Origin of the sequence: Leucothrix arctica (assembly GCF_003172895.1) — a bacterium.
Lineage (GTDB): Bacteria > Pseudomonadota > Gammaproteobacteria > Thiotrichales > Thiotrichaceae > Leucothrix > Leucothrix arctica.
The window spans coordinates 1-115343 of record NZ_QGKL01000041.1; the positions used below are offsets into that span (position 1 = coordinate 1).

Consider the following 115343-nt stretch of genomic DNA (forward strand, 5'->3'; position numbering starts at 1 on the left):
CCATGCAGCACCTGTCTCAGTGCTCCCGAAGGCACTAAAGCATCTCTGCAATATTCACTGGATGTCAAGGGATGGTAAGGTTCTTCGCGTTGCATCGAATTAAACCACATGCTCCACCGCTTGTGCGGGCCCCCGTCAATTCCTTTGAGTTTTAGTCTTGCGACCGTACTCCCCAGGCGGTCAACTTAATGCGTTAGCTGCGCCACTAAGAACACAAGGCTCCCAACGGCTAGTTGACATCGTTTACGGCGTGGACTACCGGGGTATCTAATCCCGTTTGCTACCCACGCTTTCGCACCTCAGCGTCAGTTTTGGACCAGAGAGCCGCCTTCGCCACTGGTATTCCTTCAGATCTCTATGCATTTCACCGCTACACCTGAAATTCTACTCTCCTCTTCCAAACTCTAGTTACCCAGTATCAGAGGCAATTCCCAGGTTGAGCCCGGGGCTTTCACATCTGACTTAAATAACCGCCTACGCGCGCTTTACGCCCAGTAATTCCGATTAACGCTTGCACCCTCCGTATTACCGCGGCTGCTGGCACGGAGTTAGCCGGTGCTTCTTCTAAAGTTAACGTCAAGGCTAGCACTATTAATACTAAACCCTTCTTCACAATTGAAAGTGCTTTACAACCCTCAGGCCTTCTTCACACACGCGGCATTGCTGGATCAGACTTTCGTCCATTGTCCAATATTCCCCACTGCTGCCTCCCGTAGGAGTCCGGGCCGTGTCTCAGTCCCGATGTGGCTGATCATCCTCTCAGACCAGCTATAGATCGTAGCCTTGGTGAGCTCTTACCTCACCAACTAGCTAATCTAACGCAGGCTCATCCAATTGCACAAGGTCCGAAGATCCCCTGTTTTCCCCCGTAGGGCGTATGCGGTATTAATCCGGATTTCTCCGGGCTATCCCCCACAACTGGGTAGATTCCTACGCGTTACTCACCCGTCCGCCACTCGTCAGCACTAGCAAGCTAGCCTGTTACCGTTCGACTTGCATGTGTTAAGCATGCCGCCAGCGTTCAATCTGAGCCAGGATCAAACTCTTCAGTTAAATTTGTTCACTATAAATACCGTGTAAATCAGGTCGAAGCGTTTAAAACTAACTATATACGTATAATCAAAAATTTAACGTTTTGTTAGGTTCTTTGCTTCTTGCAGTATTTTTTGCAAGCTACAAATCCCCACACAAGTTATTTGGTCTATATTGTTAATGTAGCGCCTGCGATCTCTACCGCAGGAAGGAGGCGAATTATATATAAGCCTCAGATCTTGTCAACGTTTTTTTGAACTTTAATTCGATTAAACACTCAACCGAACCGAACAACAAAACACCGACCTAATACTCATGATCAATCGAGGAAAAACCAAGACCTTTCAACTACTTAAGATGCAGTTCAGATGAACAACTTCCATCTCAAGAGCGGCGCATTATAGACAGATCTGAGCACCCGTCAACCCCTTTATGAACCTTTTATGAATTTAACTCACGAAAGATTATATTAAGACTCTTTACCGAACATCCCGCCAATCAAAACCATTCTCTTGGCTAGCCATAGATATCCATTCTGACTCACAGTTTGCGCCACGATATAAAGCCTGACGAGCAAACTCTGGCAAGTTATTCTTCTCACTGACATGACCGCCGATTAAATGCTGTAGCTTAGTCAAGTCCAACTTTTTTAGTATAGCCTCAGACTGCTTATTATCTAAGTGCCCTAAATCACCTGAAACACGCTTTTTCAATGAATAAGGATAACTTCCCTCCATCAGCATGTCGTAATCATAATTACACTCAAGCATTAACGCATCGAGAGAATCCAGACTACTAAGCACATGTGGTGTGACTCGACCTAAGTCACTCAATATACCTAAACGAACTGCACCATCGCTAAATACGAACTGGCACGGCTCTCTTGCATCATGAGGGACCGGAAAAGGCTGAAGAGATAGGTCACCTATCTCAAAGTTACTATGAGGGTCGATGAAGCACGTTTGATTAAAGTCAGTATCCTTTGCTACTTCATTGGTTCCCACGGTAAGCCACACAGGCAGCTTGTACTTTCTAGATAAGCGCCCTACCCCATTAACATGATCCCCATGCTCATGAGTTACGACGACGGCATCCAAAGAATCAGGCTCACACCCTAAACGGAGTAACCTCTTCTCTGTTTCCTTTACTGAAAACCCACAATCAAGCAACACTCGAGTTTTACCAACCTCGATAAGTGTTGCATTGCCCTTGCTACCGCTTCCTAATGATGCAAAGCGAATCATTACGAGCTAGTTAACTCTTTTTTTAACCTTGTTAGCAACGAACGAGCTTCTGCACCAGGTAAAGACTGGCTATCCATATCAGTGAAAGCAACACTATCCCCTTTAACGATCATTTGATATTCAGCGCCTTCGTTAACCTTACCCATTGTACGATTCAAAAATGCTCCTATAAGGCTATCTTGATCAGATACTAACGAGCGATCTCGAACCGTTATCACACCAGTGGCCTGATTGCTGCTGATAACAGTTAAACCCATTGGCTTTAATGCTTCTGTCGTCCGTTTCAAAAGTGAAGCGCCAACATCACTCGATTTCAACACTAACTGAGCACCTTGCTTTACAATAAGTATAGATCCAGCAGCTACTACACCTTTTACACCTGCCGAAGCAGGAATTGTCGTCATCGAGCCATCAATGAGTGGAACGCTTCCATCAAGTACGACCGTATTGCTCGTCTCTATTTGATCAGATACATTCGTCACATACGTCTTATCAAAAACAGGCTTATCTAAGCCAGCAGGCACCTCTAACAACTTAACTGACTTGTGATTACTATAGTCGACCAAGTTAGTTGTATCTGTAAGAGAATTCACTGAACTACAACCCGCCATCAAACCGGTTATTGCCATTAATGGTAAATATTTCATAGTGACACCTGCAATGTTAACTGAAAGACACGTTTGTTTTGCGCATAGCTTCTAGAAGCCCTGCTCTTAAAGACTCATCAAGTGGTACTAACGGCAAACGAAGCCCATCCTCATGTCCATAACCCATACGTGCTAATGCCCATTTAACTGGAACTGGATTAGGGTCTAGGAATAAGTTTTGATGTAAAGGCTTAACTATATTGTCTAATGCTAATGCTTTCTCCCTGTCACCAGAAAGTGCTGCCGCGCAAATATCATGCATAAGCTGCGGCACAACGTTAGCAGTAACAGAGATATTTCCCTTACCACCAAGCAAAATCAGCTCAACAGCAGTCGGATCATCACCACTGAACACATCAATTCGATCAGCACAACGCTCAATAATTTCGCGTGCACGATCCATGCTTCCAGTCGCTTCTTTAATACCGACAATATTACTAATACCTGCAAGACGATCTACCGTGTCGGGTAAAATATCACTGACTGTACGACCAGGGACATTGTATAAAATCTGTGGAATAGCAACGCCTTCAGCCAACGCTTTGAAGTGACGATACAAACCTTCTTGTGTTGGCTTGTTATAATAAGGTGCAACTAATAACGCAGCATCCGCACCTATTTTATAAGCAGCCTGCGTTAGCTCCAAAGCCTCCGAAGTACTATTAGAGCCAGTACCTGCGATAACCGGGATTTTTTTATCAACTATCTCTACCACCCGTTTTAGTACGTCCTGATGCTCACTGTGTGACAATGTTGCTGACTCACCAGTGGTGCCCACTGCAACAATTGCATCTGTGTTGTTATCAAGATGAAATCCCACTAGCGCTTCTAGCGCAGCGTTATCCACTTGACCTGAAGATGTCATCGGCGTAATTAGCGCGACCATACTTCCTTGAAACATCGAACCCTCCAACAAGGTTTTGCCCGCTCAATCGCGGTGTTTAATACAGGTGTAAATCAAAGAAAGTCTAATAGCGACATTGGATAAACACAAGGTAAATAAAGGATTGTGGTATTACGGCTTACAATCGGATAACTTATTCTGATCAATAACCAATAGGACGGATTTATGCCTGCTCTGGAAATCGGACAAGTTGTCCCTGACTTTACAGCTCCTGCGACATCAGAAACTACCTTTACACTGTCTGATTATCGTGGTGTTTCGAATGTCATTATCTACTTTTACCCTAAGGACAGCACGCCTGGCTGTACCACCGAAGGTCAAAACTTCAGAGACATGAAAGAAGAACTCGCTTCAAACGACACGATTGTCTTTGGCGTGTCAAAAGACACTATGCGTCGCCATGAAAACTTCAAAGCCAAGCAAGAGTTTAACTTTGAATTGATTTCTGATGAAAGCGAAGAAGTGTGTAACTTATTTAATGTTATCCAGCTAAAGAAGTTATACGGTAAAGAGTACATGGGAATTGTACGTAGTACCTTCTTGATAGATAAAGAAGGAGTGCTACGAGAGCACTGGGACAAAGTACGAGTTAAAGGTCATACCGACAGAGTACTGGAATCAGTAAAAGCACTTTAAACAAGTACAAAAACGCAAAGAGCCTATTCATCATAAATAGGCTCTTTGTTTATACGTTTAACACTGTACGATTAGTTCAATGAACACTATCATTACCAGCAATCAGACCTTCTGAAAATATACGCTCCAGATCAATCTCATCTACTGAGTAATGCGTGTTACAGAAGTCACAATCTACTTCGATTGACCCCTTCTCTTTTAACATACTGTCAGCTTCGGCACGCCCCATACTTGAAAGCATATTATCGACTTTCTCTTGGGAACAACTACACTGGAAGCGAAGCGGCTCACCATCAAACAAACGAACACTTTCTTCGTTGAATAAACGATGTAATAGCGTTTCAACATCTAGTGTTAAAAGCTCTTCACTCTTAACTGTCTCAGCCAACATGCTTGCACGATTCCAACCATCAGTATCTTCCGCATCACCCGGCAAACGCTGAACCAACATACCAGCAGCGGTAGTATCACTTACGGCAAGCTCTAGACGTGTTTTCAATTGTTCAGACTGCTCAAAGTAAGCCATTAAACATTCAGCAAGTGTTTCGCCATCTAAATTAACAATACTTTGATAGCGCTCACCTTGACCCGGTTCTGGCTCAACGGTAATCACTAGCGTCGCATCACTGCCTAATAAATTAGTCATCGTTGGATCAATATCTTCGACATCACCTTTCCAACGCGCCATTCCACGTAAACCACCATCAGAGGTTGCTTGCACGATTAGCAAATTAACGGGATTACCGTTATTAAGCTGAATAGATAAAGAGCCTTTGAATTTAATCGTCGCAGACATTAAAGCAACAGCAACTAAAGCTTCGCCCAATATCTTTTTAACTGGCGCAGGATAATCAGAGCAAGCCGTTAGCTCTTGCCATGCGCTACTTAGCTGAGCGTACTCACCTCGCACATTCGCATCGTCCATCAAAAAGCGATAAATTTTATCCATTTAAGCGTCCAGTTTTGATTTTAGCAAGCGGTTAACTTCAGCAGGATCAGCCTGCCCTTTTGAAGCTTTCATTGTTTGCCCCACAAAGAAACCAAACAACTTATCTTTACCCGAACGATACTGTTCATACTGACCAGGGTTCGCTTCAATGATGCCATCAATAATTGCTTCGATCGCACCTGTATCGGTTATTTTCTTCAAGCCTTTCGCTTCAATGATTTGATCAGTATCGCCTTCACCATTCCAGATCGCTTCAAAAACAGCCTTAGCCGTACTTCCTGAAATAGTATTATCAGTAATACGCTTAATCAAACTTGTCAGCTGCTCTGGTGTAACCTTTGAATCAGCAAAATCTAGCTCTGCTTTATTCAAATGACTGGCTAATTCACCATTCACCCAGTTTGCAGATAGTTTAGCCTCACCTGTCGCTAGGGCAACAATTTCGAAGTAATCCGACGACGCACGACTCGATGTTAATACACCGGCATCAAATTCACTTAACTCAAACTGATCAATAAAGCGCTGCTTTTTGATTTCAGGTAGCTCAGGTAATTCTGCACGAACGCTATCGCGCAGCTCTTGAGTAATTGCTACAGGCAACAAATCAGGGTCTGGGAAATAACGGTAGTCATTCGCCTCTTCCTTTGAACGCATTGAGCGAGTTTCATCTTTATCAGGATCAAACAAGCGAGTCTCTTGAACTACCGTACCGCCTGCTTCAATCAAATCGATTTGACGCTCCACTTCGATATTGATGCCGCGCTCAACAAACTTAAATGAGTTGATGTTTTTCAACTCAGCACGTGTACCTAATTTAGCCTGACCTTTTGGACGAACCGACACGTTAGCATCACAGCGGAAAGAGCCTTCCTGCATGTTACCGTCACAAATACCTAGGAACTGCACCAAGGTATGGATTTTGCGCATGTAAGCAACCGCTTCTTTCGCATTACTCAAATCTGGCTCAGAAACAATTTCCAACAAAGGCGTTCCCGAGCGATTCAGGTCAACACCGGTTTGTCCTGCAAAATCTTCGTGCAGTGATTTACCCGCATCTTGCTCAAGGTGAGCACGCGTCACACCAATACGCTTAGTTTCGCCGTTTTCTAGCTCAATATCCAAGTGACCTAAACCAACAATTGGCTTATCAAACTGACTGATTTGATAACCTTGCGGTAGATCTGGATAGAAGTAGTTTTTACGTGCAAACACTGAAATATCTGGCACTTCAGCATCAATCGCCAAACCAAACATAACCGCTTTGCGAACGGCATCTGTATTCAATACTGGCAACACGCCCGGCATTGCCAAATCAACGACATTCGCTTGAGTATTTGGCTCTGAACCATAGGCAGTTGACGAGCCTGAAAATAGCTTACTTTTCGTTGAAAGCTGTGCGTGGATTTCTAATCCGATTACTGTTTCCCATTCCATCGTATTAACCTCCAAATCCTTCAGGGGATTGTTTGTGCCAATCCGTCGCCTGCTGGAACTGATGTGCAACGTTCAATAAACGCGACTCATCAAAATAATTACCGATAATCTGCAAACCAACAGGTAACCCAGCCACTGGCTCAACGGGTACAGAAATCGCAGGCAGACCTGCAAGGTTTACCGCAAGTGTGTAGATATCAGAAAGATACATACTCACTGGGTCGTCTTTCTTCTCGCCAACTTTAAATGCAGTCGTTGGAGCCACAGGCCCCATGATTACATCTACATTTTCGAATGCTTTAACAAAATCCTCCTTGATCTTGCGACGTACTTTTTGTGCTTTTATGTAGTATGCATCGTAGTAACCCGCAGAAAGTGCGTAAGTGCCTACCATGATACGACGCTTCACTTCTGAACCAAAACCTTCAGAACGAGAACGTTTATACATGTCTTCTAGGTCAACAGGGTTTTCACAACGGTGACCGTAACGCACACCATCCATACGCGATAAGTTTGCTGAACACTCAGCAGGTGCGATCACATAGTAAGAAGGAATCGCCAAACCTGTATTTGGTAACTCAATCTCAACAATCTCAGCGCCTAATGCTTTGTACTGTTCTAGTGCTGCTTTAATTGAAGTAGAAACACCTTCATCTAAACCTTCACCGAAATACTCTTTTGGCACACCAATACGAAGACCGTCTAATGACTTATCGAGTGATGAAGTAAAGTCTACGTTTTCTTCTTCTGAAGAAGTAGAGTCTTTCTCATCAAAACCAGACATAGCGCTAAGTACCAATGCACAATCTGCTGCGTCACGTGCAAACACACCACCCTGATCAAGGCTAGATGCATAAGCAATCATTCCAAAACGAGACACACGCCCGTAAGTGGGCTTGATACCCGTGATACCTGTTAACGATGCTGGCTGGCGAATTGAACCACCTGTATCAGAACCGGTAGTGATCGGTGCTAAACGCGCGGCAACAGCTGCGGCACTTCCACCCGATGAACCACCCGGTACACGGTCAGTATCCCAAGGATTTTTAACCGCGCCATAAAAACTAGTTTCGTTTGATGACCCCATCGCAAACTCATCCATATTGGTTTTACCCAACATTGGCATACCTGCTGCTTTCAGCTTTTCAACGACTGTCGCGTCATATGGCGAGATGAAGTTATCCAGCATTTTTGAACCACATGACGTCTTTACGCCATCGGTACAAAAGATATCTTTATGGGCCATTGGGATACCTGTTAAAGGTCCCGCCGTACCCGCAGCAATTTGAGCATCTGCTTCTGCTGCCTGCGCTAACGCTATGTCAGCGGTAACGGTAATAAAACTATTTAGTGAACCGTCGTGTTTTTCAATACGATCAAGAAAGTGCTGAGTTAGCTCAACACTAGTATAAGCACCCGCGCGCAAATCTGCCGCAAGCTCAGTTAGGGACTTGTTATGCATGACTAGACTCACTCAAGAACTTTAGGAACAAGATACAAACCGGCTTCAGTAACCGGAGCGAGAGCTTGGAATTTTTCACGGTGATTGGTTTCAGTAACCACGTCATCGCGTAGACGCTGAGTTGCGTCCTGTGCATTGGCCATCGGCTCAATATCAGCCACATCTGCAGCTTCCATTTGCTCAACCAAGCCTAAAATACCCGATAAATTTTCGGTGTATTGCTCGATATCAGCGTCGTCAATTGCAAGGCGGGCCAAGTGTGAGATTTTCTTTATGTCAGCGGCTGTCAAGGACATGAAAACCATGCTCCTAAAAAAATTAGCAAGCGAAGGAATTTAACACAATGCACAGCCACAAGGAATCATTGACCCCTAATGATGTATGACAAAGCCAATTTTTAGTGAATAGTTGTCTGCGCTAATAATAACGAAGCCAGAATAATAGTCGTAAATATCCAAAAAGATGTGCGTACCATATAGCCCTCCAGCGTTTATTTAGGTAATTATTATTTTCTACTAATGTAGCAAGGTTAGCGGCTAATTTCAGCGGCTAGTGCCCTGTTTTTTGTTACGATTCCTTTATAGTTACGTTATTTAAACCCGACTTGGATGTTAAACTCGGGTAAACTTCGCCGCTAATATTGAACAAGGAAATACCCGCAATGAACATTCGTCAGCTTCTTGAAGTGCGTATCCAACAGGCTATGGAAGCCGCTGGTGCTGCTAAGGACTCCCCTGCTGTAATCAAGCCTTCTGGCCGACCAGAGTTTGGTGACTACCAAGCCAATGGTGTGATGGGCGCAGCTAAGAAGTTGAAAATGAATCCACGCGAATTGGCGACTAAAGTTGTTGATGCATTAGCGATAGATGATCTTGCGGATAAGATCGAAATTGCAGGGCCTGGCTTCATTAATATTCACTTATCTAATGAGTGGTTATCTCAGCAAGCAGACTCAACACTGAAAAGTGAGCGACTTAACATTGCCGTTAAGGAAGCGCCTCAGACTATCGTTATTGACTACTCTGGGCCAAACCTTGCAAAAGAAATGCACGTTGGCCATCTGCGATCCACGATTATTGGCGACACTATCGCTCGTACTTTAGGCTTCTTGGGTCATAACGTTATTCCACAAAACCACGTCGGTGACTGGGGAACGCAGTTTGGTATGTTGTTGGCGCATATGAATAGCATCCTAGAGAGTGGCGACGAAGTATCGATGCAGCTATCTGACTTGGAGAGTTTCTACCGAGCCGCTAAAACTCGTTTTGACGACGAAGAAGGTTTCGCAGAAACAGCTCGTGAATACGTTGTTCGACTACAGTCGGGTGATGAAGAGTGTTATGCCCTTTGGCAGCAATTCATCGACGTTTCATTGCAACATTGTGACGCAGTTTATGAGCGTTTGAGTGTGTTACTAACTCGTGATGACGTGAAACCAGAGAGCTCTTATAACGATGACTTGCCAAAAGTTGTTGCTGACTTAGATAAAGCGGGCTTGTTGAAAGAAGACAATGGCGCTCAGTGTGTCTTTTTAGAAGAGTTTAAGGGTAAAGACGACACCATTTTGCCGACGATTGTTCAGAAGTCCGATGGTGGCTATTTGTATGCTACATCTGACCTTGCTGCTTTGCGTTACCGTCATAGCACGCTTAAAGCAGACAGAATGCTTTACCTTGTCGATGCGCGCCAGAGCACTCACCTTGCGCAAGTATTTGCCATTAGTAAAAAAGCAGGATTTGTACCTGAGAGCACATCTCTAGAACACATGGCGTTTGGCACGATGATGGGCAAAGATGGAAAGCCATTTAAGACCCGTACCGGTGGCGTAGTTAAGTTAGTTGATTTGCTGGATGAAGCAGAGCAACGCGCATTTGACTTGGTTACTGAAAAGAACCCTGACCTTGATGAAGAATCGCGCCGTAAGATCGCCACTTTCGTTGGTATGGGTGCAGTGAAGTATGCGGACTTAAGTAAGAACCGTACTTCAGATTATATTTTCAACTGGGACACTATGCTCAGCTTTGAAGGCAACACTGCTCCGTACCTACAATATGCTCATGCGCGCATTCAGAGTATTTTTGCTAAAGCGGGTGATGTTGATACAGCGGCGAGTATAAATATTGTAGAACCTGCTGAGCATCAGCTAGCTATGACATTGCTTCGTTTTAATGAAGCGCTTGAGCTGGTTGAGAAAGATGGTACGCCAAATATTCTGTGTAATTACTTGTTCGATCTGGCGGGTAACTTCATGACGTTTTATGAGGCTTGCCCGATATTGAAAGATGATGTTTCGGCTGAAGCTCGTAATAGCAGATTACAGTTGGCGCAATTGACGGCTAATACATTGAAGACTGGCTTGGGCTTGATGGGTATTGTTGCGCCTGACCGCATGTAAAACTATTTAACATTAGGGATGCTTATTAGATAAGCATCCCTATAATAAGTAATTATTTTTAGTGGGCAGTTTCTAGCAACGCTCTGCTTGGTAATCTGATCAAGGCATTAATTAACACTTCGTACCCTTCACCCTCTAACGAGCGAGTCCACACATCTAGTAGTTGTGGTGAATAAGGATATTCTGTCGTTTCAACCGCCTCACTCCCACCACAAAGATAGCGCCAATAAGGACACTTCCCCCATTGTTGAATCGCTTCATTTGATGACATCTTAGAAACATCTTTCAAATAAACCATACCCGCCATAAAACGATGCTGCGCTCCATTGTTATCTTTAAAAAAATGACTTAATTCAGACTCCAAATAAGGCCAATCAACCCTCTTTGATAACTTATAAAGCTGGTGATTACTATCTAATCTCATTGTTAATCTCCCATAACGATATCTTGCCATCACAACAAGGGATATCTTATATATCAGAGATGGAAATAACTATGGGCTTAATTAGGGGTATTAGCCTTTGATTATCAGGCATACCCGCCACTAAAAGTACCATACTAAAGGCACATATCAGAATACGTAAATATAACTATTCCTCACCAACACACATTTAAAAAATGCTTTTTTTACCGCGACTATAAATACTTCATGCTTTAAAAATTTAGGTATTATTTATGAAGAAAGATTTCACGAATTTATTTCCCCAGAACACATTGGGTTTGGAGGAATAAGCTCTAGCTGAGGATTGATAAAACAAATCAACTTATGCGTAATCTCATCCTTCTGACTCAAATTCATTTTCTTTAAGATAGACTTGATGTGCTTTTTAATCGTACTTTCATTTACCCCGAGTGACTCCGCAATCTTCTTATTAGTCCCTAAGTAAACCGAAGCCGTTGCAACTTCAATTTCCTTCGGAGTTAAGCCATACTTTTCTTTTAATTGGTTAGCTTGAGTCTGATAATCAACACCATTACCAATACCAAGAATCTTCATGTGTATTTCGGTTGCCTTACAAAGATGTGGGTAGACCTTTTCAATATCCCTACATAAGTCTAGTACTGCTTCTGTATTATCATCATGGAAGATTTTAAATACTATTCTAATCTTCTTAGTTTCAAACAGCTGAATTGCCACACCATCTGATATACCTATCGGATCTAACCACTCTTTGTAAAATCGGGTTTGGAGCAGCTCTCGCTTAGGTAAATGATCAGAGAAGACGCATAGCTTACCCTCAGTATTATTATATTCTAAGCTTGCCCACACGTCGTGTTTATACAAGTACCTACGATATGGATCTATAGATTCACTCCCCAGATTCCATGTTTTCGTTAAGTAGAAATTATCTATATCGATTTCAAATGTACTATTTTGTCTAACAGTAATAGATCCTTTTCCGTTTTTCACATAAGAGGCAAAGTACTCTAAGACACCTTCCCAGGCAGACCAATCCAGTCCAATTTTGTAAATATCTGAGGTCAGCTCATATAACTTTTTATAATCACACTCTTTCATACCGCCCCTATTACACTTCTAAACTCAGACTAACACCACAAATTACGTAAAACAGGAGAGGGGAAGTTGGCGTTCATTGAGGAAGCCAACTAAATACCTCCTATGCTATAAGACTGCTTGACGGAGAATTTTTGAAAAAGGGAGTAAAAGCAATCCATATATTGCAGAAACACTTACCTTACTGTTAAATTAAATGCTGAGGCAGAGGTTTGAAGATAAGCATGACAGTAGATAAAACAACAAGCATAAAGATAGGTAACTTCGCGATAGAACTCATCAACTCAAAAACGAGTGATGAAGCCTTTGCTGTCTTTGACCGTTTTTTAACCATTACTGGGTTTGATAGCGTCCTTTATTCTTATATACCGTCAGTTGTTCTAGAAAACCCATCTCACCTGCAACCCGTTTTCCAAGTTTCTAAAAACTACGATCTAAAATACTTAGACCACTACACTCAAGCTGAACTGCATAAACACGACCACATCATCAATAATATCGCTAACGGAAGCCTCGCAGAACTTGATTGGTGGCAAGAGGCAAAGTCTAAGGATCTTAGTAAAAGCAGCTTAGATGTATTTAACATCGCAAAAATAGATCACTATATGGAAAATGGCTACACGATCCCTACACTTTCGGGTGCACAAGGTATTGCTGCAGCCAGCTTTATTAGTTCTGACAAACGAGTCTTATTTGACCAACTCCTGCAAGAGCAAAAAACGTTAGTTCGCACAGTTACCACTCTATTTCATAATCATATTATGAGCCAATATCACCTTTTCAGTGACTTTCTTAAACCTACATTACCAAATAAACTGAACACTACAGAACAAGCCATATTGAAACACTTATGCAATGGTTATAGACCCGCACAAATAGCACCAATGGTTAACAAAAGCGAAAGACATACTGAAAATGTTATTCGTAATATACGGATAAAATTTGCGGGGTTAAACGAAGAGGGAAAACCAAGAATCAGTACATCTTCACTCATATACCATTGTGGTTTATTACACTATACCGATAGCGTTTAATACCATTTTATAGCTGACCACCTGTTGAGTAGTAGGCTATAATTCTCTATGAAATACCCTTTACAGCAAAGCTACAGACAAACAGCAATTACCTTAATGTAGTAATGTCTTAGACAAAGCAGGTCTCAACAAAGCATTTACCATAACGTCAACCGCTTCTTCATCCATCTCACGCGCCCAAATGTCTAGCAAGTAAGGTGAATAAGGAAAATCCTTCATCGCAACAGCGCTCTCGCCTCCACAAAAATAACGCCAATAAGGACACTCTCCCCATTGTTTGATTGCCTCTTCAGACGAACAATCTTGCATCGTTCTTAAGTAGAATAATGCTGCAATAAAACAGTTCTTTTCGGAGTTATCAGAAAAACGGTTTAGCTTTGACGCTACATAGTCCCAATCGACCGATTGGTGAAACTTGTATAGCTGGTGGTTTTGATCAAGTATCATGCTCTGAAGTCCCCTTTAGCACTTGTGCAAACTAACTTTTAGGGATTGAGATTAATCTTTTATTAAGGGCACCAAAAGGTAGGAAAATACACCTTCTTTGATACAACAACACTAAAGTAGCAAGAAGGCTTAAACAGTATTAAATCACTCCCATATCGACGCTCTGACACTGATTAAATAAAATAAACTTTTTTAGCTCACCTTCAGAGACAGACATAAAAGCTTCACGAACTTTCACCAAAGACTCTAAATGCAGTGAGTGAAAAAGTTAGCCTTATTTAATATAAAAATCAGTTACTCTCTAAAAATATTACCCAATACTAGGTAGATATTTCATGCCTCACTCTCTGAGAGAATAATGCTCTAAAAGGTTATTACGATACCTTTTTTTTAAACTTTAAAAGGGAAAATAAACGATGAAAAGGGTTATCCTAGCGAGTGGGTTACTTGCGCTCCTTAATTGCGCCCAAGCAGCTGACGTATCTATCTATCAACACTGTAACTATCAAGGCTATCGAATAGACCTACCTCAAGGCAATCTCGATATGAATAAGCTCATAAGTATGGGCATGAAAAATGATGATATTTCATCTATCCGAGTTAAAGCTGGCGCCAAAGTAACACTTTATAGAGATGCCGGTTTTCGTGGTGGTGCAACAATCGTTACAACTGATATATCTTGTCTAGTCAGTAAGAACTTTAATGATGTAATGTCCTCAATCAGTGTGAGCAACGCCCCCAAACAAGCACGCCATCGCAAAGTGCCGAACAGCAATGCTATAACATGATTCAAGGAAAAGTGGCTTGGAACAGGCAGGGTAATAAATCATGGTCTACTGGTAATATACAGAACCTATGTAAAGGCACCCCCAACCCACAAGCAACTGTAAGCTGTTTCTCAAACGGTATCAAAGCACATGGAAATTGGCAGCAGGCACTAAACACTTGTAAAGCTAACGGTCAAAGTCAGCCAGCGACACAACCCACAAGGCTCTTTCAAAACAATAATAAAAGTGTGTCTTTTGTGAAAATGCACGGTGCTTTTAGCTGTAAACAAGATATTGAGCAAGTTAGAAAAGACGGCTGCTCAGTACCTAAAGAATGGAAAGGCGTCAACATCGACTGGGCTTACAAAGATAATAACTACAATACATTTGCTTCTGCTTGCAACTCACATGATGTGTGCTATTCCTCTCCTTGGGAGCTAAAAGGAAAGACTGGCGGTCAGCGACACTGCGATGCTGATTTCAAACGTGATTTGATGACTATCTGTGACCGAAAGTACGGTCTAAATAACAAGCGACCAGACAATCTGATTGGTGATATTTTCGGTGGTATTGCGGACGTTGTAGAAGAAGCAAACCCTGAATTAATTGCTTGTCGTGTTACAGCTGAGTCTATGTATGGAGCTGTGCGTAATCATGGAGCATCAGCTTTTCGAGGCGGTCAAACATGGAGTAAGACTAACTGCGTAAAATAACTTAGCTACCTTGAATGGTCGCTGCCTTTAACTGTTTGGCAGTGACCATTAGCCTTAAATCACGGCTCAAAAGCAATCCCCAAGAAATCATACAAACTGCCCGAGTCACTCTCATCAATCACCTGCATAACCTTCAACAACTGATTAGCCGTATAACTTGGACTTTGTAAGTCCTCAGGCGCAACACCCCGTTGAAATGGCGCTGACAAATCAGTATCCGTTGTACCTGGCTGCAAACCGACAATTACCACCGGCTTTTTCATTCGCTCAAGCTCAATCGAAAAGTTCTTTATCAGCATATTCAACGCCGCTTTACTAGCACGATAAGAATGCCAACCACCCAAGCGGTTATCACTAATACTACCGACCCTTGCCGTCAAAATACCTATTTTCAAAGCGTGCTTTAATTTAACTCGTTCTAATAAAGTCTTTACCAGTAATGTTGGTCCAATCGTATTTAGTTGGAATGAATGAGACATCTGCTCTGAATTGAGTGTGCGATATGTTTTCTCAGGTTGGTGGCTGTCATCATGCAACCAACCTGTCGCGATAAATAACCAGTCTACTTCAACCTTTTCAGGTAGCCGCGCGATAGCACTTTGAATGCTCTTCTCGTCAGCCAAATCAAAGGCAAGATCTTGAGTCTCTATTGATAACTTAGCCAATGATTTCGGGCTACGCGCCAAACGAATTAGCTTAGCGTCTGGGTATTGCATTGCCACTTGCTGGCAAAAGGCATAGCCTATTCCACCTGAAGCTCCCGCAACCATAATAAGCTTAGGAGGAGACGCGTCGTCAAGCAAAGTAGGAAGTCGATTTAGAATAGATGCCGTCATAAATAGGTACGCCTTAAGTCATTGCATTCATCCTAGCACAGTCTTTTTTTCGACCAACATAACCACACTAATAACTGACATTAACACTCTAGTAGACAGGTGTTAGCGCCTCGCCTTGTTCAAAATATTGTTCTAGATTAGCCAGCACCAACGACATCATCGCTTGCCTAGTTTCCGTGGTTGCTGATCCGATATGAGGTTGAACTAATACATTTTCTAACGCTAAAAACCGCGGGTTGATATTAGGCTCTCCTTCAAAAACATCTAAGGCAGCACCAGCCAACGCGCCACTTTCAAGCGCATTTAATAAAGCAGTTTCATCAACATTCGAAGAACGACTTATATTCACTAAAAGCCCGTTTGGCCCAAGCGCTTCAATCACTTCAGCATTAACAAGATGCTGCGTTTCAGGTGTCGAGGCTAGCGCCACGATCAAAACATCACTCTGCTCAGCCAGCGCCACAACCTCACTCACGAACTCCCAATCTGGTGCAGCCGTTTCTTTAGGTTGACGGCTGGTATAAGCAATCTGCATCTCAAAACCTGATAAGCGCTCAGCAATCGCATCACCTATTCGCCCCAATCCTAGAATACCGATACGCTTACCGTGTACTCGTCGAGACAATGGAAAGCTAACCGTATTTACCCAGTTTCCTGAATGTACCCACTGCTCTGCTTGACTCATGCGACGCGATAACATGAGCAACATGCCCACCGCAAGGTCCGCCACATCGCCTGTTAAGACATCAGGAGTATTGGTCACAATTATATTGCGTGCTTTAGCCGCCTCAAGGTCAACTTTGTCATAGCCAACACCGTATACTGAGATAATTTCTAGCTTAGGCAAACTTTCAATAGTCTCCCTAGTAACACCTGCGGAAGCGCGTGTTGAAATACCTCTAATTGTTGCTCCATACTCCTTATAAAAAGCCGCTTTATTATCTACTTCATATAAACGATGCAGTGTAAAGCGTGCTTCTAAGCTTGTCTCTTCCTCTTTTGGATAAGGCACAACATGTAAAATATGTGGCTTGCTCACAGGCGAACTCCTAGTAAAGTTAGATGTTGAGTACTTCTAATAAACGTTTTTACGAAGCTTGAGCATAGCCCAAATAAACTGATTTGGTATTTATTCTTAGCGCTTAAAGTTGGGCGACTTGTCGTTGTAGCAAAAAACGTATGAGAGCATATATATCTAAACAATTTGCACTGTAAAGGTAATGTAAAGTTAACCTACTTTTAGTACAGTGAAGGTACACTGTTTGTATGTGTATCTTATTCCCACTCATCATTATCACGAGGCAAAAATGGAAATTTCTAAAAAAAATGTATTAATTACTGCAGTGACGTTATGCGCTGCGATTTCTGCAAGCACAATCGCATTCGCAGCTGACGAAGCACAAGAAAAAGCTGCTGAATACCGCCAGAGTACATTCACTATGGTCGGGCATCACTCTGGTGTTTTGGGTGCTATGGTGAAAGGTAAGGTTGATTTTGATGCCGCTATATACACTAAGAATGCAGAAGCATTAGCAGCACTCACTATGCTAGCGCCAACAGGTTTTGAAGTAGAAGGTACGTCTGATGACTCAAGAGCTAAGGCAGCTATTTGGGAAGATAAGGAAGACTTTGACGAAAAGATGAAAGCATTTCAAGTAGCAAGTGCTGCACTTGTTGAAGCTTCAAAGTCTGGTGATGAAAAAACAGCTAAGGCTGCTTACGGTGACGTTGGTAAGACATGTAAAGGTTGCCATACAGAATACCGTAGCAAGTAAAATTAGCGAGTCTAATTACTGACGAAAATGTTACTTAAAGCCAGTTCATCATTTGTGAACTGGCTTTTTTAATACTTGAAAAACGTTAGTAACCGAACAAGTTTAAACCGAAGTACATGACCGCATAACTGACCGCTAGCAGAACAACACCAATGATGGCCGGCTTCATGGTAATAGACTTCGTTGGTTTTTCTTCAAACTCCGCACTACCTGTAATCATTGCCTTAGTTAGATCATGCTTTTTATACACACGGTAAAATATGATCGCCAAGATATGCAAAACGAGTACTGGAATAAGAAGCTCCGAACTCTGGTGGTGTAGACTCGTCATCCATTCAGCCGTATCTTCATCAACTAAGCCATACAGCTTACCTTCGACAAGCACGTCATCTGTCGAAAACAAACCTGTCACACCTTGAAACAATAATAGTCCTAGCATCACGACAACCATTAAACCGCCCACAGGATTGTGACCGGCATGCGGCACAGCCTTGCGACTAAACATGTTTTTAGCGTAAGCAATGATTTTGGAAGGTGAATATATGAAATCACTAAAGCGAGATGTAGTACTTCCGAACACTCCCCACACCAAACGATATAACAATAGCGCTAAAACAATAATTCCAGCCGTTTGATGCCAATCAAATAGATTGCCCGTCTTTCCGCTAAAAATTAAAAAACCAACACTGAGGACCAATATCCAATGGAACAAGCGTGTTGATAGATCCCAAACTTGTACTTTCATGCCTATGCACCTGATAAAAGAATTCCAGCTAATTATGCCACGCTCTACCCAAATGGCTTCACTCTTTACAATTAAATACATTTCTAATGACGTTATCTCGCTAAAAAACCATGCTGTAAATCAAGCAATATTCATACACACAAAAAACGCGGTAATATATCGAAATTAATACCGCTTTTGATTTTTTGCATTACCTTTAGGAATGGCCACAATGACTACAGCAATTTTTTGGTTTCGACAGGATCTACGCCTTAGCGACAACCCTGGTTTTTTGGCCGCCTGCGAAGACTATGATCAGTTAATTCCTATTTTCATAGATGATAACGGACACTTGAAGTCACAGCTTGGTGAGGCAAGTCGAGCTTGGCTGCATCACAGCTTAGAATCACTCAACAAACAACTGACCACTTTTGACAGTGAGCTGTTGTTATTTAAAGGTGTAGCTCTAGATGTTATCAATGACATTTGTCAGAAAACGGATATCGATGCGGTCATATGGAATCGTTGTTATGAGCCAGAAGCGATTGAGCGCGACAGTAATATAAAAGCGGCACTTAAAGCGCAAAGCATTCACGCACAAAGTGAAAACGCGCTGTTGTTTTTTGAGCCTTGGCAAGTTCTGAAAAAGGATGGAACGCCTTACCGTGTTTACACTCCATACTGGAGGCAAGTTGCCCAGTTAGGTTTGGAGCAACCACCCGTATCAACGCCCTCTAAAATACCAACACTGCCAACGGCATCACTAAGCAATGTCACTTTGAAGTCGTTAGACTTGCTACCCAACAAACCTTGGCCAGCTGACATGCTAAGTTATTGGAAGATAGGTGAGCTCGCGGCACAAAATACATTAACGGAGTTCCTTGCTCGCTCGGGTGGTGTTGATTACAAAAACAAACGTGACTTACCTGCTGTTGTTGGTACGTCTCAGCTATCTCCGCACTTACATTTTGGAGAGATCAGTCCGCGCCAAATCGTTTGGCAGACGCTCCAAGAAACGCCGTTACATGAGCTTGATGGTGGCACTGAAACCTTTATCAAAGAAGTCATCTGGCGCGAGTTTGCTTACTACATTATGTATCACTTCCCTGATACTCAGCACGAAGCGATGTACCCGCAGTTTAAAAACTTCCCTTGGCTTGAAGACGTTTCAGAAAACCTAGAAAAATGGCAGAAAGGCCAAACGGGTTACCCGATCATTGATGCAGGTATGAGAGAGTTATATGCCACGGGTTGGATGCATAACCGTGTACGCATGATAGTCGCATCATTTTTATGCAAGAACTTGCTTATCAATTGGCAACTGGGTGAAGCGTGGTTTCGAGATATATTAGTTGATGCAGACTTGGCGAGTAATACGCTAGGTTGGCAATGGTCTTCTGGATGCGGTGCAGATGCTTCGCCCTACTTCCGTGTGTTTAACCCTGTTACGCAATCTAAGAAATTCGATAAGGAAGGCGAATATATTCGTCGCTGGGTACCAGAGCTGAAAGACTTAGATAACAAATCCATTCACGAGCCTTGGTTGGCTTCTAGTGTAGTGCGCTCAAGACTCGATTATCCTGAGCCGATGGTTGATTTAGCAGCGACTCGCCTTCGTGCGTTAGATGCTTACTCTCACGTCAAAAAGCAGAAAGAACTACTTCAAGAAGGTTAGATCGTTTTCATATACGCGTCGATTTCAGCAAATACTTCTTTAGCGTCCTTCATGCGTTTGACGCGTTGAAACAAGTCACTCGCTTCAGGATAACGTTTTTGCAAAAATACTAACCACTGCTTAGAACGGTTACCCACAAAACGTGGGTGACGGTTTTCTGAGTTTTGCAGATACACTAATAACATCTCCATCACCTCTGGCCATGTCATCATGGTGTAAGCTTCACCTTGCTGATCCGCTTTAATGCTCAAGGCCAGATCAGGACACGTCAGCGCACTACGACCCAACATCACATCAGTACAGCCACTTTCTTTTTGAGCTTGTCGTGCTTGCTCAGTATTCCAAATTTCACCATTAATGATGACAGGAATATCCACACTATCCGTCACTTGTTTCACTGCTGACCAATAAGCAGGTGGCTTATAGCCCTCTACTTTGGTGCGCGCATGAATACATAACTCATTCGCGCCAGCTGCAACGATTCGACCAGCCAATTCAGCAACAAAGTCCTTATGACTAAACCCTAGGCGAATTTTAGCCGTCACAGGAATACTAGGGTCAACCGCATCACGAACCGCTGCAACAATAGCACCAACACGCTCCGGCTCTTTGAGAAGCACCGAACCGCCATCACTTTTATTCACAGTCTTTGATGGGCAACCGAAATTGATATCAATGCCCGGAGGGTTTAAACGTTGTGCACGAGCCGCATTTAAGCCCATATACTTAGCATCACCCCCTAATAGCTGAAGGTATACAGGAACGCCCGCAGGTGTCATCCCACCATTTTTTAACTCCGGTGAAAAACGGTAATACACACGGTTCGGCAAGATCTGCTCAGTCACTCGAACAAACTCGGTGACACAGCGATCATAACCACCAATTCGGGTGAGTAAGTCTCGCATTTCGTAGTCCACAACACCTTCCATCGGCGCTAGTATTATTCGCATGATTGTTCGCTTGCCGTGACAGCTATTTAGAGGTGGCGCATTGTAACAGTGATTTTCAGCAATACATAATGTTGATTATTAGCTAAGTCACTGGATTTACTGCAAAGTTGTAACGATAATAACGGCTCAAATCCCCCCACACAGGTACGCTCATGTTCTTCGAACCTTTCTTTTATATGATGGCTATTCCAGCTGTTTTAATTGTCGGTATATCAAAAGGTGGTTTTGGTGGCGGCCTAGGTGTTGTGGCTGTTCCGATACTGACGCTGGCGATAGACCCGGTATTAGCCGCAGCGATTATGTTACCCATCCTTTGCATTATGGATTTGATCGCGCTGAAAGCTTTCTGGAAAAAATGGGATGGCGAACTATTTAAAAGTTTAATACCAAGCGCAATTACAGGAATTTTAGTCGGCACACTCAGCTTCCATTATTTTAATGCGGATGCGATCAAACTGATGATTGGAGTGCTAGCGATTGGTTTTACCATACAACATTGGCTAAAGCTGAGTGCCTCTAAAAAAGAACCGTCGAAAATACGCGCCGCATTTTGGAGTTCTATTTCAGGGTTTACGAGTTTTGTTGCTCATGCGGGTGGGCCACCGATTACTTTCTACCTATTACCATTAAAGTTAGAAAAGTCGATATATCAAGGTACGAGTGTGCTGTTCTTCACATCGATCAATTACCTTAAGCTAATTCCTTATTTCTTTTTAGGTCAGCTAAGCATGACTAATGTGAAAACATCACTGACCTTATTACCAGTTGCGTTTATTGGTGTGTATTTAGGGATCATCCTGCATAAACGTATGTCGCAGGAGTTATTCTTCAAGCTGGCGTATTTGTTCTTATTTTTGACGGGACTAAAGCTAACGTGGGATGGAGTGACGGCTTTCTTATAAGGGCGAGTCAACTCAGTCTGAGAAGGTTTCAGACTGAGTGATTTAACATGAGGTCCGCTATTTTACTTTCTAAGCAGTGCCAACAACAATAAAACTAAACCGATACCACCGACCATAAAGCCTAAGGTACTCAGCTCTTGCTGCTGACTTAACCCTTTATCAATCACCGCTGCAATCAATAAACTCGCACCCGCAATGCTCATTACCAAACGCTGGTTCGACTGTTTAATTGTTTGCTGCAATAACAGTGACTGCTGAGAGTCTTTATTCGACTTCTCGCGCTGCTCTTGATGATACTGCATGATTACCTCATTCAAGGTAACAGGCATATTCGGTAGTTGCTCTACAAACTTGGGAAAGTTTTTCGAGGCATTCTTAACAAACGCACGCAGACCGACTTGCTCATCCATCCAACGCTCAAGGAACGGTTTAGCGGTAACCCACAAATCTAAATCAGGGTAAACGTCACGCCCCATCCCTTCTATATTAAGCAGTGTCTTTTGTAATAGAACCAACTGCGGCTGTACTTCCATGTCAAAACGCTGAGCCGTTTGGAACAAACGTAAGAGTAACTTACCGTAAGAAATATCTTTAAACGTCAGTTGAAAGATCGGTTCGCAAACTGTACGAATAGCCGCTTCAAACTCAACAACACTGGTATGCGCTGGCACCCAACCTGACTCTATATGGACTTCGGCAACACGCTTATAGTCGCGGTTAAAAAAGGCATGTAGGTTTTCAGCTAAGTAGCGCTGATCTTGCAGGCTCAGAGAACCAACAATTCCAAAGTCTATCGATATATAACTAGGGTCATCAGGGTTGTCCGCATTTACAAACACATTTCCAGGGTGCATATCCGCATGGAAAAAGTTGTGCTTAAACACCTGCGTAAAGAAGATGTCCACACCACGCTCGGCCAATACTTTCATATTAGTGCCTTTGCGCTTCAGTGTTTCAATGTCTCCACCGTTAACACCATAGATACGCTCCATAACTAAAACGTTAGGCGCACAATGATCCCAGTATACTTTTGGGATATAAACGTCAGGTGAGTTTTCAAAGTTACGTCTTAGTTGATTGGCATTGGCGGCTTCACGCTGCAAATCCAATTCATCAAAAATAGTTTTTTCGTACTCGGCAACCACTTCTACAGGTCTTAGTCGCTTTCCTGTATTACTCATACGGCTTAGTAACTTAGCCATCAAGAACATGAGGTCTATATCTTGCTGAATAATATTCTCAATGTTTGGACGAACTACTTTAACAACGACTTCTTTACCGTCTTGCAAGCTTGCAGAATAGACTTGCGCTATTGATGCCGCGGCTAAAGGCTCACGATCAAAACGTTTAAATACCTCATCAACGCTTTGGTTCAAGCTCGCTTCGATTAGCCCTATCGCTTGGTCGCTAGGAAAAGGAGGCACTTTATCCTGCAGCTTTGCTAACTCATTCGCGTAATCTTCCGTGAGCATGTCTCTACGCGTTGAAAGCACTTGGCCAAATTTAACAAAAACAGGCCCTAAGTCTTCTAATGCACAGCGTAAACCTTCAGCGGGGTTTGTTGCCTCACGTTTTTTCCATTTCCATGGCATGACCTTATATAAGGTCTGTAAAGCGGGAATCTTCAATAACGTGAGTACTTGATCGTCTAGACCGTAACGAATGGCTACCCGTGTAATCATGAACACGCGTTTAGCTTGAGAAAACAGTTTCATTAAGCGTCAGAGTCCTTTTCCGGCGATACCTTACGCCTAGCTTCTAGCAATTTAAGTCGTGCTTCTAAACGCTCTACCGCAAAACGTAGGTCGTCAACGTCTTCCATATACATTTCAACTTCTGCTTCAGCTGGGAGCACTCGGCTTTCTTCACTCAAGTATTCAGAAGTATTCTCTTTCATGGACTCGACACTATCTTTGATCCAGCCATTACTTAAGCGAACTGCTTTGCCTGTTTGATGTGCGACTGGGTCGCCGAACCATTTAGAGAGAATCTCTTCCCAATCAATAGAAGCTTCAGACAACAAACGACTAAACGCTTCGGCCACTCGCATATCGCCATGTATTTCCACGTCACTTTCAAGCATCGCACTGGCACTATCATCGCTTTGGCTTAATCGTACTAAGCCGGCAACTGAGCCAGAGATCGTCGCATCAGGCGTGCCACCATATTCACCTAACACCTGAATATCGTCAGCGGCAATGTCAAAATAAAGCGTGATGTCTAATACATTAATATGTAGCGCAACCACTTTCCCCTCTAATGCAGACTCACGAGAGAAAGCTTCACCATCTAAATGTAAAAATCCATTTAGCGCGCACTCAACCAACGATAATAAAGACATCGGTAGCTTCATTAGAACTTATACCCTGTGTGAAGTGCGACGATACCACCCGTCATATTGTGGTAACTCACCTTGTCAAAACCAGCATCTTCCATCATTCCTTTTAGTGTTTCTTGGTCAGGATGCATGCGAATAGACTCTGCAAGGTAGCGATAGCTGTCAGCATCATTTGCTACAAGCTTGCCTACCGCAGGCAGTATTTTGAATGAGTAGTGATCATAAACAACATTTAGACCTGGCACGACAGGCTTTGAAAACTCAAGCACCATCAATTTTCCGCCCGGCTTCAAACAACGTAATATCGACTCAAGTGCATTTTTCTTTTCAGTCACATTGCGTAAACCGAATGCCATCGTTACAAGGTCAAATGTATTGTCTTCGAAAGGTAAATCTTCGGCATCGGCCTGAACATATTCGATATTACCTGCGATGCCCATATTGGTCAGACGCTCTCGTCCTTGCTCCAACATTGACTCGTTAATATCGGACAAAATGACCTTGCCTGTAGGACCCACAAGACGGGTAAATTTCGCGGCTAAATCGCCTGTTCCGCCCGCCAAATCAAGAACAGTGTCGCCTTTTTTTACACCTGACTTGTTAATTGTGTACCTTTTCCACAAGCGGTGGACGCCTCCTGACATAAGGTCGTTCATAATGTCGTATTTATTAGCAACTGAGTGGAAAACTTCAGCAACTCTGGTAGCCTTATCATCAACGGCTACGTTTTCATAGCCGAAGTGAGTGGTTTGGTTTTTGTCTGACATATTTGTTACTCAATAGCCTCGAAAGACCAGTCATTGATAAAAGTGCAAATGCGGGTTGTTTATGCATCAACCGTACGCAAAGCAAAACCGCATTGTAGCAACCAACGTCACTGTTTTGCCATTGGCAACACAAACTTAACAATAAACGTACGGATACGTCACTATGAAGAAACTAAGTACTGCAATTATTTTTACTCTAATGGCTTTTTTTGCCACTACCGTTCCTACATTAGCCACTGCTAATCAATCATATACTTGTGACTCGGCTGCTCAAGTGATCCGCAATTATAAAGGTAATCCTCAAGCGTGGAAGAACCGCGGCTTGTATACAGAACCTAATAAAGCGACGTTATATTTTGAAGCTAACTGCACAGGCGGTGGAACAAATAGCATCGTAAATGCGGGCACTAAAGGCGCAACGATCCGTGCTGCTACTTGTAAAGACTGCTATAACGCAGGCTATCGTAAAGGTGTTCAAGCTGGTCAACTTGCTGAGCGTCGACGTGGACCTGTTGCTAGCAGCGTAACAACGCCGCCAACTTACCGCAAAGTAGCTAATGTAAGTCACCAGCCTGTCCGTACAGTTTACGTTTCTCAACCTAAAGTTCAAATGATTGCACATGGTAACCATAGTCACCACAGTGAAGCAGAAAAACTAGACTGCGCGCTAACTGATGCATTAAATCGTCGAGCTGGCCCTGTTACTTCGTTCGTAAAGAGAACAATCACACCTGCAACGTTCAGCAAAGTTCGTACTGCAAGCAAAGTACCGATGATCAGTCATGGCGACCATAGTCACCACACTGCAGTTGAGAAAGCAGACTGCGAATTAACAGATGCGCTTAATCGTCGTGCTGGTTCAGTCGTTACTGTTGTTCGACGTACTCACTAAAAGCAATCTTTAAAGGGTTGAAGCGTAAGTCATTACGTTTCAACCTTATTTACTTTGCGGCATTACTAATATGTATCCATGCCGTTCACAAAATATCATGCTTTAATCCCCTCCTTCTCCCCATCAGACTTTCAAAGCTTGATATACTCTGCCATCGTTTAAACCTTACCGTTGTAGGTTAGTTATATGAGCAAAGATTCAAATAAGGTCACTCAGGGTGTTAAGTTACGTGGTGCTGAGAAAGTTGCCCGCATTCCTATTAAAGTGATACCTAGTACCGAAATCAAGCGAAAGCCTTCATGGATTCGTGCTAAAGCGCCTACAACAAAAGAAGTTAAGCGCCTTAAAGAAATTTTACGCGAACAGAAGTTAAATACTGTTTGTGAAGAAGCGGCTTGTCCTAACCTAGGTGAGTGCTTCACTAAGGGTACGGCAACCTTCATGATTATGGGTGCTATCTGCACACGTCGTTGCCCTTTCTGTGATGTTGGTCATGGTCGTCCAAACCCATTGGATGCGGATGAGCCAAAGAACATGGCAGAAACAATTAAAGCGATGGGACTTAAATACGTCGTTATTACATCAGTAGATCGTGATGATCTTCGTGATGGTGGTGCTGCTCACTTCGTTGAATGCATTGAAGAAGCACGCAAGCTTAACCCTGGGCTTAGTATTGAGATACTGACACCTGACTTCCGTGGTCGTATGGATATCGCGCTGGAGATTATGAGCAAATCACCACCTGATGTATTCAATCATAATATGGAAACAATTCCTCGCTTATACAAGAAAGCACGTCCTGGTTCTGACTATCAGTGGTCTCTAGATCTACTTAAGCGCTTTAAAGGTATGTACCCTAACGTACCAACAAAGTCAGGCTTAATGCTTGGTCTGGGTGAAACGTTAGATGAAGTTAAAGTTGTGATGCAAGACTTACTTGATCATGGCTGCAACATGCTGACACTAGGCCAATACCTACAACCAAGTCTTGATCACTTAGCAGTAGAGCGTTTTGTAACGCCTGATGAGTTTAAAGAGCTTGAGATCGCAGGTTATGAAATGGGCTTTACTCATGTAGCAAGTGGCCCAATGGTTCGCTCGTCTTATCATGCAGATGTACAAGCAGAAGGCTTAGTTCAAACCTTCTAAAATGATTTATCGCTCAGGTCAAACGGCCTGAGCGTTTTCCATTAGCGCTTGATCTAACGCGACTAAACGCTCTGGTGTTCCAATATCCTGCCAAACACGCTCATGCTTCTCCCCACTCACCAACCCAGCATCCATTGCCTTTCTAAATATCGGTAACAACGGTTGCTTGCCATAAGCTAAGCCTTCAAACATTTTTGGATGGTAATAACCAATACCACTGAATGTTAGCTTCTCACTACCAACACTTTGAATACGGTCATTACTTAACTGAAAATCTCCCTCCAAATGATGCGGAGGATTATTCACTAAGACCAAATGACAAAGGTCACCTTGTTTCATTGGCGAAACACTTTGAAAGTCGTAGTCACACCAGATATCACCATTCACCACTAAGAAAGGCTCATCACCCAATAATGGTAAAGCTTTGATAATGCCACCGGCTGTTTCCAAAGCACCCTCTTCTCTCTCATCAGAATATTGGATAGACAGTCCAAGTTGCTCACCTGCCCCTAAAGCCTCGATCAGCTTGTCACCTTTCCAGGCAACATTAATAACAACCTCGGAAAAGCCACATTGCTTTAAGCGCTCTAAGTGCCAAACGATCAGCGGCTTACCACCAACCGCTAACATAGGCTTGGGTAAGTGGTCTGTTAGAGGACGCATGCGTGAGCCAAGTCCTGCCGCTAGAATCATTGCTTTCATGCTACTATTTCCACCGTACCAATTTTTTCTGCGATATCGTAACGCTCAAATATCGTCAATAAATCAGATAGCTCTGGGTAACGCTTAGTGACTGTAATCACATAACTCAGTGTTAGCGGTAAATCTTTGAGGTAGCCGGACTTTCCGTCACGGTGATTAAGTCGAGCAAAAATGCCCAGCACTTTAATGTGACGCTGCAACCCGATGAAATCAAACCACGTCATAAATACATCCGTGCTAACAGCAGACATTAAACCCTGCTCCGTCGCACGCGTTTGGTAATCTGACACCCATTGATACACACGTGCCTCTGGCCATGAGATATAGCAATCTCTAAGCAGTGACACTAAGTCGTAGCAGATAGGCCCTAAGACTGCATCCTGAAAATCTATGACACCAGGGTTGTTTTCTACTGTCACCATTAGGTTACGTGAGTGGTAGTCACGGTGTACAAATACTTGAGGCTGTTCTAAAGCATTCGCTTTTAGACAATTAAAGACGCCCTGTAACATTTTCTGCTCATCGCTAGACAATGTAATACCCAAGTGCTCAGCAAGGAACCAGTCAGGCATAAGATCCATTTCACGCTGTAATAAAGCGTCGTCATAACAAGGTAAGCCTTCGACATTTGCTTGTTGAATTTGCAGTAGCGCAGTAAAAGCATCTTGGTAAAGTGAATCAGCTGTTTTTGTATTTAACTCAGGTAAGTAAGGCGTGCTACCTAAATCACTGAGTAATAGAAAGCCTTGTTCAAGAGAGCGTTGAAAAATGGCGGGAGCATTAACCTGTTGCGCTAATAAGCGTTCGGTAATGTCTATAAAGGGAATGAGTGTTTCTTTATCCGGCGGAGCATCCATCGCAACCCAAGTTGACTGACCTTGCTGAACGCGAAAGTAACGACGGAAGCTAGCATCTGCGGAGGCAACTTCAAGTGTCGCTGTAGGCCTTTCTTGGTGAACCCAGTGAGTTAAATCTTCTAAGCGGTGGTCGATGGACATAATTATTCTTCATATTATTTGATGAATATATTATGCCCACCTGACTTATATAAAAAAAGCTTGTTTACAACTTTAACTCTGACAATGCTTTCTTAAAGCGCTCACCGATACCTGGGTGACGTAAACCGTATTCAACATTAGCCATCATATAGCTAAGTTTAGAACCACAGTCATGGCTCTTCCCTGTAATGTGGAATGCATTAACTGGCTCTTCCTTCATCAACATTGCAATCGCATCAGTTAACTGAATTTCATCACCCGCGCCAACAGGCGTATATTTAAGCAGTTCCCAAATTTTCTTAGAAAGCACATAACGACCAACAACCGCTAAGTTTGATGGCGCTTGATCAGTGGGTGGTTTTTCAACCACTTGGTCAAGACGTGCACATTCACCCGCTTTAAGATCATGCCCACCAACATCAGCAACACCATAACCACTCACCAACTCCATTGGAACTGGCTCTACCATGATCTGACTCTCACCATTCTCATCAAACTGGCGCATCATTTCAGCAAGATTTTCTGTTTTTAGGTTACTGTGGTACTCATCGATAATCACATCAGGTAGAACCACTACAAACGGCTCATCACCCACTAAAGGCTCCGCACAAAGAACAGCATGACCCAAACCTTTTGCAACACCTTGACGCACTTGCATGATTGTTACATCAGCTGGGCATATAGAGCGAACTTCATCTAACAACTGACGCTTAACACGTTTTTCCAGTGTCGCTTCAAGTTCATAACTAGTATCAAAGTGATTTTCGATCGAGTTTTTACTTGAGTGGGTCACCAATACGATTTCTTTTATACCAGCGGCAATACATTCATTGACGATGTATTGAATCATTGGCTTATCTACAATTGGAAGCATTTCTTTAGGAATAGCTTTTGTCGCCGGTAACATACGTGTACCTAGACCAGCGACGGGTATGACTGCTTTGCGAATCTTATTTTGGCTCATTGAAAGTCTCATTAGTGTTAATTTAGAAGGATAATGTATTCTACTAACTACGAATTTTTAGAAAAAATCAGCATCAGCTAAACGGTATTTATAATTTTTAAAGCCCGTACCTATTTTTCAAACGACCTTACTTGCCGGATCAATCTACACTTCAAGATTAGCGACAAACGTGCCATTTGACAATAGTACTAAGCCAATCAGCGAAAAAAAATGTGAAATTACTTGAGACCAGCCGCATAACGAATGCTTTTAACCAGTGCCTTATTGATAGTTGCCCAATAAGCACTTTTTACACGCCACATATGGAACGGCTTTCTGTCCACAGGTAACCAAGCCAAATCCGCAAATGGATCAGATGTTTCTTCACTAAGCTCCTCAGCAGTTATAGGTAATATTAAAGGCGCTAATCCTTCATGCTTCGAAAGAAAATACTCTAACGCTTTATAAGTGTCTGACTCGAGGTAATCATCACTTAGTAAAACAATTAATATATCGGGTACTGTTACCTGCTCTTCATCAAAAAATATATTGTCAATCTCGAGGTTGATATGTTGGCGCATTTTAATCTGCACCTCATCCAACAAAGCTACAATCTGGTTATGGCAATTAGCTTGAAAAAAAGAACTCACCGCCACCCGTACAGTCCGAGGAAACTCTTGTGGCTTAATTAAACTATATGGCGAGGGTTGTTCTAAAAAAGGGTTTTCGCATAACTGCTTCAGCCCTAATCCAATACGACCAGTACTCTTATCGATATCAATCACTTTACAGGTAATCGACAAACCCGCTCTAAAGTTCACTAGATTATTTTTAGAATTAGTAAACCAAGACAAATTTGAAAAATGTAATAAACCATTAAAGCCTTCTGAAATTTCAACAAAAAGACCAAAATCAGTTCTAGAGCGTATCACCCCTGTTACCACATCTCCCACGGCATAATCTTTAAATACGACTTCCGAAGGGTTTGGAGTCATCTCTTTTAAACTAAACGATACTTGCTGCTTGTCAGCATCGATATCGCTAATTTTAACACTAAGCACATCACCTCTCTCAAAAGTCATCACCTGGAGTCGGCTTCGTGCATTCCAGCTTAATTCTGACCAATGAAGGATGCCTGCAATATAATCTTCACAAACAACAAAATAACCAAAGTCAGCAACACTATTGATTGTTACTTTTACTTCATCGCCTACCGTATAAGTTTTGTAAAATCGCTGCCAATGTTTATCGTCTAATTGTTTAATACTAGCGGTAATATAAGCCTTGCTAGGAACCACTTTTAAAAGCTTGGCACTAACATTGTCGCCGACAGTAAGTGCATCATCGGCATGACTGTTTGCACCCCAAGAAACCTCATTTTGTGACACCAGGCAAGTCACCCCTCCTAGATCTAGAGTCACTAAACGATTAGAAATAGAACTTACTTCACCTTGAACGACTTCCCCCTTAGTCAGCCCTTCAAAGTAATCAGAATAGGTATCCTTAATGACATCCATACGAGACACAACTAAGTGATCGTTTGCTTCATCAACACTTAACACGTAAAACTTCAAAGGCTTATTCAAAAAAACTTCTGGAACGTCATCGTATTCACATAAGTCAAAACGGTAGCGAGGACAAAAACCTGATATCCCACCAAAACGAACCTTGTATCCGCTTTCGACCTTGTGAGCCATGTAACCTGTGACTATTATTTTATTATCACAAGCATAGGCTAAACCCTCCCAGCTATGAAGTGCTGGTATTGTTTCAGATACTGCTGTTTTATTAACAATTGTTTGAAACAAATTAACAACAGGGGTTAGAAACATAAAAAAGCCATGTTAAAAGAAGTAGGTACAATTGCCTTAAATAAGTAATCGTATCGGAAGGAAATAAAACCATTTAAAAAAATTATATGAGCATTAATCATACAACAAAAGTCATTTACTGGACAATCATTTATGGCGAAGGGATGCGCTGATTAGTCGACCTTACTATCTGCGCTATGACTACAAAACTAAGCACCCCCAACAGCCAAAAATAACTAGTGATATCATCAGCACCCTCATTAAGTAAATAGCCAAAAAGGTTAACCATTAACATTAAAGGCAACCATAACAAGACACAGTTGACTCTTTTAACTGATAATACATACAAGACAGACGCCATGATAGGTATTAAGAAAATAGAGCCATAAGTAATACTTAAACCTACCGCATTGTCCTGAATATAACTAGAAAAGCGCTCTGAAAATATAGTTATCATTCCAATGAGCCACGTACTGCCAATTAAAGTTGCAGACAACCGACTCCCTAAGGGAATCACGCTACTATATAAATCCAAACGTAGTAGACCGAAAAATAGGACTCCAACTAGCACTGAGGACCACTCAGTCCAGTGATTTTTTAATCCACCGCCTATAAGAAAAAGTACCATAATCGCCGATATAATTATTGGGATGATAACCAAAAAATCTAACGTAATTATCGATTCGGTTTTAGAAAATAACAGTAGGCTCGATAAGGTTATACAAATAAGGCTAACAATAATAAGTGACTCACCTTCTAACAGCGAATACTGGAGCAAGGTATTCGCCATCGAACTAATAATCGCAAAAATGACGAGCAGCGGTGCATGTGGCCGCCACTGATTAGCCTGCTTGAACAAGAAAGGCACTGTCAATATCGCTGCCGATGAAAAAGCATAAAATAAAATCTGAGTATCAACGAGGTGAGTTTTACTAATAATATCCAATGGATACCAACACAGGGTTAGGGCTGAAGATAAAATCAGCACGCAGATAGCTGCAAATTTATTCATCATAGTGAAAGCAGACACTCTAATTTGGGGGCGAATAGGGACGATTTACGCGCAAGCAATGCGTGTTTTTTGCACATACAAATAGTGGCGTAATTTCACTCTATTTGCAATCATTCCCCCTGTCTTATTTACTGAATGTAAACAAAGCGTATTTAGCAGATACAAAAAAGCCCCATCAGCGTTAACTGATGAGGCTTTTTCGATAGATATGGTGGGCCCAGAAGGACTCGAACCTTCGACCAATAGATTATGAGTCTACTGCTCTAACCAACTGAGCTATGGGCCCTAAATTAGAATGTTAACGAGGTGTAGGATCGTTATCTAATTCTAAGAAGCTGCGTAGCATATCCGATCTACTCGGATGACGCAATTTTCTTAACGCTTTAGCTTCAATTTGTCGAATACGCTCACGCGTCACGTCAAACTGCTTACCTACTTCTTCAAGCGTATGATCAGTATTCATATCAATACCAAAACGCATTCTCAGTACTTTCGCTTCACGAGGCGTCAAACTACTCAAGACATCACGCGTACTCTCGCCAAGGCTAGATGCCGTTGCATTGTCCATAGGAGACTGTACGTTACCGTCTTCAATAAAGTCACCTAAGTGAGAATCTTCGTCATCACCGATCGGCGTTTCCATTGAGATTGGCTCTTTAGCAATCTTCATGACCTTGCGAACTTTGTCCTCAGGCATGTCCATCGCTTCAGCTAGCTCTTCTGGCGTACCTTCACGTCCTTTTTCCTGAAGTAGCTTACGAGAGATACGATTCAACTTATTAATCGTTTCAATCATGTGTACAGGAATACGGATAGTACGTGCCTGGTCAGCAATCGAGCGAGTTATCGCCTGACGAATCCACCATGTCGCATATGTCGAGAACTTGTAACCACGGCGGTATTCAAACTTATCTACCGCTTTCATCAAACCAATGTTTCCTTCTTGAATCAGATCCAAGAACTGTAAACCACGGTTTGTGTATTTCTTAGCGATCGAGATAACCAAACGTAAGTTAGCCTCAACCATTTCTTTCTTTGCACGACGCGCTTTCGCTTCACCGACAGAGACACTACGACTAATGTCTTTGATCTGAGTAATCGATAAACGAGTATCAGTTTCAATGCGAGTCAAGTGACGCTGGAACTTAGTAATCTCATCAATATATGGAGCAACCGCTTCAGCAAACTTAGGGCTTGCTTCCATAACACCAGTCAACCATTCAGGGCTAGTCTCGTGCTGTGGGAAAGTCTTTACAAACTCTCTACGCGCCATTCCCGCTTTATCGATACACAAACGCATGATCTTTCTTTCGAAGCCACGGATTTGAGTAATGATACTGCTTAACTGACCACCAATCTGATCGATGATTGGCTGAGTAAACTTAAATTCAAGTAACTTATGGGCCTGTGCAGCACGTGCCTTTGCATAAGCTTCCATGTTGTCCGCATCACGCGCACTACAGGCTTCTTCATACAATGCTTTAAGTTCTAAGAACTTTTCACGCGCTTCTTCAGGATCAGGACCTGTATCTACTTCTTCCTCTTCTTCGTCATCGTCGTCTTCACCATCAGACTCTTCCTCTTCGCCTTCAACTTTTTCGTCAGCTTTGACTTCAGGAACAACAATTACTGGAGGAGGTACTGGAATTGCATGACGATCAGCATCTGGATCAACAAACGAGTTAACCACATCTGTAAGACGTGCTTCTTCAAGTTCAATCTTTTCGAACTTGTCTAAGACAAACTCGGTAGATGCTGGGAATTCTGCTAGTGATGTCAGAACTTCGTACAAACCTTCTTCAATACGAATCGCTATCTGAATCTCGCCTTCACGCGTCAAAAGCTCAACCGTACCCATTTCACGCATATACATGCGCACAGGGTCAGTGGTACGACCGAAGTCTGTATCGACGCTGCTAAGTGCCGCTGCCGCTTCTTCAGCAGCATCCTCGTCTGCATCAACGGCTTCGTCGCCCATGTTGATGCTATCTTCATCAGGTGCCTTCTCAAACACCTTAATACCCATGTCGTTAATCATGCGTACTATATCTTCGATCTGCTCTGGATCAACTATAGTATCAGGCAAATGATCGTTGACCTCCGCATAAGTAAGGTAGCCCTGCTCCTTACCTTTGGAAATCAATGTCTTTAAACTGGATTTCTGCTTCTCTTGTCCACTCATGTAGCTGAGTTCCCGAAAAAAAGTTAATCGGCCATGTTAACACACTGAGATGCGTTACATGAAATACGTACTGTCTATTTTACTTAAATAGCAAGTCGCTTGTTTTATTGAACTGATAATTGGTCAGTCAGGTAGCGTATATCGCCTTTTTCCTGATCTGATAATCCATCAGTTACTTGTTTGTGAAATAATATTTCAAGTTTGGACTTTCGAGCCTGCTTCTCTATAGAAGCCAAGCAATCACTAAACTCTTTTGACATTATTTCATCATCATCACTATTGGGTTGCGACTTCATGAGTTGCAATAAATCCGACTCTAAATCGGAATGACGCCATCGTTCTAATAACGTTATGGCATTAATATGAGGACTCTCTTCCACAGATTCAATGAGTGTGGTCAATAAATCCGTTCCAGGCAGTCCAGAAAAGGCAATTTGCTCTGGATTTTTGACTAACTGAGCCAGTGAAGGCTTATTCAAAAGTAATATACAGGCATATTGAATCGGTGGATGCGTAACCGACCGTTGATAGCTAGCGTTATTTCTGCGCGACGACCGTCTGGGTGTTTCTTGCTCAGCAACGTCCTGCTTACCTTTCAAAATTGACTTTCTATCAACACCGGTCAACTTTGCAATATCTTGCAAAATCAAATCTTTAAGCTGACTCTCTGGCACTTTCTTTAACAAAGTACTCGCTTCGTTTAAAAACTGCGCCTTACCTTCATTTTGCGTAATATTAAATTTCGCACTTAAAGCTTCAATAAAATAAGCACTTAGCGGTGTCGCACTGCTAAACGACTCTTCAAACGCCTCTTTTCCAATACTTCGCACCAAACTATCTGGATCTTCACCGTCTGGTAAAAACATAAAGTGAATAGCTTTATCATCGCGTAGTACCGGAAGCGTGTTATCTAAAGCACGCCAAGCGGCTTCTTTACCCGCACGGTCACCATCAAAACAAAAAATGATTTCTGGCACCGTACGATACAATATTTCAATATGTTGCTGGGTCGTTGCGGTACCTAAAGTAGCCACGCCATAAGTAATACCAAACTGGGCTAAGGAGATAACATCCATATAGCCTTCAACAACAATAATACGCTCAAGTTTACGTGTAGCCTGTCGCGCTTCATACAATCCATAAAGCTCATTACTTTTGTGAAACAGAGGCGTCTCAGGCGAGTTAATGTACTTGGGCGTGTCATCCCCCATCACTCGACCACCAAAGCCTATTACTTGGCCTTTACGGTTACGAATGGGAAACATAATACGATCACGGTAGCGGTCATAACTGCCACCCTCATCTTTCGCAATCGCGATACCTGACTCAACGATCTGTTCCTGACGATATCGGGAGGACAGATGTTTAATCGCAGCGTCCCACGACTTTTTGGAATAACCCACGCCATAAGCTTGAGCTATTTCACCACTTAAACCGCGGTTTTTCATGTATTCGACAGCTGCTGTATTTAACTTAAGCTGTTTTTGATAATAGGTGCTAGCCTCGGCCATTAGGTCAACTAGACCCTTTTGCTTTTGCTGTTGTTGAGGACTCCGTTTTCGCCCTTCTTCGCGAGGCACTTCTAGCCCCATTGAGCTAGCAATAGACTCGATAGCTTCAACAAATTCTAGGTGTTCGTACTCCATCAAAAATGTAATGGCAGAACCGTTCATGCCGCACCCAAAACAGTGGTAGAACTGTTTGTTCGGGCTTACCGTGAACGACGGAGTTTTTTCGTTATGAAATGGACAGCACGCTTGATACTCTCGACCATGCTTTTTTAAAGGCACGCGCGCGTTAATTACATCCACGATATCGCATCGCGCAAGCAATTGATCAATAAATTCTCGTGGTATTAAACCAGAAGCTGCCATAGTGAATTCGTTTTAGTTTTTATGGGGACAAAAAAGCCCGTAGAAGGTCTCCCATTCTACAGGCTTTTTTTAAGCAAAAGAAATAATTAGCGAGGTAGCACGGAGCTGCCCATTAAGTATTTATCAATGGCATGCGCGCACTGGCGACCTTCACGAATTGCCCAGACTACAAGAGACTGACCACGACGCATATCACCCGCAGCAAACACTTTATCAATCGAAGTGTAATAAGCTTGCTTACCTTCAGTGTCGCCCTTCACGTTACCACGACCATCAAGCTCAACACCTAAGCTATCGATCATGTTTTCATGAACTGGATGAACAAAACCCATTGCCAATGTAACGACATCCGCTTTCAGTTCAAACTCAGAACCTTCAACTTCACTTAGTTTCCATTGACCATTTTCGTCTTTGTTCCACTGAACTTCAACACAGATAATTGCTTTTACATTGCCATTACCATCATCAACGAATGATTTAGTTGATACAGAGAACTTACGTACTGCACCCTCTTCCTGAGACGTCGACGTACGGAACTTATCCGGCCAATCAGGCCATACAAGCTGCTTATCTTCCTTCTCAGGAGGACGAGGCATAATCTCTAGCTGTGTAACTGATGCTGCACCATTACGAGTCGATGTACCAATACAATCAGAACCAGTATCACCACCACCGATAACCACAACGTGCTTACCTTCAACTGATACAACATGCTCTTCACCGTGAATGCCTTGAACAAACTTAGTGTTTGCTTTCAGGTAGTCCATTGCGAAGTAAACACCGTTTAGATCACGACCAGGAATTGTTAAATCACGTGGCTTTTCAGAACCACCTGTCAATGCAATAGCATCAAAGTTGTTCAACAACTCTTGAGTGCTCACATCAGTACCAACGCAAGTGTTTGTTTTGAATTCAACACCTTCAGCGACCATTTGCTCTGCACGACGGTCTAGCAATGATTTATCCAACTTAAAGTCTGGAATACCAAAACGCATCAGACCACCCACTTTTGGCTCTTTTTCAAAGACAACGACACGATGACCAGCACGTGATAACTGCTGTGCTGCTGCCAAGCCCGCAGGGCCTGAACCAACAACGGCAACTCGCTGACCCGTCTTGATTAGAGCAACTTCTGGTTTGATCCAGTCATTCTCAAAACCCTTATCAACAATCGCACATTCGATTGACTTGATAGTAACGGGTACATCATCCAAGTTTAGCGTACATGACTCTTGGCAAGGTGCTGGACAAATACGTCCAGTCACTTCAGGGAAGTTGTTTGTACTGTGTAGTACCTCAACTGCCTCTTTCCATTTGTTTTTGTAAACCAAGTCATTCCAATCAGGAATCAGGTTATTAACCGGACATCCTTTATGACAGAACGGAATACCGCAATCCATGCAGCGTGCGCCCTGATCACTAAGCTCTGTATCCGTTAGCGGAATAACAAACTCTTTGAAATTAATGACACGTGTTTCAATCGGCGCATAGGTACGTTCTTTGCGTGCGATTTCTTTAAATCCTGTAACTTTTCCCATTGCAAATTCCTCCTATTAAGCCGCTGCGCGACGTTTTTTCAATACTTTCAAAGCGTGACGGTAATCAGTAGGTGTTACCTTCACAAACTTCGTAAGGTAGCCTTCCCAATCTGCCAATATCTCTTCAGCAAGCTGTGAACCTGTGTACTCGTAATGGTTAACGATTAACTGCTTTAGGCGTTGCTCATCGGCCATCATTGGATCGCTAATGTCTTCATCACCTTCATCAGTATCAACTGTTTCTAGCTCAACCATCTGCGTATTGCAGTTAGATGCGAACTCACCTTTAAGATCAAGTACATAAGCAATACCGCCGGACATACCCGCAGCAAAGTTACGACCTGTGCCACCAAGACAAACAACCGTTCCACCTGTCATGTACTCACAACCGTGATCACCGACACCTTCAACGACTGCAGAAGCGCCTGAGTTACGAACTGCGAAACGCTCGCCTACGACACCAGAAAGGTAAGCTTCACCACTGATTGCGCCGTATAACAAAGTGTTACCAGAAATAATATTCTGATCAGCACGACCCATCTTAGAGTTTTTTGGTGGCGCAATAACAATACGTCCGCCAGACAGACCTTTACCAACGTAGTCATTACCTGTTCCAAACAACTCAGCCGTGACACCTTTGGCCAACCAAGCACCGAAAGACTGTCCTGCTGTACCCGTTGCTCTGATCATAATCGTGTCATCAGGCAAACCTGCGTGACCATACTTCTCTGCAACGCGACCCGACAACATCGTCCCAAAGGTACGGTTGTGGTTTTGAAGCTCGATATTTATCTCAACCTTGTCGCCATTTTCTAGCGCAGGTGCAGCTTGTTTAATAAGCTCATTATCCAATGCAGCATCAAGACCGTGGTCTTGCTTTTCTGTCCAATAAATATCTTCTGGAGAGTCTGCTTCTGGCTTAGCTAACAAACGGCTGTAATCCAAGCCTTGTGTCTTCCAATGCTCAACAGCAGTCTTCATATCCAGACGATCAGACTGACCAATCATGTCATTGAAGTTACGGTAGCCAAGCTCAGCCATGATTTCACGTATCTCTTCAGCAACGTAGAAGAAGTAGTTGATAACGTGCTCAGGCTTACCTGTGAAGCGCTTACGTAACTCAGGATCCTGAGTAGCAACACCGACTGGGCAAGTATTCAAATGACACTTACGCATCATAATGCAACCTTCAGCAATCAATGGCGCAGTCGCGAAACCAAACTCATCAGCACCTAATAGCGCTGCAATGATTACGTCACGACCTGTACGTAAACCACCATCCGCTTGAACACAAATACGATTACGTAGTTTGTTCAATACAAGTGTTTGGTGAGTTTCTGCTAGACCAAGCTCCCAGGGCGAACCTGCGTGCTTAATAGACGTAATTGGTGACGCACCAGTACCACCTTCAAAACCAGAGATAGTCAGATGATCGGCATGTGCTTTAGAAACACCTGCTGCAACCGTACCAACACCGATTTCAGATACTAGCTTCACTGAGATGTCAGCAATAGGATTCACATTCTTAAGATCGTGAATCAACTGAGCCAAATCTTCGATAGAGTAGATATCGTGATGTGGTGGCGGTGAAATTAGACCAACACCTTCTGTCGAGTGACGTACTTTAGCAATACGCTCATCAACCTTATGACCCGGTAGCTGACCACCTTCACCAGGCTTAGCACCCTGAGCCATTTTGATCTGGATCATGTCAGAGTTAACAAGGTACTCAGCAGTCACACCAAAACGACCAGACGCAACTTGCTTGATAGCAGAGCGCATAGGGTTCATTTTGCCATCAGCCAAAGGCAAGTAGCGAGAAGGCTCTTCTCCACCCTCACCAGTATTTGACTTACCGCCTATCTCATTCATAGCAATAGCCAGTGTTGAATGAGCTTCGTGCGAAATACTACCGAATGACATTGCACCCGTTGCAAAACGCTTAACGATTTCTGTTGCTGACTCTACTTCATCCAATGGAACTGATGCTTTATCAAGATTGAACTTCATCAAACCACGTAACGTCAGTAGCTTTTCTGACTGCTCATCTACTAGCTTACAGAACTCTTTGAACGTCTTAGGGTCGTTTCCACGTACAGCATGCTGTAACTTGGAAATAGTATCAGGCGTCCAAACGTGTGCTTCACCTTTTGTACGGTAAGCATAATCACCACCAATATCGAGGTGCTTAGCAAAACGCATACGGTTACCAAAACCTTGGTCATGCAAGATCGCTGCTTCTTTTGCAACACCGTCTAGCTCCATACCCTCAACGGTAGTTTGAGTACCTGTGAAGAACTCATCCAAGAACGCCGTAGACAAACCAATCGCATCAAAGATTTGAGCACCACAGTAAGATTGGTAGGTTGAAATACCCATCTTAGACATCACTTTCTTAAGGCCTTTACCTACTGCCTTGACATAGTTTTTATGAGCTGACTCAACCGTCATACCCGGCGCAATATCGTCTAGGTTATCAGTGATAGTCTCAAGCGCTAACCAGGGGTTAACTGCTTCAGCACCGTAACCTGCCAATGTAGCAATGTGGTGTATCTCAAGCGCAGCACCCGTCTCAACAACCAAACCAGTCTCTGTTCTCAAACCTTCTTGAATCAGATACTGATGAACAGCAGAAGTCGCCAATAGCGCTGGAATTGATAGACGCTGTGCACTAACCGCACGGTCAGACAAAATCAGAATATTGTAATGGCCTAAAACGGCTTGCTTCGCTGCTGCACAAAGGTCATAAATCGCTTCACGCATGCCTTCTGCGCCTTTAGACGCATAGTAAGTAATGTCTAATGTAGCGGTTTGGAATGCATTACCCACATGGTCATGGATATGACGAATACGATCTAGATCTTCATTACTCAATACTGGCTGAGAAGACTCAAGGCGCATGTGCGAGCCTTGGTCATCATGACCTAGCAAGTTTGGACGAGGCCCAATCAGAGTAACCAATGACATCACCACTTCTTCACGAATTGGATCGATCGGAGGATTAGTAACTTGTGCAAAGTTCTGTTTAAAATAGTTAGACAAATGACGCGAGCGATCTGAAAGCACAGCTACTGGAGTATCTGTCCCCATTGACGCTAAGCCTTCTTCACCGTTGTTAACCATCGGATCTAGTAAAAACTTCACATACTCTTGCGTATATCCAAATGCTTGCTGAGTCTTAAGCAAGTCAGCTTTAGCTAGTGACGCAGGAGGATTAGCATCCGTTGTTAGATCTTCTAACTCAATCTGACCTTTTTCCAACCAATCTTGGTAAGGGTGTGCATTGGCCAAAGCAGTTTTCACTTCTTCATCAGAAATGATACGACCTTCTTCCGTGTCAATTAGGAAAGTCTTACCTGGCTCTAAACGCCATTTCTTAACAATCTTGTCTTCAGGAATGTCTAGGACACCCATCTCAGATGCCATAACCACTAAGTTATCATCTGTGATCAAGTAACGTGCTGGACGTAAACCATTACGATCAAGCATTGCACCGACTTGACGGCCATCTGTAAATGCAACCGCTGCTGGACCATCCCATGGCTCCATCAATGCTGCATTGTACTCGTAGTATGCGCGACGCTTAGCATCCATCCTGTTTGAGCTATGAGCCCAAGCTTCAGGAATCAACATCGTCATTGCTTGTACTAGTGAATAGCCACCAGCAACCAGTAATTCCAATGCATTATCTAAACAAGCTGTGTCTGATTGTCCTTCAGGGATTACAGGCCAAATCTTTTTAAGATCATCACCCAAAATATCTGATTGCATTGAATGCTTACGTGCAGCCATCCAGTTAACGTTTCCGCGGTTTGTGTTGATCTCACCGTTGTGAGCCATCATGCGGAAAGGATGTGCAAGATCCCATGTAGGGAAAGTATTTGTAGAGAAACGCTGATGAACAAGCACAATCGCTGATGTCGTTCGTTTGTCTAACAAATCAAGGTAGTACTCACCAACTTGCTCTGCCAATAACATACCTTTGTAGACAATAGTACGTGTTGACATTGAGTTGATGTAGAAATCTCTGTAACCAGCTTCCGCAGCTTTAGAAATTTGTGAACCCAACATCTTGTGTATTACAAACAACTTACGCTCTAAGCCATTTTGGTCAGCAATATTATCGCCACGACCAATGAAGATTTGACGAATTGATGGCTCTGTTGGCTTAACACTATCACCAAGATCAGAACTATCGACCGGTACATCTCTCCAGCCTAAAACTATCTGCCCTTCCGACTCTACAACCTTATTAACTGTCGCTTCAAGTGCTTGACGCTCTGTGGCATCTTTTGGCAAGAAAAGCATACCCACACCGTAGTCGCCTAAAGCAGGTAGTTCAAAGTCGACTACTTCACGAAAGTAAGTGTCGGGAATCTGCATCAACAAGCCTGCACCATCACCTGCTTTTGGATCAGCGCCTACTGCTCCGCGGTGTACGATACGTTTAAGAATAGTCAGACCTTGTTCAACAATGTCATGACTTTTCTCACCTTTAATATGGGCAACAAAACCCACACCACAGGCATCATGCTCGTTGGCTGGGTCGTACAAACCTTGCTTTTCAGGCAATGATCCTAAATGCATACTGTCCTCGCTAAAAAAGTTTAATCGTTGAACACTGCTCCCTGCTTCGACGATTAATAGAAAAAATTGAGCAGAATATTATACCATTTTTTTAAAATAAACGCTTCCAACACCATGTTTTATCTACACTAAAGTGAAACACACTGCGCCACGTTGGCACTAGTCGAATCAACTGGCGTTTTCGCATATCCTAACAGGTTATAACCAACATGATTGCACAAAGCAGATATAATTCACCTACTTTCTCATGGTACTCATTTTATTTAAAACCGACGTTAACTAATGCTTATGGCAAGCTTTTTTATCACCTAAAATAAATTAAGAAATAATTTAAGTTTCTGTGAGCCGCGGCATGATTTCTACCAAATTACAGGGACACGTTCTATTGTCCAATTGTGCAGAAATTAACTTTGACCAACCATCATTGCAAGCACCTGTAGAACCAGGTAAACAGAAAATGAATGTTCCGTTTGCAACGCCTGCGACTGCTCTCGATTGCAAGGTTGATGTTCCTATCAAATCATAAGACAACACACGGAACATTTCACCAAAACCATCAATGGTTTTATCAAATAACGGAGTCAGTGCTTCTGGCGTTCCATCACGACCAGTCAAGCCTGTTCCACCCGTAGTAACAATGGCATCAACACTTGGGTCTGCAATCCACTGAGAAACGATGGCGCGTAAATCATAACGATCATCTTTGACAATTTGCTTGTCGGAGAGGATGTGACCGTCTTTTTCTAACATCGACACCAAGGTTTGCCCCGACTTATCGTCGGCCTCAGTTCGAGAGTCAGAGACAGTTAATATCGCCAAGTTAAGTGGAATGAATTCACGTTCAGCTATTTTAGACATTAACAGTCTCCTTTTATTTAATCTTTCTCTTCAATCCAAGTCATTTGGATTGCTTCTAAAATCTTCTCATTTGAACGCTCTGGGTCATCCTCAAAACGCTCCAACTCCGTGACCCAACGGTGTAAGTCCGTAAAACGAACATACTGAGGATCAACATCTGGGTGAGCTTCATCCAAATCCAAAACAACCTCTAAAGTATCAGTCCAACCGATTTTCATAGTAAACCTCTTTTAGTGAGTCTCAGAAACCATATTAATAGTGTACTTAGGCACTTCGATAACCAAGTCTTTATCAGCAACCTTCGCCTGACAACTTAGTCGAGAATCAGGGTCTACACCCCAAGCTTTATCTAGGTAGTCCTCCTCAAGATCAGTTGCTACTTCCAGTGAATCGAAGCCTTCACGAACTTGGACATGACACGTAGTACACGCACATGACTTTTCACATGCATGCTCAATCGAAATACCATTTTTCAACGCTGCGTCGCAGATCGTTGTACCGCTTTCTGCTTCAAAAACTGCCCCATCTGGACAAAGCTCTGGATGAGGTAAAAATATAATCTGTGGCATAGGACTTAACTCTCAAACTCAGTAATATTGTGACCTGACATCGCCGCTTGAATATTATTATCCATACGACGTGCAACATAAAACTCTGCTGCTTTCTCAAGCGATTTAATAGCGGCTTTCACCACTTCAGCATCATCACTATCACGCGCGACTTGCAAGTCTCCACGTGCAGCTAACAATTGCTGTTTTTCTGATTCATTTAGTAAGCGGTCGGCATCTGACGTCATCGCAGCATCAAGTGCTTGCAAAGAACGATCCGCTTCAACTTGCTGCTCACGTAAGCGTCGCATTTCAACATCATGCTTCGCATTTTCCATCGACGCACGAATCATTGATTCGATTTCATTGTCTGACAGACCATAAGAAGGCTTAACTTCAACAGCGGCTTTAACACCTGTTGACTCTTCTTCAGCAAAAACACTCAACAAACCGTCAGCATCTACCTGAAACGTCACTTTAATTCTTGCAGCGCCGGCAACCATTGGTGGAATACCACGTAGTGCAAACTTCGCCAATGAACGATTTTCTTCAACTGTTTCACGCTCACCTTGCAGTACGTGAATCGTCATCGCCGTCTGATTATCTTTAAACGTTGTGAACTCTTGCGCACGAGTAATTGGGATCGTTGTGTTACGCGCAACAACTTTCTCTACCAATCCGCCATAAGTCTCAAGACCTAGCGATAACGGTGTTACATCTAATAACAGCATTTCACTATCAGGTTTGTTACCTGCTAATAAGTCCGCTTGAATCGCCGCGCCAATCGCAACAACTTTATCCGGATCAATATCAACCAATGGTGGGCGATCAAAAAACTCACCTACTCGCTGTCGCACATATGGTACGCGGGTTGAACCGCCGACCATAACCACATCAGCAATGTCTTCTTTTTCGATACCTGCATCGCGCACTGCGCGACGGCAAGCCATCAATGTTTTCTTAACTAGCGACTCAGATAGTTCATTAAACGTTGCAACATCGATACTGCCTTGCCAATCACCCAAAGTTACAGCAACAGTATCGTTATCGCTCAATGCTTCTTTGGCACGACGCGCTTCGATCATTGCAGCTCTTAACAGGTGCGCATCTTTAGTATCTTGCTGAGCACTTTCCTTTAACATCCACTCCGCAATTAAGTGATCAAAATCATCACCACCTAAAGCAGAATCTCCACCAGTCGACATAACTTCAAACACGCCTTTATTCAAGCGTAATAATGAAACATCAAACGTACCGCCACCTAAGTCATAGATCGCGATAATTTTATTATCAACATCTGTTTGCTGATCTAAACCATAAGCGACAGCGGCCGCAGTTGGCTCATTCAACAAACGATATACGTTTAGACCAGCAAGACGTGCAGCATCTTTAGTGGCTTGTCGCTGTGCATCATCAAAGTAGGCAGGTACGGTAATAACGACACCCGTTAACTCACCGCCTAAACTTTCTTCTGCACGACTTTTAAGTGCTTTAAGAATTTCCGATGACACTTCAATCGCAGTAACATTGCCTGCAACGGTTTGAATTTGAGGAACGTTCCCCTCTGTTTCAACAAAATCGTAAGGCAATTGACCTGCTAGTGTTTTCAACTCACTAACTGCACGCCCTACCAAACGCTTTGCTGAAGCAATAGTATTTTTCAGATCAGAACCTAAGGCTGCCTGAGCCTCACTTCCAATAATAACTTCACCACTCTCAAGGTAGCGCACTACCGATGGCAGCAGGTGCTGTCCATCAGCATTAGCCAATGTACTTGCTTCACCACTGCGAACTGACGCCACTAGAGAATTTGTTGTACCCAAATCAATACCCACCGCGAGGCGATGCTCGTGCGGTGCTGTAGACATACCGGGTTCAGAAATTTGTAATAACGCCATGAATCAACCTTTAAAGTGCTTCGTCTTCTAACTTTTCTTCGAGCTGCTTGATTTCACCCAACAAACGCTCAAAGAATTTTAATTTTAAAACAACCTGCTTTGCTTCTTCTAAGTCACCAGCGTCATACGCTGTTTCAAATGCTTGCTCTAGTGCCTTATTTTCCGCTTTCACATCTTTTGATAACGCGTCAACCGCATCAAATGGATCTACTGCATTAGGTACTTGCTCAAGTACTTCACGGCGCTCCATTTGCGACATCAAAAACATCATGTCACTGGTTGTATCACGCTCATCATCAAAATCAACATCACTTAACGACAATAAATAACGCGCACGTAAGCGGTTACTCTTCAGAGTTTCCTGTGCAGTATTTATAAAACTAGTGACTTGTTGAGCAATGCGGCGTGCTTCATCTGACTCAGAAGCAAAACGATCAGGATGGTGCTGCGTCTGTAAAGCGCGAAAAGCTACAGCTAACTGAGAGTTATCAACATCAAACTGCACTGGCAGCCCAAATAATTCAAAGTAGTTCTTCTTGAAATCTATCGACATATTGGTATCTATCTATAAGTCCATAATAACAATGAGCCGATAAAAATCGGCTCATTGTCTGCAAATATTCTACTGCGTTTAAACGGTAAAACTTTCGCCGCAACCACAAGCACCAGACTCGTTAGGATTAGTGAACTTGAAACCTTCGTTCAACCCTTCCTTAGTGTAGTCCATTGTCGTACCATCTAGATAAACTAAGCTTTTAGGGTCAACAATCAAACTCACACCGTGATCTTCAAACACAGTATCGTGCTCATCAACCTTATCAGCAAACTCCATGACATAAGCCATTCCCGAACAACCATGTGTCTTTACGCCTAAACGCAAACCCACACCTTTTCCACGTTGCTCTAAAAACGTCGTTACACGCTTTGCTGCTGTTTCTGTTAGTGCAATTGTCATGTTTATACCCTCATCACGCCTAAAACGTAATTACTGCTTACTTTGATAGTCGTCGATTGCTGCTTTGATTGCATCTTCTGCAAGTACAGAGCAATGAACCTTTACTGGTGGCAACTCTAGCTCATCAGCAATATCTGTGTTCTTAATTTCTTTAGCTTGATCCAATGTCTTACCTTTAACCCACTCAGTCAGTAGGCTAGAAGAAGCAATTGCTGAACCACAACCGTAAGTCTTGAACTTAGCATCTTCAATGATACCGTCCTTACCTACTTTAATCTGTAGGCGCATTACGTCACCACATGCAGGAGCACCAACCATACCAGTACCAATTTCTGCATCTTTTGCATCAAACGAACCAACGTTACGTGGGTTATCGTAGTGATCCATTACCTTTTCGCCGTATGCCATGTCTATATCCTCTAAAGTCTTTTAATCGCTATGAGAGTGAAATACGCTTAGTGCGCAGCCCAAACTACCGAATCTAAATCAACACCGTCTTTGAACATATCCCACAATGGAGATAGATCACGTAGTTTTTCAACGGCTGCTCGTGTTTGTTTAATCGCAACGTCCACATCTTCTTCCGTTGTAAAACGACCGATTGTGAAACGTAATGAGCTATGAGCTAACTCGTCACTACGACCTAATGCACGCAGTACATAACTCGGCTCAAGACTTGCACTTGTACATGCCGAACCCGATGATACTGCAACATCACTCAAAGACATCATCAAACTCTCACCTTCAACAAAGTTGAAACTGATGTTTAGGTTACCCGGAATACGGTGATCTAAATCACCATTCACGTAAACCTCTTCCATGTCTGCGAAACCAGCATATAAGCGATCACGTAATACACGGATATGCTCGCCTTCTGCGGCCATTTCTTCTCTAGCAATCTTAAACGCTTCACCCATACCAACAATCTGGTGAGTCGGTAACGTTCCAGAACGCATGCCACGCTCATGACCACCACCGTGAATCTGTGCTTCGATACGAACACGTGGCTTACGTCGAACAAATAAAGCACCGATACCCTTAGGGCCGTAAGCTTTATGTGCAGAGAAGCTCATCAAATCAACGTTTAGTGCTTCAACATCAACTGGAACCTTACCTACACTCTGCGCTGCATCCACATGGAATACAATCTTGCGTTCACGGCAAATTGCACCGATCGCTGCGATATCTTGGATAACGCCGGTTTCATTATTAACATGCATAACAGAAACAACTGTTGTGTCATCACGTAGCGCCGCTTTAAATACGTCTAGATCTAACAAACCATTAGGCATTGGATCAAGGTAAGTAACTTCGTAGCCTTCACGCTCTAACTGACGACAAGTATCTAAAACAGCCTTGTGCTCAGTCTTCATTGTAACAATGTGCTTACCACGACGCTCATTAAAGTGCGCAGCACCTTTGATCGCTAGGTTATTTGATTCAGTAGCACCACTTGTCCAAACGATTTCGCGTGAATCAGCACCAACAGTCTTCGCGACTTCTTCACGAGCTTCTTTAACGAGATCTTCAGCAGCCCAGCCATGTGCATGACTACGCGATGCAGGATTACCAAAAACGCCATCTAGCGTTAGGCACTTCATCATCTTTTCCGCAACGCGAGGATCTACTGGCGTTGTTGATGAATAATCCATGTAAATCGGCTTTTTAAACTCACTCATCGGTGTATTACCTGTGTTCAATTCTTTAAAAACAATATCAACCGTTTAGGTTGTGCAATGTTGCTTCAACGACAGCCTTTTTATTCTGTCTATCGGCAACTGCTAATACTTCTTTGCGGTTCATCATGTCATCTAGAGTTATGTCATCTAAAAAACTTTGAATTCTTCCGCTTAAATCTGCCCACAAATCGTGGGTTAGGCAGCGTTTTGAGTCCTGACAGTCACTTTTACCACTACAGTTAGTGACATCAACACTCTCGTCAACCGCCAAAATTATACTCGACATCGCAATCTCTTTTGGATCACGACTTAGGCTGTATCCACCACCAGGCCCACGCATACTAACGACTAAGCCACGCTTACGTAACTTTGAGAATAGCTGCTCAAGGTATGATAATGAGATATCTTGTCGTACTGAAATATCAGCCAATGACACTGGCCCTGATTGACTGTGCAATGATAAATCTAACATTGCTGTCACGGCATAGCGCCCTTTCGTTGTCAGTTTCATGATTGATGCTCCGCTCTCGACACTGCATTTGAGCGAATAGTAGAATACTTGACTAGGTTAGTCAAGTATTCACAATATCTATGAAAGATTAAGCCTAGGGACGGCACTTAATAATGTTTGGGTATAAATATCTTGGGGATTTCCGCACACTGAAGTAGTTAAACCCTGCTCCACTACTCTTCCTGATTTCATGACGACCACTTCATCACTGAGATATTCCACCACAGCAATATTGTGGGTGATGAATAATAACGTCAGATCACTCTGCTGTCTAATCTCTAGCAGTAATTGTAACACTTCCGCCTGTACCGACACATCCAAAGCACTTGTGATCTCATCACAAACGATGAACTCTGGGTTTAATACCAAAGCTCTTGCTAAACCAATACGCTGACGCTGACCACCAGAAAACTCATGCGGATAACGCCAAAGGTGCTCTTCACTCAACTGCACTTGCTCTAATACTTTAATGGCCCGTGCGATACGGTCATCCTTATTTTCCCCTATACCGTGTGCGGTCATTGGTTCGATCAAGGTCGTTGCGACTTTCAATCGTGGGTTTAATGATGACAATGGATCTTGAAAGGCTATTTGCATACGAGGACGTATAGGTCGAAGTTGATCTTCGCTTAAACCACACAACTCCTGATCATCTATTTTCACACTACCTGAAGTAGGCCTCTGCAGCTGAATGATGGCTCGAGCCAAAGTCGTCTTTCCACACCCCGACTCACCAACCAAGGCCATAATACTGCCTTTGCGGATATTTAAATTAACACAATCAACCGCTTTAACATGATCAACTACTCGCCGAAAAACACCCTTACGTATTGGAAACCATACATTTAGATCAGTCACGCTCACCAAAGTATCGGCATTTTCATTAAACAGTCTTAAGCTATCATCAGGACGAGCCAGGTTTTCAGGAATTGCCGCTAGTAACTGCTGAGTATAATCATGTTTCGGGGTTCTCAATATATCGCTGACTAACCCTGACTCGACCAATCGCCCAGACTGCATAACACCCACTTTATGCGCCATCTGTGCAACCACACCAAAGTCATGGGTAATGAATAACACGGCCATGCCATTTTTAGCTTGTAAGTCTTTAATCAACTGAAGGATTTCTGCTTGAACAGTTACGTCGAGAGCCGTTGTCGGCTCGTCTGCAATAAGTAAGTCTGGCTTACACGCTAAAGCCATAGCAATCATGACACGTTGACGCTGACCACCCGAGAGCCTATGCGGATAATCATCAAAACGCTCAGCGGGTGATTTTATCTGAACCTGCTCCAGCGACTGAATAGCGACCATTTTTGCTTCAGACTCTGACATCTCAGGATTATGTAACTGCAAGGCTTCAACAATCTGCTCCCCTATGCTGAACACTGGATTGAGCGAACTCATCGGCTCTTGGAAAATCATTGCAATACGCGCACCACGCACCTTTCGCAACTCAGTATCCTCAAGCGCTAAAAGGTTAACACTTTCAACATCACCAGACTCTTTTCGTAATTGAAACTGCACCTCACCTTTCGGGTGTGAAGCAATACCTGCGGGTAATAATTGAATGATGGAGAGCGCACAAATCGACTTACCGCTGCCTGACTCACCAACCAAACAAAATGTTTCACCTTTATCGATAGAGAGACTGACACCATCAACAGCTTTGACTACTTCTCCACCACTATTGAGGTAAGTATGTAAATTGCGAACGTCTAATAAACTCATGACACTACCCCAGCTTTACTCGCCAACTGAGGATCAACAGCATCTCGTAACGCCTCACCCATTAGGTTATAACCAAAGACGGTTAGGAAAATCGCACCACCTGGGAAAGCAGCCATCCACCAATTAAACACAGAAGACTTTACCGCTTCATTCAACATTCCACCCCACGATGGCGCCTCTACAGGGCCAAGCCCCAAAAAGCTTAACATTGCTTCCGTTAAAATGGCCGAGGCCACACCAAAGCTTGCAACAACCAATACCGGCGCAACACCATTCGGCAACATATGACGGAATAAGATGGAACGCAGAGGTAAACCACTCGCAACCGCGGCTTGAACATAGTCTTGCTTACGCAATTTCAAAAACTCAGCGCGGACATAACGCGCATAGCCCGACCAGCCAGTCACACCGATAATCACCATAATGATGTAAACACTACGCCCGAAGAATGCAACAAACGCGAGCAGCAAAAACAACACCGGAATAGCTTCAAAAATCTCAACAAGACGCATACCCAGCATGTCAAAGCGACCTGCAAAGTAACCCATTTGCCCACCGATGATAACGCCTATAAAAATCGCAATACCGGTCGCAATGAAACCAATACTCAAAGCAACTCGAGATGCATGCACCATACGACTCGCCACATCAGAGCCAACAGAGTCAGTCCCCATATAATGAGCAGCTACACCTTGGTAACTGGGTGCTTGTAGTGCGGTATCACCAAAATCTCGTAAGTAATCACTTGGAGAATAAGGAATTACAGGCATGACAACCCAATCATAGACCCCAGCGGCAACCTGCTCTCTAAACTGTTCATAGATAATGAGTTTAGGTGGTGACAGGAAAGACAAACCAACTACAATGCTGACCGCGCAAACACCTGCCATAATCCAAAATTTGGTCGCGACTGATATTGGTAGCCACCAAAGCAACAGTAACATGATGAACAAGGCCATCAACACCAAGTCCTGAACCGTCAAAAAGCGAATAACAGGCATGAACAACTCACCGCCCTGACTCACCAATAAAGGTGCGCTATTTGCTATGAGTGGTGCAAAGCAAGCAATGAAGGCAAGAAATAGCACCCAAGTTAAACCAATCCTCGCTCCCCAACCTGAAAAGGCGGTACGAAGAATTTGCTTTGAATAAGATTCACCGATAGTTTGACGCTTAGTCATATTGCACCCTCGGATCTACAAGTGTGTACATCAAGTCTGAGATTAAATAACCCACGAGTGTCAAAATACCTGAAATTAGTGTGATTGATAATATCAACTCTCGGTCACGCGCCATGGTTGCTTCGACGACTAACTTACCCATCCCATCAATCGAAAATATTTGCTCTACGATAACTGACCCTGCTAATAAACTTGGCAAGATACCCGCAAAAATCGTAATTAATGGCAGCAAACTATTTCTGAATACGTGCTGCCAAAGTACATCTTCTTCTGCAACACCTTTCGCTCGTGCGGTTCGTGCATAGTCAGCATTTAGATTTTCAAGAATAGAGGTTCGCATAATCTTGGATAATGAAGCGAAGCTTCCATAAGAAAGCACAATTATCGGCAAGACTAAGTGCCAAAGCCTATCTAGCAAATACCCTCGTACAAACTCGTCACTTAACCAGTTCATGGTGCAATACCACGCCAGACCAAAACCAATTAAAACAAATAAAGTTATCCGCAGCGCTGCTGAACCGCTTGAGGAGATCAGCACCATTACTAATGCAAACAATAATGGCCATACAACCCAGTTTGCCAATATAAATTCGGGATGAGACCACGCCATGCTGGCACCAAGTGCAAGACCTGACAGTCCTGCTATTAACTTTCTTAAGGATACCGATCTCAACTGGGCAAGTACTAAGCCTGCAACGACACCTGTCACACCAAAGACTAGCAACTTCAAAATATCTGCTACTGATGACCAATGGGGTAAAAAAGGCATTTGATAAGCGGCACTTGAACTAAGTCCGCCCGTTGGAAACCACTGCCAATTTTGAATACTTGAGAATAAACCGATCAACAATACTCCGACCAACATGGAAGGTAGAGACCAAAGCGCCAGCATTAAAACATTTGAACTGACATCAAATCGCCCTCCTCGGTCACGAGCAGCATTCATCCCTACGATGATCGCAATGAGGTAAATCAAAGGAATGGTGATTACATTTAATAGTAGCGTGATCGGCAGGCGATCTTTTATTAATGCAGCAACAGTCTGACCAAAGAATACACTCTCTCCTAAGTCAGAACCCTTGGTAAAAGAAAATCGCAAATAGTCGTTATTTTCATCCGTTAGAAAGCCAATAGGCGACACATTATTTAACCAACGCAGGTACTGCACAGGCGCTGGATCATCCAACCCATATCGTTTGTTATAGTAGTCAATCCGCGCCTGCTTTTCCTCAGGCTTCATATCAGCACCACCCACCATTGATGCGCCGGTTAGACCACCTGGCGAGATAGCCATTACAGTGAATACCACTAAAGTAATTCCCAGCAAAGTAGGAATCATCAGCAAGATGCGCCGCAGAAGATAAGTCAACATACCTCTACGCTCCTATTGTTGGTATTTTTGTTCTGATTTAGGGACGTAGATTTCAAATGGATGAATATCCTGATTCAATCCAGTATTCGTTAATTCTAAGTTTTTAATGCGCTTATCAATAAAGACTAAAGACTTACGTCGCACCAGAAAAGTGTAAGGCTGCTCCTTATAAAAAACAGCTTCGGCTTTTTTCCAAACAGCCATTCGCTTTACTTCATCAACAATCACACGCGCTTGGTCAATCAACCCATCCAAAGCATCACTTTCATAATTAATGAAGTTGTTACCATTCGTTTTTGTTTGCGAACTATGGAACATTTGATAAACATCCGTTTCCAAACCACTTGTCCAAGCGAGCGCGATTGCATCAAAATTCTTCTGATCCAAACGCTCCAACATGACCGACCACTCAGTTGGGTCAGGTATAAGCTCTACGCCAGCCTTGGCAAACATGTCTTTCAGTAGTAACACTAGTCTTTTTGTATCATCATTCCCTTGAAAATACGTCAGTTTAAAACTGAATGCTTTACCATTTTCGTCTTCTAGCAAACCATCATTATTTCGGTCTTCATAACCGACTTCTTTTAACAAGGCCTTGGCTTTGCCTACATTGGCTTGTCGAGCTATTAACTCAGGGTCATGTTGTTTGCTGCGAGGGCTAAATGGACTAATTGCCACTTCAGCGTACCCTCGATAAATATCCCGAATAATCAAGTCGCGATCAGTTAAGTACGTCATTGCCTGACGAACACGTTCATCTGCAAACTTTGTTTTTTCTTTACCTGCCTTTTGATTCCAAGCGATATAGCTATAACCTGCCACAGGACTCATATATTCGAAATTTTGACTCTTCTCTTTGACCTGCTCATCTTTTAGCAGCTTGTCGTATTCAACAGGGCGAGCACTATATAAATCAATATCGCCATTTCTATAAGTCGTTAAACGCGCACTATCGTTTTGAATAACTTTCCATACTAACTTATCAAAACTAGGGCTAACCGCTCCCCAATAACGTGTATTTCGAACCAACTCAATAGCACCTTGATCCGACGTCCATGACTTAGGATCGGCTAATCGATAAGGCCCAGAACCCAGTAACAATCCTTTTGACTCGTTAAACTCCTCACCTTTATCCATATACTCCTTATAAAAGTGCTTTGCTAAAATCGACAAACCACCCGCTGTGCCCAACGCTTGAAAATAAGGCTCTTTATAAACGAATTTAACTTGATAAGGTGAAACTGCGGTAACACTCTCAATCTTTTCGTAAAAAGCACGCTCACCCGGCGCCTTGATCGACTCATTCATGATGAAGCTGTATGTGAATGCAACATCTTCTGCGGTTAACGGCACACCATCTGAAAAGCGAACGTTATCGTGCAAGTTAAACGTAATCGTCAAACCGTCTTCACTAACCGTCCAGTCTTTCGCGATCAACCCGCTCCATTCAAGCGTTTCAGGATCACGAATTAACAGTGACTCCAGAACATTTTGCTGAATATCAGACGCATAAGCATCGCTAGACACCAAAGGGGTAATCGTTTTGATCGTACTAGAGAAAGAGTTGACCTTCCAATCACCTTGGGAGTAGTCACTCTTCTGACTTGCTTGATAAGCTCGCTGAAAAGCAGCTGGGACTTCCAAGTCTGAATTATTATTGGTAGCGGCAGTAAAAGACGCATCGGAAGTCTGTTCTTCGAGTGCTTTCGTCGCAAGAGGAACGCCTGAAGAAACACATGTCTTTGATGCAGAAGCAACCACATCATTAAAAGAACTCTGCAAACTACTGACTGAGCTACGGACGCCCTGCACATCTTTAGCCTGCTCTGAAACAGCCACTCCCATTTCATTGAGCTTATTCCACTGCCTATCAATCTGGTACATGACAAGCACTAGAAGTATGACCATCAGTGTTAAGAGGGTATAAAGAATGGTATCGCGAGTTGTTAGTCGTTTTTGCATAGCAGCCGTCTACACTTTTTTATTTATGTAGGGTTACTATAAACAGCTTATGTAGATTGTTCCAGCAAACTCGTCAAACAGGCATTACCAGTTTAAGCGAACGCCAATTGAGTTAGTTTGCGAACCACCGCTGAGATTGTCAGCAAACGGAAGTTGCAGACTAGAATCAAAACTTTTTTGCGTATGATTGATATAAACAGATGAATTATCGCTAAGACTATACCCAGCCTCAAAAGACAGAGCGTTGTAATCTTGGTTTTCAGCTAGAGCTTCAGATGACAAGTTTACATCATCATCAAATCCAACCACTCCATATTGACCAACAACATAAGCATTACGGGTCATACTGTATTTAGCACCAACCATAAATGACGTCGAATCAACTGAAAGACTAGTAGACGCATCATCTATAGCTACTTTTTCTGCAACCAAGTCGACTCTGACTCGACTATTATTACGACTTTTATAAGTCAGCCGCCCTTTTACAGCCTTTGCTTCGTCAGTCGTTCTTCGATAAGCAATAGCTGCCTCTACCGAACGAGACTGCGCATTCAACAATATACCAGTAGATTTTGTTCTTTCGTCAGTATTATCACTAGCAACTTGCGCGCCCAATGAAACGGCACCTGCACTTCCAACGTAAGTAAACGATTGCGAAATCTCGCTCTCATCTTGAATCAATAAGTCGTAAGCTCCGTCGTAAAACTGCTGATCAGCACCCGTGGTTACCAAACTATCGAGAGAATCATGAACACCAAGTCTTAATTCACCATACTTATTACCAAGACCTACTCGCGCACTTTGAGACTCTGCATCATTAGGAGAAGCGGGGAAAAGGTTATAATTAGTATAACCAATACGACTACCAAGGTTTGAACCTGCGGTCACACTATAATTTGACTCTGAAAGAAGGCCGTAACTAGCACCAACAGAATTGATATCTGCTGCGTGTGTCGTTATCACTGAACATAACGAAATGAGGATTATTATTTTTTTCATTATTCTGCCTTTGCCCATGGCATGCGACTATTAATAAATCGCCATTTAATTTCATAATAGACTGAGTGTTGCTTCTATGCAACAAAGTTCATACGAACGGACAATAGACACAAAAAAGGACCACATGTAAACATGTGATCCTTTTTTGATGTAACGGTAAAACAGTTCGGCGTAAAATTAACGCTTAGAGAACTGTGTTGCCTTACGTGCTTTGTGCAGACCAACTTTCTTACGCTCAACTTTACGAGCATCACGTGTTAAGAAACCTGCTTTCTTAAGTACGTCACGATGCTCTTGATTGAACTCAAGAAGTGCTCTTGCGATGCCCAAACGAACTGCGCCCGCTTGACCACTATCTCCGCCACCTTTAACAGTAACATTGATATCGAATGTTTCTACAGACTCAGTCGCATCTAATGGCTGACGAACAACCATGCGAGAAGTCTCACGTCCGAAGTAATCTTCAATCGCCAACTTATTGATTGTGATTTTTCCAGAGCCGCTTTTCATGAAAACGCGCGCTGAAGAAGACTTTCGACGTCCTGTTCCGTAATACTGTGTATCAGCCATTGATCTGATTCTCTAAAACTTATTAATCTTAAACTTCTAAAAGTTGAGGCTGCTGAGCATGATGATTATGCTCTGGACCTGCGTACACTTTAAGTTTGCGATACATATCGCGACCTAGCGGACCTTTAGGCAACATGCCCTTAACCGCTAGTTCGATGATACGCTCAGGAGCTTTTTCCTGAAGTTTATCAAAAGTGATTGATTTCAGATTACCGATATAACCAGTATGTCTGTAATAAACCTTGTCAGTAAACTTTTTACCAGTTACTGCGACTTTTTCAGCGTTGATAACAACGATGTAATCACCTGTGTCGATGTGAGGCGTGTAGATTGGCTTATGCTTACCACGTAAACGTGATGCAATCTCGCTGGCCAAACGACCAAGTGCTTTGCCCTCAGCGTCTACGACAAACCAGTCGCGCTTAACCTCTGACGGCTTTGCACTGTATGTTCCCATGTCAATTCTCCAGGAAATGAAGCTAATTCTGTTTGGTATTGAATACGCGTTCAGAAGTAAATCTGATCAGATTCAAAGAACGCAGCATTCTAGGTTAATCACCTCTTAGACTCAAGCGCTTTTTCTCATTATTTGAAATTGCCAAGCTGAAAAACCAAACCACTCACCCCTGAAAGAGTCCAAAATCTCAGTTTGAGCGTTATAATCTATGTATTCACGATTACATAAAAATCATAATCGTAGTGGAGGAGTTAATGCTTAGTCGATTAAAAAATCAGATCTGGGACACGATTGTTTCTTGGTTAATTGCCATTCCTGAGGCAAACCAAAATATGAGCGCCATCAATAATCAGGAAAAACTACTCTCCGAACTAAAACCTGCTGACGTCATCTTGTTTGAGGGACGCACGCGAGTTGGAGACATCATAAAACTTATCACCCTATCTCCTTGGATACATTCTGCACTCTATATTGGACGACTCGACCAAATAGAAGACCCTCTTTTAGCAAAGCGCATCCGCAAATTCTACGATGGTGCAGAAAACGAGCAATTGGTTATCGAGTCGCTACTGGGTTACGGCACCGTTGTTAGACCCATGAAAGACTACTTACATGATAACTTGCGTATCTGTCGACCTACCTATTTGGAAAAGAAAGACCGGCAAAAAGTCGTTTGCTTTGCTGCTGAGCATTTGGGACTCGCTTACGATGTTCGTCAGCTACTTGACCTAGCTCGCTTCCTCTTTCCTTATGGCATACTGCCGAGGCATTGGCGTTCCACACTATTTCAACACAATGCGGGCAAGCCTACTCACGTAGTTTGTTCTGGCATGATTGCCCGCTGCTTTCAGAGTGTGCATTACCCCATCTTGCCTATAGTCGTGACTAAGGATCATAAAAAGAAAAAGATCTACAAACGAAACTTCCGCTTATTCGTACCTGCCGACTTTGATTACTCACCTTACTTTGACATCGTCAAATACCCCGAGCTACACGTCTCTAGCACACGAGCACATCAATACCTCCCCTGGGAACATGAAGTACCCAATGTAGAGTTAGAACAACCGATTGCTGTTGCTCGTAAAACAACGCAGTTAAATGGAGACACACTATGACACTCTCACTCATCTCACTTTTTACTTTTATTGCTGCGTTACTCACCATCGGATATTGTCGATTTAACCAAAAGACTGGTTCTCTAATAGTTGCTGGGTGGGCCGCACTAACGCTCTTAACTGGAAGCTGGCACAACGGAGTTTGGGTACTTGTCGTTTTAGCGTGTGTCATTTTAGCGATTATCAATATTTCTAGCTTGCGCTTAAACCTTGTAAGCAAACCTTCACTAAAGCTGCTAAAGCGTAACCTTCCAAAAATATCAGAGACGGAGCAGCAAGCACTAGAAGCGGGAAATACATGGTGGGATGCTGAGCTATTTTCAGGTAAGCCCAACTTCAAGAATCTTAGAGACTTAACAACTAGCTCCCTAACTTTTGAGGAACAAGCTTACCTTGACGGACCTGTTGAGGATCTTTGCAAGGATCTCAATGACTGGGAAATCTGTCACCGCGACCTAGACCTGCCACCTAAAATTTGGCAACAAATGAAGCATGACCGCCTATTTGGAATGGTGATACCTAGAGCATATGGTGGCTTAGGGTTTTCAGCCACCGCTCACTCGGCTGTAGTCATGAAAATAGCATCTAGAAGTATTACTGCTGCAGTGACAGCCATGGTTCCAAATTCTCTGGGGCCCGGTGAGCTTCTTCACCGCTATGGCACTAAAGAACAAAAGGACTTTTACCTCCCTCGTCTAGCACAGGGTATCGACATCCCCTGCTTTGCTTTAACTGGGCCAGAGGCAGGCAGTGATGCAAGTGCCATTCCTGACACGGGTGTTGTTTGCAAGCAAGACTTTGAAGGTAAAAAAGACGTTTTAGGGATTCGTTTAAACTTTGAAAAACGATATATAACACTAGCCCCCGTGGCTACGTTATTAGGCTTGGCCTTCCGACTGACCGACCCGGACCAATTACTGGGTGATAACAACGATATAGGCATTAGCCTTGCGTTAATTCCTACAGGTACCGATGGTATCAATATTGGTAAGCGCCATTTTCCATTGAATATACCTTTTCAAAACGGCCCTATTTGGGGGGAAGACGTTTTTATGCCTATTGATTGGCTAATCGGTGGTACTGAGCAAGCAGGAAATGGCTGGCAGATGCTGGTGGAGTGCTTAGGTGATGGCCGTGGAATTTCTTTACCCGCGCTCGCAACAGGTTCAGGCAAACTACTGAGTCACGTCACTGGTGCTTATGCTGGCACACGTAAACAGTTTGGCACAGCCATTGGCCGCTTCGAAGGTATTGAAGAACCACTAGCAGAGATTTTGGCGAATACTTATATCATGGACGCTGGTCGTATTTTAACGGCCACTGCCATTGATCAAGAACAAAAACCTGCCGTTATTACCGCCCTTATGAAGTACCAACTGACTGAGCGCATGAGAAGCGTCGTCAATCATGCGATGGATATTCAAGGTGGCTCAGGAATATGTTTAGGTCCAAGTAATTTCATTGGTCGCTTATACCAAGCAGTCCCTATTGGCATAACGGTTGAAGGTGCCAATATTCTTACTCGTAGTTTGATTATATTCGGTCAAGGCGCTATTCGTTGTCACCCCTACTTGCTGACTGAAATTAAAGCGGCACAAAATGATGACTTAGCGCTTTTAGACAAAACATTGTTTTCACACTTTGGGTTTGTATTCAGCAACTTGACACGCAGTGTTTGGTTCGGATTTACTAATGCCTTTTTTGAGTCACCGGGCACGCCTGTGACTCGAAAATACTATCGTCGACTGGCTCGCTTAAGCGCTAGCTTCGCACTACTGACCGATTACGCACTACTGACACTCGGTGGCACACTGAAAAGGCGTGAGCGTCTCTCTGGACGCTTTGCTGACATACTTTCAAGCCTTTACCTCTGCTCAGCGGTGCTTAAACACTTTGAAGACCAAGGTGAGCCTCATGCTGACTTACCACTACTCGATTATAGCTGCCAAAGCCTAATTCATGACGCACAACAGGCAATGCTTGCGGTGTTTCATAATTTACCGATCCCCCTGCTAGGTAAAGCATTACGATTATTCATGTTTCCGTTCGGCAAACCCTACTCTCCGCCTTCAGATAAGTTAATGCATGATGTTGCGCAGCTAGCGATTAAGTCAAGTGCGACACGAGATAGATTATGCGAAGGTATTTACACAACCGATGACCCTACAGATCCAACTGGCCGTATTGAACACGCATTCAACCTTGCACAGGCGGCAAGAGCGATAGAAGTTAGGATAAAGCGATTAGCGAAGGATGGCCGGCTAGAAGCAAAAACGGCAACGGCACGCACTGAGGAAGCACTAGAGAAGTCCTTAATCAGCACAAAGGATGCCGCATTGTTGCGAGAAGCACGTGACGCCATGCTTAATGCTATTCGAGTAGACTCTTTTGATCCTGAAGCACTCAAGCAACCTTAATAATTAGCCTGAGTTATCTGGAGATATTCTTTGATTCAGAGGCTTTCAATAGCAAGCCTCTGAATCAGCCTTGCTATTTAATGCAAGGGATGAAGCGCCTCAAGAGAATCACTAACATTGTCAACTTTTGGAGCATGACTGAATTGCTTAACTGCGACTAATAATTTCTCACCGTTCCACGCCTGAGCATTTTGTGAGTAACGAGAGTGTGATAGCGCAGCAACTTCTTTTGATAACAGTGGGTCACCGCAACGCTCAATTCCAGATAATGTTGCAGGATATATCTCAGCAGCTTCAGCCCACTGGGGCAATGCTGAAATAGCAGCTTTGGCGTTATTAGCATTACATGCTTCAGCTAACTGAACTTGAGCAGACGCTAATATCTTTCGATTTATCTCTACTTGTGTTTTAGGTCGATTGAAATAAAAGTAAGCTGCACCTATTCCTAACAACAAAAGACCCAAGACAGATAGCGCTACTGGCAGATGTTTTTTGTGTTCGGCATAGACAGCAGATACTGTATCAAAAATAGACTGCTCTTCTTTCACTAGCGCACTATCTTCAGCGTCTTTATTGGCCAATGGCTCAGGCTCTGCTGCTAGCGGGGCTGGGGATAATAATTGAACAGCCGCAGCTCCATCAACTTTAACGGTAAAACCATTTATGCGTTCTACTTGTTGCTGATTGGTGGCGGTATTCCACCACGCTACTTCAATAGCCGGAATTTGAAACTCACCATTTTGATTAGCAACTAAAACAACTTTTTCCTGCCTTAGGCCTACTAATCCATTGACTCGTTTATCCGTCCGGAACTCTGGCTTCTCGGGATAGGACTTAATCGAGCCAGGCCAGTTTATGGTTATTTCTGGTAAAGCCTCGGCCTTCAAACCTTGAGCCATTACCATGATAGTCGCTGTAACCGGTTCACCTGCTTTCATCGTTTCGGGAGACTGAGACCATGTCATATCCAAACTTAACTGTGAACTAGGTAACCAATTGTTCCCCGTGAAACCTTTAGGCTGCTCAGCAACGTTTAGTGATGCCTTGGATGAATAAGCAGTTACGCGCTTCCCTGTGTTAAACATCGGCATATTGAAACCACGCTGTTGGCGCTGGTCTGCAATGCTGCCTCGAAATACTGATGGTGCAAATACTAACTCACCATCACTACTTGGAAACACAGCGTAGTAGCGTTCAATCATCTGGTAGCTACGACCATTACGCTTAACGTAACTAGGATTACTTGAAGCTAGAAAGATAATTTCGGCATCACCCTTTTCTAACGTAGGGTGACCCAAAGAGGCGTTATTCACTAACTCTTGTGCAAAATAAAGACGTTGAGTAAAAATTGCCTGACTTTTTACGTAAGGGTTTAGTGGCTTAACTTCTACTTCTAACAGCACCTCATCCGAAGTCGACTGAGCCACTGGAGCGTCGCCCACTTCAATATTAATGACTTCTGATTTGAAGCCACCTGTCGTAAATGACGGAATTGTTAGTGTGCCTTTACGATTTGGGGATAGCAGAAATATCCACTTAACTTCCTGACTTACGATGCCATTAGTGATCCGCATATTCGAGCTTTGAGACGTTCTGAGGATAGTAAAATCTTTATTTAACGCCGATACATCAGGGCGTGAACCATGAATATCATCAAGCGATAACACTAGCTGAATATGATCGCCCATACCCACTGAAAAACGATCTACTTGCGCTGTAAACCCTTTGGCATACGCACTTAAGGACAAACATAACAGTGTAATCAATAGACCTAATCTAACTACCATGGCTGTGCCTCCTGAGTTTGCCTGGATAGCTGACGTTGCTGGTACTGGTATTGAAACTTACGTCGCCACAGTCCCGAGCTATCGTCTGGGATCTGGTAGAGCCATTGTTTCGTTTGTTCTGCCTGTTCTTTTTCTTCTTTGCTTAACTCTTTCTGAGGCGGGGCTTCACCTTCTTTCTCTTCCCCGTCTTCTTTTGACTCATTTTGCTTCTCTGACTCTTCTTTTTTGGCTTTCTCAGCTTCTGCTTTTTTGGCTTCTTCTTTCGCTTTTTGTTCTTGAGCTTTTTGCTCTTCGGACTTTTGTTGCTCGCCGTCTTGGTTCTGTTGGTCTTGCTGGTCTTGCTGGTCTTGCTGGTCTTGCTGGTCTTGCTGGTCTTGCTGGTCTTGCTGGTCTTGCTGGTCTTGCATTTGTTTTAATAAATCACGATTAAATTTCGCATCTTCAAAATCCTCTTGCAAGGCCAATGCTGCATCATAAGCCTCAATTGCTTCTTTTATTTTATTCGCTTTAGCTAATGCTGTACCTCGGTTGTAATGAGCCGTCGCTGTATTCATATTTTCAAAAAGCTGTGCTGACTCATCAAAGTCACCATTACGGTACGCCGCAGACGCCTTCCATTCTGGCGACTGAAATAACGACTTTGCTTTCTCAGCATCATCCGCTATTAATGCCTTATGTGCTTGCTGGTCTTGATTCAACCACAACTCATCCCACTCAAACGCGCTAGCAGGCTGAGGCATTAAAGCGCTCACAACGAAGCCTACACTCGCTATAGAAAATAAATAACCCTTTCTAAACAGCAGTAGCGCAAAGGGTAATATTCCCCACAGCAACCAAATACCTTCATTTTGCCAATGTTCAACGACTCGCTGCTTATCTTTTAAAACTTCAGTGTTATCTCGCTGGAAAAAACCTTGAAAACGCTCAACATCTTGATCACCTAGCGACGTCGCTAAAAATAATCCACCACCACTGTTCGCAACGTTCTCTAAAGCGTCTTTATTAACCTTAGCCAAAATCGCCACACCCTGAGCATTACGGTAAACATCATTTTGCGAGACCGGTACTGGTGCACCCTCAACTGTGCCGATCGAAGCGACGGATACTCGATAACCTTCTGCGTTTGCCGCCTTTGCACTACTTTGACTTTGAGACTGACTAGCAACACCATCAGTAAATAATAGAATATCGCCATTGGTATAACCGGCTTGTTCAAGCAACTTTACCGCCTCGTCAATCCCCGTAGACACAAAACTACCCTGTGACGGCATGATGGCTGGTGAGAGGTTTTTCACTTGCTCTATAATATTTTCGACATCATCGGTCAGTGGAGAAACTGCAAATGCATCTCCTGCAAAAACGACTAAGCCTGTCTGCCCTTCCTCTCTAATTTTGAGCAAATCGAGCAACTTAAAACGTGCGCGAGATAAACGATCAGGCTTCACATCTTGAGCATACATTGACTGAGACAAGTCTAAAACCGCAACCAAACCTTGTTGCTTCTGAAATGCAGGAAGTTCTCGCTTTTGCCAACTGGGTCCCGCTAAAGCAAAAATCGCAACAACGGATACCAACAACATACTGTATCGCAACCAAGCAGTCCCTGAGGAGTCCTGCCCACTGATGACAAACGGCCTAAGACGTTCATCAATAAAATGCTGCCATGCTTGGCTTTTAGTATTGCGCTTTGCTAGCCACCAAAACAACACACCTACCAATGGTAATAGCAAAAACCAGTATGGATATAAAAAATGAAATTCACTCAGCGCAGTCATTCGTTTTTCTCTCTTATCGCGAGACCAAGCAATACCAGTAACAATGCAGCCGCCAGCGGCCAGAAGAATAAATCAGTACGAGGACGCCATTGCTGTTCTTTACGCTCGATAGGTTCTAAACGATCTAGCTCCGCGTAAATTTGACGGAATGTATCTGTGTCGGTTGCTCGAAAGTAACGGCCTCCAGTCATTTCTGCCACCTTAATCAAGGTCTCTTCATCTAGACTTGAACCACGATTACCAAAAAAATCACGCGATGCCCGTTGCTGAGCACCAATACCAACCGTATAAATTTTCAGGCCATTTTTCTTAGCCATCTCTGCAGCATCATCAACTGACACAACACCTGCGGTATTTTCACCATCAGTCATTAGCACTAATATATGCTCATTATCAGGCTGCTCTTTGAGTCGCTTTAGTGCTAGACCAATCGCATCACCAATAGCCGTGTTTCTACCTGCTAAACCTAGTGCTGACTCATCAAGTAAACGACGGACGGTCTGACGATCAAAAGTCAGTGGCGCTTGGAGGTATGCTTGATCACCAAACAGGACTAGACCAATACGGTCCCCCTCTCTTCGCTCAATAAACTCACCCGCCACAAACTTGGTTGCGGTGAGACGATCAACCATGCGATTACCTATTTGATAATCTGCTTCCTGCATACTCAGTGATAGATCGACAGCCAACATGATATTTCGACCACTCTGTGGTAACTGAACCAGCTCACCGACCATAACAGGACGCGCTAAAGCAGCAATAAAACAACACCAACCTAGCAATACAAAAAGTCTTGCCAACCAACGCCAGCGATGAGGGTTTTTAATATCTCCGGACTGCGGAAGGTCTTGAAGAAAAGGGACTTTTAAAGCCGCTTGTGCCTGATCCTTTTTAGCCGGTAGTAACAACCAAATTAATAGGGGTACGGGCAATATGTATAACGCCCAAAGCCATTGCCATTCAAGCATGCTGACCTCGCTTATATTGCTCTTTCACCCATGCGCGAGACAGCGTTGCAATAGCTTCACGGTCATACTCCACCGCAGGCTGGTAAGGTTGCTTAGCAAGCACTTGCCCTGGGCCTTCAGAAAACTCACGGGTATTACCACTATCATCGAGGTACGCTAGCCAGTCATTACCCACTAACCCTGCGATATCACTGCGGCCATTAACATTGATGGCTATTCTTCTAAGCAAGATAGATAACTCATTCAACCAATCTTGAGCTGATAGCGACTGATCAGCAACTAACTGGTCAATAGGCTCTAAACCCGTCTTCAGCAGTTGTTTTTTGTTTAGGTAGCGCTTAAATAGAATCACTAGTGAAATGACTAAAGCAAGCACTATCAGTCCTGCCAAACACCAACCTACCGACAATGGCCACCAATTAACTTCACTCGGTAAGTGAATATCTTTAAGTTGATCTAATGGGTTCATAATATAGCCCCTCTCAACTTTGCTAAACGTTGTTTAACACTATCATCTGTCGATATTTCTATTAGGCGCGCATGACATTGCATACTTAATTGCTTCAAGCGTTTTGACTGATTAAGGTCTCGTTGAGAGTAATCATCGTTAACGTCTTTTTTAGTAGTATTTAAACGCAGAAAACGTAAACCATCACTTAACTTCAACTGCGTTTTTTGCGGCAGTTGATGCTCAAACGGGTCGGTAATATGAATAATAGTGACGGTACTGTGACGAGCGATACGACGTAACTGCCTTTCAGCAGAGTCATCTAACCCTCTGAAGTCACTGAATAGGATAACTTGGCTACCTGTTGGTAACACACGTCGCAAACGCTTCCATGAATCACTCAATGAAACAGTGCTAGCTTGGGAAAAATCAGGGATTTGTTGAGAAGTACTCGCTAAGCTTTGTAATAATTGCAAAAGCTTAGACTTACTCCGTGCTGGGCGCATTTCATGCTGTTGATCAGATGAGATTATAGCCCCACCAACACGATCACCATCAAGCCAGCTTTTCCAAGCAAGTAACGAAGCTAACTCAGTCGCCACAACAGACTTGAACTGCCCACGCGTCGCAAAAAACATATTTGATCGTAAGTCACACCACAATAAAACAGGACGCTCACGCTCTTCTTCAAACAATTTTGTATGTGGCTCGCCCGTTCGAGCGGTTACCTTCCAGTCAATACTTCGGATATCGTCACCCGGGCTATAAGGACGAGACTCGGCAAATTCCATTCCACGGCCAAGGTGGCGAACTTGATGATTACCCGTTTGTATGGCTGTTTTGCGATAGCGACTACGCTTTTGTAACAGCCTTGCAGACTGCTGCTGAAAGAGTAAGCCCTCTAGTGAGCTATAAACTAGCCCTACACCATTATCAGAAGCCTTATTCATCGTTATGGAACTGCAACCAGACTCAATAAAGTATCAATAACTTGATCGCTTGTCTGTCCACTCGCCTCACCCTCGAAGCTAAGAAGGATACGATGACGTAAAACATCATGTGCAATGCTTTGAACATCGTCGGGACCAACAAAGTCACGACCTTGCAACCAAGCGTGCGCTCTAGCGCAACGGTCAAGGGCCATTGTTGCTCTAGGGCTTGCACCGTAAGCAATAATTCCAGCAAGATCTGCGCTATAAGCGTCTGGGTTACGTGTCGCCATGACCAGTTGCAAGATATACTCTTCAACACTGTCTGCCATGTGAAGCTGCATCACTTGCTGTCGAGCCTCAAGGATGTCGTCCTTGGTAACTTGTATCTCTGGCTTAACAGCATCTTTTTTAATGCTCTGTATCGCCTCACGACGATTCAGCTGCAAAATTTCTCTTTCAGCCTCTAGACTCGGATAACCAACACGCACATGCATTAAGAAACGATCAAGTTGAGCTTCTGGCAAATGGTATGTGCCCTCTTGCTCAATTGGGTTTTGCGTTGCCATAACCATAAATGGCTCAGCTAATTTGTGCGTAGTACCTGCAACAGTAATCTGCCTTTCCGCCATTGCCTCTAACAGCGCTGACTGTACTTTCGCGGGGGCACGATTAATTTCATCAGCAAGGACTAGATTATGAAACAGCGGCCCTTTTCTAAACTGAAACTCACCTGTTTGCGGTTGAAATATTTCAGTGCCCGTAACATCAGCGGGTAATAAGTCTGGCGTAAACTGAATACGATGAAAGTCACTCTCAATGGCTTCACTCAACACTTGTATTGCACGTGTTTTTGCAAGACCGGGAGCGCCTTCAACTAATAAATGGCCATCCGCGAGCATCGTTACCAAGAGACGGTTTACTAACTCACTTTGCCCTATTATTTTACTGCTGACATATTGCTGAAGCTTGTCAAATCGTTGTTTCTGCTGCATGCTGCCTTTCCAATTTGTTATTCATTTCATTTGGGTTACTGGATAAGATGGTAACAGAGTAGCCTAATTTCAAGCCAATTTCTGATCGTTAAGGATTTTTAATTCATGACCATTCAATCTATTATTGAGCAAAAGCTCGAACAAGTATTTACACCTGAGTTTTTAGAAGTCGTTAATGAAAGCTATATGCACAACGTACCAGAAGGTTCTGAGTCACACTTCAAGGTAACAGTTGTTAGTAAAGACTTCGAAGGTAAGATGTTAATTGGCCGTCATAGGTTAGTTAACAAAGCCTTAGAAGAAGAATTAAAATCTATCCATGCATTAGCAATTCATACACTCACACCTGAGCAATACTTTGAAAAAGCGGGCAAAGTAGCAGACTCTCCAGAGTGTTTAGGTGGCAGCAAATCGAGCTAGCTCCAAAGGTATTCTCTTTGTACGATTTTCATAATTAGTGCATAATCTCGCCTCAATTTCCCGCTAAGAATAAAATATTATGTGGTTTAAAAACTTATACTTGTACCAATTCGAAAAGGACTTTACTCATGATGCAGAGACTCTGCACGAAGAGTTAAGTACCAAACCATTTACAGAATGCTCTGCAACACAGCGCGAAAGCATGGGCTGGGTTCAACCATTAGGTAAAAAGTCTGAGTCATATACTCACTCTGTGAATAATTTCATCCTGCTTACAATGGCTCGTCAAGAACGCCTATTACCAGCATCTGTTGTACGTGAAGAGCTTGATGAGCGAGTCATTGAAATCCAAGATCGCGAAAACAGAAAAGTTGGCTCTAAAGAAAAGAAAGAACTTCGTGAGCGTATTGAAGATGAGTTATTACCACGTGCATTCACACGCACACAAAAACTTGATGCATGGATTGACGTAAAAGGTGGCTGGTTAGTTATCAATACTCCTTCAGCAACACGTGCAGAAGCGCTCAGCACCCTACTTCGTAAGACCATCGGGACATTGCCAGTAGTACCACCAAAAAGTGAAGCAGTCAGCCCAATACTCACTGATTGGCTTACTAAGTATGAATCACCAGAGCCGTTTGAGATTGGTGATGAGTGTGAACTAAAAGGAAGCGGTGAAGATCAAGGGATTGCTGCATTTAAAAAGCATGAACTTGGCACAGATGAAGTAAAGAGTAACTTAGAAACAGGTAAGGTTGTTTCAAAGTTAGCACTTGTATGGGATAAGAAAGTTAGCTTTGTAGTAGGCGACGATCTGATTGTTAAGAAACTGAAGTTCTTAGACGTACTTGAAGAACAACGTAATGAACAAGACCCTCAGTCAAACGAAGAAAGAATGGATATTGAGTTTACGTTGATGACTGGTGAGCTATCGAAGCTAATACCAGATTTAATCAAAGAGTTAACTTAATAAAAAAAGCCCAGTACTCATTACAAGTACTGGGCTTTATATAGCTTCGCTAGACCTATTGCTTAGTGAGCTAACGGCAATGTGTGTAGAGATTCTTTCTTATCTTCCACAGACACTTTAATACTATCTAAAGCACTGATTGGCATATCTTCCGCAGTCGCTTCAAACTTAGCCTTTTCAGGCTCTATTCCTAACTTAGCGAACAATGCTTGGTCATGACCTTCATTTGGATTATCAGTTGTTAACAACCTATCTCCGTAGAACATTGAGTTAGCACCTGCAAAGAAACATAACGATTGAGTTTGCTCGTTCATTTCCATGCGACCTGCTGACAGTCGAACGTATGATTTAGGCATCATGATACGTGCAACGGCAATTGTACGGATAAACTCAAATGCATCTAACTTATCAATACCATCCAAAGGTGTACCTTTTACTTGAACTAAGTCATTAATTGGTACTGAACCAGGATGCTCTGGTAGGTTTGCAAGCTCTTGTAACAGACGAGCACGATCAAAACGAGTCTCACCCATACCCAAGATACCACCGGAACATACGTTAATCCCAGAACCTCTTACATGAGAGATAGTGTCTATACGATCTTGGTAAGTACGTGTTGTAATTACTTCGCCATAAAACTCAGGTGATGTATCCAAATTATGGTTGTAATAATCTAGTCCAGCTTCCTTAAGCCGCTTAGCTTGCTCTTCTTTAAGCATACCCAAGGTTACGCATGTTTCCATACCCATTGCCTTAACTTCAGTGATCATATCGATTACTTTATCTAGACTTTTATCTGTTGGGTTACGCCAAGCAGCGCCCATGCAAAAACGAGTTGAACCGTTTGCTTTAGCTTCTGCTGCAGCTTTCTTAACAGCCGTAAGCTCTAGAAGTCTTTCACGCTCAAGCCCAGAATCATTAATAGCACTTTGCGAACAATATGAGCAATCTTCAGGACAAGCACCCGTTTTAATACTTAACAATGTACTTATTTGCACTTCGTTTGGGTTAAAAGTTTCACGGTGCAGCGTTTGCGCACGGAATATTAGGTCGTTAAATGGTAGGTCAAAAAGTGCTTCAACCTCTTCCACAGACCAATCATTGCGTAATTCAGTCATGCTTTTCCTTTATACTCAATATCTTGCCATGGCTCGCGACTGATCTGTCGGAGAGTGACAATGGAGAACGTTAATATAATCAAGGCGCAAACCGCCCATAGTAATAGCCAGTAACTCTTAATGAAGCCTTCTGGAGAGAAAGCTAAACAAGGCACTAGAAGCCCAGCAACTGCATAATAGCAATAAGCGGCTCTTTGGGTATAGAAACCTACTCTTGGATTGGGGTGATGGCGACAAATAGCATATACAAGAATAGAAGCCCCGAACCATAAAACAAATAAAGCAGGGAATGTAATTGCTAATAAATTGCCATATGTAAAAAAACGAGCTGTCTTTTTTGAATCTTCTGCAGCTTGAACTTTAGTCACTAGTTGATCCATAACCTCTACCTAACAATGCTTACAGTATATGAAGTGAAGTATGCCATAGCTCTAACCTAAATCCTTAAATTACAGGCATAAAAAAAGCCGAGATAAACTCAGCTTTTTTTATAACCAAACCAAAAGATTAAGCTAATTAAGCTACTTCTTCAGGACGGTCAACAAACTCAACATATGCCATTGGAGCATTGTCACCAGCACGGTAACCACACTTAATGATACGAAGGTAGCCACCAGGACGTTCCTGATAACGTGTTCCTAAGTCGTTGAATAAGATACCTGTTGTTTCTTTGTCACGTAGACGAGCAAAAATAATACGACGATTATGAACAGAGTCATTTTTCGCACGTGTTACTAGTGGCTCTACTACACGACGTAGTTCTTTTGCTTTAGCAACTGTAGTCTTGATAGCGCCATGTAAAATTACTGCATTACATAGAGCTTGCAAAGTCGCCTTACGGTGACTGCTGTTACGACTAAGTTGACGACCAATATTACGATGGCGCATGTTCTACATCCTTACCTAAATTCTAATCTATGCCAACCGGCAATCACTTCTCAATAGTTGATGGCGGCCAGTTTTCTAGTCTTGCACCTAGTGTCAGACCATGCGACGCCAAAACATCTTTGATTTCTGTTAGAGACTTCTTACCAAGGTTTGGAGTCTTCAACAGCTCGTTTTCTGTCTTTTGAACCAAGTCACCGATGTAGTAAACCTGCTCAGCCTTTAGACAATTAGCAGAGCGTACTGTTAGCTCTAAATCATCAACTGGGCGTAATAGCACAGGGTCAACTTCTGGTTCTGGCTCTACATCTGGCTCTGGCTCAACGATAGTTAGATCGAAGAATACAGCCAATTGTTCATGCAAAATCGTAGCAGCACGACTAATCGCTTCTTGTGGACCAACTGAACCATCAGTTTCTAGTTCAATGATCAACTTGTCCATATCCGTACGTTGCTCAACACGTGCACTATCTACAGTGTATGCAACTCGAATAACTGGACTAAAGCTAGCATCAAGAACTAAAGTTCCTAATGGTAATTCTTCAGCCTCTGGACCACGACGAACACTAGCAGGCTGATAACCACGACCACGAGCAATAGTAATGCTCATATCTAGTTCAACATCAGATGTAATCGTTGCGATAACATGGTCAGGATCAATTAACTCAACGTCATGATCAAGACGGATATCAGCAGCAGTAACAACACCTGGGCCTGACTTTCTTAAATCCAAAGTTACGCTATCTTTTTCGTTAAGACGTACAGCAAGACCTTTAAGATTCAACAGAATCTCAACTACGTCTTCCTTAATACCTTCAATAGCAGTGTATTCATGATCAACACCACTAATCTTAACTTCAGTAACAGCACAACCAGAGATAGAAGATAGAAGTATTCTACGCAGAGCATTACCAAGAGTATGACCAAAGCCGCGTTCTAGCGGCTCCAGTACTATCTTAGATGTCCGGCTATTGACTTCACTAACCTGAATATTACGAGGCTTTAGTAAATCTGTTGCAGTAGACACTATAACAATCCCTCTAAATTAACTAAGTTTCCAACAAGGCTAAAAGCCAAGAGATTACTTAGAGTAAAGTTCAACAATGAGAGACTCATTAATCTCTGATGATAACTCATCACGCTCTGGTACAGATTTGAAAACACCATCTAATTTCTTAGTGTCAACTTCTACCCAGCCAACAAAACCAAGCTGATCAGCAACAGACATCGCATCTTGAATACGAATCTGCTTCTTTGCTTTCTCACGGATAGAAACCGCGTCGCCAGCTTTAACTTGGTATGAAGGGATGTTAACTAAAGTACCGTTAACAACTATCGACTTGTGGCTAACCATCTGACGAGCTTCTGCTCTAGTAGATGCATAACCCATACGATAAACAACGTTATCCAAACGACACTCTAAAAGTTGTAGCAAGTTTTCACCTGTAGAACCTTTAAGACGTGCTGCCTTTTTAAAGTAGTTACGGAATTGCTTTTCTAAAACGCCATAAGTACGTTTTACTTTCTGCTTTTCACGTAGTTGTGAACCATATTCAGATAAACGAGTACGACGCTCAGCGTGTACACCTGGAATCTTATCTAGCTTACATTTGTTCTCTAAAGAACGTCCGCGACCTTTCAGGAACAAATCAGTTCCTTCACGACGCATTAGCTTACACTTAGCACCAATATAACGGGCCATAACAAATCTCCTTTATATTGCGACTAAACGCGACGTTTCTTTGGTGGACGGCAGCCATTATGTGGAATCGGCGTTACATCCATAATCTGAGTGATCTTATATCCGATGTTATTCAACGCACGAACCGCTGATTCACGACCAGGACCAGGACCTTTGACCATTACGTCAAGGTTCTTAAGACCATATTCTTTTGCAGCTTCTCCAGCACGTTCAGCAGCAACCTGTGCAGCAAAAGGTGTGCTTTTACGAGAACCACGGAAACCTGATCCACCAGCAGTTGCCCAAGATAGAGCATTACCCTGACGGTCAGTAATTGTAATAATAGTATTATTAAAAGACGCATGAACGTGAGCAATACCATCGCTTACGGACTTTTTGACTTTTTTACGAGCTTTAGTGGCTTTAGCCATGTTTCAATTCCTGTCGTCTGTTACTTGCGAATTGGCTTTCTAGGGCCTTTACGCGTGCGTGCATTCGTTTTGGTACGTTGTCCACGAAGTGGTAAACCACGACGATGACGAATACCACGGTAGCAGCCTAAGTCCATCAAACGCTTGATGTTCATAGATACTTCACGACGTAAATCACCTTCAACAGTAAATTTAGCAATCTCACCACGAAGTAACTCTACTTCTTCTTCAGTAAGGTCGCGAATTTTAGTGTTAGGCGCCACATTAGTAGCAACACACACATCTTCTGAGCGTGAACGTCCTATGCCATAAATCGCAGTTAATGCGATAACAACATGTTTGTTAACAGGGATATTAATACCCGCTATTCGAGCCATTTACCTATCTCCAGGCAGTCGAGAGGTGGGGACTTTACCCCAATCATCGACGTTAATCAATACAAGCGAAAAAAAACTTCTAAAGATACAAACTGTATTTTTAGAGTAGCTTTTTTCCTACCTAGCTTTTAACCCTGACGCTGTTTGTGTCTTGGGTCTGAACAAATGATTCTCACAACACCTTTACGCTTTACTACACGACAGTTGCGACACATCTTTTTAACAGAAGCACGTACCTTCATTTTTTAATCCTCTAACAGAATACTATCAACTAGTCCGGGGTTTGTTCTTCCCACCAGCTTTAAAATTAGCTTTCTTCATCAAACCTTCGTATTGCTGGGACATCATCATGCCTTGGACTTGAGCCAAGAAATCCATCACAACAACTACAATAATTAGCAACGAAGTACCACCGAAGTAGAACGGAACGCGCCAACCGTAGATAAGAAATTCTGGGAGCAAGCATACTAACGTAATATAGATCGCACCGACAGCAGTTAATCGCGTCATTACACCATCGATATACTTAGCAGTCTCTCTTCCAGGTCTTATACCAGGAATAAACGCACCTGCTTTCTTTAAGTTATCTGCTGTCTCTCTTGAGTTAAACACAAGAGCTGTGTAGAAAAACGTAAAGAAAATAATCGCCAAAGCATAAAACAAAATATACAAAGGTTGACCTGGTTGCAATTTACTAACTATAGGCTGCAACCACTCCATGCCATCAGATCTTGCAAACCAAGAACCCAATGTCGATGGAAACAATATAATACTAGAAGCAAATATAGGTGGGATAACACCCGCCATATTTAACTTAAGAGGCAAATGACTCGATTGCCCCATTGCCATACGTCGACCTTGCTGACGATTGGCATAATTGACAGTGATACGACGTTGAGCACGCTCAACAAACACCACAAAGGCAGTTACGAGCACAGCCATCGCTAATAGAATAATAACAAACTCAGGACGCAACTCACCATTACGAGCTAACTCCAAAGTTCCACCTATTGCGGTAGGCAAACCTGCAACGATACCTGCAAAGATGATCAGTGAAATACCATTTCCAATACCACGCTCAGTAATCTGCTCACCTAGCCACATTAGGAACAAAGTTCCTGTAACTAAAGAGATTACAGTTGTGATAATGAAACCAGTACCAGGATAGAGTGCAATTGTTTGTCCACCACCTAGATCTTGACCACCTAGAGCGACTGCAATACCTATACTTTGAAAAAGTGCAAGACCAACAGTACCATATCGCGTGTACTGAGTAATTTTACGCTTTCCTGACTCACCTTCTTTCTTAAGTTGTTCTAGAGACGGTACAACGGTAGTCATCAATTGCACAATGATAGATGCCGAAATATACGGCATGATACCAAGTGCAAATAGACTTAAACGCTGCAAGGCGCCGCCAGAAAACATATTAAAAACACCGAGAATTGTTCCGGTGTTTTGATCAAAAAACTGCTGTAAAGCAACCGGGTTAACCCCAGGGATTGGAATAAATGTACCAATTCTATAAACAATTAGAGCGAAAAAAACAAAGAGTAATCTTTGTTTTATTTCAGCAGAATTGCTCATACCACCAAGCATACTTGTAGGATTCTGACGTGCCACAGAGTTATCTCCGAATTATTATGCTTCGACTTTGCCCCCGGCTGCTTCAATGGCTGATTGAGCACCCTTTGTAGCGCCGATACCTTTAAGTGTTACTGCAGTAGCAATCTCACCTGATAAGATAACTTTAGCAAAACGAATATTTTTACTAACAATGTTAGCAGCCTTCAACACATCAAGATCAACAACTTCAGAACCTAATGAAGCAATCTCACTTAGACGAACTTCAGCAGTAACACGTGATTTTCTTGAAGTAAATCCGACCTTAGGCAGACGACGCTGCAAAGGCATCTGACCACCTTCAAATCCAGTCTTAGTGAAACCACCAGAACGAGATTTTTGGCCTTTATGACCACGACCAGCTGTCTTTCCTAAACCAGAACCAATACCGCGACCGACACGCTTACGATCTTTAGTACTGCCGTCAGCTGGCTTTAGTGTATTTAATCTCATGACTAAACCTCTTCAACCTTAACCATGTACGAGATCTTATTGATCATGCCACGGTTTTCAGGAGTATCAATAACTACTACAGATCTGTGTATTTTACGAATACCCAAACCATGTGCGCAATCTTGGTGTGACTTAAGACGTCCATTAAGACTCTTATACAATGTCACTTTAACAGAATTAGGAGTAGTAGCCATTAGCCCTTAACCTCTTCAACTGTTTTACCACGCTTTGCAGCAATCATTTCTGGTGAGTTCATATCGCCTAAACCTTTAATTGTAGCGCGAACTACATTAATTGGGTTACGTGAACCAACACATTTAGCCAAAACATTCTTGACACCGACAACTTCGAAAACAGCACGCATAGCGCCACCTGCGATGATACCAGTACCGTCAGAAGCTGGCTTCATGAAAACATGAGCTGCACCGTGACGAGCGTCAATTGGGTATTGTAAAGTACCGTTGTTCAATGGAACTGTAACCATGCTCTTACGAGCTTTTTCCATTGCTTTTTGGATAGCTACCGGCACTTCACGTGCTTTACCGTAACCAAAACCAATGCGACCATTACCGTCACCAACAACTGTTAGAGCTGTGAAACCAAAAACACGTCCACCTTTTACAACTTTTGCAACGCGGTTAACGTGAATCAGTTTCTCTTGCAAACCATCTGCAGCTACATCTGTATTATCTTGCTTCGCCATTCAGGGTCACCTTAGAACTGTAGTCCCGCTTCACGCGCTGCATCTGCAAGCGCCTTAATACGGCCATGATATTTAAAACCTGAGCGATCGAATGCAACAGATTCAACGCCTTTCTCTTTTGCACGCTCTGCAACTAGTTTACCAACAGCCATAGCTGCATCTATATTACCAGTTGAAGCCAATTCACCACGCAAAGAGCTCTCTACAGTTGAAGCACTAGCTAGTACTTCATTTGTTACTGCTGAGATAACCTGAGCATAAATGTGATTGGAAGAACGGTGTACTGACAATCGATCTACGCGTAACTCACGCATCTTAAAACGACTACGCTTACCACGACGAATACGAGCAGTTTTCTTGTTCATCACAAACCTCTGTTAAATCTTACTTCTTTTTCGCTTCTTTACGAAGAATATGTTCGCCCGCATACTTCACACCCTTACCTTTATAAGGCTCTGGTGGACGATAAGCGCGAATGTTAGCTGCTGCTTGACCTAATGCCTGCTTGTCAGCGCCCTTAAGGACGATTTCAGTTTGGCTTGGTAATTCAGCAGTAACACCTTCAGGCAGCTCGTATACAACTGGGTGTGAAAAACCTAATGATAGGTTAATCGCTTTACCCTTCAACTGTGCTCTGTAACCAACACCGACTAACTCAAGCTTACGCTCGAAACCAGTGCTAACACCTTGAATCATGTTGCTTACTAGCGAACGCATAGTACCAGCCATTGCCCAAGCAGAGTCATTACAACCTTCTGCTGGAGCAAAAACGATCTTACCTTCGTCTTCAGTAATACTTACCGTCTTATGAACAGTGTAATCAAAAGAGCCATTAGCTCCTTTAATACCGACATTTTGACCATCAATTTTAAGGTTTACACCTGATGGCAAAATAATAGGATTTTTAGCAATTCTTGACATGATTAAGCCTTCTTATTCAACTGAGCAGATTACTTCGCCACCGAAGCCAGCCGCTTTAGCAGCAGTTCCGCTCATCACACCTTGAGAAGTTGAAACGATTGCAACACCTAGGCCACCTAAGACCTCTGGCATTTCATCCTTACCTCTGAAAATACGAAGACCTGGACGACTAACGCGCTTGATCTTACTAATAACAGGCTTACCTTGATAGTACTTAAGATCAACAGTAATACTTGGCTTACCGTCTACTTGACCATCAGAAAAACCTGCAACATAACCTTCACCAACCAACACTTCAAGTACTGACTTCTTCAGCTTTGACGCCGGAAAAGAAACATTACTTTTATTTGCTGTTTGGCCGTTACGGATACGCGTTAACATATCTGCAATTGGATCGCTCATACTCATAATACGTATTCCTTACCAGCTAGCTTTTGACAAGCCAGGTACATCGCCACGCATTGTAGCTTCACGAAGCTGAATACGAGACAAACCAAACTTACGATAAACACCATGAGGTCGACCAGTCAAGACACAACGGCGACGCTGACGAGCTGGACTACTATTTCTTGGTAACTTTTGCAAACTATCTACCGCAGCCATAACTTCTTCGAAGCTACTTGTTGGCTTAGCGATAATAGTCTTTAGCTCAGCACGCTTTTTAGCGAACTTTTCTACCAACTTCGTACGCTTAGTTTCGCGTGCAATCATTGATTTCTTAGCCATTCCTAGATCCTCTATTTCTTAAAAGGGAACTTGAAGGCATCTAACAGAGCTTTACCTTCTTCATTCGTCTTAGCTGTAGTTGCAATAGCAATGTCCAGCCCTCTGATCGCGTCAATCTTGTCATAATCAATTTCAGGGAAAATGATTTGCTCGCTAAAACCAAGATTGTAGTTACCGCGACCATCAAATGAACGAGGGTTAAGTCCACGGAAATCACGTACACGAGGAATTGAAACAGTGATCAGACGATCTAAAAACTCATACATCTTTTCGCGACGTAAAGTAACCATACAACCAATCGGCCAATTATCACGAATCTTGAACCCAGCGATAGATTTACGTGACATTGTTACAACTGGCTTTTGACCAGAAATAAGTGCCATTTCTTCAACAGCTTTCTCGATGATTTTCTTATCACCAACTGCCTCGCCTAGACCCATATTCAAAGTAATGTGTGTCAAACGTGGCACTTCCATTACATTTTCTAAACCTAGAGTCTCTTGTAATTCTTTTACAAGCGTCTCTCTGTAATAATCTTCTAACCTAGCCATCGTGATTACCTTAAGCGCCTACAATTTCGCCGTTAGACTTAAAAAAGCGAACCTTTTTTCCATCTTCCAGAACTTTAAAACCAACACGGTCACCCTTACCTGTTGCTGGATTAACCAGCATCACGTTAGAAGCTTCAATAGGTAAATCTTTATCGATTATACCACCAGCAATACCTGCATTAGGATTACCTTTCTGATGCTTCTTGGCAGTATTCACGCCTTGAACCAAAACTTTACCATTGTTCAGAACTGTAGTAATTGTACTGCGGCGACCTTTGTCTTTACCGCTAATTACTAAAACTTCGTCACCTTTATTTAACTTCTTCATAAATACCTACCTGCCTTACAGAACTTCTGGAGCAAGAGAGATAATCTTCATGAAGTTTTTAGCTCTCAACTCGCGAGTTACAGGGCCAAAGATACGTGTACCCATTGGCTCGTTTTTAGAGTTAAGCAAAACCGCAGAATTATTATCAAAACGGATTAGAGAACCATCTCTACGTCTTACACCAGTCGCTGTACGAACAACAACGGCGCTATAAACGTCACCCTTCTTTACTTTTCCACGTGGAATTGCTTCCTGGATACTTACTTTGATGATATCACCAATAGCAGCATAACGACGGTGTGAACCACCAAGTACTTTTATGCACTTGACTCGTCTAGCACCACTGTTATCTGCTACTTGTAAAACTGTTTGCATCTGAATCATGATTATATCCCGACTTCAGCTTGAGTCAGATCAAAGAGGCTGATTAAGCGCCTTCGACCACTTTAATTAAAGACCAAGATTTAGTCTTAGACATAGGGCGACACTGTTGAAAAATCACAGTATCACCTTCTTTGCAGACATTATTCTCGTCATGGACATGGTATTTTGTTGAGCGGCGAATGTACTTACCATATAAAGGGTGACGTACTTTTCGCTCTGTCATAACAGTAATGGTTTTATCCATTTTATCGCTGACAACAACACCTTGCAACTTGCTTGCAGTTTTCTCTACTGCTACCTGTGCTTCTTCGCTCATTTTCACTTACCTGTAGACTGCATTTCTGCCAAGATCGTTTTGATTCTAGCGATCTTGCGACGGGCCACCTTCATATCAGATGGACGAGCAAGCTGGCCAGTAGCACGCTGCATGCGTAGAGCAAACTGCTCTTTAAGTGTCTCAAGCAATTCAACATTTAGCTCTTCAACACTTTTATTACGTAATTCGCTAGCTTTCATCACATTACCTGCCGTGTAACAAATACAGTTTTCATTGGAAGCTTAGCTGCTGCAAGTGCGAATGCTTCTCTAGCAAGCTCTTCAGAAACACCTTCCATTTCATATAACATCCGGCCTGGCTGAATCTGGCAAACCCAGTACTCAACGTTACCCTTACCTTTACCCATACGCACTTCAAGAGGCTTACTAGTAATCGGCTTATCAGGAAAAACACGGATCCAAATTTTACCACCACGTTTAATATGACGAGTCATAGCACGACGTGCTGACTCAATTTGACGTGCTGTCAATCTACCACGGTCAGCAGCTTTGAGACCATACTCTCCAAAGCTAACCTTACTTCCCGTAACAGCCAAACCACGATTGCGGCCTTTAAACTGCTTACGGAATTTTGTTCTTTTAGGCTGTAACATCTCGAACCTCTAGTTTACTTTTTCTTGCCGTTTTTCTGGCTAGAACTGGCTTGCTTCTGCTCGAGATCAAAAACCTCGCCCTTATAGATCCATACTTTCACGCCAATAACGCCGTATGTAGTATTGGCACGCGATGTAGCGTAGTCAATATCAGCACGTAATGTGTGAAGTGGAACACGACCTTCTCTGTACCATTCAGTACGAGCGATCTCAGCGCCGTTTAAACGACCAGCAACAGCTACCTTAATACCAAGAGCTCCAAGACGCATCGCATTACTTACTGCACGCTTCATAGCTCGGCGGAACATAATACGACGTTCCAGCTGATTTGCAATACTTTCCGCAACTAATTTTGCATCTAGCTCTGGCTTGCGAATCTCTTCGATATTTAACTTAACGTTGTTTGGATGAATATCCATCAAAACTGCCGTCTGTTGACGAAGCTTCTCAATATCAGCACCCTTCTGACCAATTACAACACCCGGACGAGCAGTGTGAATTGTAATGAACGCTGACTTAGCAGGACGTTCGATCTGAATGCGGCTAACAGAAGCGCTTGCTAACTTCTTTTCCAAGAAAGCGCGAACTTCTAAATCTTTGTGCAAAAAGGCAGAATACTCTTTACCTTCTGCGTACCACTTTGAACGCCAATCTGTAGCGATACCAAGGCGAATACCTGTTGGATTTACTTTTTGACCCATTACATTATACCCCTGAATCGCCGACAACTAGCGTTATATGACTAGTACGCTTGATAATTCTATCTGCACGACCCTTAGCACGCGGCATGATACGCTTCATTGTAGGACCTTGATCAATATAGATCTTAGTCACTGACAATTCGTCAATATCAGCACCTTCATTATGCTCAGCGTTAGCAATAGCAGAATTCAATACTTTTTTAATGATCGTAGCGCCTTTCTTAGGGCTAAACGCTAATAACTCAAGCGCTTGCTCTACAGGCATTCCACGAACTTGATCGGCCACCAAACGACATTTTTGAGGTGAGATTCGTGCGAATCTTAAATTTGCTGAAACTTCCATCATCAATTACCTGGCTTTTTTGTCCGCAACATGACCACGGAACAAGCGTGTAGGAGAAAACTCACCTAACTTGTGTCCAACCATATTTTCGTTGATCAATACGGGAACATGTTGACGTCCATTATGTACCGCAATAGTTAAACCAACCATTTCAGGAAGAATCATTGAACGGCGAGACCATGTCTTAACAGGCTTGCGATCATTATTCTTAACAGCTGTAAGTACTTTGCTCATCAAATGATGATCAACAAAAGGACCTTTCTTTAGAGAACGTGGCATAGCCCGACTACCTCTTATTTCTGCGGCGAACGATCAAACTATCCGTACGCTTATTCTTACGAGTCTTGAAGCCCTTAGTAGGAGTACCCCAAGGCGATACAGGATGACGACCACCCGATGTTTTACCTTCACCACCACCATGTGGGTGATCGATAGGATTCATCGCTACACCACGTACTGTAGGGCGAACACCCATATGACGTGACGCACCTGCCTTACCAAGCTTACGCAGACCGTGCTCTGAATTACCAACTTCACCAATAGTAGCACGGCAATCTGATAAAACTTTGCGCATCTCACCTGAACGCAAACGAAGTGTCGAGTAACGACCTTCACGAGCGATTAGCTGAGCTGAAGTACCAGCACTACGTGCGATCTGAGCACCCTTCTGAGGCTTCATCTCTACACAATGAACAACAGTACCAACAGGTATGTTCTTCAACTGCATTGAATTACCAGCAGAAATAACTACAGCATCACCTGAAACGATTGCCGCGCCTGCAGAAACATTCTTAGGGGCAATAATGTAACGTCGCTCACCATCAGCATATTTCAACAATGCAATATTAGCACTACGGTTTGGATCATACTCTAAACGCTCAACAACAGCCGGAATGCCATCCTTGTTACGCTTAAAGTCAATAATACGGTAATGCTGCTTATGACCACCACCAATATGACGAGTAGTGATACGACCGTTATTATTACGACCACCTGACTTGCTTTGACTCTCAAGCAAAGCCTTAAAAGGCTTTCCTTTATGCAATTCTTTATTTACAACTTTAACCTGATGGCGACGCCCAGGAGAAGTTGGCTTCATCTTTACTAATGCCATGATTTATCCCTCACCCTGAATATCAAGCGACTGACCTTCAGCAAGCTTCACATAAGCTTTCTTCCAATCTTTACGCTTACCAGCACGTTTTCCGAAGTTCTTTTTCTTACCCTTAACTTTAACGGTACGAACTTCGTCAACTTTGACTTCAAAAAGCTGCTCAATAGCCTTTTTGATTTCTAGCTTACTAGCATCAACCGATACTTTGAAAGCTTGCATATTAGCTGACTCAGACATACCAACTGTCTTCTCAGTAACGTGCGGGCCAAATACAACTTGATAAATACGTTCCTGATTCATGACAACCACTCCTGTACTTTAGCAAGTGCAGCTGTAGTGATCAGAACTTTCTCATGACCTACCAAACTAACTGGGTTAAGACCTTGAACATCAAGCGCCTCACAATGTGGGATATTACGTGTAGATAAATACACATTCATATCATCAACATCAGTAACGATTAACGCATTCAAGCAATCCAACTCTTTTAACTTAGCAATCATCGCTTGAGTCTTAGGAGCATCAGCTGTGAAGCTATCAACTACTACCAAACGATCTTGTCTTACAAGTTCAGAGAAGATTGAACGTATCGCAGCACGATACATTTTCTTATTTAACTTTTTCGTGTAATCACGAGGCTTAGCAGCAAATGTAACACCACCTTTACGCCAGATTGGACCACGAGAAGTACCAGCACGCGCTCGGCCAGTACCTTTTTGACGCCATGGCTTAGCGCCACCGCCACTCACTTCAGAGCGAGTCTTTTGTGCCTTAGTCCCAGAGCGACCGCCAGCCATATAGGTGACTACCGCTTGGTGAACCAGTGTTTCATTGAAATCTTTTGCGAATATCGCATCATTGACTTCCAACGAACCACCATTGGTGATTTGTAATTCCATCTTAATTAACCTTTAATAGCCGGCTTGACAAGGATAGTAGAGCCTTTAGCTCCAGGTACCGCGCCTTTAACCAACAGCAGATTTCTTTCAGCATCAACACGAATAATCTCAAGATTATGAGTAGTGTGACTTACCGAACCCATGTGACCCGCCATTTTCTTACCTTTGAAAACGCGACCAGGAGTTTGACACTGACCAATAGAACCAGGTGTACGATGATTGACCGAGTTACCATGAGTTGCATCTTTACCAGCAAAGTTCCAACGCTTCAGAACACCAGCAAAACCTTTACCCTTAGTAACACCAGCAACATCAACGTTCTGACCTGCTTCAAATACATCTACTTCGACACTTGAACCCAACTCATAATTAGCTGGGTCAATACGAATTTCGCGACATGCAGCACCTGCTTCAACACCCGCTTTAGCGTAGTGACCAGCAAGAGCCTTAGTGACACGAGACGCCTTTTTTGTACCACGAATCAACTGAACAGCGTTATAGCCATCAGTCTCAACTGTTTTCACTTGTGATACGCGATTAGGCGTTACTTCTAGAACTGTTACCGGAATAGCAGATCCATCTTCATTAAATACTCGAGTCATTCCAACTTTTAGACCCAGCAGACTGATTGCCATACGGCACCTCTCTTAAAAAATCACTCTAAAAAAGAGCCATTTCCTAACTTAATTTTGTAGGAAAAAACTGGCCCGACCAAGGGTCGAGCCAATAAAGCGACGAATTATGCCAGAAGACCGGGCATTAATATACAATAAAATTCATATTTCTGTAACACTGATAAAAAACCAATATCACCACGAACCTTATGACGTTAACACCAGCCTTAAAACAATTAATTCAGTTTGATCTGAACATCAACACCAGCAGCAAGATCTAACTTCATCAATGCATCAACTGTTCTTTCTGTTGGATCAACAATATCCATCAAACGCTTATGAGTACGAATTTCATACTGGTCACGAGCATCTTTGTTTACGTGTGGTGAAGTCAAAACAGTGAAACGCTCTTTACGAGTAGGCAAAGGGATTGGACCCTTAACTCGAGCACCTGTTCTTTTTGCAGTTTCAACAATCTCACTTGCAGAACGATCAATCAACTTGTGATCAAATGCTTTCAAGCGAATACGGATTCTTTGATTAGACATAACTATTACTCTAAAACTTGGCTTCAACGAACGCTCGTACCCAATGGCACGACCAAAATCTCGCAATACTAAACATATCTAAAACGATACCTCAGTAAACGAGCTAAAATAGGCACTATATAACTCTACCTAAACCTACATTCACCCCTTATAAGGATGACCACACATATAATCGACACACTTACTGCCAATCAATAACCTTTATTCATTACCGCATTAGCTACATTTTTAGAAGCCTCAGCGTAATGAGCAAACTCCATCGAATAACTAGCCCGACCTTGCGTTGCAGACCTAAGCCCCGTCGCATAACCAAACATTTCACTCAACGGAACCTCAGCACGTACAACCTTCCCTGCTGGAGAGTCATCCATACCCTGAACAACACCACGGCGCCTATTAAGATCACCCATGACATCACCCATACTTTCTTCAGGCGTTACCACCTCAACCTTCATCATTGGCTCTAGTAGCACAGGATCTGCCGCAAGGACACCCTCTCTAATTGCCATTGAACTAGCCACCTTGAATGACACCTCTGTCGAATCAACATCATGAAACGACCCATCATACAAAGTAACTTTAATATCTACACAGGGATACCCTGCCAACACGCCATTTTCAAGCTGCTCTTGAGCACCTTGATCAATGGACGGGATAAATGCCGCAGGAATAACACCAGCAGGCATAATATTTTCGAATTGATAACCCGAACCCTCGACAAGAGGCTCAAGGCGCAGAAAAACATGTCCATATTGATTCTTAGGACCTGCCTCTCTAATAAACTTACCTTCCGCTTCTACAGATTTACGAATACATTCCCGGTAGGACACCTGCGGATCACCCACATTAGCGCTTACACCAAACTCTCGCTTCATCCGATCAACAATAATATCCAGGTGCAACTCACCCATTCCAGAAATTATAGTTTGACCACTATCCTCATCTGTCCGAACACGGAAAGATGGATCTTCTTGTGCAAGCTTAGTTAATGCAACATCCATCTTATCTTGATCACCTGAAGTCTTAGGCTCTACCGCAACTGCGATAACCGGCTCAGGAAACTCCATCAACTCAAGAGTAATAACACTATCAAGATCACACAGAGTGTCACCTGTTATAACTTCTTTAAGGCCAACCGCCGCCGCTATATCGCCAGCACGGACTTCCTTAACCTCCTCTCGTGAGTTTGAGTGCATCTGTAAAATCCTACCGACGCGCTCGCGCTTACCTTTACGAGGATTAAAAATAACGCTACCAGACTTTAAAACACCAGAGTAAACACGAAAGAAGCACAAGCTACCCACAAAGGCATCATTTGCTATTTTAAAAGCAAGCGCAGCAAAAGGCTCATCATCACTTGCCTGCCTAACCAAGCCACTCAATTCGCCACCTTCATCAAAACCCTCAATAGCTGGAACATCCGCAGGTGAAGGTAAATATTGAACAACAGCATCAAGAACCGCTTGAACACCTTTATTTTTAAACGCAGAACCACACAAGGTCGGAACTATTTCTCCGGCAATTGTGCGCTTTCTTACACCTTCGACAATCTGATCATTCGATAACTCACCATCATCAAGATATAACTCCATCAGATCATCAGAACTCTCTGCCGCAGACTCAATCAAATTCTCTCGCCACTTTTCAGCAAGAGCCTGCAAGTCGTCAGGGATTTCACTTTCTTGGTAAGTAAGACCTTTATCAGACGCATTCCAACGCAGGGCTTTCATTCGAATCAAATCAACCACACCTTCGAATGCTTCTTCTGCACCAATAGGAAGCTGCAAAGGCACTGTAGTTGCCCCAAGGCGTTCTTGGATTTGCTCTACGACACGTAGAAAGTCAGCTCCAGCACGGTCCATTTTATTAATAAACGCGACCCGTGGAACATTATATTTATTTGCTTGACGCCAGACTGTCTCTGACTGAGGCTCAACACCCCCTACAGCACAAAAGACTGCAACAGCACCATCAAGAACACGCAAGGACCGCTCAACTTCAATAGTGAAGTCAACGTGCCCCGGCGTGTCAATAATGTTAATTCTGTGCTGCTCAAACTGCTTATCCATTCCAGACCAGAAACAAGTAGTAGCAGCAGAGGTAATTGTTATCCCTCTTTCCTGCTCCTGCTCCATCCAATCCATAGTGGCAGCACCATCGTGTACTTCTCCAATCCTATGCGACACACCTGTGTAAAACAAAACACGCTCTGTTGTTGTTGTCTTACCCGCATCGATATGCGCCATTATCCCGACATTGCGGTAACGCTCGACTGAAGTCTCTCTGGACACGATGTTATTTCCTTTTAAACTACTTTCAGCTTACCAGCGGAAATGGGCGAACGCTTTATTCGCTTCAGCCATACGATGCGTATCTTCACGCTTCTTAACTGCACTACCGCGCTTCTCAGATGCATCCATCAACTCACCAGCCAACTTAAGAGCCATTGACTTCTCACCACGCTTACGCGCAGCATCAACCAACCAACGCATACCAAGCGCGTTTTGGCGTGATGAACGAACTTCAACAGGAACTTGGTATGTAGCACCACCAACACGGCGAGACTTAACCTCGACCGAAGGACGTACATTATCCAACGCTTCCTCAAGAACCTGAACACCTTCAGTGCCTTTCTTAGCAGCAATAGCTTCTAAAGCGCCATAAACAACACTTTCAGCAATAGACTTTTTACCATCTTTCATGATGGTATTTACAAACTTTGCAAGCAACTCACTTCCGAACTTTGGATCTGGAAGGATAATACGCTTGGGGACTTCTCTTCTTCTAGGCATGCTCTATCTCACTTACGATTCGTTATTTCAATTAGCTCTTCGGACGCTTTGCGCCGTACTTAGAACGACCTTGCTTACGGCTTTGAACACCCTGTGTATCCAAGCTACCGCGTACAACATGATATCGCACACCAGGTAAATCTTTAACACGACCACCACGAATAAGAACAACCGAATGCTCTTGTAGGTTGTGACCTTCACCACCGATGTAACTACTCACTTCAAATCCGTTAGTTAGGCGAACACGCGCAACTTTACGGAGAGCCGAGTTAGGCTTTTTAGGGGTTGTGGTATATACACGAGTGCAAACACCACGCTTCTGAGGACACGCCTCTAGTGCAGGAACATTACTTTTTTCCTGCTTGCGAGCACGTGGCTTGCGAACCAACTGGTTAATCGTTGCCATTGAAAAAACTTCTCCTAATTTCCAAGGAACTTTGTTTCAACAGCAAAGCTCCCACAAATACAATAGACTCTTATTAAGCCCATTGAAGGCGCGAAATTCTATGCTCCAAGCTCTTCTGTGTCAAGCTCGAAGCATAGAATAGTTAGAGAATTTCTCCTCGCGCGCTACCTAAACTATCAATATCAGTAAGCTACTAACCTACTGGATTATTCTTTTATCTCAATTGGTGCAATCTCGATCTCTACTGGATCAGCATTTGACGCATTTTCTACGTCAAATATTGGCTGTACAGAAGGAGCTGGAATTGAACCTAAACCAAGATTCGCAGACAAACCAGACTTTCCAGCCGCCTTACGTTTTATGTGATGCTTTAGACCCGTACCTGCAGGAATCAAGCGACCTACAATAACATTTTCTTTCAAACCACGTAGAGGATCTGCAGCACCTTTAACAGCCGCCTCAGTCAATACACGTGTTGTTTCCTGGAACGAAGCAGCCGAGATAAACGAGTCTGTCACGAGTGACGCCTTCGTAATACCTAACAACAAGCGATCGAAGACAACTGGTAACTTACCTTCTGCCTCTAGAGCCTCATTAACTGCTTTAACAGCTTTGTAATCTACTTGCTCACCCTTCAGGAAGTCACTATCTCCAGAAGCTGTGATAAGTACCTTACGCATCATCTGACGTGAAATAATCTCGATATGCTTATCGTTGATCTTTACACCCTGTAGACGGTAAACCTCTTGAATCTCTTTAACTAAGTACTCAGCAAGACGTGCAGGGCCTAACAAACGAATGATGTCATGAGAACTTGGCTCACCACCAGCAATCATTTCACCCTTCTCTACTTTAGCACCTTCAAATACATCAAGGTTACGCCATTTAGGTATTAGAACCTCATAAACCTCACCGTCATCAGCAGTAAGAACCAAACGCTTCTTACCCTTAGTCTCCTTACCCCAAGATACCGTACCTGATATCTCAGCAAGGATAGCTGCGTTCTTAGGTCTACGCGCTTCGAACAAGTCAGCAACACGAGGTAGACCACCGGTAATATCACGAGTCTTAGAAGACTCCTGCGGCAAACGAGCGATAACATCACCGACATTTACCATTACACCGTTTGACAAACTAATGATTGCACCACCTGCTAACGGATACTGAACAGGAATTCGAGTATTCTCAAAGAACATACTCTCACCATTACTATCCAATAGACGAACCATAGGGTTCATATCTTTAGCACCAGCACCACGACTTGCAGGGTCTGTAATAACAGTAGAGCTCAGACCTGTCATTTCATCAATCTGTGTATTAATTGTCGCACCATCAAGGAAATCAACGAAGTCTAGCTGACCCGTTACTTCCGAAACGATTGGATGAGTATGCGGATCCCAGTTTGCAACAATCTGACCACGAATAACCTCATCACCTTCAGCAACGGTAATTACCGCACCATAGACAACTTTATATCGCTCACGCTCACGACCGTTATCATCTTCAACACTTAACTCACCGGAACGAGATACCGCCACTAAGTTATTGTCTTTATTGATAACTGTCTTCACGTTAGTTAGTCGAATTTTACCCGTCGACTTAACCGTAATATTACTTTCAGCAGCAGAACGACTTGCAGCACCACCGATGTGGAACGTACGCATAGTAAGCTGTGTTCCTGGCTCACCGATTGATTGCGCAGCTACTACACCAACAGCCTCACCCATACTTACTTTATGACCACGACCTAAGTCACGACCATAACACTGAGCACACACACCATGAACAGCTTCACAAGTAATTGCAGAACGTACAATCACCTCATCCACTCCAAGTGGCTCAAGACGATTAGTCCAGCTTTCATCTAACAATGTATTTGCAGGAATAACTACTTCATCTTTAGCATTAACCACATCAATAGCAGTTACACGACCAAGAACACGAGAACTCAATGGCTCTACAACATCACCACCGTCGATAATTGGCTTCATCATCAAGCCACCCTCAGTACCACAGTCATCACTTGTAACAACCATATCCTGAGAAACATCAACTAGACGACGCGTTAGGTAACCTGAGTTAGCTGTCTTTAGTGCCGTATCAGCAAGACCCTTACGAGCTCCGTGAGTAGAGATAAAGTACTGAAGTACGTTTAGTCCTTCACGGAAGTTTGAAGTGATCGGCGTCTCGATGATAGAGCCATCCGGCTTCGCCATCAGACCACGCATACCTGCCAACTGTCTAATCTGAGCTGCAGAACCACGAGCTCCAGAGTCAGCCATCATGTAAACCGAGTTGAAAGAGTCTTGCTCTTCCTCTTCGCCTTTAGCATTAATAACAGTCTCTTTACCCAAGTTATCCATCATCGCCTTAGCGACTTGATCATTGGTACGAGCCCAAATATCAACAACTTTATTGTAACGCTCACCTTGCGTCACAAGACCCGATGAATACTGATCCTGAATCTCTTTAACATCGCTTTCTGCACGCGCTAGAATATCAGCCTTTTCCGCTGGAATTTCCATATCGTTAGCACAGAATGACATACCTGCTTTAGTTGCATAACGATAACCTGTATACATCAACTGATCGGCAAATATTACTGTCTTCTTAAGACCAACCATACGGTACGCTTCGTTGATCAAAGTAGAGATCGACTTCTTCTTCAATACACGATTCAGCAAGTCAAACGGCATACCTTCAGGTAAAACAACCTGTAGAATTGCACGACCAACAGTTGTATCAACGATACGGCTAGTATGCTCAACTTCACCCGCCTCATTAAGAGACGTATCTTTAATACGAACCTTAACGCGCGCATGAAGAGACGCTTGCTTTGTCTCATAAGCTCTTAATGCTTCATCAGTAGAGGCAAAAATCATCCCCTCACCCTGAGCATTAACACTTTCACGACTCATATAGTACAAACCAAGTACGATATCTTGAGAAGGTACAATGATCGGCTCACCATTAGCTGGCGACAGAACATTATTTGTAGCCATCATCAGAACACGAGCTTCCATCTGAGCTTCAAGCGACAGTGGCACGTGTACCGCCATCTGATCTCCATCGAAGTCAGCGTTGAATGCTGTACATACTAGAGGGTGCAACTGAATTGCCTTACCTTCAATTAGTACTGGCTCGAATGCTTGAATACCCAAGCGGTGAAGTGTTGGTGCACGGTTTAACATAACCGGATGCTGGCGAATAATATCCGCAAGAATATCCCAAACTTCTGATGTTTCACGCTCAACTAATTTCTTAGCTGCTTTAACTGTTGTAGCCAAACCTAAACGCTGCAACTTACCAAAGATGAATGGCTTGAATAACTCAAGCGCCATTTTCTTAGGAAGACCACACTGGTGCAAGCGAAGCGTAGGACCAACAACGATTACTGAACGGCCAGAATAATCAACACGCTTACCAAGTAAGTTTTGACGGAAACGACCCTGCTTACCTTTGATCATGTCAGCCAAAGATTTCAGAGGACGTCTGTTAGAACCAGTAATAGCACGACCACGGCGACCGTTATCCAACAATGCATCAACAGACTCTTGAAGCATACGCTTCTCATTGCGAACAATGATGTCTGGAGCATTAAGATCTAGAAGGCGACGTAAACGGTTGTTACGGTTAATAACACGACGATATAAATCATTTAGATCAGATGTCGCAAAACGACCACCATCTAGTGGCACTAGAGGACGAAGATCAGGCGGTAGAACTGGAAGAATCGTCAGAATCATCCACTCAGGACTGTTATCAGACTCAAGGAATGCTTCCATTAACTTCAAACGCTTACCGATACGCTTAAGTTTTGTTTCTGAATTCGTTGCAGCAGCTTCTTCACGCATCTCTGCGATCGCATCTTTTAGATCAACAGAACGAAGCATTGCTAGTACTGCCTCAGCTCCCATTGCTGCATCAAACTCTTCACCAAATTCTTCTACTGCTTCAAGGTATGCTTCATCACTTAAAAGCTGACCGCGCTCAAGTGTTGTCATACCAGGATCAACAACTACAAATGCCTCAAAGTACAATACACGCTCAATATCACGCAGCGTCATATCCAAGAACAAACCAATTCGTGAAGGTAGTGATTTCAAGAACCAGATATGAGCCACAGGACAAGCTAGGTCGATATGACCCATACGGTCACGACGAACTTTAGTCTGCGTTACTTCAACACCACACTTTTCACACACAACACCACGGTGCTTCAAGCGCTTATACTTACCACAAAGACACTCATAATCCTTAACAGGACCGAATATCTTTGCACAGAACAAACCGTCACGCTCAGGCTTAAACGTTCTGTAGTTAATTGTTTCCGGCTTCTTAACTTCACCGAACGACCAAGAGCGGATAATTTGAGGTGAAGCTAGACCGATACGTATACGATCGAACTCTTCTGCCTCTGTCTGCTGCTTAAAGATATTTAACAAATCTTTCATATTAATCGCCTTAAATTCTGCGTCTACATTGCTACTACGTAACTATAAATTGGTGGAGTGAATTAACACTCCACCAAAATTACTACTTTAGTCACTCTCAAGCTCGATATGAATACCTAGCGAGCGAATTTCCTTCATCAATACATTGAAGGACTCTGGCATACCCGGTTCCATCTGCAGGTTGCCATCAACAATGTTTTTGTACATGCGGTTACGACCCTGTACGTCATCCGATTTAACTGTCAGCATTTCCTGCAAGGTATGAGCAGCACCATATGCTTCAAGCGCCCAAACCTCCATCTCACCAAATCGCTGACCACCAAACATAGCTTTACCACCCAGCGGCTGCTGCGTAACAAGACTATATGGACCGGTTGAACGTGCATGCATCTTGTCATCAACCAAGTGATTCAACTTAAGCATATGCATGTAACCAACAGTTACTTCACGCTCAAACACCTCACCCGTACGACCATCATGCAGCGCGATCTGACCAGACTCCGGAAGATCTGCAAGCTTAAGCATTGCATGGATTTCCTTCTCAGAAGCTCCATCAAATACCTGAGTAGCCATCGGAACACCACGACGCAAGTTCTTTGACATTTCAACCACTTCGATGTCAGTCATCTCAGCAATATCACCTGCACCCTGATTTGGGTTACCACCTGTAGAATAAATCTCAGATAGGAATTCACGAAGCTCATCTACCTTAGCCTTAGCTTCGATCATACGACCAATCTTGTCACCAAGACCTTTAGCAGCCCAACCAAGATGAGTCTCTAGAACCTGACCAACATTCATTCGTGACGGTACACCCAATGGGTTCAGTACGATATCTACTGGCTCACCATTTGCCATGTACGGCATATCTTCAACAGGAACAATACGTGATACAACACCCTTGTTTCCGTGACGACCAGCCATCTTATCACCAGGCTGCATACGGCGCTTAACAGCAACGTATACTTTAATCATCTTCAACACACCCGGTGCAAGGTCATCACCAGCAGTCAATTTCTCTTTCTGCTTTTGAAGACGCTCTTCGTAGTATTTCTTTTGATCAAGAAGCAAACGATGCGCCGTTTCAAGCTGTTCATTTACTTCTTCGTTACGCATACGTAGTGCGAACCAATCTTTACGATCTAGCTCATCTAGGTAAGTTCGAGTAACTTTGCCGCCCGCTTTAATATCACCAAGCCCGCCATCAGCGACCTTGTTTAATACCTGCTTTGCAACACGATCAAATAGATCTTCTTCAAATACACGCAACTCATCACGAAGGTCATTACGTACTTTCGCCAACTCTGTTTCACAGATCGACTTAGCTCGCTCATCCTTCTCAACACCGTCACGAGTAAATACTCGAACATCGATTACCGTACCGAACATACTCGTCGATACACGTGAAGAAGTATCTTTTACGTCAGACGCCTTCTCACCAAAGATCGCACGAAGCAGCTTCTCTTCAGGAGTTAGCTGAGTCTCACCCTTAGGCGTAACCTTACCAACTAACAAATCACCCGGCTTAACTTCAGCACCAACATGTACGATTCCAGACTCATCTAGCTTCGACAGTAGACCTTCACTTACATTAGGAATATCTGAAGTAATTTCTTCAGGCCCCAACTTAGTGTCACGCGCTAAACAAGTAATCTCTTCGATGTGAATCGAAGTAAAGCGATCTTCTTCAACAACACGCTCAGAGATAAGGATCGAATCCTCAAAGTTATAACCATTCCAAGGCATGAAGGCAATCTTCATGTTTTGTCCTAGCGCTAACTCACCCAAGTCTGTTGAAGAACCATCAGCCATAACATCACCGCGAGCAATAACATCACCCACTTTAACGATAGGACGCTGATTCAAACATGTGTTCTGGTTAGAACGTGTGTACTTGATCAGGTTGTAGATATCAACACCACCACCCTGAGCCTCATCATCATTCACTCGAACAACGATACGCGCAGCGTCAACAGCATCTACAACACCACCACGGCGAGCAGAAACAGTCGAACCAGAATCTACAGCAACAACTCGCTCCATGCCTGTTCCACAAACCGGTGTATCAGCACGCAAACATGGCACAGCTTGACGCTGCATGTTTGAGCCCATCAATGCACGGTTAGCATCATCATGTTCTAGGAACGGAATCAGTGACGCAGCAACAGATACAATCTGCTTAGGAGATACATCCATGTATTCAACATCAGCCGATGCTGACAATGTGAATTCATTTTGGTAACGCGTAGAAATCAAGTCCTTAATAAACCCGTTCTTTTCATCTAACTCAGCATTTGCCTGAGCGATAACAAAACGTGATTCTTCGATAGCAGACAGGTAATCAATTTTATCTGTAGCAATACCATCAATAACTTTACGATATGGCGTCTCTAAGAAACCATAGTCATTTGTCTTAGCGAATACAGCCAATGAGTTGATCAAACCAATGTTTGGTCCCTCAGGTGTTTCGATCGGACATACACGACCATAATGTGTCGGATGAACGTCACGAACTTCAAAACCAGCTCGCTCACGTGTCAGACCACCAGGCCCTAATGCTGAAATACGACGCTTGTGAGTCACTTCAGATAATGGATTATTTTGATCCATGAACTGAGATAACTGACTTGAGCCAAAAAACTCTTTAACAGCAGCAGATACAGGTTTTGCGTTAACCATATCTTGAGGCATCAAGCCTTCACTTTCAGCTACAGTCAAGCGTTCTTTAACAGCACGCTCAACTCGAACCAAACCGATACGGAAAGCATTTTCTGCCATCTCACCAACACTACGGATACGTCTGTTACCAAGATGATCGATATCATCAACCACACCATGACCATTACGAATATCGATCAAGCACTTAAGTACATTAACGATATCAGAGTCCGCTTTACCGTCAGCTTTAAGCTTATCGTACTGAGAACCAAACTTTGCAACTTGTTCTTTTGACATCGCATCTGAGCGAGAGCTCAAATAGCCTTTATCAAATAGAATTGCTGGGCCAACTTCTTCCGTGTACTCAAGACGACGATTGAATTTCATACGTCCAACGTCTGACAAGTCATAACGCTCTTCTGAGAAGAATAAGTTATGGAATAGGTTTTCAGCAGATTCTTTAGTTGGTGGTTCACCAGGACGCATCATGCGATAGATTTCAACCTGAGCTTCTAGCTGAGTTTGAGTCTGATCGACATTTAACGTATTAGAAATGAACGCACCACAATCCAACTCATTTGAGTAAATGATCTCAAACTTCTTAATACCGTTGTCACGAAGCGCTTCTAGCACTACTTCAGTAACTTCAGCATTAGCGTGAGCAATCATCTCACCCGTTGACTTGTCTACAATGTTTTTCGCAAGAACTTTAGATACCATGTATTCATCTGGCACATCTAAAGTCTTCACATCCGCTTTTTCTAGCGTACGGATGTGCTTAGCCGTAATACGACGACCTTTTTCAACAACAGTTTCGCCATTGATTTCGATATCAAAAGTCGCAAGCTCACCACGTAAACGCTGTGGGTCCAATGCGATTTGAATCTTTGATTTAGCCAGAGTCACAGAAACATTATCGAAGAAGAAATCTAGAATCTCTTCAGTTTCCATACCCAATGCTCGTAGTAATACTGTCGCTGGTAATTTACGACGACGATCAATACGAACAAATACAGAGTCTTTAGGATCGAATTCAAAATCCAACCACGAACCACGGTAAGGAATAACGCGAGCGTTATGTAATATCTTACCAGAGGTATTAGTCTTTCCTTTATCATGATCAAAGAAAACACCAGGGGAACGGTGCAACTGAGATACGATTACACGCTCTGTACCGTTAATGACAAAAGTTCCTTTATCTGTCATTAAAGGCATTTCGCCAAGGTAAACTTCTTGTTCTTTTATATCTTTAACTACGCGTGTGTTCTTTGGTGCTTCCTTATCATAGATAACCAAGCGCAATAGCACTCGTAGAGAAGCAGCATATGTCAATCCACGTAATTGACACTCACGCACGTCAAATACTGGCTCACTTAGACGGTAATCTACATACTCAAGATGCACAAAACCAGAATAACTATTAATAGGAAATACTGAACTAAATGCACCGTGCAGACCAATATTTTTACGTTCGTCAGGCTTCAAACCTGGCTGTAAAAATTGTCTAAACGAGCTTAGTTGAATCGCGAGTAAGGATGGAATATCCATAACTTGTGGACGTTTACCAAAATCCTTACGGATGCGTTTCTTATCAGTGAAGGTCAGAGCCATCGTGTTTCCTCAACTAGTAACGGGCGGGAGCACTTTTAAAGCGACAAAAGGCCGGCAACTATATTTAGTTACCAGCCAATCGTTCTTGAAAGCAGTTAAACCACTTTCGGGTATTACAACTTACTTAAGCTCGACAGTTGCGCCAGCTTCGATTAGTTGCTTCTGTGTATCTTCAGCGTCGTCTTTAGCAACACCTTCTTTAACAGTTGCAGGTACGCCTTCAACCATTGCCTTAGCTTCTTTCAGACCAAGACCAGTGATTCCGCGAACAACTTTGATTACGCCGATTTTGTTATCGCCGAAACCTGTCATTACAACATCAAATTCAGTCTTTTCTGCAGCAGCTTCGCCAGCAGCTTCGCCACCAGCAGGAGCAGCAGCAACTGCAGCAGCAGCTGATACGCCAAATTTCTCTTCCATTGCAGAAATCAAATCAACGATTTCCATAACGCTTAACTCAGCAATGCCTTCTAGAATATCTTCTTTAGAAAGAGCCATTGTATTTCTCCTAAAACTTTAAGTCAGTATAAACAGTTTAATAAACAAGCCACCCAAATTAGGCAGCTGTCTCTTCTTTCTTGTCGCGCACAGCGGCAACAGTACGTACAAGCTTACCTGGCACTTCATTAACAGTACGTGCCAACTTGTCCAATGGTGCTCTAAGAGTACCAGCCAAAATAGCCAACGCTTGGTCACGTGTAGGCAATTTGGACAATCGCTTCAACTCAGATGCAGGATAAACTTCCCCACCTACAGCCAAAGACTTAACGATCAGCTTGTCATGATCTTTTGCAAAAGCTTCAACTAAACGCGCAGCAGAACCTGGATCTTCCTTAGAAAATGCCAACACCAAAGGCCCAGAAAAACTATCACTCATACAAGCAAAATCTGTATTCGCAACAGCTAACTTAGCTAGGTTATTCTTAACAACACGCAGATAAACGCCTGACTCACGTGCTTTAACACGCATCTCAGTCATTTCATCAACAGTCAAACCACGGTACTCAGCAGCCACCGCGGAATGAGCTTCTGCAGCCACCGCAGCGACCTCAGAGACAATCTTCTTTTTGTCTTCCAAAGTTAATGCCACAGCATCTACCTCTCTAATTCGGTGCAAAACCCACCGGTAAATAAACACTCTAAAAATAGAGTAATCTATAACGACGTGCACCAAATCATTACTGACTTAGCTTACGTCATCTACGCAGGCACATATTTAACTCTTTAAGCCCTTACTAAACAAGTAGAGCACCTACGGTCTTTGACGACATACTATAAAGTATATCAACTTGCCATCACTGGCAGCCCCAAGGGGCATAGTAAAACACATATCCGAGAATATGTGTTTTAAATATTTTTAAAACTTGATCGCAGTATGATCAACAACAAGGCCTGGACCCATAGTTGTAGATACTGAAACTTTCTTGAAGAAGATACCCTTCGCTGTAGAAGGCTTACCTTTATTCAAAGCAGCTAGCAAAGAAATAAGGTTCTCTTCCAGCTTAGCAGATTCAAAGTCAACACTTCCGATACGGCAATGAACGATTCCACCACGATCTGTACGGTAACGTACCTGACCAGACTTAGCATTCTTTACTGCTTCAGCAACGTTTGGCGTAACTGTACCAACCTTAGGGTTAGGCATTAGACCACGTGGACCAAGAATCTGACCCAACTGACCTACGATACGCATAGCATCTGGACTAGCAATAACAACATCGAAATCCATGTTGCCTTTCTTAACTTCTTCAGCTAAATCTTCGAACCCAACAATATCTGCACCGGCTTCTTTAGCAGCCTCTGCATTTGCACCCTGTGTAAACACAGCAACACGAACTGTCTTACCAGTACCGTTTGGCAGTACTGTAGCACCACGTACAACTTGATCAGACTTCTTTGCATCAACACCTAGGTTAATACTCACATCAATACTTTCTGTGAATTTAACTTGAGGTAGACTCTTAAGAAGATCAAAACCTTCAGTAATACCATAAACAGTTTCTGGATTTACTTTCTCAGCAATCTGCTTTTGACGTTTTGTTAGCTTAGCCATCTTACACTCCCTCCACATCTACACCCATACTGCGAGCAGTACCGGCAATTGTACGAACCGCTGCATCCATATTGGCTGCAGTCAGATCAGGCTCTTTCATCTTAACAATTTCTTCAAGTTGCTCACGAGACATCGTACCAACTTTTACACTGTTAGGAGTTGCACTACCGCTCTTAAGACCTAAAGCCTTCAGAATCAGTACTGCCGCCGGAGGAGTTTTAGTAACGAACGTAAAACTACGGTCATTATAAACTGTAATTACTACAGGAATCGGTAAACCAGCTTCCATGCTCTGTGTAGCAGCATTGAACGCCTTACAAAATTCCATAATTTGAACACCGTGCTGACCCAATGCTGGACCTACTGGCGGACTTGGATTTGCTTTACCTGCAGGAACCTGCAACTTAATATATGCTTGTACTTTCTTAGCCATTCTATTCTCCAGTGGGTAATAACGCTTCTCAGCTTCCCAGTAGACTATCTAAAATCAGATCTTTTCAACCTGAAAGAACTCTAGCTCAACTGGTGTTGAGCGTCCGAAAATCTGTACCGAGACAAGTAACTTACTCTTCTCGTAATTAGCCTCTTCAACAACTCCATTAAAGTCATTGAACGGACCATCTTTAACACGAACAACTTCACCCACTTCAAACAGAACTTTAGGACGAGGAGCATCAACACCCTCCTCTATGCGATTCATTATCGCATTCGCTTCTTTCTCAGTGATTGGAGCTGGCTTATCACTGGTACCACCAATGAAGCCTAAAACTTTAGGTGTGTCTTTAATTAAATGCCATGACTCATCGTTCATGTCCATTTCAACTAAAACATAACCTGGGAAAAACTTTCTTGAACTTTTTCGCTTTTGACCATCTCGCATCTCAACTACTTCTTCAGTTGGAACCAAGATATTGCCAAAATAATCATGCAGACTAAGTCTTTCTATTCTTTCTTCAATAGACGCTTTTACACGTGCTTCGAAATTTGAATACGCATGAACAACATACCATCGCATAGCCATTACATTAACCTCCAGTCGCAAGTAGAACTTTAACGCCCCAACCTAAGAGCATATCTACAAACCATAGAAAGATAGAAAGAATGGTCACAATGATAAAAACCATCAAAGTGGTTTGCATTGTTTCTTGACGCGAAGGCCAGACGACCTTGCGAACTTCTGTACGTGCAGCTCCCATAAACGAAAGCAGACCTTTACCTTTATTCGTCGTTGAAGCAACGAACACACCCAAACCTGCTACAGCTAGCAGACCTAGAACACGGTAAAGCAAAGAAGCTTCTTCGAATAAGTAAAAACCAACTATAGAAGCGACCAACAAACCAAGCGCAAGCACTAGCTTAACTATATCGAGTGTTGAACTTTTAGGCTCAGCATTAGTTGACATCTATTTAATCACCTATTTGTATTTAATCTTATTGTGTTTCAGATGGCAGGCCAGGAGGGAATCGAACCCCCAACCTACGGTTTTGGAGACCGTCGCTCTGCCAATTGAGCTACTGGCCTAATTTAAAATACATCTTAAACTAGCTGAAACAACAAAAACGAGGGAAGGATGTTCCCTCGTTTTTTGCATTGGAACGGGATTATAACAACTAAGCTATCTTAAGCAATAACTTTCGCTACAACACCAGCACCAACAGTACGGCCACCCTCACGAATCGCGAAGCGTAGACCTTCATCCATTGCGATAGGATTGATTAGTGTAACAACCATCTTGATGTTATCACCAGGCATAACCATCTCAACACCTTCTGGTAACTCACATGCACCTGTTACATCCGTGGTACGGAAGTAAAACTGTGGACGGTAGTTAGAGAAGAAAGGAGTATGACGACCACCTTCATCCTTCGACAAAACATAGATCTCAGCTTCGAACTTAGTGTGAGGGTTGATTGAACCAGGCTTACAAAGAACCTGACCACGCTCAACATCTTCACGCTTAGTACCACGAAGAAGGATACCTACGTTATCACCAGCTTCTCCACGATCAAGAAGCTTACGGAACATCTCAACACCAGTACAAGTTGACTTCTGCATCTCACGGATACCGACAATCTCAACTTCATCACCAACGTTGATAACACCACGCTCGATACGACCAGTAACAACAGTACCACGACCAGAGATAGAGAAAACATCTTCTACAGGCATGATAAAGTCACCTTCAACAGCACGCTGTGGAAGAGGAATAAACGTATCAAGAGCATCAACCAACTTAACTACTGATGAAACACCCAACTCATCTGTATCTTCACCTTGAAGGGCCATTAGAGCCGAACCAACAACGATTGGAGTATCGTCGCCAAATTCGTTAGCTTCTAGGATGTCGCGTAGCTCCATCTCAACAAGCTCAACCATTTCATTGTACTCTTCAGAACCGTAACCACCGCAATCTTCAGCAAGTAGATCAGCTTTGTTCAAGTATACAACGATATATGGAACACCTACCTGGCGAGACAACAAGATGTGCTCACGAGTTTGAGGCATCGGGCCATCTGTAGCACCACATACTAGAATCGCGCCATCCATCTGCGCAGCACCAGTAATCATATTCTTTACATAATCCGCGTGACCTGGGCAGTCAACGTGAGCGTAATGACGAGTCTCAGACTCATACTCAACGTGTGACGTTGAGATAGTGATACCACGTGCCTTTTCTTCAGGAGCGTTATCGATTTCGTCAAATGCTCTTACAGCACCACCCATCTTCTCTGCCATGACCTTAGTCAGTGCTGCGGTTAACGTAGTTTTACCATGATCAACGTGACCAATTGTGCCGACGTTAACGTGCGGCTTCGAACGTACAAAAGTTTCTTTAGACATCTCGCAACACCTTGTAGTAGAGATTTATTCAAAATATATAATGGAGCCCATAACCGGATTTGAACCGGTGACCTCATCCTTACCAAGGATGCGCTCTACCGAGCTGAGCTATATGGGCCAACAACTATCTAACTCAGCTTTTTCTTACAATGGAGCGGGTGATGGGAATCGAACCCACGTGATCAGCTTGGAAGGCTGGAGCTTTACCATTAAGCTACACCCGCCTATTTAACCCTTTGCAAGAAGCAAAGCTTCTTTACACAAATGCGGATTTACAAATTAATGTAAATCCGCACATGCTCAATTTGGTGGAGGGAGGAGGATTCGAACCTCCGAAGCCGAAGCAGCAGATTTACAGTCTGCCCCCTTTGACCGCTCGGGAATCCCTCCAAACGAGGGCGGCATTTTGTGCGAAACACCCTACCCTGTCAACCTTTTAATTCATCTTTTTTTCAATTTAATAAAAATAATTTACTTAGCCGAAACACACATCACCTTTTAGACCTGTTCAAACCTTTCTGCGCCTAGGCTACTCAGTCATATCTTCGTTTTTATAAATTATTGATTCCACAGATTTTTCATCTAGATAACTACAACAATCCTTCATCTTCACTAGCTTCTAACTGACTACAATCACCCAAAAACACACCCACTCAAACATTTACACTTTATTTTGTCTTTTCTAAAACTTGCTTCAAATACTTACCGGTATACGAACCTTTCTTTTTTGCCACCTGCTCCGGTGTGCCAACAGCAATAATCTTTCCACCTTTATTACCACCCTCTGGCCCAAGGTCAATAACCCAGTCTGCAGTTTTGATAACATCCAGATTATGCTCAATAATAACAACAGTATTTCCTTCATCTCTTAGTCGATGCAATACCTTTAGCAATACATCCACATCATGAAAGTGCAAACCTGTCGTTGGCTCATCCAATATATAGATGGTCTTACCTGTTCCTCGCTTGGATAACTCCTTAGCCAGTTTTACACGCTGCGCCTCACCACCTGATAACGTCGTCGCATTCTGCCCTAACGTTATATACGAGAGACCCACATCCATCATGGCAGACAATTTATTATGAATACCTGGTATAGCACTGAAAAACACAACCGCTTCTTCTACGGTCATTGCTAATACTTCGTAGATATTCTTACCCTTAAAGCGTATATCCAGAGTCTCTCGATTATATCGCTTACTCTCACATGCATCGCAGGGCACATAAACGTCAGGCAGGAAATGCATCTCCACCTTTATCACACCATCACCACGACAAGCCTCACAGCGACCACCCTTTACATTGAAACTAAAGCGCCCCGGTGTATAACCACGTGACCTAGCCTCCTGTGTAGCAGCGAATAAGTCGCGTATAGGCGTAAACACACCTGTATAGGTTGCAGGGTTAGATCGCGGTGTACGCCCTATAGGGCTTTGACTGATATCAACAACCTTATCTAAATAGTCTAAACCTTCTATCTCTTTTACTTTTGCTCCAACGTCACTCGATCCATTTAAGAACTTAGCTATATTTGGATACAGTGTTGCATTGATTAACGTTGACTTACCCGAACCTGACACCCCCGTAATACAGGTCATCACACCTATAGGGATTTCTGCCGTGACATTTTTTAAGTTATTACCTTCAGCACCGATCATACGGAGCACTTTATCTTTATCTATTGGTACACGCTTCTTAGGTACTTCAATTGCTCGCTTACCCGACAAGAACTGCCCTGTACATGACTCTTCAACCGCCATAACTTCTTCGGGTGTTCCTTCCGCGATAATGCGACCACCATGCACACCCGCTCCCGGCCCTATATCAACCACATAGTCAGCCAATCTAATTGCATCTTCATCATGCTCAACGACAATGACCGTATTACCCAAGTCACGAAGGTGAATAAGCGTCTTTAGTAATCGATCATTATCACGCTGATGCAAACCTATTGACGGCTCATCTAATACATACATGACACCCACTAGACCTGCACCAATCTGCGAAGCTAGACGAATTCGCTGCGACTCTCCGCCCGACAAACTATCAGCACTACGATTTAGCGACAAATAGTCCAATCCGACATTCACCAAGAACTCTAAGCGCAGTTTGATTTCTCGTAGAATTTTTTCGGCGATCTGACCTTGCTTACCGGGTAACTCCAACTCAGTAAAGAATAACAACGTATCGCCAATCGCCCACTCAGTTATTTCTGACAAATCTTTATTATCAACAAATACATTTCGTGCCGCGAGATTTAAACGCGCACCTTCACAACTTGGACAAGTATGCGTTGAAAGGTATTTCATCAACTCTTCACGCACACCATTAGAGTCAGTATCCCGATAACGTCGGTCTAGATTATTTAGAATACCTTCAAATGGATGCATCTTTTGGTAGACCTGCCCCTTTTGACCCACATAACGGAACTCAATTTCTTTCTTACCACTTCCATGCATTAGTACATCACGGACGCTCTTTGGTAGTTTCTTATAGGGCGTATCTACATCAAAACCATATTCTGCGGCTAGCGAATCTATCAGATGAAAGTAGTAAGCATTTCTACGGTCCCAACCACGCACAGCACCTTCAGCCAAACTCAACTCTGGCTTACTCACTACACGGGCTTCATCAAACGCTTGATGCACACCTAGACCATCACATGTTGGACATGCACCACTTGGACTATTGAATGAGAATAAGCGCGGCTCCAAATCAGGTAACGAATATCCACAATGCGCACAGGCGTAGTTAGCAGAGAACATTAACTCCTCATTACCCGAATCATCCATCCAAGCGACACCCGCCAAACCATCAGCGATTCGCAAGGCGGTCTCAAATGACTCAGACAAACGCAACGCTAAGTCTTCACGTACCTTGAAACGATCCACAACGACTTCAATCGTATGTTTTTTACGAAGTGCTAATGTTGGTGTGTCATCTAACTCACACACTTCACCATTAATCCTAGCTCGCAAGAAGCCCTGAGCACGCAACTCTTCAAATAGCTTTGCATACTCACCTTTTCGATTGCGCACAACCGGCGCAAGCAACATCAGCTTAGACCCTTCCGGTAGTGCCATGACAGCATCCACCATTTGCGAGACAGTCTGAGCCTCTAGCTCCTGACCATGCTCAGGACACCTAGGCTGACCTGCACGCGCATAAAGTAAACGCAGATAGTCATAGATCTCCGTTACCGTACCTACCGTTGAGCGAGGGTTGTGCGATGTTGTTTTCTGCTCAATAGAGATAGCTGGAGACAAACCTTCAATATGATCAAGATCCGGCTTCTCCATCATCGATAAAAACTGACGAGCATAAGACGACAGAGACTCGACATAACGTCTCTGTCCTTCCGCAAATATCGTATCAAAGGCTAATGATGACTTACCCGAACCTGACAACCCTGTAATAACGATTAACTTATCACGAGGTAAATCAATATCAATATTTTTGAGGTTATGGGTACGCGCTCCGCGCAAACTGATTTTTTTCACTGTGGGATATTCTTCTTTCAAAAAATTATCTGCTAATATGCCGACTTGCCAACCTCATGACAACCTTGTTATCTCCCCATGAATAAACTTGAACGCCGTACCGCTCTATCCCTAGCCGCTGTTTATGCTGTTCGAATGCTTGGTTTATTCATGATTTTGCCAGTACTACCGCTGTACGCTGAGAATTTTGAAGAAGCCACACCCTTCCTAATTGGCTTAGCCATAGGGATCTACGGCCTTACTCAAGCAACTTTCCAAATTCCGCTCGGACTCATGTCTGACCGCTTTGGACGTAAACGAATTATTATTGCGGGACTGATTATTTTTGCTATTGGTAGCGTGGTTTCAGCACTCTCAGATAACATCTACAGCATTATTATTGGTAGGGCTATTCAGGGCATGGGCGCTATCGCCGCAGCAACTATGGCACTAGCCGCCGACCTAACCGAAGAAAACAACCGAGCCAAGGTCATGGCGAGCATTGGAATGACTATCGGTGTCGCATTCGCTGTTGCAATGGTTGTTGGCCCGCTCATAAACGACTGGTACGGTCTTTCAGGCATCTTTTGGATTACAGCACTACTTGCACTTGTCGGTATCGGTCTTGTTGCATTCGTAGTTCCAACACCCAAAAAACTCTTCCATCATCGCGATGCTGGCGTTATGAGCGACTACTTACTACCGGCAATTAAGAATGCCAACTTATTGAGAATGAACATTGGGGTGTTCATTTTGCACATGGTGATGACCGCAAACTTCACCGTACTCCCTCTACTCTTTAAGAACCAAATGAATATTGAGAGCGCGTCGCACTGGAAAATCTACTTACCGGTATTTGCACTGTCATTCATCTTCGCTCTACCTTTAATTATTATTGCCGAGAAGTACCAAAAGATTAAACCACTCCTCATTGGTACAGTCGCAACGCTAATACTGGCGCAATTAGGGTTATCATTCGGACTAGAAACCAACTACTTAGTACTCGCCAGTTTTCTAATGTTCTTTATAAGCTTTAATTTTCTTGAAGCAATACAACCGTCACTTGTCGCGAAATATTCTAGTGTTAGCAATAAGGGCACAGCCATGGGCATCTTTAGCACATGGCAATTTATGGGAATATTTGTGGGCGGTATTACGGGCGGCTTCTTGCTTGAGCACAACAGCCAAAGCGCGGTATTTTTATTCGGCGGGTGCGCAGCATTGGTATGGCTAGTCGCTGCAATATCACTACCAAAACCTCACTTCTACAAAAGTCAGTTAGTTAAACTTAGCCCGTTGATGCTGCAAGACAGCCAAGCGACGACTATTGCACTCTATGAAATAAAGGGAATCAAAGAAGTCGCTATCGCCATAGAAGAAGGCATAGCATATTTAAAGGTCGACAAAAAAGAACTTGATGAAACTGCGCTGGTAGCATTCCAATAAAACAAACCTAATACTTCGAGTTAGTCTAGCTCCACCTGACACAAGCCATACACCATAATTAAGTCATCCTTGAAATAAATGAGTGGCATACGCGATCGCATCCAAGGCGGTACAGCAAGTTGTTGAAACAAGTTTTTGAGACTGATTGATTTATCTCGCCCAGATGGTTTTATTGATTCCCCACCCTGTCGAAACTTTACAGTTAGCCCTATCTCTTCTTGCTGAGCCAACGCCCTCCAACCACCGAGCAACGACGATTGTAACGATAAACCAAGAGATTCTACTGGCAAGTCCTCACTCAACTCATCCCAATAGAACGACTGAGACTCGTCATGCTCAGACAATGCTTCCATCGCATAAAGATCATCACGAAAACGACGCACTTCTACACTCCCCCAGTGAACACAAGGAGAAGCCTCTTCTGAACAAAACAAGGCGTCTGACACAACGTGCTGAAGCTTCTTCGCAGACGGCGCTATAAAGCCAGAAGTTGTGATCCATAACCGCAATAAAGCACGCTGCCTGGCGGATTCACACTGCTTAAGCGCCTTAACTGACAAAGTACCCACAACCGATCCGGTCATCGACGTCATATCTTCAGATAAATAACCATCTAACAAGCGCTGCGTCTCACCCTGCAGTAATGCTGCACGAGCCAACGTCCCATAACAACCAGGCCAGCGATCTTCTAGCTGAGGTAATATTTGATGCCTAAGGTAATTTCGATCATAACGAAGGTCTGCATTACTCTCGTCTTCCACAAAGTCGAGCTGATACTTAGCCGCATAATCTTCCAGGGCAGAGCGATGGAAGTTTAAAAAAGGCCTCATCAAGTGACCACCAGAGAACGAAGTAATCATTGGCATCGCAGACAAACCTGCACCACCAGCCCCACGCATCAATTGAATCAATAACGTTTCAGCTTGATCGTTTTGATGATGCCCAGTCAACAGTACCTCACCCTCTTCCAATAGACCTGCAAACGCTTGATAACGCTTGTCGCGCGCATAAGCCTCAAGACTTTCGCCCGATGGTACTTGGAGATTAAGAGGAATTAACTGAAAAGGAACAGAAAGGTCACTACAGATACCTCTGCAATGTCGCCCCCACCATAGCGAGGACTCTTGCAAGCCATGATCTATATACACGGCTCGCAAGCTTATATCGGGAATTTGACTCATCACATGAAGAAGCACGTGTGAATCTAGGCCTCCACTATAGGCGACCAGAAATTTTCGCTGCCCCAGCACAGAGAACAGCAGAGAAATTTCAGCTAGCAGATCATGACTCAAACTGACCGTAGCTCATTAAACGCTCATAACGACGATCTAAAAGCTGCTGAGTATTTAGAGCACCTACTTCTCGTAGACTACCCTTAATTGCTTCACGCAAGCTATCCATCGTTGCAGCATAATCACGGTGTGCACCACCTATAGGCTCTGGAATAATACGATCAACCAGACCCAAAGCATGTAGCTTCTGAGCAGTTATACCCATCGCTTCAGCAGCTTCAGCGGCTTTATCAGCACTCTTCCAAAGGATTGACGCACAACCTTCTGGCGAAATAACTGAATACGTTGAATACTGCATCATCTGTACAATGTCACCAACACCGATTGCCAATGCACCACCAGACCCACCTTCACCCATAATTGTCGCAATGATTGGCGTTTTAAGCTTAGCCATTTCAAACAAGTTACGAGCAATCGCTTCACTCTGTCCACGCTCTTCAGCACCAATACCTGGATATGCTCCAGCGGTGTCGATAAACGTCAATACTGGCAAGTGAAACTTCTCAGCCAAACGTAAAAGGCGCAATGCTTTACGGTAACCTTCAGGTCTTGGCATGCCGAAGTTACGGCGAATATTTTCTTTTGTGTCGCGCCCTTTTTGATGACCAATAATCATCACTGGACGACCTTCAAAGCGAGCAATACCGCCAACCGTTGCATGGTCATCCGCATACATACGATCACCATGTAGCTCTTGGAAGTCGGTACATATGCCGTTAACAATATCCAACGTATATGGACGCTTAGGGTGACGCGCTATTTGACCAACTTGCTTTGCAGTAAGTTTTGAAAATATAGACGTAGTTAAGGATTCAGCCTTTTTTTCTAAACGGGCCACATCATCAGTCAGGTTAATATCTTGGTCACTAACCGAGCGCAACTCTTCTATCTGAGCTTGTAGCTTGGCAATGGGCTGTTCAAAATCTAGATAATCTGGATTCATAACTAAGTATTTTTCTCCGCGAAACCCTAAACGCCACTCTTGTTAAACTAAAGAGCAGCGCCAAAAACAATTCTAACCAATAATAGCTTATTCTTCTGCAGCTTGCTGTTTAGCAATCTCTGCATGAACTGTCGCCATATCTAGCTCTTGTACCTTACTAATCACTTCTTTCAGTTGAGTGTTATTCAACATACCCGCTTCAGAGTATAGAACAACTTGCTCACGGAAGATCATCAGTGTTGGAATTGAACGAATCTGAAAGTGTGATGCAAGCTCTTGCTGAGCTTCTGTATCGATCTTACCGAATACGACATCATCATATTCCTTAGAAACTTCTTCATAAATAGGCGCAAAAGACTTACATGGTCCGCACCACTCAGCCCAGAAATCTACAATAACGATTTCATTCTTTTCAATAGTTTCTTCGAACGTTTCAGCTGTAATATCGACGGTGGCCACAACAGGCTCCTTATATTTTATTTGAACATGGGAATATAGGGGCTTGCCTCTTGAATATCAAGAAAAAGAGCCTTCATCACCCCATCGATGCGTCAGTTCGTGGGGAACATTTAGATGATCTAAAATCCTCGCCACCATAAAATCGATTAACTCATCAATACTCTTAGGCTTCCAGTAGAAACCAGGGTTGGCAGGCATAATCACCGCTCCCATACGTGACAACTTCAACATATTTTCTAAATGAATATCAGAGAATGGCGTTTCACGTATGACTAAAATTAGTTTTTTACGCTCTTTTAAGCAAACATCAGCCGCTCGCTCTATTAGGCTTTTACTGGCCCCAACCGCAATCGCAGATAATGTTGACGCTGTACACGGACACACAACCGTAGCATCTGAAACGCCACTACCACTCGCTATTGGGGAAGCCCATTGCTCACGTTCAAACACACTGATTTGACCATCTGCAGCGCCATATAATTGAGTGAAGTACTTCTGAGCTTCCTTAGCCCTACCCGGCACCTTCAAGTCAGTTTCCATATTAATCACTAATTGCCCAGGGCGAGAAAGCAATAAATTCACTTTAACGCCCTTTTCAACCAACACCTGAAGCAAGCGCAAACCATACTGAGCACCGGAGGCCCCAGTCATAATCAGCGTCACTACATCAGGAATCTTGCTCATAACTTTGCCTCTAGCCCAGTCAGCAACTTATCATGAATACCGCCAAAACCACCGTTACTCATAATTAAGAACTGATCACCCGTAGTTGCAATACTTACCAAGTAATCCACTATCGCATCGGTACTCTCGAGAATTTTTGCCTTATCTGACATCGCATCCGTTACATGATGCAAATCCCAATCTAAACCCTCAGGCTGAAACAGAATCACCTCATCCGCCAACGCTAAAGACTCAGCCAAACGGCCTTCATGCACACCCATACGCATCGTATTCGAGCGTGGCTCTAAAATAGCAACAATGCGCTTATCCCCAACATTTTTACGTAAACCGCTAAGTGTTGTTTCGATCGCTGTTGGATGATGTGCGAAATCATCATAAACACGAACGCCACCGACCTCACCACGTAGCTGCATGCGACGTTTAACACCTTTGAATTCTGACAACGCATCAATAGCGTGTTCAGCAGGTACACCAACATGTCTCGCTGCAGCAATTGAAGCCAGTGCATTACTAATATTATGCTGCCCCATCAAAGACCACGAAACGGTACCCTGCAACTCACCTTTCAGGTAAACCTCAAACTCTCCTCCAAACTCATCTTTTAATTCAACTGTCCAAGTTGCATCGGGAGATGATGATGCAAAAGTTTCAACTGGCGTCCAGCAGCCTTTATCCAATACGTCTTGAAGGTTACTTTCTTCACTATTGCTCACTACCAAACCATTACTTGGCACGGTGCGCATTAAATGATGGAACTGGGTTTTTATAGCGTCTAGATCAGGGAAGATATCGGCATGATCATACTCAAGATTATTTAGAACCAAGGTACGCGGATGATAATGAACGAATTTCGAACGCTTATCAAAGAAGGCAGTATCGTACTCATCAGCCTCTACAACGAAAAAAGGTGTATCACCTAAACGAGCAGACACACCAAAGTTTTCCGGCACACCACCGATTAGAAAACCTGGCGACATCTTTGCGTACTCTAAAATCCACGCCAACATACTTGCCGTTGTGGTTTTACCATGGGTGCCCGCAACTGCTAAAACCCAACGATCCTGCAGAACATTTTCGTATAACCACTGAGGGCCAGACGTATATCTAAGACGCTGATCCAACATGTCTTCAACAACGGCCTTGCCACGAGTCATAACATTACCCACAACCACCTGATCTACATCTTTTGGGATATCACTACTATGAAAGCCTTGCTGTATATCAATACCCTGTGATTCCAACAAAGTACTCATCGGCGGGTAAACATTTTCATCAGCACCGCTTACTTCGTGCCCTTCCGCACGAGCCAACGTCGCAACCCCACCCATAAAGGTGCCACAAATACCCAAAATATGAACTTTCATTTTATTCTTAATTTCCAGTGATTTTTTTGATTAACTAAATAGTATCACTTTTTCCGATAAGTGGCTTCCTGCACACTTAATGTGCGGTAATGGAAACCCTAGAATTAGTAGAAAATACAACTTATTGTTTTTTACTATTTAGTATTGACCCTGAATAGGGCCAAGAAAGCGAGTCACACAGACCTCGCTGGAAAGATTACTTTTAACAAGCACTTTAGAAGGGCTTATATATGTGGAGCAATCATCTCTTCAATTGGCTTTGGTCTTGATATCCCATAACCCTGACCGTAATCAACACCCATACCTCGCAGTACGGCCATTATTTTATCATTTTCTACATACTCAGCAACGACCTTTAGATTCATCGTATGGCCTACCTGAGTGACTGACTGAACAATGTCTCGTGACACTTTATCAGTCATTAATTCTTTCACGAAAATACCATCTATCTTCAAATAATCAACATCTAGAGACTGAAGGTAACCATATGAACTAACACCCGTTCCAAAGTCATCAAGCGCAAAGCTAGACCCTAAAGCCTTTAAGGTTTTAATGAAGCGCTCACCCATCTCCATATCACCGACTGCAACTGCCTCTGTAATCTCAAAACAAACCATCTTTGGGTCTACTTTTGATTCTTGAATAAGATTTAACACGTAATCTAAGAAACCAAACTCACATAGGCTCTGGCCTGACAAATTAATTGAAAACACTGGTAGCGGATCAGCTTGCTTGATCTTAGAGATATGCCTAAACGCTTCCTTGACCACCCATCGATCCAACTCATTCATCATAGAGAAATACTCGGCTACTGGAATAAAGTCATCGGGTGGAACAAAGCGCCCATCCTCAGTAAACATTCGAATTAACAACTCGTAGTGATAATACGGTTTGGCGAATTCTTCTTGTTTTAGAGGGTGAATTGGCTGCGCGTAGAGCTGAAAACTATCATTTTCAAAGGCCTGCTTTAGCTCCCAAAGCCCTTCCATTGAACTCTGCTCTTGTCGCATCTCTTTACTGTCTTTTCTGAAGGCCAGAATTCGATTACCACCACTATTTCTAGCAGCACGACAGGCGATGTCTGACTCAGTCAGGACTTTAGATACTGATGTAGCGCCTTTCTGGATAACAACAAAACCACCACTCAAAGTGACTGAGAATTTTCTAGAATTCCAATCAAATCTAAACTCAGCAATTTCTTCACGAATTAACTTCATTTTATGGGTTGCAGCGGCCACTGTACTTTCGCGAAACATTACACCAAACTCATTACCAGACAGGCGACCACTGATGCCTTGCCCACCTGATGGCAATATTTTCTTCAAAACTGCCGACACCTTTTTAAGCAGAGACTCTCCTGCGTCATAACCCAAGGTATCATTAATTGTTTTGAACTGATCAATCGACAATGTTGCAAACACATGTGTTGAACCATGCTTTCTCGAGTCATCTAAAGCCGACCTTAACTTTAACTCGAAAGCGTTACGGCTTAGCAAGCCTGTCTGACTGTCATGTAGTCGCAAATACCTTAGCTGATTTTCAACCCTTTTCGTTGCCGTCATATCCTCTAAGAAGATTGCATATTGCTTATGCCCCAACTCAGGAGAGTCACCGATAGTCTCAATAGTCACATTCATATCCGCATCAATAACTCTGTTGTAATCCACAACACAACTTATTGATTTCGAAAAATGCGCAGCATTATCCGTATCACTTCCTTCTAGAAAGTTTCTTAATGGGTTTTTAGTCTGAGAATTTTTAAGGATAAATAAACTAGATACTGACAACCCAACACTTCGACGCATAGGGCTATCAAATAACGCCTCAGCTGCCGGGTTTAAATAGACAATAAGGTACTGCCCCGTTATTACAGCAACAGGAAAAGGCACTACTTTTATAACTTCTCTTTTTATATCAAACAAGTCAGAAGATGCCGACACTGTTACCGGCGATCGACGACGTTTATACAAAAAATAAGCTACTGCACCCACAAGTGATAACGCAAGGCAAATACCCGCGAGCGTGAATGGATCTATGAAGGAAGCCACAATACCTTAGAACCTTTATTATTTTAATTATTGTCTTAGTACTCTATGACAACGCAACTGAATAGCTGCTGTATGGCAATACTCTATAACTCAAACCGATACTTTACGGCAGACATAAAAAAAGCCGATACCTTTTACAAGGTACCGGCTTTTTTTAAAAGAAGATAAGTCGTAGGACTTATACTTTCTCTTTGATTCTTGCTGCTTTACCAGTCAAACCACGTAGGTAATAAAGCTTCGCACGACGAACTGCACCGCGACGCTTAACTTCAATGTTACCGATTTGTGCGCTGTGAGTCTGGAATACACGCTCAACACCTTCACCGTAAGAGATCTTACGAACAGTGAATGAAGAGTTCAAACCACGACTACGAGTAGCGATTACAACACCTTCAAACGCCTGTAGACGCTCACGATCACCTTCACGAACTTTGACCTGAACTACAACCGTATCTCCAGGGCCAAATTCTGGGATTTCTTTTTTCATTTGCTCAGCTTCGAGCTGTTGAATAATTAAACTCATGACTTAACCTCTGAAGTCTTTATTTCTTTCATAAACTCAATGAGTAGAACCTTGTCTGACTCATTTAATTCTGTGTTTTGCAGTAAATCAGGACGCCTTAATTGCGTTCTTCCCAAAGCCTGCTTCTTGCGCCATTTCTCTATATGCTGGTGATTTCCACTCAACAAAACCTTTGGCACGTCAAGGTCTTCAATTCTTTCTGGCCTAGTATAATGCGGACAATCTAAAAGACCATCAGTAAATGAATCTTCAATAGCTGACCCCTTATGCCCTAAGGCTTCAGGTAACAACCGTGTCACACCATCTACTACAACCATCGCAGCTAACTCACCACCGCTTAGCACGTAATCGCCTATGGACCATTCTTCGTCCACTTCAAGATCAATTACACGCTCATCAATACCTTCATATCGACCGCAAAGCAAAATAGCGCTACCTTCTTCGCTCAATGCTTGAAGCATTGACTGCTCTAAAGGCTTCCCTTGGGGACTTAAGTAAATAACTTTAGCCTTACCAAGTCGCTCACGCTCTGAACGTATTGTTTTTAACAAACAATCAGGCCGCATAAGCATGCCTGGTCCGCCACCATAAGGCCTGTCATCTACAGTTCGATGAACATCTTCGGTGAAATCTCTAGGATTAACACACTTTAATTCCATCAAACCGCGCTTTTCAGCACGACCTACTACACCTTCGGCAACAACTGATTCAACCAACTCTGGAAACAGCGTTATGACCGAGAATTGCATTTTTAAAATTCTGCATCCCAATCAACCAAAATCTTTCCAGATTCTAAATCAACATTTTTCACAAAGTTATCTTTAATGTAAGGAATAAAACGCTCTCTTTCACCATCAACAACCATGACGTCATTATTGCCCGTTTCAAATAACCAATCGACAGTACCTAATTCAACATCTTGTAAATTAACTACTTTCAAACCAATCAATTGAGACCAGTAATATTCGCCTTTTTCTAACTTTTCTAGCTGATCAGATCTTACAAAAAGCTCTGCACCAACCAAAGCCTCAGCTTGGTTCCGATCATCAACACCTTCTAACTGTGCGACTATCGACTTCCCCTGAACACGCCCTCTAAGAACTTTGTATTCAGACTCTGAACCTTTGTGCTTCACTAGCCAGCGACGGTAATCAGTTATTTGAATACGAGGATTGGTATAAGAAAATATCTTCACCCAACCCTGAATACCAAACACACCGTTGATATTACCTAACTCTACTAGAGACTCTTGATCTTCAACCATTTGTAAAGTGCTGATAACTTATGCTGCTGCAACAGCAGTCTTAGCAGCATCTTTTAGCAATGTAGCAACACGGTCGCTAGGCTGTGCGCCTAAACCAAGCCAATGTGTAATGCGCTCTTGCTCAAGATGTAGACGAACTTCTTGTCCACGTGCGCTTGGGTTGAAGTAACCTAGACGCTCAATATAACCACTATCGCGTGGCTTACGAGAATCAGTAACTACGATAGAGTAAAATGGACGCTTCTTAGAACCGCCTCTTGCCATACGAATTGTAACCATACTTAATATCTTCAGTCAGTTGTCAGGACAGCACGAG

Annotated in this window: 116 protein-coding genes, 5 tRNA genes and 1 rRNA gene; 15 read left to right on the forward strand and 107 right to left on the reverse strand. The window is 43.2% G+C overall.

Going from position 1 to position 115343, the window contains the following annotated elements; genetic code table 11:
• The 4 genes from DKT75_RS16215 to dapA form a co-directional block, all read right to left on the reverse strand.
• Positions 1–1053 (reverse strand): 16S ribosomal RNA (locus tag DKT75_RS16215); the annotation flags it as partial.
• 458 nt (positions 1054–1511) lie between these two features.
• Positions 1512–2276, reverse strand: a complete 765-nt coding sequence (locus tag DKT75_RS16220; protein ID WP_170310678.1) for an MBL fold metallo-hydrolase — start codon at positions 2274–2276, stop codon at positions 1512–1514.
• Positions 2276–2923: a hypothetical protein gene (locus DKT75_RS16225; RefSeq protein WP_109824670.1), complete on the reverse strand. Its 648-nt coding sequence runs from the start codon at positions 2921–2923 to the stop codon at positions 2276–2278. Before DKT75_RS16225 ends, DKT75_RS16220 begins: the two co-directional genes overlap by 1 nt.
• 16 nt (positions 2924–2939) lie before the next feature.
• The gene (gene dapA / locus DKT75_RS16230; protein ID WP_109824672.1) at positions 2940–3824 is read right to left on the reverse strand and encodes a 4-hydroxy-tetrahydrodipicolinate synthase; all 885 of its coding nucleotides are present in this window, start codon (positions 3822–3824) and stop codon (positions 2940–2942) included.
• A gap of 168 nt (positions 3825–3992) precedes the next feature.
• On the opposite strand from dapA, the gene DKT75_RS16235 reads away from it, so the two are divergent.
• A complete protein-coding gene (locus DKT75_RS16235; protein ID WP_109824674.1) occupies positions 3993–4463 on the forward strand; it encodes a peroxiredoxin in 471 nt (156 codons plus the stop codon).
• Positions 4464–4539: 76 nt separating this feature from the next.
• Here DKT75_RS16235 and hslO read toward each other — a convergent pair whose 3' ends face one another.
• From hslO to gatC, 4 genes are read right to left on the reverse strand one after another with little or no spacing between them, the layout of a single operon-like run.
• A complete protein-coding gene (gene hslO, locus DKT75_RS16240) occupies positions 4540–5412 on the reverse strand; it encodes an Hsp33 family molecular chaperone HslO (protein WP_109824676.1) in 873 nt (290 codons plus the stop codon).
• On the reverse strand, positions 5413–6846 hold the full coding sequence (gene gatB / locus DKT75_RS16245; protein WP_109824678.1) for an Asp-tRNA(Asn)/Glu-tRNA(Gln) amidotransferase subunit GatB: 1434 nt from the start codon (positions 6844–6846) through the stop codon (positions 5413–5415).
• A 4-nt stretch (positions 6847–6850) separates the two neighbouring features.
• Positions 6851–8308 (reverse strand): Asp-tRNA(Asn)/Glu-tRNA(Gln) amidotransferase subunit GatA, encoded by a 1458-nt coding sequence (gene gatA, locus DKT75_RS16250; RefSeq protein WP_109824680.1) that lies wholly within the window; start codon positions 8306–8308, stop codon positions 6851–6853.
• A gap of 8 nt (positions 8309–8316) precedes the next feature.
• Entirely contained in the window at positions 8317–8604 is a 288-nt protein-coding gene (gatC, locus tag DKT75_RS16255) for an Asp-tRNA(Asn)/Glu-tRNA(Gln) amidotransferase subunit GatC (protein WP_109824682.1), read from the reverse strand.
• 365 nt (positions 8605–8969) lie between these two features.
• Between gatC and argS the strand changes: the two genes are divergently transcribed.
• Positions 8970–10703 (forward strand): arginine--tRNA ligase, encoded by a 1734-nt coding sequence (gene argS / locus DKT75_RS16260; RefSeq protein WP_109824684.1) that lies wholly within the window; start codon positions 8970–8972, stop codon positions 10701–10703.
• A gap of 58 nt (positions 10704–10761) precedes the next feature.
• Here the strand turns inward: argS and DKT75_RS16265 are convergent, their stop codons facing one another.
• Together DKT75_RS16265 and DKT75_RS16270 are read right to left on the reverse strand one after the other, a co-directional pair.
• The gene (locus DKT75_RS16265; protein ID WP_109824686.1) at positions 10762–11127 is read right to left on the reverse strand and encodes a transposase; all 366 of its coding nucleotides are present in this window, start codon (positions 11125–11127) and stop codon (positions 10762–10764) included.
• 264 nt (positions 11128–11391) lie between these two features.
• A complete protein-coding gene (locus tag DKT75_RS16270; RefSeq protein WP_109824688.1) occupies positions 11392–12222 on the reverse strand; it encodes a helix-turn-helix transcriptional regulator in 831 nt (276 codons plus the stop codon).
• A 221-nt stretch (positions 12223–12443) separates the two neighbouring features.
• On the opposite strand from DKT75_RS16270, the gene DKT75_RS16275 reads away from it, so the two are divergent.
• Positions 12444–13253 carry an autoinducer binding domain-containing protein gene (locus DKT75_RS16275; RefSeq protein ID WP_109824690.1) on the forward strand — a complete coding sequence of 270 codons (810 nt, stop codon included), beginning with the start codon at positions 12444–12446 and terminating at the stop codon, positions 13251–13253.
• Between the two features lie 93 nt (positions 13254–13346).
• Here DKT75_RS16275 and DKT75_RS16280 read toward each other — a convergent pair whose 3' ends face one another.
• The gene (locus tag DKT75_RS16280) at positions 13347–13700 is read right to left on the reverse strand and encodes a transposase (RefSeq protein ID WP_109824692.1); all 354 of its coding nucleotides are present in this window, start codon (positions 13698–13700) and stop codon (positions 13347–13349) included.
• Positions 13701–14116: 416 nt separating this feature from the next.
• Here DKT75_RS16280 and DKT75_RS16285 point away from each other — a divergent pair, with 416 nt between their 5' ends.
• Together DKT75_RS16285 and DKT75_RS16290 are read left to right on the forward strand one after the other, a co-directional pair.
• A complete protein-coding gene (locus DKT75_RS16285) occupies positions 14117–14488 on the forward strand; it encodes a peptidase inhibitor family I36 protein (RefSeq protein ID WP_109824694.1) in 372 nt (123 codons plus the stop codon).
• On the forward strand, positions 14485–15180 hold the full coding sequence (locus DKT75_RS16290) for a hypothetical protein (protein ID WP_109824696.1): 696 nt from the start codon (positions 14485–14487) through the stop codon (positions 15178–15180). Before DKT75_RS16285 ends, DKT75_RS16290 begins: the two co-directional genes overlap by 4 nt.
• 59 nt (positions 15181–15239) lie before the next feature.
• On the opposite strand, the gene DKT75_RS16295 is transcribed toward DKT75_RS16290, so the two are convergent.
• Positions 15240–16016 (reverse strand): SDR family NAD(P)-dependent oxidoreductase, encoded by a 777-nt coding sequence (locus tag DKT75_RS16295; RefSeq protein ID WP_109824698.1) that lies wholly within the window; start codon positions 16014–16016, stop codon positions 15240–15242.
• Positions 16017–16104: 88 nt separating this feature from the next.
• The gene (locus DKT75_RS16300) at positions 16105–17055 is read right to left on the reverse strand and encodes a 2-hydroxyacid dehydrogenase (protein WP_109824700.1); all 951 of its coding nucleotides are present in this window, start codon (positions 17053–17055) and stop codon (positions 16105–16107) included.
• A gap of 268 nt (positions 17056–17323) precedes the next feature.
• On the opposite strand from DKT75_RS16300, the gene DKT75_RS16305 reads away from it, so the two are divergent.
• A complete protein-coding gene (locus DKT75_RS16305) occupies positions 17324–17791 on the forward strand; it encodes a c-type cytochrome (protein WP_109824702.1) in 468 nt (155 codons plus the stop codon).
• Between the two features lie 85 nt (positions 17792–17876).
• Here DKT75_RS16305 and DKT75_RS16310 read toward each other — a convergent pair whose 3' ends face one another.
• Positions 17877–18536 carry a cytochrome b/b6 domain-containing protein gene (locus tag DKT75_RS16310; RefSeq protein WP_158278896.1) on the reverse strand — a complete coding sequence of 220 codons (660 nt, stop codon included), beginning with the start codon at positions 18534–18536 and terminating at the stop codon, positions 17877–17879.
• A gap of 211 nt (positions 18537–18747) precedes the next feature.
• Here DKT75_RS16310 and DKT75_RS16315 point away from each other — a divergent pair, with 211 nt between their 5' ends.
• On the forward strand, positions 18748–20190 hold the full coding sequence (locus DKT75_RS16315; RefSeq protein WP_109824706.1) for a cryptochrome/photolyase family protein: 1443 nt from the start codon (positions 18748–18750) through the stop codon (positions 20188–20190).
• Here the strand turns inward: DKT75_RS16315 and DKT75_RS16320 are convergent.
• Entirely contained in the window at positions 20187–21140 is a 954-nt protein-coding gene (locus DKT75_RS16320; RefSeq protein ID WP_109824708.1) for a tRNA dihydrouridine synthase, read from the reverse strand. The two genes, DKT75_RS16315 and DKT75_RS16320, sit on opposite strands and share 4 nt — an antisense overlap.
• A 152-nt stretch (positions 21141–21292) precedes the next feature.
• Between DKT75_RS16320 and DKT75_RS16325 the strand changes: the two genes are divergently transcribed.
• Positions 21293–22042: a sulfite exporter TauE/SafE family protein gene (locus DKT75_RS16325; RefSeq protein WP_109824710.1), complete on the forward strand. Its 750-nt coding sequence runs from the start codon at positions 21293–21295 to the stop codon at positions 22040–22042.
• A 62-nt stretch (positions 22043–22104) separates the two neighbouring features.
• Here DKT75_RS16325 and ubiB read toward each other — a convergent pair whose 3' ends face one another.
• The 3 genes from ubiB to ubiE are packed head-to-tail and all read right to left on the reverse strand — an operon-like array spanning position 22105 to position 25147.
• Positions 22105–23757 (reverse strand): ubiquinone biosynthesis regulatory protein kinase UbiB, encoded by a 1653-nt coding sequence (gene ubiB / locus DKT75_RS16330; protein ID WP_109824712.1) that lies wholly within the window; start codon positions 23755–23757, stop codon positions 22105–22107.
• Entirely contained in the window at positions 23757–24383 is a 627-nt protein-coding gene (locus tag DKT75_RS16335) for a ubiquinone biosynthesis accessory factor UbiJ (protein ID WP_158278897.1), read from the reverse strand. Before DKT75_RS16335 ends, ubiB begins: the two co-directional genes overlap by 1 nt.
• Positions 24384–24394: 11 nt before the next feature.
• Positions 24395–25147 carry a bifunctional demethylmenaquinone methyltransferase/2-methoxy-6-polyprenyl-1,4-benzoquinol methylase UbiE gene (gene ubiE / locus DKT75_RS16340; RefSeq protein WP_109824716.1) on the reverse strand — a complete coding sequence of 251 codons (753 nt, stop codon included), beginning with the start codon at positions 25145–25147 and terminating at the stop codon, positions 24395–24397.
• 163 nt (positions 25148–25310) lie between these two features.
• On the opposite strand from ubiE, the gene DKT75_RS16345 reads away from it, so the two are divergent.
• Positions 25311–26039 (forward strand): hypothetical protein, encoded by a 729-nt coding sequence (locus DKT75_RS16345; RefSeq protein ID WP_109824718.1) that lies wholly within the window; start codon positions 25311–25313, stop codon positions 26037–26039.
• Positions 26040–26225: 186 nt separating this feature from the next.
• Positions 26226–27188 (forward strand): lipoyl synthase, encoded by a 963-nt coding sequence (gene lipA, locus DKT75_RS16350; RefSeq protein WP_109824720.1) that lies wholly within the window; start codon positions 26226–26228, stop codon positions 27186–27188.
• A gap of 18 nt (positions 27189–27206) precedes the next feature.
• On the opposite strand, the gene murU is transcribed toward lipA, so the two are convergent.
• The 26 genes from murU to rplM form a co-directional block, all read right to left on the reverse strand.
• Complete coding sequence (gene murU / locus DKT75_RS16355) at positions 27207–27890, reverse strand: N-acetylmuramate alpha-1-phosphate uridylyltransferase MurU (protein ID WP_109824722.1); 684 nt, start codon at positions 27888–27890, stop codon at positions 27207–27209.
• Positions 27887–28888, reverse strand: a complete 1002-nt coding sequence (locus DKT75_RS16360; RefSeq protein WP_109824724.1) for an aminoglycoside phosphotransferase family protein — start codon at positions 28886–28888, stop codon at positions 27887–27889. The genes murU and DKT75_RS16360 overlap by 4 nt, the downstream gene beginning before the upstream one ends.
• Before the next feature lie 64 nt (positions 28889–28952).
• Entirely contained in the window at positions 28953–29852 is a 900-nt protein-coding gene (gene galU / locus DKT75_RS16365; RefSeq protein ID WP_109824726.1) for a UTP--glucose-1-phosphate uridylyltransferase GalU, read from the reverse strand.
• Positions 29853–30070: 218 nt separating this feature from the next.
• Positions 30071–31663 (reverse strand): S1 RNA-binding domain-containing protein, encoded by a 1593-nt coding sequence (locus tag DKT75_RS16370; protein ID WP_109824728.1) that lies wholly within the window; start codon positions 31661–31663, stop codon positions 30071–30073.
• Between the two features lie 130 nt (positions 31664–31793).
• On the reverse strand, positions 31794–32657 hold the full coding sequence (locus DKT75_RS16375; protein WP_109824730.1) for a hypothetical protein: 864 nt from the start codon (positions 32655–32657) through the stop codon (positions 31794–31796).
• Between the two features lie 206 nt (positions 32658–32863).
• Positions 32864–32940, reverse strand: a tRNA-Ile gene (locus DKT75_RS16380).
• A gap of 12 nt (positions 32941–32952) precedes the next feature.
• Positions 32953–34836 (reverse strand): RNA polymerase sigma factor RpoD, encoded by a 1884-nt coding sequence (gene rpoD / locus DKT75_RS16385; RefSeq protein ID WP_109824732.1) that lies wholly within the window; start codon positions 34834–34836, stop codon positions 32953–32955.
• A gap of 104 nt (positions 34837–34940) precedes the next feature.
• Positions 34941–36710 carry a DNA primase gene (dnaG, locus tag DKT75_RS16390; protein WP_109824734.1) on the reverse strand — a complete coding sequence of 590 codons (1770 nt, stop codon included), beginning with the start codon at positions 36708–36710 and terminating at the stop codon, positions 34941–34943.
• 86 nt (positions 36711–36796) lie between these two features.
• Positions 36797–38248: a glutamate synthase subunit beta gene (locus DKT75_RS16395; protein WP_109824736.1), complete on the reverse strand. Its 1452-nt coding sequence runs from the start codon at positions 38246–38248 to the stop codon at positions 36797–36799.
• 15 nt (positions 38249–38263) lie between these two features.
• Positions 38264–42835, reverse strand: coding sequence for a glutamate synthase large subunit (gene gltB / locus DKT75_RS16400; protein ID WP_109824738.1), 4572 nt, complete (start codon positions 42833–42835; stop codon positions 38264–38266).
• 330 nt (positions 42836–43165) lie between these two features.
• Positions 43166–43693, reverse strand: coding sequence for a molybdenum cofactor biosynthesis protein B (gene moaB, locus DKT75_RS16405; RefSeq protein WP_109824740.1), 528 nt, complete (start codon positions 43691–43693; stop codon positions 43166–43168).
• Between the two features lie 17 nt (positions 43694–43710).
• A complete protein-coding gene (iscX, locus tag DKT75_RS16410; protein ID WP_211665471.1) occupies positions 43711–43911 on the reverse strand; it encodes a Fe-S cluster assembly protein IscX in 201 nt (66 codons plus the stop codon).
• Positions 43912–43923: 12 nt separating this feature from the next.
• A complete protein-coding gene (gene fdx, locus DKT75_RS16415; protein ID WP_109824742.1) occupies positions 43924–44262 on the reverse strand; it encodes an ISC system 2Fe-2S type ferredoxin in 339 nt (112 codons plus the stop codon).
• Between the two features lie 5 nt (positions 44263–44267).
• The gene (gene hscA / locus DKT75_RS16420) at positions 44268–46139 is read right to left on the reverse strand and encodes a Fe-S protein assembly chaperone HscA (RefSeq protein WP_109824744.1); all 1872 of its coding nucleotides are present in this window, start codon (positions 46137–46139) and stop codon (positions 44268–44270) included.
• A 10-nt stretch (positions 46140–46149) separates the two neighbouring features.
• The gene (hscB, locus tag DKT75_RS16425) at positions 46150–46692 is read right to left on the reverse strand and encodes a Fe-S protein assembly co-chaperone HscB (protein ID WP_109824746.1); all 543 of its coding nucleotides are present in this window, start codon (positions 46690–46692) and stop codon (positions 46150–46152) included.
• Between the two features lie 78 nt (positions 46693–46770).
• Entirely contained in the window at positions 46771–47094 is a 324-nt protein-coding gene (gene iscA / locus DKT75_RS16430; protein WP_109824748.1) for an iron-sulfur cluster assembly protein IscA, read from the reverse strand.
• A gap of 30 nt (positions 47095–47124) precedes the next feature.
• Positions 47125–47502, reverse strand: coding sequence for a Fe-S cluster assembly scaffold IscU (iscU, locus tag DKT75_RS16435; protein WP_109824750.1), 378 nt, complete (start codon positions 47500–47502; stop codon positions 47125–47127).
• Positions 47503–47549: 47 nt separating this feature from the next.
• Positions 47550–48773 (reverse strand): IscS subfamily cysteine desulfurase, encoded by a 1224-nt coding sequence (locus DKT75_RS16440; protein ID WP_109824752.1) that lies wholly within the window; start codon positions 48771–48773, stop codon positions 47550–47552.
• 37 nt (positions 48774–48810) lie between these two features.
• Complete coding sequence (gene iscR / locus DKT75_RS16445) at positions 48811–49284, reverse strand: Fe-S cluster assembly transcriptional regulator IscR (RefSeq protein WP_109824754.1); 474 nt, start codon at positions 49282–49284, stop codon at positions 48811–48813.
• 78 nt (positions 49285–49362) lie between these two features.
• Positions 49363–51015 carry an ABC transporter ATP-binding protein gene (locus DKT75_RS16450; RefSeq protein WP_109824756.1) on the reverse strand — a complete coding sequence of 551 codons (1653 nt, stop codon included), beginning with the start codon at positions 51013–51015 and terminating at the stop codon, positions 49363–49365.
• Positions 51012–52196 carry an ABC transporter permease gene (locus DKT75_RS16455; RefSeq protein WP_109824758.1) on the reverse strand — a complete coding sequence of 395 codons (1185 nt, stop codon included), beginning with the start codon at positions 52194–52196 and terminating at the stop codon, positions 51012–51014. Before DKT75_RS16455 ends, DKT75_RS16450 begins: the two co-directional genes overlap by 4 nt.
• Positions 52189–53568, reverse strand: coding sequence for an ABC transporter permease (locus tag DKT75_RS16460; RefSeq protein WP_109824768.1), 1380 nt, complete (start codon positions 53566–53568; stop codon positions 52189–52191). The genes DKT75_RS16455 and DKT75_RS16460 overlap by 8 nt, the downstream gene beginning before the upstream one ends.
• 12 nt (positions 53569–53580) lie before the next feature.
• Positions 53581–55530 (reverse strand): ABC transporter substrate-binding protein, encoded by a 1950-nt coding sequence (locus tag DKT75_RS16465; protein ID WP_109824770.1) that lies wholly within the window; start codon positions 55528–55530, stop codon positions 53581–53583.
• 84 nt (positions 55531–55614) lie between these two features.
• Positions 55615–56529, reverse strand: coding sequence for a porin family protein (locus tag DKT75_RS16470; RefSeq protein WP_109824772.1), 915 nt, complete (start codon positions 56527–56529; stop codon positions 55615–55617).
• A gap of 177 nt (positions 56530–56706) precedes the next feature.
• Positions 56707–57099: a 30S ribosomal protein S9 gene (gene rpsI / locus DKT75_RS16475; RefSeq protein WP_109824774.1), complete on the reverse strand. Its 393-nt coding sequence runs from the start codon at positions 57097–57099 to the stop codon at positions 56707–56709.
• Positions 57100–57127: 28 nt separating this feature from the next.
• Positions 57128–57556, reverse strand: a complete 429-nt coding sequence (gene rplM / locus DKT75_RS16480; protein WP_109824776.1) for a 50S ribosomal protein L13 — start codon at positions 57554–57556, stop codon at positions 57128–57130.
• Positions 57557–57810: 254 nt separating this feature from the next.
• On the opposite strand from rplM, the gene DKT75_RS16485 reads away from it, so the two are divergent.
• Both DKT75_RS16485 and DKT75_RS16490 read left to right on the forward strand, forming a co-directional pair.
• On the forward strand, positions 57811–58671 hold the full coding sequence (locus DKT75_RS16485; RefSeq protein ID WP_109824778.1) for a YiiX/YebB-like N1pC/P60 family cysteine hydrolase: 861 nt from the start codon (positions 57811–57813) through the stop codon (positions 58669–58671).
• On the forward strand, positions 58668–61088 hold the full coding sequence (locus DKT75_RS16490) for an acyl-CoA dehydrogenase (RefSeq protein WP_109824780.1): 2421 nt from the start codon (positions 58668–58670) through the stop codon (positions 61086–61088). Before DKT75_RS16485 ends, DKT75_RS16490 begins: the two co-directional genes overlap by 4 nt.
• Before the next feature lie 77 nt (positions 61089–61165).
• Here DKT75_RS16490 and DKT75_RS16495 read toward each other — a convergent pair whose 3' ends face one another.
• From DKT75_RS16495 to DKT75_RS16520, 6 genes are read right to left on the reverse strand one after another with little or no spacing between them, the layout of a single operon-like run.
• On the reverse strand, positions 61166–62875 hold the full coding sequence (locus DKT75_RS16495) for a BatD family protein (RefSeq protein WP_109824782.1): 1710 nt from the start codon (positions 62873–62875) through the stop codon (positions 61166–61168).
• Positions 62869–64650 carry a VWA domain-containing protein gene (locus tag DKT75_RS16500; protein WP_109824784.1) on the reverse strand — a complete coding sequence of 594 codons (1782 nt, stop codon included), beginning with the start codon at positions 64648–64650 and terminating at the stop codon, positions 62869–62871. The genes DKT75_RS16495 and DKT75_RS16500 overlap by 7 nt, the downstream gene beginning before the upstream one ends.
• Positions 64647–65618 (reverse strand): vWA domain-containing protein, encoded by a 972-nt coding sequence (locus DKT75_RS16505; RefSeq protein ID WP_109824786.1) that lies wholly within the window; start codon positions 65616–65618, stop codon positions 64647–64649. Before DKT75_RS16505 ends, DKT75_RS16500 begins: the two co-directional genes overlap by 4 nt.
• On the reverse strand, positions 65611–66087 hold the full coding sequence (locus DKT75_RS16510) for a DUF4381 domain-containing protein (RefSeq protein ID WP_109824790.1): 477 nt from the start codon (positions 66085–66087) through the stop codon (positions 65611–65613). Before DKT75_RS16510 ends, DKT75_RS16505 begins: the two co-directional genes overlap by 8 nt.
• Positions 66084–67016: a DUF58 domain-containing protein gene (locus DKT75_RS16515; RefSeq protein WP_109824793.1), complete on the reverse strand. Its 933-nt coding sequence runs from the start codon at positions 67014–67016 to the stop codon at positions 66084–66086. Before DKT75_RS16515 ends, DKT75_RS16510 begins: the two co-directional genes overlap by 4 nt.
• 2 nt (positions 67017–67018) lie before the next feature.
• Complete coding sequence (locus DKT75_RS16520) at positions 67019–67990, reverse strand: AAA family ATPase (protein ID WP_109824797.1); 972 nt, start codon at positions 67988–67990, stop codon at positions 67019–67021.
• Between the two features lie 105 nt (positions 67991–68095).
• Here DKT75_RS16520 and DKT75_RS16525 point away from each other — a divergent pair, with 105 nt between their 5' ends.
• Together DKT75_RS16525 and DKT75_RS16530 are read left to right on the forward strand one after the other, a co-directional pair.
• Positions 68096–68410, forward strand: coding sequence for a BolA family protein (locus DKT75_RS16525; protein WP_109824800.1), 315 nt, complete (start codon positions 68096–68098; stop codon positions 68408–68410).
• Positions 68411–68489: 79 nt separating this feature from the next.
• Positions 68490–69380, forward strand: a complete 891-nt coding sequence (locus DKT75_RS16530; protein ID WP_109824803.1) for a recombination-associated protein RdgC — start codon at positions 68490–68492, stop codon at positions 69378–69380.
• A gap of 62 nt (positions 69381–69442) precedes the next feature.
• On the opposite strand, the gene bioB is transcribed toward DKT75_RS16530, so the two are convergent.
• The 47 genes from bioB to uvrA form a co-directional block, all read right to left on the reverse strand.
• On the reverse strand, positions 69443–70498 hold the full coding sequence (bioB, locus tag DKT75_RS16535) for a biotin synthase BioB (RefSeq protein ID WP_109824806.1): 1056 nt from the start codon (positions 70496–70498) through the stop codon (positions 69443–69445).
• On the reverse strand, positions 70495–70878 hold the full coding sequence (locus tag DKT75_RS16540; protein WP_109824808.1) for a hypothetical protein: 384 nt from the start codon (positions 70876–70878) through the stop codon (positions 70495–70497). The genes bioB and DKT75_RS16540 overlap by 4 nt, the downstream gene beginning before the upstream one ends.
• 136 nt (positions 70879–71014) lie before the next feature.
• Positions 71015–71386, reverse strand: a complete 372-nt coding sequence (gene rplQ / locus DKT75_RS16545) for a 50S ribosomal protein L17 (protein ID WP_109824810.1) — start codon at positions 71384–71386, stop codon at positions 71015–71017.
• Positions 71387–71429: 43 nt separating this feature from the next.
• Positions 71430–72413 (reverse strand): DNA-directed RNA polymerase subunit alpha, encoded by a 984-nt coding sequence (locus tag DKT75_RS16550; RefSeq protein WP_109824812.1) that lies wholly within the window; start codon positions 72411–72413, stop codon positions 71430–71432.
• 51 nt (positions 72414–72464) lie between these two features.
• Entirely contained in the window at positions 72465–73085 is a 621-nt protein-coding gene (rpsD, locus tag DKT75_RS16555; RefSeq protein ID WP_109824816.1) for a 30S ribosomal protein S4, read from the reverse strand.
• Positions 73086–73108: 23 nt separating this feature from the next.
• Positions 73109–73495: a 30S ribosomal protein S11 gene (rpsK, locus tag DKT75_RS16560; protein ID WP_109824821.1), complete on the reverse strand. Its 387-nt coding sequence runs from the start codon at positions 73493–73495 to the stop codon at positions 73109–73111.
• A 20-nt stretch (positions 73496–73515) separates the two neighbouring features.
• Complete coding sequence (gene rpsM / locus DKT75_RS16565) at positions 73516–73872, reverse strand: 30S ribosomal protein S13 (RefSeq protein ID WP_109824824.1); 357 nt, start codon at positions 73870–73872, stop codon at positions 73516–73518.
• 128 nt (positions 73873–74000) lie between these two features.
• Positions 74001–74114 (reverse strand): 50S ribosomal protein L36, encoded by a 114-nt coding sequence (gene rpmJ, locus DKT75_RS16570; protein WP_109824826.1) that lies wholly within the window; start codon positions 74112–74114, stop codon positions 74001–74003.
• A gap of 25 nt (positions 74115–74139) precedes the next feature.
• Positions 74140–75471 carry a preprotein translocase subunit SecY gene (gene secY, locus DKT75_RS16575; protein ID WP_109825057.1) on the reverse strand — a complete coding sequence of 444 codons (1332 nt, stop codon included), beginning with the start codon at positions 75469–75471 and terminating at the stop codon, positions 74140–74142.
• A gap of 42 nt (positions 75472–75513) precedes the next feature.
• A complete protein-coding gene (rplO, locus tag DKT75_RS16580; RefSeq protein WP_109824829.1) occupies positions 75514–75948 on the reverse strand; it encodes a 50S ribosomal protein L15 in 435 nt (144 codons plus the stop codon).
• A 2-nt stretch (positions 75949–75950) separates the two neighbouring features.
• Positions 75951–76142 (reverse strand): 50S ribosomal protein L30, encoded by a 192-nt coding sequence (rpmD, locus tag DKT75_RS16585; RefSeq protein WP_109824831.1) that lies wholly within the window; start codon positions 76140–76142, stop codon positions 75951–75953.
• The gene (gene rpsE, locus DKT75_RS16590) at positions 76142–76651 is read right to left on the reverse strand and encodes a 30S ribosomal protein S5 (protein WP_109824833.1); all 510 of its coding nucleotides are present in this window, start codon (positions 76649–76651) and stop codon (positions 76142–76144) included. Before rpsE ends, rpmD begins: the two co-directional genes overlap by 1 nt.
• An 11-nt stretch (positions 76652–76662) precedes the next feature.
• On the reverse strand, positions 76663–77016 hold the full coding sequence (gene rplR, locus DKT75_RS16595; protein WP_109824836.1) for a 50S ribosomal protein L18: 354 nt from the start codon (positions 77014–77016) through the stop codon (positions 76663–76665).
• A 19-nt stretch (positions 77017–77035) separates the two neighbouring features.
• Positions 77036–77572 (reverse strand): 50S ribosomal protein L6, encoded by a 537-nt coding sequence (rplF, locus tag DKT75_RS16600; RefSeq protein WP_109824838.1) that lies wholly within the window; start codon positions 77570–77572, stop codon positions 77036–77038.
• A gap of 12 nt (positions 77573–77584) precedes the next feature.
• On the reverse strand, positions 77585–77980 hold the full coding sequence (gene rpsH / locus DKT75_RS16605) for a 30S ribosomal protein S8 (RefSeq protein ID WP_109824842.1): 396 nt from the start codon (positions 77978–77980) through the stop codon (positions 77585–77587).
• 12 nt (positions 77981–77992) lie between these two features.
• The gene (gene rpsN / locus DKT75_RS16610) at positions 77993–78298 is read right to left on the reverse strand and encodes a 30S ribosomal protein S14 (RefSeq protein ID WP_109824844.1); all 306 of its coding nucleotides are present in this window, start codon (positions 78296–78298) and stop codon (positions 77993–77995) included.
• Between the two features lie 11 nt (positions 78299–78309).
• Entirely contained in the window at positions 78310–78849 is a 540-nt protein-coding gene (rplE, locus tag DKT75_RS16615) for a 50S ribosomal protein L5 (protein ID WP_109824847.1), read from the reverse strand.
• Positions 78850–78859: 10 nt separating this feature from the next.
• Complete coding sequence (gene rplX, locus DKT75_RS16620; RefSeq protein ID WP_109824849.1) at positions 78860–79177, reverse strand: 50S ribosomal protein L24; 318 nt, start codon at positions 79175–79177, stop codon at positions 78860–78862.
• Between the two features lie 15 nt (positions 79178–79192).
• Positions 79193–79561 carry a 50S ribosomal protein L14 gene (rplN, locus tag DKT75_RS16625; RefSeq protein ID WP_109824852.1) on the reverse strand — a complete coding sequence of 123 codons (369 nt, stop codon included), beginning with the start codon at positions 79559–79561 and terminating at the stop codon, positions 79193–79195.
• A 43-nt stretch (positions 79562–79604) separates the two neighbouring features.
• Positions 79605–79877 (reverse strand): 30S ribosomal protein S17, encoded by a 273-nt coding sequence (gene rpsQ, locus DKT75_RS16630; RefSeq protein ID WP_109824855.1) that lies wholly within the window; start codon positions 79875–79877, stop codon positions 79605–79607.
• Positions 79878–79879: 2 nt separating this feature from the next.
• The gene (gene rpmC / locus DKT75_RS16635) at positions 79880–80077 is read right to left on the reverse strand and encodes a 50S ribosomal protein L29 (protein WP_109824857.1); all 198 of its coding nucleotides are present in this window, start codon (positions 80075–80077) and stop codon (positions 79880–79882) included.
• A complete protein-coding gene (gene rplP, locus DKT75_RS16640; RefSeq protein WP_109824860.1) occupies positions 80077–80490 on the reverse strand; it encodes a 50S ribosomal protein L16 in 414 nt (137 codons plus the stop codon). The genes rpmC and rplP overlap by 1 nt, the downstream gene beginning before the upstream one ends.
• A gap of 14 nt (positions 80491–80504) precedes the next feature.
• On the reverse strand, positions 80505–81191 hold the full coding sequence (rpsC, locus tag DKT75_RS16645) for a 30S ribosomal protein S3 (RefSeq protein ID WP_109824862.1): 687 nt from the start codon (positions 81189–81191) through the stop codon (positions 80505–80507).
• Positions 81192–81195: 4 nt separating this feature from the next.
• Positions 81196–81534, reverse strand: a complete 339-nt coding sequence (gene rplV / locus DKT75_RS16650) for a 50S ribosomal protein L22 (RefSeq protein ID WP_109824865.1) — start codon at positions 81532–81534, stop codon at positions 81196–81198.
• Between the two features lie 6 nt (positions 81535–81540).
• The gene (gene rpsS, locus DKT75_RS16655) at positions 81541–81813 is read right to left on the reverse strand and encodes a 30S ribosomal protein S19 (RefSeq protein ID WP_109824868.1); all 273 of its coding nucleotides are present in this window, start codon (positions 81811–81813) and stop codon (positions 81541–81543) included.
• Between the two features lie 7 nt (positions 81814–81820).
• Entirely contained in the window at positions 81821–82648 is an 828-nt protein-coding gene (gene rplB / locus DKT75_RS16660) for a 50S ribosomal protein L2 (RefSeq protein ID WP_109824871.1), read from the reverse strand.
• Positions 82649–82651: 3 nt separating this feature from the next.
• Positions 82652–82948 carry a 50S ribosomal protein L23 gene (gene rplW, locus DKT75_RS16665; RefSeq protein WP_109824873.1) on the reverse strand — a complete coding sequence of 99 codons (297 nt, stop codon included), beginning with the start codon at positions 82946–82948 and terminating at the stop codon, positions 82652–82654.
• On the reverse strand, positions 82945–83547 hold the full coding sequence (gene rplD, locus DKT75_RS16670) for a 50S ribosomal protein L4 (protein ID WP_109824875.1): 603 nt from the start codon (positions 83545–83547) through the stop codon (positions 82945–82947). Before rplD ends, rplW begins: the two co-directional genes overlap by 4 nt.
• A 5-nt stretch (positions 83548–83552) precedes the next feature.
• On the reverse strand, positions 83553–84182 hold the full coding sequence (gene rplC, locus DKT75_RS16675; protein ID WP_109824877.1) for a 50S ribosomal protein L3: 630 nt from the start codon (positions 84180–84182) through the stop codon (positions 83553–83555).
• Positions 84183–84397: 215 nt separating this feature from the next.
• A complete protein-coding gene (rpsJ, locus tag DKT75_RS16680) occupies positions 84398–84715 on the reverse strand; it encodes a 30S ribosomal protein S10 (RefSeq protein ID WP_425451405.1) in 318 nt (105 codons plus the stop codon).
• Positions 84716–84900: 185 nt separating this feature from the next.
• Complete coding sequence (fusA, locus tag DKT75_RS16685; protein WP_109824881.1) at positions 84901–87000, reverse strand: elongation factor G; 2100 nt, start codon at positions 86998–87000, stop codon at positions 84901–84903.
• A 30-nt stretch (positions 87001–87030) separates the two neighbouring features.
• On the reverse strand, positions 87031–87501 hold the full coding sequence (gene rpsG / locus DKT75_RS16690; protein WP_109824883.1) for a 30S ribosomal protein S7: 471 nt from the start codon (positions 87499–87501) through the stop codon (positions 87031–87033).
• A 31-nt stretch (positions 87502–87532) separates the two neighbouring features.
• Positions 87533–87907, reverse strand: coding sequence for a 30S ribosomal protein S12 (gene rpsL, locus DKT75_RS16695; RefSeq protein WP_109824885.1), 375 nt, complete (start codon positions 87905–87907; stop codon positions 87533–87535).
• Between the two features lie 206 nt (positions 87908–88113).
• Entirely contained in the window at positions 88114–92361 is a 4248-nt protein-coding gene (gene rpoC / locus DKT75_RS16700) for a DNA-directed RNA polymerase subunit beta' (protein WP_109824887.1), read from the reverse strand.
• Between the two features lie 87 nt (positions 92362–92448).
• A complete protein-coding gene (gene rpoB / locus DKT75_RS16705; protein WP_109824889.1) occupies positions 92449–96630 on the reverse strand; it encodes a DNA-directed RNA polymerase subunit beta in 4182 nt (1393 codons plus the stop codon).
• A 120-nt stretch (positions 96631–96750) separates the two neighbouring features.
• Positions 96751–97128: a 50S ribosomal protein L7/L12 gene (gene rplL / locus DKT75_RS16710; RefSeq protein ID WP_109824891.1), complete on the reverse strand. Its 378-nt coding sequence runs from the start codon at positions 97126–97128 to the stop codon at positions 96751–96753.
• 58 nt (positions 97129–97186) lie between these two features.
• Positions 97187–97720, reverse strand: a complete 534-nt coding sequence (gene rplJ / locus DKT75_RS16715; protein WP_109824893.1) for a 50S ribosomal protein L10 — start codon at positions 97718–97720, stop codon at positions 97187–97189.
• A 267-nt stretch (positions 97721–97987) separates the two neighbouring features.
• On the reverse strand, positions 97988–98683 hold the full coding sequence (gene rplA / locus DKT75_RS16720) for a 50S ribosomal protein L1 (protein WP_109824895.1): 696 nt from the start codon (positions 98681–98683) through the stop codon (positions 97988–97990).
• A 1-nt stretch (position 98684) separates the two neighbouring features.
• On the reverse strand, positions 98685–99116 hold the full coding sequence (gene rplK / locus DKT75_RS16725; RefSeq protein ID WP_109824897.1) for a 50S ribosomal protein L11: 432 nt from the start codon (positions 99114–99116) through the stop codon (positions 98685–98687).
• A 54-nt stretch (positions 99117–99170) separates the two neighbouring features.
• Positions 99171–99704: a transcription termination/antitermination protein NusG gene (gene nusG, locus DKT75_RS16730; protein ID WP_109824899.1), complete on the reverse strand. Its 534-nt coding sequence runs from the start codon at positions 99702–99704 to the stop codon at positions 99171–99173.
• A gap of 4 nt (positions 99705–99708) precedes the next feature.
• Complete coding sequence (gene secE / locus DKT75_RS16735) at positions 99709–100086, reverse strand: preprotein translocase subunit SecE (protein WP_109824901.1); 378 nt, start codon at positions 100084–100086, stop codon at positions 99709–99711.
• A gap of 43 nt (positions 100087–100129) precedes the next feature.
• Positions 100130–100205, reverse strand: a tRNA-Trp gene (locus DKT75_RS16740).
• A 99-nt stretch (positions 100206–100304) separates the two neighbouring features.
• The gene (gene tuf / locus DKT75_RS16745; protein ID WP_109824903.1) at positions 100305–101525 is read right to left on the reverse strand and encodes an elongation factor Tu; all 1221 of its coding nucleotides are present in this window, start codon (positions 101523–101525) and stop codon (positions 100305–100307) included.
• A gap of 41 nt (positions 101526–101566) precedes the next feature.
• Positions 101567–101643, reverse strand: a tRNA-Thr gene (locus DKT75_RS16750).
• Positions 101644–101675: 32 nt separating this feature from the next.
• A tRNA-Gly gene (locus DKT75_RS16755) sits at positions 101676–101749 on the reverse strand.
• 82 nt (positions 101750–101831) lie between these two features.
• Positions 101832–101915, reverse strand: a tRNA-Tyr gene (locus tag DKT75_RS16760).
• A 278-nt stretch (positions 101916–102193) separates the two neighbouring features.
• Positions 102194–105025 carry an excinuclease ABC subunit UvrA gene (uvrA, locus tag DKT75_RS16765; protein ID WP_109824905.1) on the reverse strand — a complete coding sequence of 944 codons (2832 nt, stop codon included), beginning with the start codon at positions 105023–105025 and terminating at the stop codon, positions 102194–102196.
• Positions 105026–105103: 78 nt separating this feature from the next.
• Here uvrA and DKT75_RS16770 point away from each other — a divergent pair, with 78 nt between their 5' ends.
• Positions 105104–106450 (forward strand): MFS transporter, encoded by a 1347-nt coding sequence (locus DKT75_RS16770; RefSeq protein WP_109824907.1) that lies wholly within the window; start codon positions 105104–105106, stop codon positions 106448–106450.
• 20 nt (positions 106451–106470) lie between these two features.
• Here DKT75_RS16770 and tilS read toward each other — a convergent pair whose 3' ends face one another.
• From tilS to rpsP, 10 genes are all read right to left on the reverse strand, one after another.
• Entirely contained in the window at positions 106471–107700 is a 1230-nt protein-coding gene (gene tilS / locus DKT75_RS16775) for a tRNA lysidine(34) synthetase TilS (RefSeq protein WP_281271434.1), read from the reverse strand.
• Positions 107701–107731: 31 nt separating this feature from the next.
• The gene (gene accA, locus DKT75_RS16780; protein WP_109824911.1) at positions 107732–108685 is read right to left on the reverse strand and encodes an acetyl-CoA carboxylase carboxyl transferase subunit alpha; all 954 of its coding nucleotides are present in this window, start codon (positions 108683–108685) and stop codon (positions 107732–107734) included.
• Between the two features lie 87 nt (positions 108686–108772).
• Positions 108773–109144 carry a thioredoxin gene (gene trxA, locus DKT75_RS16785; RefSeq protein ID WP_109824913.1) on the reverse strand — a complete coding sequence of 124 codons (372 nt, stop codon included), beginning with the start codon at positions 109142–109144 and terminating at the stop codon, positions 108773–108775.
• Positions 109145–109201: 57 nt separating this feature from the next.
• A complete protein-coding gene (locus tag DKT75_RS16790; protein WP_109824915.1) occupies positions 109202–109828 on the reverse strand; it encodes a UbiX family flavin prenyltransferase in 627 nt (208 codons plus the stop codon).
• Entirely contained in the window at positions 109825–111192 is a 1368-nt protein-coding gene (gene mpl / locus DKT75_RS16795) for a UDP-N-acetylmuramate:L-alanyl-gamma-D-glutamyl-meso-diaminopimelate ligase (protein ID WP_109824917.1), read from the reverse strand. The genes DKT75_RS16790 and mpl overlap by 4 nt, the downstream gene beginning before the upstream one ends.
• 224 nt (positions 111193–111416) lie before the next feature.
• Complete coding sequence (locus tag DKT75_RS16800) at positions 111417–113240, reverse strand: sensor domain-containing protein (protein WP_109824919.1); 1824 nt, start codon at positions 113238–113240, stop codon at positions 111417–111419.
• 178 nt (positions 113241–113418) lie between these two features.
• The gene (gene rplS / locus DKT75_RS16805) at positions 113419–113763 is read right to left on the reverse strand and encodes a 50S ribosomal protein L19 (RefSeq protein WP_109824921.1); all 345 of its coding nucleotides are present in this window, start codon (positions 113761–113763) and stop codon (positions 113419–113421) included.
• Positions 113760–114512 carry a tRNA (guanosine(37)-N1)-methyltransferase TrmD gene (trmD, locus tag DKT75_RS16810; RefSeq protein ID WP_109824923.1) on the reverse strand — a complete coding sequence of 251 codons (753 nt, stop codon included), beginning with the start codon at positions 114510–114512 and terminating at the stop codon, positions 113760–113762. The genes rplS and trmD overlap by 4 nt, the downstream gene beginning before the upstream one ends.
• A 2-nt stretch (positions 114513–114514) precedes the next feature.
• A complete protein-coding gene (gene rimM / locus DKT75_RS16815; RefSeq protein WP_109824925.1) occupies positions 114515–115027 on the reverse strand; it encodes a ribosome maturation factor RimM in 513 nt (170 codons plus the stop codon).
• Positions 115028–115045: 18 nt separating this feature from the next.
• A complete protein-coding gene (gene rpsP / locus DKT75_RS16820) occupies positions 115046–115306 on the reverse strand; it encodes a 30S ribosomal protein S16 (protein WP_109824927.1) in 261 nt (86 codons plus the stop codon).
• Positions 115307–115343: the final 37 nt, after the last annotated feature.

Bases quoted from the DNA above. Each gene is read 5' to 3' on its own strand.
- DKT75_RS16220 (WP_170310678.1), bottom strand. From the start codon at position 2,276: ATGATTCGCTTTGCATCATTAGGAAGCGGTAGCAAGGGCAATGCAACA.
- DKT75_RS16225 (WP_109824670.1), bottom strand. From the start codon at position 2,923: ATGAAATATTTACCATTAATGGCAATAACCGGTTTGATGGCGGGTTGT.
- dapA (WP_109824672.1), bottom strand. From the start codon at position 3,824: ATGTTTCAAGGAAGTATGGTCGCGCTAATTACGCCGATGACATCTTCA.
- DKT75_RS16235 (WP_109824674.1), top strand. From the start codon at position 3,993: ATGCCTGCTCTGGAAATCGGACAAGTTGTCCCTGACTTTACAGCTCCT.
- hslO (WP_109824676.1), bottom strand. From the start codon at position 5,412: ATGGATAAAATTTATCGCTTTTTGATGGACGATGCGAATGTGCGAGGT.
- gatB (WP_109824678.1), bottom strand. From the start codon at position 6,846: ATGGAATGGGAAACAGTAATCGGATTAGAAATCCACGCACAGCTTTCA.
- gatA (WP_109824680.1), bottom strand. From the start codon at position 8,308: ATGCATAACAAGTCCCTAACTGAGCTTGCGGCAGATTTGCGCGCGGGT.
- gatC (WP_109824682.1), bottom strand. From the start codon at position 8,604: ATGTCCTTGACAGCCGCTGACATAAAGAAAATCTCACACTTGGCCCGC.
- argS (WP_109824684.1), top strand. From the start codon at position 8,970: ATGAACATTCGTCAGCTTCTTGAAGTGCGTATCCAACAGGCTATGGAA.
- DKT75_RS16265 (WP_109824686.1), bottom strand. From the start codon at position 11,127: ATGAGATTAGATAGTAATCACCAGCTTTATAAGTTATCAAAGAGGGTT.
- DKT75_RS16270 (WP_109824688.1), bottom strand. From the start codon at position 12,222: ATGAAAGAGTGTGATTATAAAAAGTTATATGAGCTGACCTCAGATATT.
- DKT75_RS16275 (WP_109824690.1), top strand. From the start codon at position 12,444: ATGACAGTAGATAAAACAACAAGCATAAAGATAGGTAACTTCGCGATA.
- DKT75_RS16280 (WP_109824692.1), bottom strand. From the start codon at position 13,700: ATGATACTTGATCAAAACCACCAGCTATACAAGTTTCACCAATCGGTC.
- DKT75_RS16285 (WP_109824694.1), top strand. From the start codon at position 14,117: ATGAAAAGGGTTATCCTAGCGAGTGGGTTACTTGCGCTCCTTAATTGC.
- DKT75_RS16290 (WP_109824696.1), top strand. From the start codon at position 14,485: ATGATTCAAGGAAAAGTGGCTTGGAACAGGCAGGGTAATAAATCATGG.
- DKT75_RS16295 (WP_109824698.1), bottom strand. From the start codon at position 16,016: ATGACGGCATCTATTCTAAATCGACTTCCTACTTTGCTTGACGACGCG.
- DKT75_RS16305 (WP_109824702.1), top strand. From the start codon at position 17,324: ATGGAAATTTCTAAAAAAAATGTATTAATTACTGCAGTGACGTTATGC.
- DKT75_RS16310 (WP_158278896.1), bottom strand. From the start codon at position 18,536: ATGAAAGTACAAGTTTGGGATCTATCAACACGCTTGTTCCATTGGATA.
- DKT75_RS16315 (WP_109824706.1), top strand. From the start codon at position 18,748: ATGACTACAGCAATTTTTTGGTTTCGACAGGATCTACGCCTTAGCGAC.
- DKT75_RS16320 (WP_109824708.1), bottom strand. From the start codon at position 21,140: ATGCGAATAATACTAGCGCCGATGGAAGGTGTTGTGGACTACGAAATG.
- DKT75_RS16325 (WP_109824710.1), top strand. From the start codon at position 21,293: ATGTTCTTCGAACCTTTCTTTTATATGATGGCTATTCCAGCTGTTTTA.
- ubiB (WP_109824712.1), bottom strand. From the start codon at position 23,757: ATGAAACTGTTTTCTCAAGCTAAACGCGTGTTCATGATTACACGGGTA.
- DKT75_RS16335 (WP_158278897.1), bottom strand. From the start codon at position 24,383: ATGTCTTTATTATCGTTGGTTGAGTGCGCGCTAAATGGATTTTTACAT.
- ubiE (WP_109824716.1), bottom strand. From the start codon at position 25,147: ATGTCAGACAAAAACCAAACCACTCACTTCGGCTATGAAAACGTAGCC.
- DKT75_RS16345 (WP_109824718.1), top strand. From the start codon at position 25,311: ATGAAGAAACTAAGTACTGCAATTATTTTTACTCTAATGGCTTTTTTT.
- lipA (WP_109824720.1), top strand. From the start codon at position 26,226: ATGAGCAAAGATTCAAATAAGGTCACTCAGGGTGTTAAGTTACGTGGT.
- murU (WP_109824722.1), bottom strand. From the start codon at position 27,890: ATGAAAGCAATGATTCTAGCGGCAGGACTTGGCTCACGCATGCGTCCT.
- DKT75_RS16360 (WP_109824724.1), bottom strand. From the start codon at position 28,888: ATGTCCATCGACCACCGCTTAGAAGATTTAACTCACTGGGTTCACCAA.
- galU (WP_109824726.1), bottom strand. From the start codon at position 29,852: ATGAGCCAAAATAAGATTCGCAAAGCAGTCATACCCGTCGCTGGTCTA.
- DKT75_RS16370 (WP_109824728.1), bottom strand. From the start codon at position 31,663: ATGTTTCTAACCCCTGTTGTTAATTTGTTTCAAACAATTGTTAATAAA.
- DKT75_RS16375 (WP_109824730.1), bottom strand. From the start codon at position 32,657: ATGATGAATAAATTTGCAGCTATCTGCGTGCTGATTTTATCTTCAGCC.
- rpoD (WP_109824732.1), bottom strand. From the start codon at position 34,836: ATGAGTGGACAAGAGAAGCAGAAATCCAGTTTAAAGACATTGATTTCC.
- dnaG (WP_109824734.1), bottom strand. From the start codon at position 36,710: ATGGCAGCTTCTGGTTTAATACCACGAGAATTTATTGATCAATTGCTT.
- DKT75_RS16395 (WP_109824736.1), bottom strand. From the start codon at position 38,248: ATGGGAAAAGTTACAGGATTTAAAGAAATCGCACGCAAAGAACGTACC.
- gltB (WP_109824738.1), bottom strand. From the start codon at position 42,835: ATGCATTTAGGATCATTGCCTGAAAAGCAAGGTTTGTACGACCCAGCC.
- moaB (WP_109824740.1), bottom strand. From the start codon at position 43,693: ATGTCTAAAATAGCTGAACGTGAATTCATTCCACTTAACTTGGCGATA.
- iscX (WP_211665471.1), bottom strand. From the start codon at position 43,911: ATGAAAATCGGTTGGACTGATACTTTAGAGGTTGTTTTGGATTTGGAT.
- fdx (WP_109824742.1), bottom strand. From the start codon at position 44,262: ATGCCACAGATTATATTTTTACCTCATCCAGAGCTTTGTCCAGATGGG.
- hscA (WP_109824744.1), bottom strand. From the start codon at position 46,139: ATGGCGTTATTACAAATTTCTGAACCCGGTATGTCTACAGCACCGCAC.
- hscB (WP_109824746.1), bottom strand. From the start codon at position 46,692: ATGTCGATAGATTTCAAGAAGAACTACTTTGAATTATTTGGGCTGCCA.
- iscA (WP_109824748.1), bottom strand. From the start codon at position 47,094: ATGACAATTGCACTAACAGAAACAGCAGCAAAGCGTGTAACGACGTTT.
- iscU (WP_109824750.1), bottom strand. From the start codon at position 47,502: ATGGCATACGGCGAAAAGGTAATGGATCACTACGATAACCCACGTAAC.
- DKT75_RS16440 (WP_109824752.1), bottom strand. From the start codon at position 48,773: ATGAGTGAGTTTAAAAAGCCGATTTACATGGATTATTCATCAACAACG.
- iscR (WP_109824754.1), bottom strand. From the start codon at position 49,284: ATGAAACTGACAACGAAAGGGCGCTATGCCGTGACAGCAATGTTAGAT.
- DKT75_RS16450 (WP_109824756.1), bottom strand. From the start codon at position 51,015: ATGAGTTTATTAGACGTTCGCAATTTACATACTTACCTCAATAGTGGT.
- DKT75_RS16455 (WP_109824758.1), bottom strand. From the start codon at position 52,196: ATGACTAAGCGTCAAACTATCGGTGAATCTTATTCAAAGCAAATTCTT.
- DKT75_RS16460 (WP_109824768.1), bottom strand. From the start codon at position 53,568: ATGTTGACTTATCTTCTGCGGCGCATCTTGCTGATGATTCCTACTTTG.
- DKT75_RS16465 (WP_109824770.1), bottom strand. From the start codon at position 55,530: ATGCAAAAACGACTAACAACTCGCGATACCATTCTTTATACCCTCTTA.
- DKT75_RS16470 (WP_109824772.1), bottom strand. From the start codon at position 56,529: ATGAAAAAAATAATAATCCTCATTTCGTTATGTTCAGTGATAACGACA.
- rpsI (WP_109824774.1), bottom strand. From the start codon at position 57,099: ATGGCTGATACACAGTATTACGGAACAGGACGTCGAAAGTCTTCTTCA.
- rplM (WP_109824776.1), bottom strand. From the start codon at position 57,556: ATGGGAACATACAGTGCAAAGCCGTCAGAGGTTAAGCGCGACTGGTTT.
- DKT75_RS16485 (WP_109824778.1), top strand. From the start codon at position 57,811: ATGCTTAGTCGATTAAAAAATCAGATCTGGGACACGATTGTTTCTTGG.
- DKT75_RS16490 (WP_109824780.1), top strand. From the start codon at position 58,668: ATGACACTCTCACTCATCTCACTTTTTACTTTTATTGCTGCGTTACTC.
- DKT75_RS16495 (WP_109824782.1), bottom strand. From the start codon at position 62,875: ATGGTAGTTAGATTAGGTCTATTGATTACACTGTTATGTTTGTCCTTA.
- DKT75_RS16500 (WP_109824784.1), bottom strand. From the start codon at position 64,650: ATGACTGCGCTGAGTGAATTTCATTTTTTATATCCATACTGGTTTTTG.
- DKT75_RS16505 (WP_109824786.1), bottom strand. From the start codon at position 65,618: ATGCTTGAATGGCAATGGCTTTGGGCGTTATACATATTGCCCGTACCC.
- DKT75_RS16510 (WP_109824790.1), bottom strand. From the start codon at position 66,087: ATGAACCCATTAGATCAACTTAAAGATATTCACTTACCGAGTGAAGTT.
- DKT75_RS16515 (WP_109824793.1), bottom strand. From the start codon at position 67,016: ATGAATAAGGCTTCTGATAATGGTGTAGGGCTAGTTTATAGCTCACTA.
- DKT75_RS16520 (WP_109824797.1), bottom strand. From the start codon at position 67,990: ATGCAGCAGAAACAACGATTTGACAAGCTTCAGCAATATGTCAGCAGT.
- DKT75_RS16525 (WP_109824800.1), top strand. From the start codon at position 68,096: ATGACCATTCAATCTATTATTGAGCAAAAGCTCGAACAAGTATTTACA.
- DKT75_RS16530 (WP_109824803.1), top strand. From the start codon at position 68,490: ATGTGGTTTAAAAACTTATACTTGTACCAATTCGAAAAGGACTTTACT.
- bioB (WP_109824806.1), bottom strand. From the start codon at position 70,498: ATGACTGAATTACGCAATGATTGGTCTGTGGAAGAGGTTGAAGCACTT.
- DKT75_RS16540 (WP_109824808.1), bottom strand. From the start codon at position 70,878: ATGGATCAACTAGTGACTAAAGTTCAAGCTGCAGAAGATTCAAAAAAG.
- rplQ (WP_109824810.1), bottom strand. From the start codon at position 71,386: ATGCGCCATCGTAATATTGGTCGTCAACTTAGTCGTAACAGCAGTCAC.
- rpsD (WP_109824816.1), bottom strand. From the start codon at position 73,085: ATGGCCCGTTATATTGGTGCTAAGTGTAAGCTAATGCGTCGTGAAGGA.
- rpsK (WP_109824821.1), bottom strand. From the start codon at position 73,495: ATGGCTAAAGCCACTAAAGCTCGTAAAAAAGTCAAAAAGTCCGTAAGC.
- rpsM (WP_109824824.1), bottom strand. From the start codon at position 73,872: ATGGCTCGAATAGCGGGTATTAATATCCCTGTTAACAAACATGTTGTT.
- rpmJ (WP_109824826.1), bottom strand. From the start codon at position 74,114: ATGAAGGTACGTGCTTCTGTTAAAAAGATGTGTCGCAACTGTCGTGTA.
- secY (WP_109825057.1), bottom strand. From the start codon at position 75,471: ATGCTTGGTGGTATGAGCAATTCTGCTGAAATAAAACAAAGATTACTC.
- rplO (WP_109824829.1), bottom strand. From the start codon at position 75,948: ATGAGATTAAATACACTAAAGCCAGCTGACGGCAGTACTAAAGATCGT.
- rpmD (WP_109824831.1), bottom strand. From the start codon at position 76,142: ATGGCTACTACTCCTAATTCTGTTAAAGTGACATTGTATAAGAGTCTT.
- rpsE (WP_109824833.1), bottom strand. From the start codon at position 76,651: ATGGCGAAGCAAGATAATACAGATGTAGCTGCAGATGGTTTGCAAGAG.
- rplR (WP_109824836.1), bottom strand. From the start codon at position 77,016: ATGAACAAGAAAACTGCTCGTATTCGTCGTGGTAAGCGTAGTCGTTTT.
- rplF (WP_109824838.1), bottom strand. From the start codon at position 77,572: ATGTCAAGAATTGCTAAAAATCCTATTATTTTGCCATCAGGTGTAAAC.
- rpsH (WP_109824842.1), bottom strand. From the start codon at position 77,980: ATGAGTATGAGCGATCCAATTGCAGATATGTTAACGCGTATCCGTAAC.
- rpsN (WP_109824844.1), bottom strand. From the start codon at position 78,298: ATGGCTAAGAAATCAATGATTGCACGCGAAACTAAGCGTACGAAGTTG.
- rplE (WP_109824847.1), bottom strand. From the start codon at position 78,849: ATGGCTAGGTTAGAAGATTATTACAGAGAGACGCTTGTAAAAGAATTA.
- rplX (WP_109824849.1), bottom strand. From the start codon at position 79,177: ATGAAGAAGTTAAATAAAGGTGACGAAGTTTTAGTAATTAGCGGTAAA.
- rplN (WP_109824852.1), bottom strand. From the start codon at position 79,561: ATGATTCAGATGCAAACAGTTTTACAAGTAGCAGATAACAGTGGTGCT.
- rpsQ (WP_109824855.1), bottom strand. From the start codon at position 79,877: ATGAGCGAAGAAGCACAGGTAGCAGTAGAGAAAACTGCAAGCAAGTTG.
- rpmC (WP_109824857.1), bottom strand. From the start codon at position 80,077: ATGAAAGCTAGCGAATTACGTAATAAAAGTGTTGAAGAGCTAAATGTT.
- rplP (WP_109824860.1), bottom strand. From the start codon at position 80,490: ATGTTACAGCCTAAAAGAACAAAATTCCGTAAGCAGTTTAAAGGCCGC.
- rpsC (WP_109824862.1), bottom strand. From the start codon at position 81,191: ATGGGTCAAAAAGTAAATCCAACAGGTATTCGCCTTGGTATCGCTACA.
- rplV (WP_109824865.1), bottom strand. From the start codon at position 81,534: ATGGAAGTTTCAGCAAATTTAAGATTCGCACGAATCTCACCTCAAAAA.
- rpsS (WP_109824868.1), bottom strand. From the start codon at position 81,813: ATGCCACGTTCTCTAAAGAAAGGTCCTTTTGTTGATCATCATTTGATG.
- rplB (WP_109824871.1), bottom strand. From the start codon at position 82,648: ATGGCATTAGTAAAGATGAAGCCAACTTCTCCTGGGCGTCGCCATCAG.
- rplW (WP_109824873.1), bottom strand. From the start codon at position 82,948: ATGAATCAGGAACGTATTTATCAAGTTGTATTTGGCCCGCACGTTACT.
- rplD (WP_109824875.1), bottom strand. From the start codon at position 83,547: ATGGAATTACAAATCACCAATGGTGGTTCGTTGGAAGTCAATGATGCG.
- rplC (WP_109824877.1), bottom strand. From the start codon at position 84,182: ATGGCAATCAGTCTGCTGGGTCTAAAAGTTGGAATGACTCGAGTATTT.
- rpsG (WP_109824883.1), bottom strand. From the start codon at position 87,501: ATGCCTAGAAGAAGAGAAGTCCCCAAGCGTATTATCCTTCCAGATCCA.
- rpsL (WP_109824885.1), bottom strand. From the start codon at position 87,907: ATGGCAACGATTAACCAGTTGGTTCGCAAGCCACGTGCTCGCAAGCAG.
- rpoC (WP_109824887.1), bottom strand. From the start codon at position 92,361: ATGAAAGATTTGTTAAATATCTTTAAGCAGCAGACAGAGGCAGAAGAG.
- rpoB (WP_109824889.1), bottom strand. From the start codon at position 96,630: ATGGCTCTGACCTTCACTGATAAGAAACGCATCCGTAAGGATTTTGGT.
- rplL (WP_109824891.1), bottom strand. From the start codon at position 97,128: ATGGCTCTTTCTAAAGAAGATATTCTAGAAGGCATTGCTGAGTTAAGC.
- rplA (WP_109824895.1), bottom strand. From the start codon at position 98,683: ATGGCTAAGCTAACAAAACGTCAAAAGCAGATTGCTGAGAAAGTAAAT.
- rplK (WP_109824897.1), bottom strand. From the start codon at position 99,116: ATGGCTAAGAAAGTACAAGCATATATTAAGTTGCAGGTTCCTGCAGGT.
- nusG (WP_109824899.1), bottom strand. From the start codon at position 99,704: ATGGCTATGCGATGGTATGTTGTTCATGCGTATTCAAATTTCGAAGCA.
- secE (WP_109824901.1), bottom strand. From the start codon at position 100,086: ATGTCAACTAATGCTGAGCCTAAAAGTTCAACACTCGATATAGTTAAG.
- tuf (WP_109824903.1), bottom strand. From the start codon at position 101,525: ATGTCTAAAGAAACTTTTGTACGTTCGAAGCCGCACGTTAACGTCGGC.
- DKT75_RS16770 (WP_109824907.1), top strand. From the start codon at position 105,104: ATGAATAAACTTGAACGCCGTACCGCTCTATCCCTAGCCGCTGTTTAT.
- accA (WP_109824911.1), bottom strand. From the start codon at position 108,685: ATGAATCCAGATTATCTAGATTTTGAACAGCCCATTGCCAAGCTACAA.
- DKT75_RS16790 (WP_109824915.1), bottom strand. From the start codon at position 109,828: ATGAGCAAGATTCCTGATGTAGTGACGCTGATTATGACTGGGGCCTCC.
- mpl (WP_109824917.1), bottom strand. From the start codon at position 111,192: ATGAAAGTTCATATTTTGGGTATTTGTGGCACCTTTATGGGTGGGGTT.
- rplS (WP_109824921.1), bottom strand. From the start codon at position 113,763: ATGAGTTTAATTATTCAACAGCTCGAAGCTGAGCAAATGAAAAAAGAA.
- trmD (WP_109824923.1), bottom strand. From the start codon at position 114,512: ATGCAATTCTCGGTCATAACGCTGTTTCCAGAGTTGGTTGAATCAGTT.
- rimM (WP_109824925.1), bottom strand. From the start codon at position 115,027: ATGGTTGAAGATCAAGAGTCTCTAGTAGAGTTAGGTAATATCAACGGT.
- rpsP (WP_109824927.1), bottom strand. From the start codon at position 115,306: ATGGTTACAATTCGTATGGCAAGAGGCGGTTCTAAGAAGCGTCCATTT.